General features: G+C 64.3%; 108 protein-coding genes and 1 tRNA gene (1 of these 109 cut by a window edge). 55 read left to right on the top strand and 54 right to left on the bottom strand.

What is annotated here, in order from left to right; genetic code table 11:
- Positions 1–1180, top strand: partial view of an FAD-binding oxidoreductase gene (locus ASG39_RS14610; RefSeq protein ID WP_062595713.1) — the 3' portion only. 206 nt of this gene lie to the left of the window's left edge; the window shows 1180 of its 1386 coding nt (coding positions 207–1386); the start codon falls outside the window, past its left edge; the stop codon is at positions 1178–1180.
- 8 nt (positions 1181–1188) lie between these two features.
- Here ASG39_RS14610 and ASG39_RS14605 read toward each other — a convergent pair whose 3' ends face one another.
- The 4 genes from ASG39_RS14605 to ASG39_RS14590 form a co-directional block, all read right to left on the bottom strand.
- A complete protein-coding gene (locus ASG39_RS14605; RefSeq protein ID WP_062595712.1) occupies positions 1189–1980 on the bottom strand; it encodes an amino acid ABC transporter ATP-binding protein in 792 nt (263 codons plus the stop codon).
- A complete protein-coding gene (locus ASG39_RS14600; protein ID WP_062595711.1) occupies positions 1977–2645 on the bottom strand; it encodes an amino acid ABC transporter permease in 669 nt (222 codons plus the stop codon). The genes ASG39_RS14605 and ASG39_RS14600 overlap by 4 nt, the downstream gene beginning before the upstream one ends.
- The gene (locus ASG39_RS14595) at positions 2642–3283 is read right to left on the bottom strand and encodes an amino acid ABC transporter permease (RefSeq protein WP_062595710.1); all 642 of its coding nucleotides are present in this window, start codon (positions 3281–3283) and stop codon (positions 2642–2644) included. The genes ASG39_RS14600 and ASG39_RS14595 overlap by 4 nt, the downstream gene beginning before the upstream one ends.
- 119 nt (positions 3284–3402) lie before the next feature.
- Complete coding sequence (locus ASG39_RS14590) at positions 3403–4230, bottom strand: transporter substrate-binding domain-containing protein (RefSeq protein WP_062595709.1); 828 nt, start codon at positions 4228–4230, stop codon at positions 3403–3405.
- 221 nt (positions 4231–4451) lie between these two features.
- Here ASG39_RS14590 and hutC point away from each other — a divergent pair, with 221 nt between their 5' ends.
- Positions 4452–5156, top strand: a complete 705-nt coding sequence (hutC, locus tag ASG39_RS14585; RefSeq protein ID WP_062595708.1) for a histidine utilization repressor — start codon at positions 4452–4454, stop codon at positions 5154–5156.
- Between the two features lie 19 nt (positions 5157–5175).
- Here the strand turns inward: hutC and ASG39_RS14580 are convergent, their stop codons facing one another.
- Entirely contained in the window at positions 5176–6504 is a 1329-nt protein-coding gene (locus ASG39_RS14580; protein WP_062595989.1) for an MFS transporter, read from the bottom strand.
- A gap of 400 nt (positions 6505–6904) precedes the next feature.
- On the opposite strand from ASG39_RS14580, the gene cyoA reads away from it, so the two are divergent.
- From cyoA to ASG39_RS14555, 5 genes are read left to right on the top strand one after another with little or no spacing between them, the layout of a single operon-like run.
- Positions 6905–8182, top strand: coding sequence for a ubiquinol oxidase subunit II (cyoA, locus tag ASG39_RS14575; RefSeq protein ID WP_082477262.1), 1278 nt, complete (start codon positions 6905–6907; stop codon positions 8180–8182).
- A gap of 48 nt (positions 8183–8230) precedes the next feature.
- A complete protein-coding gene (gene cyoB / locus ASG39_RS14570; protein WP_062595707.1) occupies positions 8231–10231 on the top strand; it encodes a cytochrome o ubiquinol oxidase subunit I in 2001 nt (666 codons plus the stop codon).
- Positions 10232–10233: 2 nt separating this feature from the next.
- A complete protein-coding gene (cyoC, locus tag ASG39_RS14565; RefSeq protein WP_062595706.1) occupies positions 10234–10863 on the top strand; it encodes a cytochrome o ubiquinol oxidase subunit III in 630 nt (209 codons plus the stop codon).
- Positions 10860–11261 carry a cytochrome o ubiquinol oxidase subunit IV gene (gene cyoD, locus ASG39_RS14560; RefSeq protein WP_062595705.1) on the top strand — a complete coding sequence of 134 codons (402 nt, stop codon included), beginning with the start codon at positions 10860–10862 and terminating at the stop codon, positions 11259–11261. The genes cyoC and cyoD overlap by 4 nt, the downstream gene beginning before the upstream one ends.
- Positions 11251–12057, top strand: coding sequence for an SURF1 family protein (locus tag ASG39_RS14555; protein WP_062595704.1), 807 nt, complete (start codon positions 11251–11253; stop codon positions 12055–12057). Before cyoD ends, ASG39_RS14555 begins: the two co-directional genes overlap by 11 nt.
- Before the next feature lie 29 nt (positions 12058–12086).
- Here the strand turns inward: ASG39_RS14555 and ASG39_RS14550 are convergent, their stop codons facing one another.
- Together ASG39_RS14550 and ASG39_RS14545 are read right to left on the bottom strand one after the other, a co-directional pair.
- A complete protein-coding gene (locus ASG39_RS14550) occupies positions 12087–13103 on the bottom strand; it encodes an Ldh family oxidoreductase (RefSeq protein ID WP_062595703.1) in 1017 nt (338 codons plus the stop codon).
- 62 nt (positions 13104–13165) lie between these two features.
- Positions 13166–14164, bottom strand: coding sequence for an AraC family transcriptional regulator (locus ASG39_RS14545; RefSeq protein WP_062595702.1), 999 nt, complete (start codon positions 14162–14164; stop codon positions 13166–13168).
- A gap of 312 nt (positions 14165–14476) precedes the next feature.
- On the opposite strand from ASG39_RS14545, the gene ASG39_RS14540 reads away from it, so the two are divergent.
- A complete protein-coding gene (locus ASG39_RS14540; RefSeq protein WP_062595701.1) occupies positions 14477–15517 on the top strand; it encodes an NAD(P)-dependent alcohol dehydrogenase in 1041 nt (346 codons plus the stop codon).
- An 84-nt stretch (positions 15518–15601) separates the two neighbouring features.
- On the opposite strand, the gene ASG39_RS24710 is transcribed toward ASG39_RS14540, so the two are convergent.
- The 3 genes from ASG39_RS24710 to ASG39_RS14525 all read right to left on the bottom strand — a co-directional run bounded on the left by ASG39_RS24710 (position 15602) and on the right by ASG39_RS14525 (position 18448).
- Positions 15602–16702: a methyl-accepting chemotaxis protein gene (locus tag ASG39_RS24710; protein ID WP_062595700.1), complete on the bottom strand. Its 1101-nt coding sequence runs from the start codon at positions 16700–16702 to the stop codon at positions 15602–15604.
- A 118-nt stretch (positions 16703–16820) separates the two neighbouring features.
- A complete protein-coding gene (locus ASG39_RS14530; protein WP_062595699.1) occupies positions 16821–17285 on the bottom strand; it encodes an Lrp/AsnC ligand binding domain-containing protein in 465 nt (154 codons plus the stop codon).
- Positions 17285–18448: a M20 aminoacylase family protein gene (locus tag ASG39_RS14525; protein ID WP_062595698.1), complete on the bottom strand. Its 1164-nt coding sequence runs from the start codon at positions 18446–18448 to the stop codon at positions 17285–17287. The genes ASG39_RS14530 and ASG39_RS14525 overlap by 1 nt, the downstream gene beginning before the upstream one ends.
- A 180-nt stretch (positions 18449–18628) precedes the next feature.
- On the opposite strand from ASG39_RS14525, the gene ASG39_RS14520 reads away from it, so the two are divergent.
- Together ASG39_RS14520 and ASG39_RS14515 are read left to right on the top strand one after the other, a co-directional pair.
- A complete protein-coding gene (locus ASG39_RS14520) occupies positions 18629–19756 on the top strand; it encodes a D-alanyl-D-alanine carboxypeptidase family protein (RefSeq protein ID WP_062595988.1) in 1128 nt (375 codons plus the stop codon).
- Between the two features lie 56 nt (positions 19757–19812).
- On the top strand, positions 19813–21000 hold the full coding sequence (locus ASG39_RS14515) for a GTP-binding protein (protein WP_062595697.1): 1188 nt from the start codon (positions 19813–19815) through the stop codon (positions 20998–21000).
- Positions 21001–21030: 30 nt separating this feature from the next.
- Here the strand turns inward: ASG39_RS14515 and ASG39_RS14510 are convergent, their stop codons facing one another.
- The 5 genes from ASG39_RS14510 to ASG39_RS14490 all read right to left on the bottom strand — a co-directional run bounded on the left by ASG39_RS14510 (position 21031) and on the right by ASG39_RS14490 (position 25355).
- Positions 21031–21321, bottom strand: a complete 291-nt coding sequence (locus tag ASG39_RS14510) for a sulfurtransferase TusA family protein (RefSeq protein ID WP_082477261.1) — start codon at positions 21319–21321, stop codon at positions 21031–21033.
- Positions 21322–21337: 16 nt separating this feature from the next.
- Positions 21338–22951, bottom strand: a complete 1614-nt coding sequence (locus ASG39_RS14505) for a hypothetical protein (RefSeq protein ID WP_062595696.1) — start codon at positions 22949–22951, stop codon at positions 21338–21340.
- 222 nt (positions 22952–23173) lie between these two features.
- Positions 23174–24127 carry an acetyl-CoA carboxylase carboxyltransferase subunit alpha gene (locus tag ASG39_RS14500; protein WP_062595695.1) on the bottom strand — a complete coding sequence of 318 codons (954 nt, stop codon included), beginning with the start codon at positions 24125–24127 and terminating at the stop codon, positions 23174–23176.
- A 65-nt stretch (positions 24128–24192) separates the two neighbouring features.
- Positions 24193–25167: a site-specific tyrosine recombinase XerD gene (locus ASG39_RS14495; RefSeq protein WP_062595986.1), complete on the bottom strand. Its 975-nt coding sequence runs from the start codon at positions 25165–25167 to the stop codon at positions 24193–24195.
- On the bottom strand, positions 25164–25355 hold the full coding sequence (locus ASG39_RS14490) for a hypothetical protein (protein WP_062595985.1): 192 nt from the start codon (positions 25353–25355) through the stop codon (positions 25164–25166). The genes ASG39_RS14495 and ASG39_RS14490 overlap by 4 nt, the downstream gene beginning before the upstream one ends.
- A gap of 174 nt (positions 25356–25529) precedes the next feature.
- Here ASG39_RS14490 and ASG39_RS14485 point away from each other — a divergent pair, with 174 nt between their 5' ends.
- From ASG39_RS14485 to ASG39_RS14475, 3 genes are read left to right on the top strand one after another with little or no spacing between them, the layout of a single operon-like run.
- Entirely contained in the window at positions 25530–26111 is a 582-nt protein-coding gene (locus ASG39_RS14485; RefSeq protein WP_062595694.1) for a shikimate kinase, read from the top strand.
- 49 nt (positions 26112–26160) lie between these two features.
- On the top strand, positions 26161–27294 hold the full coding sequence (gene aroB / locus ASG39_RS14480) for a 3-dehydroquinate synthase (protein WP_062595693.1): 1134 nt from the start codon (positions 26161–26163) through the stop codon (positions 27292–27294).
- Positions 27291–28595, top strand: a complete 1305-nt coding sequence (locus ASG39_RS14475) for an HlyC/CorC family transporter (protein WP_062595692.1) — start codon at positions 27291–27293, stop codon at positions 28593–28595. Before aroB ends, ASG39_RS14475 begins: the two co-directional genes overlap by 4 nt.
- Before the next feature lie 20 nt (positions 28596–28615).
- On the opposite strand, the gene ASG39_RS14470 is transcribed toward ASG39_RS14475, so the two are convergent.
- Positions 28616–28897: a BolA family protein gene (locus ASG39_RS14470; RefSeq protein WP_062595691.1), complete on the bottom strand. Its 282-nt coding sequence runs from the start codon at positions 28895–28897 to the stop codon at positions 28616–28618.
- A 199-nt stretch (positions 28898–29096) separates the two neighbouring features.
- Between ASG39_RS14470 and ASG39_RS14465 the strand changes: the two genes are divergently transcribed.
- The 4 genes from ASG39_RS14465 to ASG39_RS14450 all read left to right on the top strand — a co-directional run bounded on the left by ASG39_RS14465 (position 29097) and on the right by ASG39_RS14450 (position 33774).
- Positions 29097–29735 (top strand): J domain-containing protein, encoded by a 639-nt coding sequence (locus tag ASG39_RS14465; RefSeq protein ID WP_062595690.1) that lies wholly within the window; start codon positions 29097–29099, stop codon positions 29733–29735.
- Positions 29736–29815: 80 nt separating this feature from the next.
- Positions 29816–30811 (top strand): cobaltochelatase subunit CobS, encoded by a 996-nt coding sequence (gene cobS / locus ASG39_RS14460; RefSeq protein ID WP_062595689.1) that lies wholly within the window; start codon positions 29816–29818, stop codon positions 30809–30811.
- A 4-nt stretch (positions 30812–30815) separates the two neighbouring features.
- Positions 30816–32714 (top strand): cobaltochelatase subunit CobT, encoded by a 1899-nt coding sequence (gene cobT, locus ASG39_RS14455; RefSeq protein ID WP_062595688.1) that lies wholly within the window; start codon positions 30816–30818, stop codon positions 32712–32714.
- Positions 32715–32781: 67 nt separating this feature from the next.
- Positions 32782–33774, top strand: a complete 993-nt coding sequence (locus tag ASG39_RS14450) for an esterase-like activity of phytase family protein (protein WP_156468163.1) — start codon at positions 32782–32784, stop codon at positions 33772–33774.
- Positions 33775–33905: 131 nt separating this feature from the next.
- Here ASG39_RS14450 and ASG39_RS14445 read toward each other — a convergent pair whose 3' ends face one another.
- Together ASG39_RS14445 and rpmB are read right to left on the bottom strand one after the other, a co-directional pair.
- The gene (locus ASG39_RS14445; RefSeq protein WP_062595686.1) at positions 33906–34547 is read right to left on the bottom strand and encodes a queuosine precursor transporter; all 642 of its coding nucleotides are present in this window, start codon (positions 34545–34547) and stop codon (positions 33906–33908) included.
- Between the two features lie 171 nt (positions 34548–34718).
- The gene (rpmB, locus tag ASG39_RS14440; RefSeq protein ID WP_062474881.1) at positions 34719–35015 is read right to left on the bottom strand and encodes a 50S ribosomal protein L28; all 297 of its coding nucleotides are present in this window, start codon (positions 35013–35015) and stop codon (positions 34719–34721) included.
- Between the two features lie 341 nt (positions 35016–35356).
- On the opposite strand from rpmB, the gene ASG39_RS14435 reads away from it, so the two are divergent.
- Entirely contained in the window at positions 35357–36100 is a 744-nt protein-coding gene (locus tag ASG39_RS14435) for a DUF3108 domain-containing protein (RefSeq protein ID WP_244481251.1), read from the top strand.
- A gap of 72 nt (positions 36101–36172) precedes the next feature.
- Positions 36173–37081 (top strand): EamA family transporter, encoded by a 909-nt coding sequence (locus ASG39_RS14430; protein ID WP_062595684.1) that lies wholly within the window; start codon positions 36173–36175, stop codon positions 37079–37081.
- Here ASG39_RS14430 and ASG39_RS14425 read toward each other — a convergent pair.
- A complete protein-coding gene (locus ASG39_RS14425) occupies positions 37066–37524 on the bottom strand; it encodes a cupin domain-containing protein (RefSeq protein WP_062595683.1) in 459 nt (152 codons plus the stop codon). The genes ASG39_RS14430 and ASG39_RS14425 overlap by 16 nt on opposite strands.
- Complete coding sequence (gene gloB / locus ASG39_RS14420; protein ID WP_062595682.1) at positions 37524–38294, bottom strand: hydroxyacylglutathione hydrolase; 771 nt, start codon at positions 38292–38294, stop codon at positions 37524–37526. Before gloB ends, ASG39_RS14425 begins: the two co-directional genes overlap by 1 nt.
- 138 nt (positions 38295–38432) lie before the next feature.
- On the opposite strand from gloB, the gene ASG39_RS14415 reads away from it, so the two are divergent.
- The 3 genes from ASG39_RS14415 (at position 38433) to ASG39_RS14405 (ending at position 41346) form a co-directional block, all read left to right on the top strand.
- Positions 38433–39188 (top strand): class I SAM-dependent methyltransferase, encoded by a 756-nt coding sequence (locus ASG39_RS14415; protein WP_062595681.1) that lies wholly within the window; start codon positions 38433–38435, stop codon positions 39186–39188.
- A 115-nt stretch (positions 39189–39303) separates the two neighbouring features.
- On the top strand, positions 39304–40410 hold the full coding sequence (hisC, locus tag ASG39_RS14410) for a histidinol-phosphate transaminase (protein WP_062595680.1): 1107 nt from the start codon (positions 39304–39306) through the stop codon (positions 40408–40410).
- 9 nt (positions 40411–40419) lie between these two features.
- On the top strand, positions 40420–41346 hold the full coding sequence (locus ASG39_RS14405) for a prephenate/arogenate dehydrogenase family protein (RefSeq protein ID WP_062595679.1): 927 nt from the start codon (positions 40420–40422) through the stop codon (positions 41344–41346).
- A 3-nt stretch (positions 41347–41349) separates the two neighbouring features.
- Here the strand turns inward: ASG39_RS14405 and ASG39_RS14400 are convergent, their stop codons facing one another.
- On the bottom strand, positions 41350–42351 hold the full coding sequence (locus ASG39_RS14400) for a DUF2125 domain-containing protein (RefSeq protein ID WP_062595678.1): 1002 nt from the start codon (positions 42349–42351) through the stop codon (positions 41350–41352).
- Between the two features lie 294 nt (positions 42352–42645).
- On the opposite strand from ASG39_RS14400, the gene ASG39_RS14395 reads away from it, so the two are divergent.
- On the top strand, positions 42646–43218 hold the full coding sequence (locus ASG39_RS14395; protein ID WP_062595677.1) for a gamma-glutamylcyclotransferase: 573 nt from the start codon (positions 42646–42648) through the stop codon (positions 43216–43218).
- Here ASG39_RS14395 and ASG39_RS14390 read toward each other — a convergent pair.
- The 4 genes from ASG39_RS14390 to ftsE all read right to left on the bottom strand — a co-directional run bounded on the left by ASG39_RS14390 (position 43215) and on the right by ftsE (position 46777).
- Positions 43215–44015: a 1-acyl-sn-glycerol-3-phosphate acyltransferase gene (locus ASG39_RS14390; RefSeq protein ID WP_062595676.1), complete on the bottom strand. Its 801-nt coding sequence runs from the start codon at positions 44013–44015 to the stop codon at positions 43215–43217. The two genes, ASG39_RS14395 and ASG39_RS14390, sit on opposite strands and share 4 nt — an antisense overlap.
- A gap of 172 nt (positions 44016–44187) precedes the next feature.
- On the bottom strand, positions 44188–44907 hold the full coding sequence (locus ASG39_RS14385; RefSeq protein ID WP_082477258.1) for a YdcF family protein: 720 nt from the start codon (positions 44905–44907) through the stop codon (positions 44188–44190).
- A gap of 180 nt (positions 44908–45087) precedes the next feature.
- Positions 45088–46038, bottom strand: a complete 951-nt coding sequence (locus ASG39_RS14380; protein ID WP_156468162.1) for an ABC transporter permease — start codon at positions 46036–46038, stop codon at positions 45088–45090.
- 79 nt (positions 46039–46117) lie between these two features.
- Positions 46118–46777, bottom strand: coding sequence for a cell division ATP-binding protein FtsE (gene ftsE, locus ASG39_RS14375; RefSeq protein ID WP_062595674.1), 660 nt, complete (start codon positions 46775–46777; stop codon positions 46118–46120).
- A 242-nt stretch (positions 46778–47019) separates the two neighbouring features.
- Here ftsE and ASG39_RS14370 point away from each other — a divergent pair, with 242 nt between their 5' ends.
- From ASG39_RS14370 to ASG39_RS14360, 3 genes are all read left to right on the top strand, one after another.
- A complete protein-coding gene (locus tag ASG39_RS14370; protein ID WP_062595673.1) occupies positions 47020–47646 on the top strand; it encodes a hypothetical protein in 627 nt (208 codons plus the stop codon).
- Between the two features lie 61 nt (positions 47647–47707).
- Positions 47708–48259, top strand: coding sequence for a hypoxanthine phosphoribosyltransferase (hpt, locus tag ASG39_RS14365; RefSeq protein ID WP_062595672.1), 552 nt, complete (start codon positions 47708–47710; stop codon positions 48257–48259).
- A gap of 90 nt (positions 48260–48349) precedes the next feature.
- On the top strand, positions 48350–48709 hold the full coding sequence (locus tag ASG39_RS14360) for a response regulator (protein WP_062595671.1): 360 nt from the start codon (positions 48350–48352) through the stop codon (positions 48707–48709).
- A 53-nt stretch (positions 48710–48762) separates the two neighbouring features.
- Here the strand turns inward: ASG39_RS14360 and ASG39_RS14355 are convergent, their stop codons facing one another.
- The 4 genes from ASG39_RS14355 to argH form a co-directional block, all read right to left on the bottom strand.
- Positions 48763–51468 carry a TIGR02302 family protein gene (locus tag ASG39_RS14355; RefSeq protein ID WP_062595983.1) on the bottom strand — a complete coding sequence of 902 codons (2706 nt, stop codon included), beginning with the start codon at positions 51466–51468 and terminating at the stop codon, positions 48763–48765.
- 328 nt (positions 51469–51796) lie between these two features.
- A complete protein-coding gene (lysA, locus tag ASG39_RS14350; protein WP_062595670.1) occupies positions 51797–53071 on the bottom strand; it encodes a diaminopimelate decarboxylase in 1275 nt (424 codons plus the stop codon).
- Positions 53072–53093: 22 nt separating this feature from the next.
- Entirely contained in the window at positions 53094–53450 is a 357-nt protein-coding gene (locus ASG39_RS14345; protein WP_062595669.1) for a lipoprotein, read from the bottom strand.
- 127 nt (positions 53451–53577) lie between these two features.
- Positions 53578–54981, bottom strand: a complete 1404-nt coding sequence (gene argH / locus ASG39_RS14340) for an argininosuccinate lyase (RefSeq protein ID WP_062595668.1) — start codon at positions 54979–54981, stop codon at positions 53578–53580.
- Between the two features lie 44 nt (positions 54982–55025).
- On the opposite strand from argH, the gene ASG39_RS14335 reads away from it, so the two are divergent.
- Complete coding sequence (locus ASG39_RS14335) at positions 55026–55721, top strand: TlpA disulfide reductase family protein (RefSeq protein WP_062595667.1); 696 nt, start codon at positions 55026–55028, stop codon at positions 55719–55721.
- On the opposite strand, the gene ASG39_RS14330 is transcribed toward ASG39_RS14335, so the two are convergent.
- From ASG39_RS14330 to ASG39_RS14295, 8 genes are all read right to left on the bottom strand, one after another.
- On the bottom strand, positions 55701–57086 hold the full coding sequence (locus tag ASG39_RS14330) for a sulfatase-like hydrolase/transferase (RefSeq protein WP_062595666.1): 1386 nt from the start codon (positions 57084–57086) through the stop codon (positions 55701–55703). The two genes, ASG39_RS14335 and ASG39_RS14330, sit on opposite strands and share 21 nt — an antisense overlap.
- A gap of 77 nt (positions 57087–57163) precedes the next feature.
- Positions 57164–58036 (bottom strand): 3-hydroxybutyryl-CoA dehydrogenase, encoded by an 873-nt coding sequence (locus ASG39_RS14325; protein ID WP_062595665.1) that lies wholly within the window; start codon positions 58034–58036, stop codon positions 57164–57166.
- Between the two features lie 280 nt (positions 58037–58316).
- Positions 58317–59246, bottom strand: a complete 930-nt coding sequence (locus ASG39_RS14320) for an electron transfer flavoprotein subunit alpha/FixB family protein (protein ID WP_062595664.1) — start codon at positions 59244–59246, stop codon at positions 58317–58319.
- Positions 59247–59399: 153 nt separating this feature from the next.
- The gene (locus tag ASG39_RS14315) at positions 59400–60149 is read right to left on the bottom strand and encodes an electron transfer flavoprotein subunit beta/FixA family protein (protein WP_062595982.1); all 750 of its coding nucleotides are present in this window, start codon (positions 60147–60149) and stop codon (positions 59400–59402) included.
- 348 nt (positions 60150–60497) lie between these two features.
- Positions 60498–61304 (bottom strand): rhomboid family intramembrane serine protease, encoded by an 807-nt coding sequence (locus ASG39_RS14310; RefSeq protein WP_082477257.1) that lies wholly within the window; start codon positions 61302–61304, stop codon positions 60498–60500.
- 9 nt (positions 61305–61313) lie between these two features.
- Positions 61314–61892 carry a cob(I)yrinic acid a,c-diamide adenosyltransferase gene (locus tag ASG39_RS14305; protein ID WP_062595663.1) on the bottom strand — a complete coding sequence of 193 codons (579 nt, stop codon included), beginning with the start codon at positions 61890–61892 and terminating at the stop codon, positions 61314–61316.
- A gap of 1 nt (position 61893) precedes the next feature.
- Positions 61894–62091, bottom strand: a complete 198-nt coding sequence (locus ASG39_RS14300) for a twin transmembrane helix small protein (protein WP_062474808.1) — start codon at positions 62089–62091, stop codon at positions 61894–61896.
- Positions 62092–62143: 52 nt separating this feature from the next.
- Positions 62144–62992 carry an SDR family oxidoreductase gene (locus ASG39_RS14295; RefSeq protein ID WP_062595662.1) on the bottom strand — a complete coding sequence of 283 codons (849 nt, stop codon included), beginning with the start codon at positions 62990–62992 and terminating at the stop codon, positions 62144–62146.
- Positions 62993–63201: 209 nt separating this feature from the next.
- On the opposite strand from ASG39_RS14295, the gene ASG39_RS14290 reads away from it, so the two are divergent.
- The gene (locus ASG39_RS14290; protein WP_082477256.1) at positions 63202–64170 is read left to right on the top strand and encodes a YihY/virulence factor BrkB family protein; all 969 of its coding nucleotides are present in this window, start codon (positions 63202–63204) and stop codon (positions 64168–64170) included.
- Here the strand turns inward: ASG39_RS14290 and gluQRS are convergent.
- On the bottom strand, positions 64138–65058 hold the full coding sequence (gluQRS, locus tag ASG39_RS14285; protein ID WP_082477299.1) for a tRNA glutamyl-Q(34) synthetase GluQRS: 921 nt from the start codon (positions 65056–65058) through the stop codon (positions 64138–64140). The genes ASG39_RS14290 and gluQRS overlap by 33 nt on opposite strands.
- A gap of 55 nt (positions 65059–65113) precedes the next feature.
- Here gluQRS and ASG39_RS14280 point away from each other — a divergent pair, with 55 nt between their 5' ends.
- On the top strand, positions 65114–65758 hold the full coding sequence (locus ASG39_RS14280; RefSeq protein ID WP_062595661.1) for a DNA-3-methyladenine glycosylase: 645 nt from the start codon (positions 65114–65116) through the stop codon (positions 65756–65758).
- 135 nt (positions 65759–65893) lie between these two features.
- The gene (locus tag ASG39_RS14275) at positions 65894–66451 is read left to right on the top strand and encodes an HNH endonuclease (RefSeq protein ID WP_062474798.1); all 558 of its coding nucleotides are present in this window, start codon (positions 65894–65896) and stop codon (positions 66449–66451) included.
- A 63-nt stretch (positions 66452–66514) separates the two neighbouring features.
- Here ASG39_RS14275 and ASG39_RS14270 read toward each other — a convergent pair whose 3' ends face one another.
- Both ASG39_RS14270 and ASG39_RS14265 read right to left on the bottom strand, forming a co-directional pair.
- Positions 66515–67030 carry a disulfide bond formation protein B gene (locus ASG39_RS14270; protein WP_062595980.1) on the bottom strand — a complete coding sequence of 172 codons (516 nt, stop codon included), beginning with the start codon at positions 67028–67030 and terminating at the stop codon, positions 66515–66517.
- Positions 67031–67171: 141 nt separating this feature from the next.
- Positions 67172–67783: a YqaA family protein gene (locus ASG39_RS14265; RefSeq protein ID WP_062595660.1), complete on the bottom strand. Its 612-nt coding sequence runs from the start codon at positions 67781–67783 to the stop codon at positions 67172–67174.
- A 348-nt stretch (positions 67784–68131) separates the two neighbouring features.
- Here ASG39_RS14265 and ASG39_RS14260 point away from each other — a divergent pair.
- A tRNA-Leu gene (locus ASG39_RS14260) sits at positions 68132–68216 on the top strand.
- Between the two features lie 200 nt (positions 68217–68416).
- On the opposite strand, the gene ASG39_RS14255 is transcribed toward ASG39_RS14260, so the two are convergent.
- The 6 genes from ASG39_RS14255 to ASG39_RS23365 all read right to left on the bottom strand — a co-directional run bounded on the left by ASG39_RS14255 (position 68417) and on the right by ASG39_RS23365 (position 74959).
- Positions 68417–69412 carry a KpsF/GutQ family sugar-phosphate isomerase gene (locus tag ASG39_RS14255; protein WP_062595659.1) on the bottom strand — a complete coding sequence of 332 codons (996 nt, stop codon included), beginning with the start codon at positions 69410–69412 and terminating at the stop codon, positions 68417–68419.
- Between the two features lie 54 nt (positions 69413–69466).
- On the bottom strand, positions 69467–70312 hold the full coding sequence (gene kdsA / locus ASG39_RS14250) for a 3-deoxy-8-phosphooctulonate synthase (protein WP_062595658.1): 846 nt from the start codon (positions 70310–70312) through the stop codon (positions 69467–69469).
- Between the two features lie 156 nt (positions 70313–70468).
- On the bottom strand, positions 70469–71239 hold the full coding sequence (locus ASG39_RS14245) for an ABC transporter permease (protein ID WP_156468152.1): 771 nt from the start codon (positions 71237–71239) through the stop codon (positions 70469–70471).
- 255 nt (positions 71240–71494) lie between these two features.
- The gene (locus ASG39_RS23375) at positions 71495–72268 is read right to left on the bottom strand and encodes a class I SAM-dependent methyltransferase (protein ID WP_082477254.1); all 774 of its coding nucleotides are present in this window, start codon (positions 72266–72268) and stop codon (positions 71495–71497) included.
- Positions 72265–74544, bottom strand: a complete 2280-nt coding sequence (locus ASG39_RS23370) for a glycosyltransferase (protein WP_082477253.1) — start codon at positions 74542–74544, stop codon at positions 72265–72267. The genes ASG39_RS23375 and ASG39_RS23370 overlap by 4 nt, the downstream gene beginning before the upstream one ends.
- A 31-nt stretch (positions 74545–74575) precedes the next feature.
- Positions 74576–74959 (bottom strand): hypothetical protein, encoded by a 384-nt coding sequence (locus ASG39_RS23365; RefSeq protein ID WP_244481241.1) that lies wholly within the window; start codon positions 74957–74959, stop codon positions 74576–74578.
- Between the two features lie 71 nt (positions 74960–75030).
- Here ASG39_RS23365 and ASG39_RS23360 point away from each other — a divergent pair, with 71 nt between their 5' ends.
- From ASG39_RS23360 to ASG39_RS14225, 4 genes are all read left to right on the top strand, one after another.
- The gene (locus tag ASG39_RS23360; RefSeq protein ID WP_156468151.1) at positions 75031–76095 is read left to right on the top strand and encodes a right-handed parallel beta-helix repeat-containing protein; all 1065 of its coding nucleotides are present in this window, start codon (positions 75031–75033) and stop codon (positions 76093–76095) included.
- 125 nt (positions 76096–76220) lie between these two features.
- On the top strand, positions 76221–76409 hold the full coding sequence (locus ASG39_RS14235; RefSeq protein ID WP_062595656.1) for a hypothetical protein: 189 nt from the start codon (positions 76221–76223) through the stop codon (positions 76407–76409).
- Between the two features lie 439 nt (positions 76410–76848).
- Complete coding sequence (locus tag ASG39_RS14230; protein ID WP_062595655.1) at positions 76849–77088, top strand: hypothetical protein; 240 nt, start codon at positions 76849–76851, stop codon at positions 77086–77088.
- A 139-nt stretch (positions 77089–77227) separates the two neighbouring features.
- Complete coding sequence (locus tag ASG39_RS14225; RefSeq protein WP_062595654.1) at positions 77228–78877, top strand: AMP-binding protein; 1650 nt, start codon at positions 77228–77230, stop codon at positions 78875–78877.
- Between the two features lie 97 nt (positions 78878–78974).
- Here the strand turns inward: ASG39_RS14225 and ASG39_RS14220 are convergent, their stop codons facing one another.
- The 4 genes from ASG39_RS14220 to secA all read right to left on the bottom strand — a co-directional run bounded on the left by ASG39_RS14220 (position 78975) and on the right by secA (position 85365).
- Positions 78975–80255 carry a GNAT family N-acetyltransferase gene (locus tag ASG39_RS14220; protein WP_082477251.1) on the bottom strand — a complete coding sequence of 427 codons (1281 nt, stop codon included), beginning with the start codon at positions 80253–80255 and terminating at the stop codon, positions 78975–78977.
- A complete protein-coding gene (locus ASG39_RS14215) occupies positions 80252–81718 on the bottom strand; it encodes a lipopolysaccharide biosynthesis protein (protein WP_062595653.1) in 1467 nt (488 codons plus the stop codon). Before ASG39_RS14215 ends, ASG39_RS14220 begins: the two co-directional genes overlap by 4 nt.
- A 100-nt stretch (positions 81719–81818) precedes the next feature.
- On the bottom strand, positions 81819–82460 hold the full coding sequence (locus ASG39_RS14210) for a LysE family translocator (protein WP_062595652.1): 642 nt from the start codon (positions 82458–82460) through the stop codon (positions 81819–81821).
- Positions 82461–82644: 184 nt separating this feature from the next.
- Positions 82645–85365 (bottom strand): preprotein translocase subunit SecA, encoded by a 2721-nt coding sequence (secA, locus tag ASG39_RS14205; RefSeq protein ID WP_062595651.1) that lies wholly within the window; start codon positions 85363–85365, stop codon positions 82645–82647.
- A gap of 269 nt (positions 85366–85634) precedes the next feature.
- On the opposite strand from secA, the gene ASG39_RS14200 reads away from it, so the two are divergent.
- From ASG39_RS14200 to ASG39_RS14175, 6 genes are all read left to right on the top strand, one after another.
- A complete protein-coding gene (locus ASG39_RS14200; RefSeq protein ID WP_062595650.1) occupies positions 85635–86528 on the top strand; it encodes a peptidylprolyl isomerase in 894 nt (297 codons plus the stop codon).
- Between the two features lie 202 nt (positions 86529–86730).
- Complete coding sequence (gene argJ, locus ASG39_RS14195; protein WP_062595649.1) at positions 86731–87972, top strand: bifunctional glutamate N-acetyltransferase/amino-acid acetyltransferase ArgJ; 1242 nt, start codon at positions 86731–86733, stop codon at positions 87970–87972.
- Positions 87973–88013: 41 nt separating this feature from the next.
- A complete protein-coding gene (locus ASG39_RS14190; protein ID WP_062595977.1) occupies positions 88014–88790 on the top strand; it encodes a GNAT family N-acetyltransferase in 777 nt (258 codons plus the stop codon).
- A gap of 2 nt (positions 88791–88792) precedes the next feature.
- Complete coding sequence (gene mutT / locus ASG39_RS14185; RefSeq protein ID WP_062595648.1) at positions 88793–89209, top strand: 8-oxo-dGTP diphosphatase MutT; 417 nt, start codon at positions 88793–88795, stop codon at positions 89207–89209.
- A 250-nt stretch (positions 89210–89459) separates the two neighbouring features.
- Positions 89460–89780, top strand: a complete 321-nt coding sequence (locus ASG39_RS14180) for a hypothetical protein (protein ID WP_062595647.1) — start codon at positions 89460–89462, stop codon at positions 89778–89780.
- 29 nt (positions 89781–89809) lie between these two features.
- Entirely contained in the window at positions 89810–89983 is a 174-nt protein-coding gene (locus tag ASG39_RS14175; protein ID WP_062595976.1) for a Flp family type IVb pilin, read from the top strand.
- A gap of 76 nt (positions 89984–90059) precedes the next feature.
- Here the strand turns inward: ASG39_RS14175 and ASG39_RS14170 are convergent, their stop codons facing one another.
- Positions 90060–90929, bottom strand: coding sequence for a methyltransferase domain-containing protein (locus ASG39_RS14170; RefSeq protein ID WP_062595646.1), 870 nt, complete (start codon positions 90927–90929; stop codon positions 90060–90062).
- A 243-nt stretch (positions 90930–91172) separates the two neighbouring features.
- On the opposite strand from ASG39_RS14170, the gene ASG39_RS14165 reads away from it, so the two are divergent.
- The 4 genes from ASG39_RS14165 (at position 91173) to ASG39_RS14150 (ending at position 93567) form a co-directional block, all read left to right on the top strand.
- Entirely contained in the window at positions 91173–91898 is a 726-nt protein-coding gene (locus ASG39_RS14165) for a ComF family protein (protein ID WP_062595975.1), read from the top strand.
- Between the two features lie 109 nt (positions 91899–92007).
- A complete protein-coding gene (gene grxC / locus ASG39_RS14160; protein WP_062595645.1) occupies positions 92008–92265 on the top strand; it encodes a glutaredoxin 3 in 258 nt (85 codons plus the stop codon).
- 13 nt (positions 92266–92278) lie between these two features.
- Positions 92279–93142: a carbon-nitrogen hydrolase family protein gene (locus ASG39_RS14155; protein WP_062595644.1), complete on the top strand. Its 864-nt coding sequence runs from the start codon at positions 92279–92281 to the stop codon at positions 93140–93142.
- Positions 93139–93567 (top strand): DUF1178 family protein, encoded by a 429-nt coding sequence (locus tag ASG39_RS14150; protein ID WP_062595643.1) that lies wholly within the window; start codon positions 93139–93141, stop codon positions 93565–93567. Before ASG39_RS14155 ends, ASG39_RS14150 begins: the two co-directional genes overlap by 4 nt.
- 18 nt (positions 93568–93585) lie before the next feature.
- On the opposite strand, the gene ubiG is transcribed toward ASG39_RS14150, so the two are convergent.
- Positions 93586–94335 (bottom strand): bifunctional 2-polyprenyl-6-hydroxyphenol methylase/3-demethylubiquinol 3-O-methyltransferase UbiG, encoded by a 750-nt coding sequence (gene ubiG / locus ASG39_RS14145; protein ID WP_062595642.1) that lies wholly within the window; start codon positions 94333–94335, stop codon positions 93586–93588.
- A gap of 220 nt (positions 94336–94555) precedes the next feature.
- On the opposite strand from ubiG, the gene ASG39_RS14140 reads away from it, so the two are divergent.
- The 5 genes from ASG39_RS14140 to ASG39_RS14120 all read left to right on the top strand — a co-directional run bounded on the left by ASG39_RS14140 (position 94556) and on the right by ASG39_RS14120 (position 101602).
- Positions 94556–95809, top strand: coding sequence for an aspartate kinase (locus ASG39_RS14140; RefSeq protein ID WP_062595641.1), 1254 nt, complete (start codon positions 94556–94558; stop codon positions 95807–95809).
- A gap of 70 nt (positions 95810–95879) precedes the next feature.
- On the top strand, positions 95880–98144 hold the full coding sequence (ptsP, locus tag ASG39_RS14135; RefSeq protein ID WP_062595640.1) for a phosphoenolpyruvate--protein phosphotransferase: 2265 nt from the start codon (positions 95880–95882) through the stop codon (positions 98142–98144).
- A gap of 115 nt (positions 98145–98259) precedes the next feature.
- The gene (prfA, locus tag ASG39_RS14130) at positions 98260–99342 is read left to right on the top strand and encodes a peptide chain release factor 1 (RefSeq protein WP_062595639.1); all 1083 of its coding nucleotides are present in this window, start codon (positions 98260–98262) and stop codon (positions 99340–99342) included.
- Positions 99343–99345: 3 nt separating this feature from the next.
- Positions 99346–100221 (top strand): peptide chain release factor N(5)-glutamine methyltransferase, encoded by an 876-nt coding sequence (gene prmC / locus ASG39_RS14125; RefSeq protein ID WP_062595638.1) that lies wholly within the window; start codon positions 99346–99348, stop codon positions 100219–100221.
- A 409-nt stretch (positions 100222–100630) separates the two neighbouring features.
- Positions 100631–101602 (top strand): DUF4167 domain-containing protein, encoded by a 972-nt coding sequence (locus ASG39_RS14120; RefSeq protein WP_062595637.1) that lies wholly within the window; start codon positions 100631–100633, stop codon positions 101600–101602.
- A gap of 63 nt (positions 101603–101665) precedes the next feature.
- On the opposite strand, the gene ASG39_RS23355 is transcribed toward ASG39_RS14120, so the two are convergent.
- Positions 101666–102049, bottom strand: coding sequence for a hypothetical protein (locus ASG39_RS23355; RefSeq protein ID WP_082477249.1), 384 nt, complete (start codon positions 102047–102049; stop codon positions 101666–101668).
- 232 nt (positions 102050–102281) lie between these two features.
- Here ASG39_RS23355 and ASG39_RS24555 point away from each other — a divergent pair, with 232 nt between their 5' ends.
- The 5 genes from ASG39_RS24555 to ASG39_RS14085 all read left to right on the top strand — a co-directional run bounded on the left by ASG39_RS24555 (position 102282) and on the right by ASG39_RS14085 (position 109365).
- The gene (locus ASG39_RS24555) at positions 102282–103799 is read left to right on the top strand and encodes an NUDIX hydrolase (RefSeq protein ID WP_244481240.1); all 1518 of its coding nucleotides are present in this window, start codon (positions 102282–102284) and stop codon (positions 103797–103799) included.
- Between the two features lie 184 nt (positions 103800–103983).
- Positions 103984–106590, top strand: a complete 2607-nt coding sequence (gene clpB, locus ASG39_RS14100; protein ID WP_062595635.1) for an ATP-dependent chaperone ClpB — start codon at positions 103984–103986, stop codon at positions 106588–106590.
- A 153-nt stretch (positions 106591–106743) separates the two neighbouring features.
- The gene (locus ASG39_RS14095; protein WP_062595634.1) at positions 106744–107523 is read left to right on the top strand and encodes a formyl transferase; all 780 of its coding nucleotides are present in this window, start codon (positions 106744–106746) and stop codon (positions 107521–107523) included.
- A 160-nt stretch (positions 107524–107683) separates the two neighbouring features.
- Positions 107684–108301, top strand: a complete 618-nt coding sequence (locus ASG39_RS14090; RefSeq protein WP_062595633.1) for a methylenetetrahydrofolate reductase C-terminal domain-containing protein — start codon at positions 107684–107686, stop codon at positions 108299–108301.
- Positions 108298–109365: a methylenetetrahydrofolate reductase gene (locus ASG39_RS14085; protein ID WP_062595632.1), complete on the top strand. Its 1068-nt coding sequence runs from the start codon at positions 108298–108300 to the stop codon at positions 109363–109365. The genes ASG39_RS14090 and ASG39_RS14085 overlap by 4 nt, the downstream gene beginning before the upstream one ends.
- Positions 109366–109405: 40 nt before the next feature.
- On the opposite strand, the gene ASG39_RS14080 is transcribed toward ASG39_RS14085, so the two are convergent.
- Positions 109406–111373: a M23 family metallopeptidase gene (locus ASG39_RS14080; RefSeq protein ID WP_062595631.1), complete on the bottom strand. Its 1968-nt coding sequence runs from the start codon at positions 111371–111373 to the stop codon at positions 109406–109408.
- Positions 111374–111733: the final 360 nt, after the last annotated feature.

Raw genomic sequence — 111733 nt, 5'->3', positions numbered from 1 at the left:
GGGCGGCCGGACCGGGCTCGTCGGCGGCGGCATTTCGGGCGCAAACGAGATCGTTCTGTCGCTGCGCAACCTCGACCGGATCGTCGAGATCGACCCGATCGGCGGCGTGGCCGTGGTCGAGGCCGGGGTGACGCTGGAGGCGTTGCAGCAGGCAGCGGCCGTGCATGGGCTGGAGCCCGGCATCGACCTTGCGGCGCGCGGCTCGGCGACGCTTGGCGGCATGGCCTCCACCAATGCCGGCGGCGTCATGGCCTTCCGCAACGGCGTCATGCGCCATCGCATCCTCGGGCTGGAAGCCGTGCTGCCGGAGGGCGGCATCTATCGCGACATGGTGCGCGTGGTGAAGAATTCCGCCGGCTACGACCTGAAACATCTGCTGATCGGCGCGGAGGGCACGCTCGGCGCGATCACCGGGCTGGTGGTGAAGCTCGACCCCGTGCCGGCGGCGAGCGCCACGGCCCTGTTCGGCCTGCCATCCACCGAGGCGGCGCTGGCGCTGATGGGTCTCGCCCGGGCCACCGGCCGGCTGCGGGCCTGCGAGGCGATGTGGTCGCGCTATTTCGGCTTCACGGCGGCGCATTTCGGCTGGCGGGAAACGAGCGATGCCCTGCCGGTGCATCTGGCGATCGGGCTCGGCGGCGAGACGGACGAGGCACTGTTCGGTGTTCTCGCCGGGCTCTACGAGGCGATCTGCGAGACCTATCCGGAGACGGTGGCGGTGGTCGCCGGCTCCGGGCAGCAGGCAGACGACATCTGGCGGCTGCGGGAGGAGACGGGGCTGATGTACCGGGCCTTTCCGGCGGCGCCTTCCTACGACGTCTCCGTGCCGATCGACCGCCTCGGCCGCTATCTCGCACGGATCGCCCCGGCGCTCGGCGCCATCGACGGGCTGTCGCCGTTCATCTTCGGCCATGTCGCCGACGGCAACCTGCATATCGTGCTCGACCGGCCGGGCAGCTGGATGACGGATGCGCGCCGCGACGCTGTGGAGCAGGTGCTCTATGACGGGATCGGCGCGATGGGCGGGTCGTTTTCGGCCGAGCACGGCGTCGGCTCGAAGCGCATTCATGCGCTGCTGGCGACGGCCGATCCGGTGAAGCTCGCGACGATGCGGGCGATCAAGCAGGCGCTCGATCCGAAGGGGCTGTTCAATCCGGGCAAGGTGCTGCCGATCGCGTGAGCCGCCGATCAGGCGAGCATCGAGGCGCCACGGTCGAGATAGGTGTCGAGGAACTGTTCGAGGCGGGGATGGCGCGGCTTGCCGAAGACCTCGGAGGGCGGGCCGGAGAAGAGCAGGCGGCCCTGATCGAGAAAGCTGATCCGGCTGCCGACGGTCGCGGCAAAGCCGATCTCGTGGGAGACGACGACCATGGTCATGCCCTCTGCCGCCAGATCCCGCATAACGTTCAGCACCTCGCCGGTCAGTTCCGGATCGAGCGAGGAGGTCGGCTCGTCGAAGAGCATGATCTTCGGCTTCAGCGCCAGAGCGCGGGCAATCGCCACGCGCTGCTGCTGCCCGCCCGAGAGCTGGGCCGGATAATGCCCGGCGCGGGCCTCGAGCCCCACCTTGACCAGCTGCGCCATGGCGCGGGCTTCCGCGTCCGTCCGGCTCATTTTGTGCACGGTGCGCAGCGCTTCGCTGACATTGCCGAGCGCCGTCATGTGCGGCCAGAGATTGAACTGCTGGAAGACCATGCCGATCCGCGAGCGGATGGCGCGGTTGGTGGCGGGGGGAATGCGCTCGCGCTGACCGCTCGGGCTTTCCGAAAAGCCGAGATCCTCGCCATCCACCGTGATCACGCCGCTGGTCGCCTCTTCGAGGAAAGCCATGCAGCGCAAAAGCGTGCTCTTGCCGGAGCCGGACGGGCCGATCAGGCAGGAAACCTGGCCGGGCGGGATGTCGAGATCGATGCCGTGCAGCACGGCGGTGTCGCCGTAGCGCTTGACGAGGTTTCGGACGGCAATGGCGGGAAGGGTCATGTCGGGGAAAACCTGTAGCGGGACAAGCGGTGCTCGGCATAGCGGCCGAGCTTGTCGGTGACCTCGACCAGCACCCAGTAGAACACGGCTAGCAGGAAGAGCGATTCGACGAAGGCATATTGCTGGGAGCCGATGGCGCTGACGGTGAGTGTCAGTTCCGGCACGGTGATGATCGAGAGGATCGCGGTTTCCTTCATCAGGATCACGGCCATGTTGATGGCGGGCGGCAGCACGAGCACGGTCATTTCGGGCAGGAGGATGCGCCGCACGATCTGGCTCGGCGAAAGGCCGACGCATTCCGCCGCCTCGATATGGCCGCGGGGGACGGCGGCGAAGCCGGCGCGGAAGATCTCGCTGAAATAGGCCGCACCGTAGATCGTCAGGCCGAGGAGGCCGGCCGGCACCGGATCGAGCGCGAGACCGATGAAGGGACCGCCGTAATAGAGCAGGAAGATCTGGATCAGGAACGGCGTTCCGCGCAGGACCTCGACGGCGAGCCCGAGCGGCCAGCCGAGGATGCGCCCGCCATAGCGCCGGCCGACGGCGACGAGAAAACCGACCGTCGCGCCGCCGATGGTGCCGGCGATCCAGAGAAGCAGCGTGACGCCGGCGCCCGACAGGATGGCCGGAAGCTGGGCGAGAATGACGTTGACGTCGAAGCTCATCGCGGCACTCCGGGCAGGGACCGCTCGATGAGGCCGCCGGCGCGGGCGACCACTCCGTTGATGACGAGATAGATCAGCCCGGCGCAGGCGAAGAGCTGCAGCGGCAGGAAGGTGCTGCCGGCCAGATCCTGCGCCATGCGGGTCAGCTCGACGATGCCGACGACCGAGACGAGCGAAGAGGCCTTGAGGATCAGGATGGCCTCGTTGACCAGCGCCGGGAAGGTGAGGCGCAGCGCGATCGGCACCTTGATGCGGCGGAAGGCCTGGGCGGGGGTGAGGCCCACCATCTCGGCCGATTCGATCAGGCCGCGGGGGACGCTGGCAAAGCCGCCGCGCAGGTTTTCCGCCTGATAGGCCGCGGTGCAGAGCGACAGGCCGATGATGGCGGCGACGATGCTCGGCACATTGAGGCCGATGACGGGCAGCAGGTTATAGATCAGCAGCAACTGCACGAGGAGAGGCACGCCGCGGAAGAAGCTGATGAAAATACGGGCAGGAACCGCCAGCACGCGGCGTCCCGACAGGAGCATTCCGGAAAGCAGAATGGCAATCGCAAAGCCGATCAGGATCGACACGAGGCTGATGCCGATCGTGTAGAGCGAGGCCTTGAGAAGAAGTTCGAACAGCTTGAAAGACATTGCCGGCCAATTCGTCGGATGGGCTGTCGCAGGCGCGAAGGCGAAGGCAAGAGCGGGGCTGTCGGAGGCACGTGCGTCGTGCCGGCTCAGCCCCGCCTTAACTCAGGGACGGATTGCAATCAGAATGCAGGGTCCTTGACGGCGTCCGGCGTGTCGAAGCTCGCGCCGAACCACTTTTCCTGCAGCTTGGCGAGGCGTCCGTCGCCCTTCATCTTCAGGAGAGCCGCGTCGATCGCGTCCATCAACGGTGCGTGGTCGGCGTCCTTCGTGCCGATGAAGCCGAAATAGGCCTTCTGGCCGAAGGGCGGCAGCACGACCTCGAACGTATCCTTGCGCTGGCTGGCGACGAAGGCGATGTTGGGCAGCGAATTGGCGACGCCGGCGATGCGGCCGGCGGCAAGGTCGGCATAGGATTCGGTGAAGGCCGGGTATTCGCGGATATCCACCTTCTCGGGCAGCTTTTCGGAATAGCCCTGCAGCTGTGCGAGCTGGGCTGTCGCCTTGCCGACGCCGATCGCCTTGCCGGCGATGTCTTCCGGCTTGGTGATGCTGGTGTCGCCGGCCTTCTTGAGGATCGCGACCGTCGCTTCGGCCACCGGCGGCGTGAAGCGGTAGCGCTCCATGCGGGCCTTGGTGATCGTGGCGGGACCGGCGACCATGTCGAACTTGCCGGCTTCCAGGCCCGGCAGGACGCCTTCCCACGGCAGCGCGATCCATTCGATCTCGACGCCCAGTTCCTTGCCCAGCTCGGCAAAGACATCGACATTCAGGCCCGCATGCTCGCCGGCATCGATGAAGTCGAAGGGCGCGAAGGCGGTCTCCGTGCCGACCTTCATGGTGCCGGCGGCCTTGATGCGGGCGAGCGCGTCTTCGGCATGGGCCGAAAAGGTCGCGCCGAGCAGGAAGGCCGCGCCGACGAGGCCCTTCAGCAGGAAATGAGGTGTCATGGTCGTCTCTCCAGTATCATGCCGCGCGTGCGCTGCGGCGTTCCCGTCTTCAGAATTGGATCTGCAGGCTTCTGCGTCCCGCATTTTGACTATACAAATAGACAGGTCCTTGCATAAGGTGTCAACGACAAACTGCCCGCGGCCTGCGGCGTCCGCCCTGTCCGACATGCAAGCTTTATGCCTTGTTCGTGCCGCCCGTTCGCCTTTCGGAGAGCCGTGCCTTGACCTCGCTTCACCAGCGCATTTTCGAAGACATCGAGCAGAAGATCATGAGCGGCGTCTGGCCTCCGGGGCAGCGCATCCCGGCCGAGCACGAGCTGGAAGTGACCTATGGCTGCTCGCGCATGACGGTGAGCAAGGCGCTTTCGGCGCTGGCCGCGCGCGGCATGATCGTGCGCCGCCGGCGGGCCGGCTCCTTCGTCGCCTCGCCGCAGATGGACCGGACGGTGATGGACATTTCCGACATCGGCACGGAAGCGAAAGTCGCGGGACACGCCTATGGCCACCGGATCCTGTCGCGGCGGATCGAGCGGCTGGGGACGGCGGAGGCCGCCGCGATCGGCGAGGCGGCCGGGGCGGAAGTGGCCCGGGTGGAATGCCTGCATATCGTGGATGCAAGGCCCAACGCGCTGGAGAAGCGGCTGATCCTGCTTGATGCCGTGCCGCAGGCGCGGGACGAAACCTTCGAGGCGAGCCCGCCGGGAAGCTGGCTGCTGGATCAGGTGCCGTGGTCGGAGGCAAAGCACATCATCCGGGCCGTTTCCGCGGATGCGGCGACGGCAAAGCTGCTGACGATCGAGCGGCATGCCGCCTGCCTGCTCCTGACCCGCCAGACCTGGCAGAACGGGCGGACGGTGACCTTCGTCGAAATCACGCATCCCGGCGACCGTTACCAGTTCGCCGGGGTGTTTCATCCCTCCAAGTAGGCGGCCAAAGAAGGGGCGGCTATTCCCGCGCGAGCAGGCGCTTGTTGAGGAACAGCGCGAGCATGGTGCAGATCGCGCCCGACAGCAGGTAATAGCCGACGAAGGGCAGGCCGAACTTGCTCGACAGGCCGAGCGTGATCAGCGGTGCGAAGCCCGCGCCGAGGAACCAGGCAAGGTCGGAGGTGAAGGCCGCGCCGGAATAGCGATAGCCCTGCGTGAAGCGCGACGAGACCGAGCCCGCCGCCTGGCCGAAGGACAGGCCGAGCACGCCGAAGCCGGCGATGACGAAGGACGAGATGCCGGTCTGGCCGGAACCGAGCAGGATCGGGCCGATGAAGCTGAAGATGGCGATGATGATGGCGCCGATGACGAGCTGCTTGCGGCGGCCGAACCGGTCGGCCAGGATGCCCGAGGCGATGACGGTGAGAATACCGAGGCCGGCACCGGCCACCTGCACCAGCATGAACGAGCCGATCGACTGGTCGCTGTTGAGGTTCGTCCAGGCCAGCGGGAAGATCGTGACGACGTGGAACATGGCAAAGCTGGCAAGCGGCGCGAAGGCGCCGATCAGGATGTCGCGGCCATGGGTGCGGATGAGGTCGGTGAAAGGCACGGCCTCAAGCTCGTGACGCTCCAGCAGATCGCCGAAATCCTTCGTCATGACGAGGCGAAGGCGGGCAAAGAGCGCGACGACGTTGATCGCGAAGGCGACGAAGAACGGGTAGCGCCAGCCCCAGGAGAGGAAATCGGCTTCCGTGGTGTTGGCGACAAAAAAGCCGAACAGGATGCTGGCGAGCGCGAAGCCGATCGGCGCGCCGAGCTGCGGGATCATCGCATACCAGCCGCGGTGCTTTTCCGGCGCATTCAGCGCGAGCAGGGAGGCAAGACCGTCCCAGGCGCCGCCGAGTGCCAGGCCCTGGCCGATGCGGAAGATGGCGAGCAGGTAGATCGCCGAGACGCCCGCATCCTGGTAGCTCGGCAGGAAGCCCATGCAGACCGTGGAAATGCCGAGCAGGAACAGAGCGATCGTCAGCTTGGTGCCGCGTCCGTAAGCCCGGTCGATCGCCATGAAGATGATCGAGCCGATGGGGCGCGCGACGAAGGCGAGCGAGAAGATCGCGAAGGAATAGAGCGTGCCCGTCAACGCATCGGGTGCGAACGGGAAGATCAACCGGGGGAAGACGAGCACGGAGGCGAGGCCGAACACGAAGAAGTCGAAGAACTCCGACATGCGGCCGATGATCACGCCGAGCGCGATCGAACCCGGGGAAACCGGAGCGTCGCCGTGGATCTGCCGCGCGTCGCGCTCCAGGGCCGAGGATGAGGGTCCGCCGGACGTCTCTGCTATCGTTGTCATCGGGAAGCCTCCATACAGTCTCTTGGCCGCGTGGTCGCCCACGTGCCGTCTTTCAGACGATGTTGATCAAACCGGCCAGCTTATCAAGTGGCATGCATGAGAAATTCTGCCCTGCGACGGTATGCCCCGTGTCCTGAAGCCATCATTTCAAGGGCCAAGTCTCGACTTTTTCGGTACCATGCATATCTCGGATAGGAGCAGGCTTGGAACGGGAAGCCTGTTGACGACGCGCTGTCGCGACTGGCGGGCTGGGCCCGAGCGGTCTATCGACGCGGCAGCGCGATTTTGCCGCAGAGCATCATTTTTGCTGCGGTGCGACCAAACACCTCATTTCGTTCGCGGTCGCAGGGTATTACTCGCAGGGCACAGATAACGAAAAGAGCATTGGACCATGGCGAACCTCTTCCGACACGCTTGTCGCATCCTCATGCTGCCGCTCCTGGCTGCGCTTGCCGGCTGCAACATGGTGGTGATGTCTCCCTCCGGCGACATCGCAACGCAGCAGCGCGACCTCATCCTGGTCTCGACCTTCCTCATGCTCCTGATCATCATTCCGGTGATCGTGCTGATCTTCTATTTCGCCTGGCATTATCGCCGTGCGAACACGGAGGCGGTCTACGATCCCGAATGGCATCACTCCACGCGCCTCGAAGTGGTGATCTGGTCGGCACCGCTCGCCATCATCATCGCGCTCGGCGCCGTCACCTGGATCAGCACCCACAAGCTCGATCCCTATCGCCCGATCGACCGGCTGGACGCGGAGCGCGCCATTCCCGAGGGCGTCATGCCGCTCAATGTCGAGGTCGTCGCGCTCGACTGGAAATGGCTGTTCTTCTATCCGGACTACGGCATCGCCACGGTGAACGAACTGGCGGCGCCCGTCGACGTGCCGATCAATTTCAAGATCACCGCCTCCTCGGTGATGAACTCCTTCTATATCCCGGCGCTCGCCGGCCAGATCTACGCAATGCCGGGCATGCAGACGCGGCTTCACGCCGTCATCAACCAGCCGGGCGAGTTCGAGGGCTTCTCGGCCAACTATAGCGGCGCCGGCTTCTCGCATATGCGCTTCAAGTTCCGTGGCCTCGACCAGGCCGGGTTCGACGGCTGGGTCGCCAAGGTCAAGCAGCAGGGCACCATGCTCAACCGCGACGCCTATCTGAAGCTCGAAAAGCCGAGCGAGCGGGAGCCGGTGCGCTATTACGGCGGCGTCGAGAACGGTCTCTACCAGGCGGTCCTCAACATGTGCGCGCAGCCCGGCAAGATGTGCATGAACGAAATGATGCATGTCGACATGATGGGCGGCGGCGGCGAAGACAGCGAAGCCAACCGCGAGCGGCTGCAATACGACAACCGCCATGCCGGCACCGGCGAAGGCACGAGTGCCGCGACCTTCCCCGCAACCGGTCAGCCGGCCCGCGGACAGGGTGCGCCGGAAGGCACCGAAGGCACCGAAGGCAACGAAGGCACCGAAGGCAAGGGCCAGCCCGATGCCGCGCCGGCCGAAGGCGCGCAGCCGATGCAGCACGACATGCAGAACATGAACGGTCACGACATGAACGGCCACCAGATGGGTGGCGAGAACCCGCAGGCTCCGGCCTCCGACAGCGGCTCGGCGACGCCTGACAAAGGCTCGATCGCGCCCGAACAATTGAACAACTCGAAATGATCGCGGCGCTTTTCCGCACCGCTTGCGACTGCAAGAACTGGGGTCACCATGTTTAATCAGGACATTTCCAGCCTCGTCTTCGGACGATTGACCTTGGAAGCCTTTCCGTACCACGAGCCGATCCTCGTGCTTACCTTCATCGGCGTCGTTCTCGGCGGCCTCGCGGTCGTCGGCGCGCTCACCTATTTCAAGCTCTGGGGCTATCTCTGGAAGGAGTGGCTGACCAGCGTCGATCACAAGAAGATCGGGATCATGTATGTGATCCTCGCGCTGATCATGCTGCTGCGCGGCTTTGCCGACGCGCTGATGATGCGCACGCAGCAGGCCATCGCCTTCAACGGCAACGAGGGCTTCCTGCCGCCGCACCATTACGACCAGGTGTTCACCGCGCATGGCGTCATCATGATCTTCTTCATGGCCATGCCCTTCGTCACCGGCCTGATGAACTTCGTCGTGCCGCTGCAGATCGGCGCGCGCGACGTGTCGTTCCCGTTCCTCAACAATTTCTCGTTCTGGATGACGGCGGCCGGTGCGGCGATCATCATGATCTCGCTCTTCGTCGGCGAATTCGCCCGCACGGGCTGGCTGGCCTATCCGCCGCTCTCGGGCGCCGACTACAGCCCGGGCGTCGGGGTCGACTATTATATCTGGGGCCTGCAGGTGGCGGGCGTCGGCACGACCTTGTCGGGCATCAACCTGATCGCGACCATCGTCAAGATGCGCGCGCCGGGCATGACCATGATGAAGATGCCGATCTTCACCTGGACCTCGCTCTGCACCAACGTGCTGATCGTCGCGTCCTTCCCGATCCTGACCGCGACGCTCGCGCTGCTGTCGCTCGACCGCTACGTCGGCACGCACTTCTTCACGAACGATCTCGGCGGCAACCCGATGATGTATGTGAACCTCATCTGGATCTGGGGTCACCCGGAAGTCTACATCCTGATCCTGCCGGCCTTCGGCATCTTCTCGGAAATCGTCGCCACCTTCTGCGGCAAGCGCCTGTTCGGCTATGCCTCGATGGTCTATGCGACGGTCGTCATCACGATCCTTTCCTACCTCGTCTGGCTGCACCACTTCTTCACGATGGGCTCGGGCGCCAGCGTCAACGCCTTCTTCGGCATCACCACCATGATCATCTCGATCCCCACGGGTGCGAAGATCTTCAACTGGCTGTTCACGATGTATCGTGGCCGCATCCGGTTCGAGGTTCCCATGCTCTGGACGATCGGCTTCATGGTGACCTTCGTCATCGGCGGCATGACGGGCGTGCTGCTCGCCGTTCCCCCGGCCGACTTCGTGCTGCACAACTCGCTGTTCCTCATCGCCCACTTCCACAATGTCATCATCGGCGGCGTGGTGTTCGGCGTCATGGCCGGCGTCACCTACTGGTACCCCAAGGCGTTCGGCTACAAGCTGAACGAATTCTGGGGCAAGATGAGCTTCTGGTTCTGGCTGATCGGCTTCTACTTCGCCTTCATGCCGCTCTACGTGCTCGGCCTGATGGGTGTTACCCGTCGCCTCAGCCAGTTCGAGGATCCGTCTCTGCAGATCTGGTTCATCATCGCGGCCTTCGGCGCCGTCCTGATCGCGCTCGGCATCGCCTCGTTCATCATCTCGCTCGTCGTCAGCTTCCTGCAGCGCGAGCAGCTGCGCGACATCACGGGCGATCCCTGGAACGGCCGGACGCTCGAATGGTCGACGTCTTCGCCGCCGCCGGATTACAACTTCGCCTTCACGCCTGTCATCCACGATCATGACTCGTGGTACGACATGAAGAACCGCGGTTACGAGCGTCCGCTGGGCGGCTTCAAGCCCATCCACATGCCGAAGAACACCGGCACGGGGGTCATCCTCAGCGGCCTCAGCGTCGCCTTCGCCTTCGGTGTGATCTGGTATATCTGGTGGCTCGCCATCGTTGCCTTCGTCGGCATCATCGCGGTCTCCATCGGACATACGTTCAACTACAACCGCGATTTCTACATTCCGGCGGAAGACGTCGTCGCAACGGAAGGGGAGCGCACACGCCAGCTCTCCGGGCAGGCCTGACCATGAGCGCACCGACACATCCCCCTCTCGCCGACGGCGAAAAGCCGGTCTTCTACATGACGGAAGACCATCATCCGGAAAACAGCACGGGCCTCGGCTTCTGGCTGTACCTGATGAGCGACTGCCTGATCTTCGCGATCCTGTTCGCCACCTATGCCGTGCTCGGCCGCTCCTATGCGGCCGGCCCGTCGCCGGCCGACCTGTTCGACCTGAAGCTGGTGGCGATCAACACCTCCATGCTGCTTCTGTCGTCGATCACCTATGGCTTCGCGATGCTGCAGATGGAGCGCAATGCGAAGGCCGAGACGCTGTTCTGGCTCGGCATCACCGGCATTTTCGGCGCGATCTTCATCGCGCTCGAAATCTACGAGTTCGTGCACCTGATCCATGAAGGTGCTGGCCCCGGCCGCAGCGCGTTCCTGTCGGCCTTCTTCGTGCTGGTCGGCACCCACGGGCTGCACGTCACCTTCGGCATTATCTGGCTGATCACGCTGATGGTGCAGGTGAAGATGAAGGGCCTGATCCCGGAAAATCGCCGCCGCCTGATGTGCCTGTCGATGTTCTGGCACTTCCTCGACGTCGTCTGGATCGGCGTCTTCTCGATTGTCTATCTGATCGGAGTTCTCGGATGAGCACCCACGCACCCGCACACGAGGACGCGCACGAGGCCCATCACGGCCACAGCCATGGCCACGAGGCTTCGCACGGATCCTTCAAGAGCTACGTGACCGGCTTTGTCCTGTCGGTCATTCTCACGGCCATCCCCTTCTGGCTGGTCATGGGCGAGGTCGTCGAGAACAAGGCCGTCACGGCCGGTCTCGTCATGGTCTTCGCCGTTGCGCAGATCATCGTTCACATGATCTACTTCCTGCACATGAACACCAAGTCCGAAGGCGGATGGACGGTCATGGCCCTGATCTTCACGATCGTGCTGATCGTCATCGCGCTCTCCGGCTCGCTCTGGGTCATGCATCATCTGAACACCAACATGATGACCATGACGCCGGACATGATGCGCAATGTCCCCTGATCCCTCCCGGCGGCCGGAGACGGCCGCCGGATCCCCGCGCAAGACGGGGTCCGCCCGAGGCGGCCGTTCCCGCACGGGGCTGGTCGTCTTCGGCGCCGTCTCCGCCGTCGTGACGGTCGTGCTGCTCGCGCTCGGCATCTGGCAGGTCCAGCGCCTCTTCTGGAAGCTCGATCTGATCGAACGGGTCGATGCCCGCGTCAATGCCGCGCCGGTCGATGCGCCGCGCGCCGACCAATGGTCCTCGATCACGGCCGCCAACGACGAATACAGGCATATCCGCGTCACCGGCACCTTCCGTCATGACGCGGAAACGCTGGTGCAGGCGACCACCGAGCGCGGGCCGGGCTTCTGGGTCGTGACGCCACTCATTCGGGACGACGGCAGCACCGTCCTCGTCAATCGCGGTTTCGTGCCGCCCGACAGGCGCGATCCCGCGCGCCGCGCCGCCGGCAATGTCGCGGGGGAAGCGCAGGTCGTCGGGCTGCTGCGGCTCTCGGAGCCGGGCGGCGGGTTTCTCCGGGACAACGATCCTGCGGGCCATCGCTGGTATTCCCGCGATGTCGCCGCCATCGCCGCGGCGCGGGGCCTGACGCAGACGGCTCCCTATTTCATCGATGCGGACGGGACGGACAATCCGGGCGGTCTGCCGGTCGGCGGGCTCACGCGCGTGGTGTTTCCGAACAACCACCTCGTCTATGCCCTGACCTGGTTCGCGCTGGCCGCCATGCTGATCGGTGCGATGGTGATGATCGGACGCCGGGAATGGGCGCGGGCCTCGGCCGATCCCGAGGCCTGATGGCTATTCGCCTGACGGGAACGGCGATCTCAGCCGAGCAGCGCCACGAGGTCGTCGTGCAGGGCCTTCGGGATCTCGACGCTGCCGTTCGCTAAGCTGCGCTCGCGCGCCGCGTAGCGACGCTGCGAGGGAAGACGGGCGCCCTGACCGATGATGGCATCGAAGAGCGCTTCCGCTCGCTCGGCGCTTTCGATCGCGCGGCCGCCCGAGAGCAGGTTCGGATCGAAGGCCAGCAACAGTTCGCCGTGGCAGGGCGTGACGCCAGCGCCCGCGTCGAAGACCTGGGACTCCCGGCTCGTCAAATCGCCGATCAGCGGTCCCGCCATCAGCTCGACCATGGCGGACAGGGCCGAGCCCTTGTGGCCGCCGAAGGTGAGCATGGCACCGGCCATGGCGGCTTCGGCATCCGTCGTGGATGCGCCCTCGGCATCGATCGCCCAACCCTCGGGGATCGGCTTGCCGGCGCGGCGGTGCAGCTCGATCTCTCCGCGCGCCGAGGCACTGGTCGCAAAATCGAACACGAAAGGAAACGGGCCGGGACGCGGCCAGGAGAAGGCGATGGGGTTGGTGCCGAACACCGGCTTGGTGCCGCCGGCGGGTGCGACCCAGCTATGGCTCGGCGTCATCGCCAGCCCTGCAAGGCCCGCAGCGGCGAGGCGCTCGACCTCGGGCCAGAGGGCGGAGAAATGGAAGCAATTGTTGATGGCGAGCGCGGCGACGCCCTGCGTCCGGGCCTTTTCCTGCAGCAGAGGCAGGCCGAGCCGGAAGGCGAGCGGAGAGAAGCCGAACTTCGCATCGATCCGGACGATGCCGGGGGCGCTGTCGAGGATCTCGGGCACGGCCTTCGTGTCGACCTTGCCCTTGCGGATCGCATCGACGCAGCTCAGCACGCGGTAGAGCCCATGCGAATGGCACTCGTCGATCTGGCCGGCCATGACCAGATCGGCCAGCGCTTCGCAATGCTCGGGCGAAAGCCCGGCCCGGGCGAGCGCCTGCAGGCTGAGCGTGCGGGCATCGGCGAGGGACAGGCGGACGGTTTCGGTCATGGGAACTCCGGATCGGTCTGGGATAGGGGCGGTGTCTCCGTCAGGAGAGCTGGGAAACGAGGTCAGCCTTCGCTGAGCATTTCCGGGCTCAGCCTATCCGGCTCTCGGCTTGGCCGGTCGAGCAGCGAGCGGCGGGTGCGGCCGGCATCGCGCAGAGGCGGCGCGCCGAACTGGCGGGCATATTCGCGGCTGAACTGGGAGGGGCTTTCGTAACCCACCTGATGGCCGGCGCTTCCGGCATCCAGCATGGTCTCGACCATCAGCCGGCGGGCCTCCTGCAGGCGCAGCTGCTTCTGATACTGCATGGGGCTCATGGCGGTGATCGCCTTGAAATGATGGTGGAGCGACGACACGCTCATGCTGACGCGGCGGGCGAGATCCTCGATGCGCAGCGGCAAAGCGTAGTGCTCCTTCAGCCAGGCACAGGCCCGGGCGATCTGGTTGGATTGGCTTTCCGCCATCGCCATCTGGCGCAGCCGCGCCGCATGCGGGCCGGTCAACAGGCGGAAGATCAGCTCCTGCTCGATCAGCGGCAGCAGAGCGGGGATGTCGCCCGGCCGGTCGAGAAGCCGGAGCAGGCGGAGCGCTGCGTCCTCGAGTTCGCTCGTCAGCGCGGCGACCGACATGCCGCGCTGCTCGGCGGCCGTGCCCTCAGACAATGCCGCGGCTGCGTCCCGCGCGTCGTCCGCTGCTGCGGCCGGACGGTCGAGCAGAGCGAGAAGCGGCGGGATCTTGGCGACGTCGATCTCGAAGATCATGCTGAGATAGGGTTTTTCGGGCGATGCCTGGACGATCTGGCTCGTTACCGGCAGGTCGAAGGAGGTCAGCAGATAGTCGGAGCCGCCGTAGAGATAGGTCTCGTGGCCGAGCGTGACCTCCTTCGCGCCCTGAGCGATGAGCGCGAAGCTCGGGCGGTAGGCGCCGCAGGAGGGAACGGCCTGCTCGGAACGCCGATGCAGCGTCAGGCCCGGAACGGGCGTGGCGTGGTCGCCGTCCTCTCTGGCGAAACGGGCAATGATCTCGACGAAAGGCTCGCGGCGGGCGGCGGATGGATCGAACATAGTGTAAGCCTCTCCTGAAGCAGGCACGGCAGGACGACGGTATCTAGCGTGAAAGCGGCGATGGCTTCAACGTGGGAAATGAGGCTTTCGCCCACGAGCGCCGCACGGATCCGCCTCGTTGCCTCTGCCTTCGCGACGATCGTCCCGAGATAGGCGGATGATCGGGCCGCCGCAAAGGCTCGAAAGGTCATTTGCAGGATCGTGCAAGAAATTTGCAGGAATGGCGCATGCCTCGGTCACTCGCAAATTGCATAGTGCGCGCGCCGGCGATGTCTCGTCCGGTTTCAGATTTGCAGACAGAAGGAACCACCCATGGCTTTCGCAAAAGGATATGCGGCGACCGACGCGTCGAAGCCGCTCGAACCCTTCACCTTCGAGCGTCGTGCACCCAACGAAGACGATATCGTCATCGACATCAAGTATTCCGGCATCTGCCATTCCGACATCCACCAGGTTCGCAACGAATGGGGCAATGCGAAATATCCCATGGTTCCCGGCCATGAGATCGTCGGCATCGTGTCTGCGGTCGGCTCGGGCGTGACCACGTTCAAGGTCGGGGACAAGGCCGGCGTCGGCTGCTTCGTCAATTCCTGCACCACCTGCGCCACGCGCGATCTCGACCTCGAACATTACATGCCGGGTCTCGTCCAGACCTATAACGATGTCGAGGCCGATGGCACGACGCCGACCTATGGCGGCTATTCCGACAGCATCGTCGTCAAGGAAGGCTATGCGCTGTCCATTCCGGACAACCTGGATTTCGCCGCCACCGCGCCGCTGCTCTGCGCCGGCATCACGCTCTACTCGCCGCTGAAGCACTGGAAGGCCGGCCCCGGCAAGAAGGTCGCCGTCGTCGGCATGGGCGGGCTCGGCCATATGGGCGTGAAGATCGGAGCCGCGCTCGGTGCCGAAGTCACCGTGCTCAGCCAGTCGCTTTCCAAGAAGGAAGATGGCCTGAAGCTCGGCGCGACGCATTACTATGCGACCAGCGATGCCGAGACGTTCAAGACTCTCGCGGGTACGTTCGACCTGATCCTCTGCACGGTTTCGGCCGAAATCGACTGGAATGCCTATCTCGGCCTGCTGAAGGTCGATGGTGCGCTCGTTCTGCTCGGCATTCCGGAAAATGCGGTGCCGGTCCACGCGTTCTCGCTGGTGCCCGCCCGCCGCAGCATTGCCGGCTCCATGATCGGGTCGATCAAGGAAACGCAGGAAATGCTCGACTTCTGCGGCGAGCACAACATCGTTTCCGAGATCGAGCTGATCCGCATGGATCAGGTCAACGAGGCCTATGAGCGTGTGCTGAAGAGCGACGTGCGCTACCGCTTCGTCATCGACGCCGCGACGATCTGATCGACGCCGCGACGATCTGATCGTCGTCATTACGGTACAGCAGGAAAGGGGGCGGCCGGCAGCGGCGGCCCTTTTTTCGCGGCGTCAGAGGGAGAGGCGCTCGCGGATGTCGGCCTCGCGTTCGGGGCGCTGGATGACGACGCCGCACCAGCCGAGGCCGTCATAATCCTCGTAGCCGAGCGTCGGCGCGAAGGCGACAAGCGTTCCGTCGCTCATATAGTAGCTGCCGCGCTTCATGCCCTCGGGCGGGGTCAAGGCGAAACTGGTATAGACGAGCGTGGGGCGCGAGGCGGCGATCACCATGCCCTTTCCGTCGAGCAGCAGCACGGTGGTGCGCTCGATGTCCGCAGGCGCGATATTGGCCTCCTTGTCGACGATCGACTGGCCCTGGTTCGCCCAGTCGAAATAGACGCCGAGCGCGCCGACCAGCGGCGCCGTGGAGACACCGCCCTGGCGGATGCCCGTGGCGTAGACCAGCGCATCGGCATTGCCGTGCAGCCGGCTCGGCTTGACGACATCGACGATATAGTCGTCGCCCGAGCCCGTCTTCATGGCGGCGGCGACCCAGGGTTCGCCGGAGAGATTCTGGCCGATGATCGACTTCTGGAAGCTCGGATTGGCAGAGGCGATCGCCCGGCCGGTCGTGTCCACCATCACGAGGTCGAGATAGACGGTGTAGAACCGGTTGATGACGCCCAGGCGCTTGGCGGCGAAGGCCTGCCGGGCGCGATCGGGATCTTCCAGCGCCTCCCAGAGCGCGGTATCCGTCGCCCACCAGCGGACGTCGGCCGTCCGCTCGAACAGGTTGCGCACGATGAGCTGGACGAGGGTCTGGGCCAGATCGACCAGGCGCACGCCCTCCATTTCGTTCACGAGCGCGTCCGACAGGGAGCGTCCGAGGTTGACGCGCTCCAGAACCTCCTGCTGGAACTTGGCGGCGATCGTCGCGGAAACGCCGGCCAGCCGCTGCACCTCGCTTGCGACCACGGCAAAGCCCTTGCCGATATCCCCGGCGCGGGCCGCCTCGATGCTGGCATTGATTCCGAGCAGGCGGATATGCCGGACGATGTCGTCGTTCTCGCGACGGAAGCTTTCCAGGTCGTTGCCGATCCGCTCGGTAACGGCACGCATGGCACGCGGCGTGGCGCGCGTCTCGGAAACGTCTGCCCTTTCAGGTTCGATCATCGTTGCGACCCTCTGGCTGGACCGCATGAGGGCCCACACTATTAGTTAAGACTGATACATATGCGTATGAAACTTGTGCGGGTATGGTGCAGGTGCTCAGAAAGCGCCGCAAAGGCCGCTAAAGCAGCGGCAGGGGGCCGTCATTCTTGATTTCCTCCATGACGGCATAGGTGCGGGTTTCCTTGACGCCCTGAAGCGTCCAGAGAAACTGGCCGAGGAAATTGCGGTAGGCGCTCATGTCCTCGAAACGCGTCTTGACGAGATAGTCGAAGCCGCCGGCCACCATGTGGCACTCGATGACGGAGGGCGCCTTGCGGATGGCGTCGGCGAAGGTGTCGAAGACCTCCGGCGTCGTCTTGTCCAGCATGACCTCGATGAAGACGAGCAGGCCGAAGCCGAGCCGTTGCGGGTCGAGCCGCGCGCCGAAGCCGGAGACGTAACCCTCCTTCAACAGCCGGCGCATGCGCTCGCTGGTGGCGGTCGGCGACAGGCCGACGCGCTCGGACAATTCCAGATTGGTGATCCGCCCGTCGGCCTGGAGAATGCTGAGGATTTTCCGGTCGATCTTGTCGATGCCGCTCATCAGGCGCCCAGGCGGCTTTCGGCAAGGCGTACCCAGTAGGAGATGCCGTGGGGAATGGCCTCGTCGTTGAAGTCGTAGCCGGGATTGTGCAGGCCGGCGCTGTCGCCATTGCCCATGAAGACGAAGGCGCCGGGACGGGCAAGCAGCATGTAGGAGAAATCCTCGCCGCCCATCATCGGATCGACGTCGCCCACCACCTGCGCGGCACCGGCGACATCGCTTGCGGCCTGCAGCACATGGCCGGTTTCGGTCGCGTGGTTGACCGTGACGGGATAGTTGCGGGCGTAGCGGACGCGGGCCGTCGCGCCATAGGCGGCCGCCAGATGCGTGCAGATCTCGTTGATGCGGCGCTCGGCCATATCCCGGTTTTCCGCCATCAACGTGCGCACGGTGCCGGCCAGCAGCGCCTGTTCCGGGATGACGTTGTGGGCGAAGCCCGCATTGAACTTGGTGACGGACACGACCACGGCCGACAGAGGATCGGCGGTGCGCGAGGCGATGGTCTGCAAGGCCGTGACGATCTGGGCGCCGAGCACGATCGGGTCGATGGTCCTGTGCGGCTGGGCCGCATGGCCGCCGCGGCCTTCGAGGGTGATCGAGAATTCGTCGGTCGAGGCCATGATGGGGCCGACGCGGGAGGCGAAATGGCCGAGCGGCATGCCGGGCATGTTGTGCAGGCCGTAGACCTCGGAGATGCCGAAGCGCTCCATCATGCCGTCCTTCACCATCTCGTTGCCGCCGCCGCCGCCCTCTTCGGCCGGCTGGAAGATGACGGCGACCGCGCCCTTGAAGTTGCGGGTTTCCGCCAGATACTTGGCCGCGCCGAGCAGCATGGCCGTGTGGCCGTCATGGCCGCAGGCGTGCATCTTGCCGGGGGTGGTGGAGGCATAGGGCTTGCCCGTCGTCTCCGTCATCGGCAGGGCGTCCATGTCGGCGCGCAGACCGATGGTGGTGCCGTCACCCAGCCGCCCGCGGATGAGCCCGACGACGCCGGTGCGGCCGATGCCGGTCACGATCTCGTCAACGCCGAAGTCGCGCAGTTTGTTTTCCACGAAGGATGCCGTATTTTCCACCGCGAACAGAAGTTCGGGCCGGCTGTGAATATGGCGGCGCCACGCTGTGACTTCGTCCTGGAGTTCGGCAGCACGGTTGAGAATCGGCATGGTCTATCCTGTCGGTCGTGGTGGCAGCACCCGGTCGCCATGGGGTCGCCCTGGCGATTGCCGGGCGATCTCGCGGCAAAGGTCTTTGCCTTGCCCCTGCCATATAGGTTAAATAGCGCCTCGACACGAGGCAATGCCCGAAAATTTCGAGGTTGAACTGTGGTGACTATGAAGATTCGCATGTCCGGTTCCAAGGTGGGAAGCGGAACGTCGGCGGGGCTGAGGCTCGCGGCCGCAGCCATCGCCGGCACGCTGGCGCTGACCGCCGCGGCGCCGGCCCTGGCCAATCCCAAGCTGGTGGTGGATGTGGCGACGCTCAAGGTCTACGAGCAGGAGGACATCTTCCAGCGCTGGTATCCGGCGTCGCTGACCAAGCTGATGACCGCCTACACGACCTTTCGGGCCCTGAAGGCCGGGCGCATGACGCTGGACACGCCGGTGGTGATGTCGAAGCATGCGGCCTCCGAACAGCCGAGCAAGATGTATCTGAAGCCCGGCGCGTCGATGACGCTCGACAGCGCGCTGAAGATGATGCTGATCAAATCGGCCAACGACATCGCGGTCGCGATCGGCGAGGCGGTCGGCGGCTCCGAGCCCGGCTTCGTCGCCATGATGAATTCCGAGGCGAAGCGGATCGGCATGACCTCGTCGAACTTCGTCAATCCGAACGGCCTTCCCGAGCCCGGACAGTACACGACGGCGCGGGACCTCGCGGTGCTCGCCATCACCATCAAGCGCGAATTCCCCGAATATGCGGCCTATTTCGCCTATGAAGGTTTCTCGACGGGCAAGAAGAGCTATCCGAACTACAATATGCTGATCGGCCGTTTCGACGGCGCGGACGGCATGAAGACGGGCTTTATCTGTGCCTCGGGCTTCAACCAGGTGTCTTCGGCCACCCGCAACGGCCGCAGCGTCGTTTCCGTCGTGCTCGGGGCCGACAGCCTCGGCGGACGGGCGGACGAGTCGGCCCGCCTCATGCAGATGGCGCTGACCTCGAGCGCCGCAGGCAAGCCGGGTCTCGGACAGATCGCGCCCTATGGCGACGCCCGCGACGTGACGGCCGACATCTCCAAGCAGATCTGCTCGGCGCAGGCCGCCAAGGTGCGCAGCGAGGGTCGCGACGAGGCGGGACGCCAGAAGCTGTTGTCGCCCTTCATCCACGAGATCAACCGGCCGCTCAACTTCGTGTCGGCGCAGCTGATCCCGGGCCAGGGCGCGAAAGCGGCAGATGCCGACGGGCAGCCGGACAGCGCACAGGGCGATGTCGCCAACGTGCCGGTGCCCGTGCCGCGGCCCGTGTTCTAAAACATTTCCTCTCCGCACGCACCTGTCTCGCGGGCGTGCCCTCGAAAGCGAACGACATGATCACCCGTTTCGATCCGGTGCCGGTCTCGATCCTCACCGGCTTTCTCGGTGCCGGCAAGACGACGCTTCTCAATCGGCTGCTGAAGGATCCCGATCTCGCCGACACCGCCGTGATCATCAACGAGTTCGGCGACGTGTCGCTCGATCATCTACTGGTGGAGGCCTCGGGCGACGGCGTGATCGAGCTTGCCGACGGGTGCCTCTGCTGCACGGTGCGCGGCGAACTGGTGGACACGCTCGCCGACCTGATGGACCGGATGCAGACGGGCAAGATCCGGCCGCTGAAGCGCGTCGTCATCGAAACCACCGGCCTTGCCGATCCCGCACCCGTCATGCAGTCGGTGATGGGACATCCGACGCTGCAACAGAGTTACCGGCTCGATGGCGTGGTGACCGTGGTGGATGCCGTCAACGGCCTGTCGACGCTCGACCATCATGTCGAGGCGGTGAAGCAGGTGGCGGTGGCCGATCGGCTGGTGCTGACCAAGGCGACGCTCGGCTCTCCCGCAGGCGTTGCGGCGCTGCGGGCGCGGCTTGCCGACCTCAATCCGCGTGCGCCGGTCATCGATGGCGATCTGCCGGACACCGGCCGGGCCGCGCTCTTTGCCTGCGGGCTCTACGATCCCGCGACCAAGATCGCCGATGTCGGCCGCTGGCTGCAGGACGAGGCGCATCGAGATCACGATCACACTCATCATGGGCACGACCACCATGAGCACGATCATGCGCATGACCACGACCACGATCATCACGACCATGATCATCAGGGGCATGCGCACCACCATCACCATGACGCCAACCGGCATGGCGACGATATCCGCTCGTTCAGCATCGTGCACGACCGGCCGATCTCGGCGATGGCGCTCGATATGTTCGTGGATCTCATCCGCTCGGCGCATGGCGAGAAGCTGTTGCGCATGAAGGCGATCGTCTGCACGGCAGAGCGGCCGGAGCGGCCGCTGGTGCTGCACGGCGTCCAGCAGATCTTTCACCCGCCGGAGCGGCTGGCCGCCTGGCCGGACCCCGATGATCGCCGCACGCGGATGGTGCTGATCACCAAGGGGCTGGAGGAAAGCTTCGTGCGCGATCTCTTCGATGCCTTCACCGGCAAGCCCGCGATCGACCGGCCGGACCGGCAGGCGCTGTCCGACAATCCGCTCGCGGTGCCCGGTCTGCGGATGTAACGGCTTTTTCGCCCGCAGGCGGCTTGGCCCTCAGGCGGAACCTTTGCGGATGAGGAAGCTGTGGCCGCGGTCCGTCGCGGTCTGACGTTCGAGGCGGTGGCCGTCCTCGTTGCAGAAATGCGGGATGTCGATGACGGCGAGGGGGTCTGTCGTTTCCACCAGCACGCGCGCGCCGGGGCCGAGCGAGGCCATCCGCTTGCGGGTGCGGATGACGGGAAGGGGGCATTTCAGGCCCTTAAGGTCGAGATGAAGGAGGTCGAGATGAAGCACCGCTTCCTCGAGGTCGCGATCGGGCGATGTCGGGCGTTCATCCGATGTCATCGGCCGGATCCGGCCTCTACCACAGCTTCCAGAACGGCTTCTTCTTGCCTTCGGGCTGTTGCTCGGCCAGCGCCTGCGGCACCGGCATCTCGCCTGCGCCCTGACCATCCTGAACGCCTGCGGCGGCGCCCTGCGCGCCGGTCGTCTGATCGACGGGTGCGGCCGGACCGACGGCGGTCGGCTGGTCGCCCTTATGGCCGGGCTTGACGCTGACCTTGCGGGTTTCCACGCTGACGGGAACGCCGGCCGTGGTCTCGCGACCGGTCTTGATGGATGCGACCTGCCCTGACGACGTGCTTAGGCTCCCTGCGCTTTGGCCCCCCGCGCTTCGGCCTACTGCGCTTTGGCCCGTCGTGTCGGCACTGGCCGTCTGCGGTTCGCCGAGGAGCGGACCGGCGGCGGGGTCTGCCGGGCCGACCGGTGCCGGCTTCTTGAACAGCTTGCCCCAGAAACCGCCCTGGCCGGGTGCCGGCGATGCGGTTTCGATCTGGGCGACCGGGCGCGGCAGCGGGTTTTCCTGCGGAATCGGCACGTTCTTGCCGTTGCGGGTGCTCTTTTCAAGCGCTGCGGTCTGAATCTCGATCGCCTTCTTGGCCTCTTCGAGCTCGGCGATCTGGGCTTCCCGCTTTTCGAGGTCGGCGACCTTCATCAGCTTGCCGGCGTCGAGGGAGGTCCCCGTCGGGGCATAGGCCAGCTCGCGGCCGGCGCGCTGCTTGGCGACCACGGCCTTGCGCTCGGCTTCGCTCGGCTCGTACCAGACGAGGCCGTCGAGCTTTTTCAGGGCCCTGTCGTAGTCGGTATCGTATTTCTTGTTGTAGCTCGCCAGCGCCATTTCCATCGAGGGCGGCGTCGAGAGCGCGGGGCACTGGCCCGTCGGGTTCATCTTGCCGGCGACGCTCTTGTTGAAGACGTATTTCCGGTCGCAGATCGCAAATTCCGGCGGCCGCTTGGTGATCTCGAACTGGTCGTACCCTTCCTTCAGGTTCTTCCAGAATTCATAATGCGGGCTGGTGCGGTGCCGCGCCATGTTTTCGGCCGTCATGCGGAAGGGCAGGGCCTGCAGCTGGATGGTCGACTGGCCGCCCTTGAAGGCGTCGCGGGCGAGCGCGAAGATTTCCTGCATCTGCTCGTCGGTCATCGAATAACAGCCGGACGACGAGCAGGCGCCGTGGATCATCAGATTGGTGCCGAAGCGGCCATTGGCGCGGTCGAACTGGTTGGGGAAACCGGTATTGATGGCGAGATAATAGCTCGAATTCGGATTGAGCTGGCCGGGGGCGAGGGGATAATAGCCCTCGGGCGCCTGCCGGTCGCCTTCCTTGATCTTCGGGCCGAGCTTGCCGGACCAGGCGCAGATCTTGTACTCGCGCAGCTTCTCGAAGCGATTGGACGTATTGGCCTTCCAGACCTCGAGCGCGCCTTCCTCCTTGAAGATGCGCAGCATGATCGGCGAGGTCTTCGCCATGCTCATCGCCTGCATCTTCTGCACGATCTTGCCGGACAGCTCGTAATTGGTCTTGCTGGTGACCTTCTTCAGGTCGACATCGACGCTATCGACCACTTCTTCCGTGGTGCAGCCTGCCAGAAACAGGCCCATGACGGCGGCGGCGAGAATATGTGTCAGACGCATCGGCAGGAGCCCATCGGAATGAAAGTCGGACGCGACTCTTCCCTAGCGGCGGAGTCTGCCAGAATCAATACGGTTTTATGCTTCACAAATTGTTAACCGCAGCGGTGACGGCGGTTGCCGGCAGCGTTGTGCGACCACAGACCCGACGATCAAGGCCCGACAATCCTGGCCGAAAGGTGGCGGGTTTCCACCGCCTCCGCTTTCGCCCCAGGCGGTTCGAGCCTAGAGCGAGCGGCCGATGCTCAGATATTTCTCGCGGCGATCCTTGCGCAGATCCTCGCCCTTGCGGCTCGACAGGTCCTTCAGCGCGTCGGCGATGATGCCGCCGGTGCGGTCGATGACCAGATCGGCATCGCGGTGCGCGCCGCCGACCGGCTCCTCGATGATGCCGTCGATGATGCCGAAGGCTTTCAGGTCCTCGGCCGTGATCTTCATATTGGTTGCGGCTTCCTTGGCGCGGGTCGAGTCGCGCCAGAGGATGGAGGCCGCGCCTTCCGGCGAGATGACGGAGTAGATCGCGTGTTCCAGCATGTAGACGCGGTTGCCGGTGGCAATCGCGATGGCGCCGCCGGAGCCGCCTTCGCCGAGCACGACGGAGATGATCGGCACCTTGAGATTGAGGCACATTTCGGTGGAGCGCGCGATGGCTTCCGCCTGGCCGCGCTCTTCCGCGCCGATGCCGGGATAGGCGCCGGCGGTGTCGATCAGCGTGATCAGCGGCAGGCCGAAGCGGTCGGCCATTTCCATGACGCGGATCGCCTTGCGATAGCCTTCCGGCCGGGCGCTGCCGAAATTGTGCTTGATGCGGGATTTGGTGTCGTTGCCCTTTTCCTGGCCGATGACGGCCACGGGCATGCCGCGGAAGCGGGCAAGGCCCGCCTGGATGGCGGCGTCTTCGGCAAACTTGCGGTCGCCGGCCAGCGGCGTGAAATCGGTGAAGAGGCCGGCGGCATATTCCTGGAAGTGCGGGCGCTGCGGATGGCGCGCGACCTGCGTCTTCTGCCAGGGCGTCAGCTTGGAATAGATCTCAACGGTCGCCTCGCGGGCGCGGACCTCAAGCCGTTCGACCTCGTCGCTCGTGTCGATGCTCTCGTCCTCGCCGGCGATCTTCTTCAGCTCGTGAATCTTGCCTTCGAGGTCCGAGATCGGCTTTTCGAAATCGAGATAGTGATGCATGAGATGCGGTTCCGATCGTTTCGACGCGGGTCTCCCGTGGCATTCCGGAACGGGAGGCGAGCGTCCTAATCCTGTTTTTTGGCCTGTTTGGCAAGAGGGTGATGGTTTTGCACAAGATCGTGCAGCCTTTCCTCCAGCACGTGGGTGTAGATCTGCGTGGTCGAAATGTCCGAATGGCCGAGCAGTTCCTGCACGGCGCGAAGGTCGGCGCCATTGGCGAGAAGGTGGCTGGCAAAAGCATGCCGCAGCACATGCGGCGAAATCGAGGCGACGCGGACGCCGGCCCGGCCGGCAAGGCCTTTCAGGTCGCGCGCAAAGACCTGCCGCGGCAGATAGCCGGATTCGGAGCTGGAGGGAAACAGCCACGGGCTTTCCTCCCCCCCTTTCGCCTCCCCCCCTTTCGCCTCGCCGCCTCTGGCTGCCGTCTCCGCCTGCATGGCCGTGCCGTAGCGCTGCATGGCCGCAATGGCGCTGCGCGACAGGGGCACCATGCGCTCCTTGTTGCCCTTGCCGCGCACGATGAGGAACCGGCCGTCGCGGGCGAGCACGGAAGCCGGCAGAGAGACGAGTTCGCTGACGCGCATGCCGGTCGCATAGAGAAGCTCGATCAGCGCGGCCATGCGCAGGCGGTCGAGCCGCGGTTCGGCCAGCGCTTCCGCCTCGGCCTGGCCGATCAGCCGCGTCACATCGTCCACGCTCATGGTCTTGGGCAACGGCCGGCCCTTCTTCGGCGCGTCCAGCACGCCAGTCGGGTCGTCGGTGCGGATGCCCTCGGCATAAAGGAACTTGTAGAACTGGCGCAGCGCCGAGAGCCGGCGGGCCTGCGAGGAGGCCTTGAAGCCCTGCGCGGCGAAATCGGCGAAATAGGCGCGGAATTCGTCCGGACCGGCCTCCGCCGCCGTCACGCCGCGGGCTTTGAGGAACGACAGGATGTCCTCGAGATCGCGCTGGTAGGAGGTGAGCGTGTTCTCGGCCGCGCCACGCTCGACGCTCATCATTTCCAGAAAGGATTCGAGATGGGCGGCGGACAGGTCCATCAGCGCGGGGCCAGACGTTCGGTATCCAGGCGTTCGGTGTTCAGACGCTCGGTGTCCAGCCTTTCGGGCGGGATGCGGATCGTCACGTCGCGCTCGGCCGGGTCGACGAAGGTGACGAGGGCCAGCATGGTTGCGTAGACGGCGCCCGCGATGATCAGGCAGATGATGAGAAACCGGACGAGGGTGGGCATGAACGTCTCCGAGGCGTCGCTCTATATGGCGCCGCCTCCGCGTGATCGCAAGCCGGGCCTCGTTTGCGATGAACGGTCGGGCCAGGATAGGAAAGCCGTTGCGCACCCGGCCGCGACTTGACGCTTCCCCCGGTTTTGTCGATAGAACAGGGAAATGGGGAAAGTCTTGCGGTGATGAGCGACGTGGTCGAGCCGGTTTCGGAAGCGCTGGTCAAGCGGGCGAGAGCCGCGCTCGGCCGGCGCAACCTCGTCTTCGTGGGGCTGATGGGGGCGGGCAAGTCCGCCATCGGGCGGCTGACCGCGCAGGCGCTGTCGCTGCCCTTCGTCGATTCCGACCACGAAATCGAGCGCGTATCGCGCATGACGATCGCCGAACTGTTCGCAGCCTATGGCGAAGCGGAGTTCCGGGCGCTGGAAACGCGGGTGATCAAGCGGCTGCTGCAGTCGGGTGCCCGCATCGTCTCCACCGGCGGCGGCGCCTATATCAATCCGCAGACGCGCCGGCACATCCAGAAAAGCGGCGTTTCCGTATGGCTGAATGCCGACCTCGACGTGTTGTGGGAGCGGGTCAACAAGCGCGATTCGCGGCCGCTGCTGAAAACCGACGACCCGAGAGGCACGCTCCAAAAGCTGATGATCGACCGCTATCCGATCTATGCCGAGGCCGATGCCAGCGTGCTCTCGCGCGACGTGAAGAAGGAACGGATCGTCGAAGAGGTCCTGGAGGCCATTGCCGGGCTTCCTCCGAAGAAATAGGCCTTCCTGGGCCGAGAACCGACAGACAGAAGCGAGAGTGAGCCGAGCGATGAGCGAAACCCCGACCGTGCGCAAGATCCATGTTCCGCTCGGCGATCGGGCCTACGACATCCTCATCGGGCCCGGCCTGATCGGCTCGGCCGCAGCCAATATCGCAGCCCGGCTCACCGGCCGGCGGATGGCCGTGGTGACGGACGAGAACGTCGCGCCGCTCTATCTGCAGCCGCTGATGGACGGTCTGGCGGCGGCGGGGATCGAGGCGGTATCCGCCATTCTGCCGGCCGGCGAGAAGACCAAGAGCTTCGAGCATCTCATGCCCGTCTGCGAGACCATTCTCGGCGCCCGTATCGAGCGCAACGATGCGGTCATCGCGCTCGGCGGCGGCGTCATCGGCGATCTCACGGGCTTTGCCGCCGGCATTGCGCGGCGCGGCTCGCGCTTCATCCAGATCCCGACCTCGCTGCTTGCCCAGGTGGACAGTTCCGTCGGCGGCAAGACCGGCATCAATTCGCCGCACGGCAAGAACCTCATCGGCGTCTTCCACCAGCCGGATCTCGTGCTTGCCGATACCGACGTGCTCGACACCCTGTCGAAGCGCGAGTTCCGGGCCGGCTATGCCGAGGTGGCGAAATACGGGCTGATCGACAAGCCGGATTTCTTCGCCTGGCTGGAGGCCAACTGGCAGGCGGTCTTTGCCGGCGGCGATGCCCGGATCGAGGCGATCGCCCTCAGCTGCCAGGCAAAGGCGGATGTGGTGGTGGCCGACGAGCGCGAGAACGGCCGTCGTGCACTTCTCAATCTCGGCCACACGTTCGGCCATGCGCTCGAAGCCGCCACCGCCTATGACGGCACCCGGCTGGTGCATGGCGAGGGGGTGGCGATCGGCATGGTGCTGGCGCATGCCTTCTCGGCCCGCATGAACCTTGCAAGCCCCGATGTCGCAGCCCGGGTGGAGGCGCATCTGCGCACCGTCGGCCTGCCGACGCAAATGCGCGAGATCCCCGGCCAGCTGCCGCCGGCGGAGGTGCTGATGGAGGCCATCGCCCAGGACAAGAAGGTGAAGGGCGGCAAGCTGACCTTCATCCTGACACGCGGGCTCGGCGAGGCCTTCGTCGCCGACGACGTGCCCGCCTCGGCCGTCCTGTCGTTCCTTGCCGAAAACCACCCCGACCGCGCGGCATGACGATGGAGGCGCTGACCGCTCTTCTGGTCGCGCACGGTCCGGCCGTTCTGGCGATCCTGCTGATGATCGTGCTGGCGGCCTTTCTGTCCGGCTCGGAAACGGCGCTGACCGCGGTGTCGCGCACGCGCCTGCATACGCTGGATGTCCAGGGCGAAGCGCGCGCCGGCGTGGTCGATCGGCTGATCGAGCGGCGCGACCGGGCCATCGGGGCGCTGTTGTTTGCCAGCAACCTCGTGCGCGTTCTCGCAACCGCGGTCGCCACCGGCCTGTTTCTCTCGCTCTTCGGCGCGCCCGGCGTCGCCTATGCGACGCTCGCCATGACCATCCTGCTCGTGGTGTTTGCCGAGGTGCTGCCGCGCAGCTGGGCCAATGCCGCGCCGGAGCGCTTCGCCGTTGCCGTCGCACGGCCGGTTCGGGTGGTCGTCGCCATCGTCGGGCCGCTGTCGAGCCTCGTGAATGCAACCGTGCGGGCGATCATGCAGGCCTTCGGCTTCAAGCTGTCGCGCGAGGCGCCGATGCTGACGGCGCATGAGGAACTGCGCGGGGCCGTGGATTTTCTTCACCGGGAGGGCGCCGTCGTCAAGGCCGACCGCGACCGCGTCAGCGGCGTGCTCGATCTGGACGAGCTCGAGGTTTCCGACATCATGGTGCACCGCATGGCGATGCGGGCGCTGAACGCCGACGACCCGCCGGAGGTCAACGTCAAGGCCGTGCTGGAAAGCCCCTTCACGCGCATGCCGGTCTGGCGCGGATCGGCCGACAACATCATCGGCGTTCTCCACGCCAAGGACCTGCTGCGGGCGCTGGCCGAGCCCGATGTCCGGCCCGAGACGGTCGATATCGTCAAAATCGCGCAGAAACCGTGGTACGTGCCCGATGCGACGGATCTTGCCAGCCAGCTCAGCGCCTTCCTGCGGCGCAAGAGCCATTTCGCCATCGTCGTCGACGAATATGGCGAGGTGCGCGGGCTGGTGACGCTGGAGGACATTCTGGAGGAGATCGTCGGGGATATCGCCGATGAGCACGATCTCGACATCCGCGGCGTCCACCAGCAGGCGGACGGCTCGATCGTGGTGGATGGCGGCGTGCCGATCCGCGATCTCAACCGCGCGCTCGACTGGTCGCTGCCTGATGGCGAGGCGACGACCATCGCCGGTCTCGTCATCCACGAGTCCCGCACGATCCCGGACGAGCGGCAGGCCTTCACCTTCTACGGCAAGCGCTTCATCGTGATGAAGCGCGTCAAGAACCGGATCACCAAGCTGCGCATCCGCCCCGCCGAGGATACGCCAAAGGCGTGAGGCTTGGCGTCAGGCCCGTGCTACCAGCGCGTCTCCTCGCCGGGCGCCGCGGGCTCGACCGCGAGCGCGTGCAGGCCGGCATCGAGTTCCGGCTTCAGGAGGTCGTTGATGGCGCGGTGGCGGGCGATGCGCGACATGCCGACAAAGGCGTCCGCCACGATGCGCACGCGCATATGGGTCTCGCCGGTGCCGTTGAAATCGGCGTGATGGCCCGCATGCAGGTGGCTTTCGTTGATGACGGCAAGCCGCGAGGGCGCAAACGCCTCGGTGAGCCTGGATGTGATGCGCTGCTCTAACGACATGGTTCGCCCTGTTTTTCCGGCTTGCGATGGGCGCTGCGTCCGGCGGTCCGGCTCTGCGCCGAACGCTGTCCCGCATTCGCTTGCGCGACACCTTGCCCAACACCGTGCGCGACACCTTGCCCGACCGGCAAATCACCCTCAAAAAGCCTGCAACATTCGCATTTGTCAATTCTTGTTGTGGCCCCTCCATCACACCATAATGTGTGCCATGAAACTCGACTCAAAATACTTCGATACCATCCGGACGAAGCGACGCGGGACCACCCGGAAACCGGAGCCCGTGGCGCCGACGTGCCAGTGGGACGGCTGCGAGGAGAATGGCGGGCATCGCGCCCCGGTCGGCCGCAATGCCGAGAACCAGTATTTCATGTTCTGCTTCGAGCACGTGAAGGAATACAACAAGGGCTACAACTACTTTTCCGGCCTCTCGGACAACGAGATCGCGCGCTACCAGAAGGAAGCGCTGACGGGGCACCGGCCGACCTGGACGCTCGGCGTCAACCGCAGTGCGAAAAACGCGCCGGAGCAGGGACAGACGCGGTCGGGCTCGGCGGGCGCCAAGGCGCGGATGAGCGACCCGTTCGGCTTCCTGCACGAGGCGCGGGCCCGCCGGCCGCAGCCCGAGCCGCGCCAGCGCAAGCTGAAGACGCTGGAAACCAAGGCGTTCGACACGCTCGGCCTGACGGCGACGGCGACGTCCACGGACATCAAGACCGCCTATAAGGATCTCGTGAAAAAACACCATCCCGACGCCAATGGCGGAGACCGGGGATCGGAAGACCGTTTTCGCGAGGTCGTTCAGGCCTACCAATTGTTAAAACAGGCAGGCTTCTGCTAGGAAGAACCCCGTCACACTGCAATGCGATATGAGGCCTGGCGCGAAGCGCGGCCCCCGGTGACTTAATGAGCGGAGACATGATGAGCAAGGTAGACCTCGATATTTCCAATCTTCCCGATACGACCGTATCCGTCCGCGAGGTCTTCGGCATCGACAGCGACCTGCGCGTGCCGGCCTATTCCAAGGCCGATGCCTACGTGCCGGACAGCGATCCCGACTATCTCTTCGACCGCGAAACCACGCTTGCGATCCTTGCAGGCTTTGCGCACAACCGCCGCGTCATGGTGTCGGGCTATCACGGCACGGGCAAGTCCACCCATATCGAACAGGTGGCCGCGCGGCTGAACTGGCCCTGCGTGCGCGTCAACCTCGACAGCCATGTCAGCCGTATCGATCTCGTCGGCAAGGACGCGATCGTCGTCAAGGACGGCATGCAGATCACCGAATTCAAGGACGGCATCCTGCCCTGGGCCTACCAGCACAATGTCGCGCTGGTGTTCGACGAATATGACGCCGGCCGTCCGGACGTGATGTTCGTCATCCAGCGCGTGCTCGAATCCTCCGGCCGCCTGACCCTTCTCGACCAGAGCCGCGTCATCAGGCCGCACCCCGCCTTCCGCCTGTTTGCGACCGCGAACACGGTCGGCCTCGGCGACACGACCGGCCTCTATCACGGCACGCAGCAGATCAACCAGGCGCAGATGGACCGTTGGTCGATCGTCACCACGCTCAACTATCTGCCGCACGACAACGAGGTCGATATCGTCGCGGCCAAGGTCAAGGGCTTCACCGCGAAGCGCGGCCGCGACACGGTGTCGAAGATGGTGCGCGTCGCCGATCTCACCCGCGCCGCCTTCATCAACGGCGACCTGTCGACCGTCATGAGCCCGCGCACCGTGATCACCTGGGCCGAGAACGCGCATATCTTCGGCGATATCGCCTTTGCCTTCCGCGTGACCTTCCTCAACAAGTGCGACGAGCTGGAGCGGGCGCTGGTGGCCGAGCATTACCAGCGCGCCTTCGGCGTCGAGCTGAAGGAAAGCGCCGCCAACATCGTCCTCGAAGCGACGGCCTGATCGCATGGCAGGGCGCGGCGACAATACGAGACCGAAACCCGGCGTCCAGGTGGATGTCGAACCGTTCCGCCGCGCGCTGACCGGCTGCATCCGCTCGATCGCCGGCGATTCGGAGATCGAGGTCGTGTTTGCCAACGAGCGGCCCGGCCTCACCGGCGACCGCATGCGCCTGCCGGACATTTCCCGCCGCCCGACGCGGCAGGAACTGTCGGTGACGCGCGGCATCGGCGACAGCATGGCGCTGCGCAAGGCGTGCCATGACAATCGCATCCACGCGACCATGTCGCCGCAGGGGGCGGATGCCCGCGTCATCTTCGATGCCGTGGAGCAGGCGCGCTGCGAGGCGATCGGCGCGATCCGCATGGACGGCGTGGCCGAGAACATCACCTCCATGCTGGACGAGAAATATGCCCGCGCCAATTTCGGCGCCATCGAGCGGCAGGCCGATGCGCCGATCGAGGAGGCCGTGGCGCTGATCGTGCGCGAGCGGCTGACCGGGCGCAAACCTCCGGAATCGGCCGGCAAGGTGCTCGATCTGTGGCGCGCCTTCATCGAGGAGAAGGCCGGCCGGGAGATGGAAAACCTCTCGGGCGCCGTCAACGACCAGCAGGCCTTTGCCCGCGTCGTGCGCAACATGCTCGCCTCCATGGACGTGGCCGAGAAATATACCGACGAGGACGCCGAGCCGGACGACCAGGAAACGCAGACGGACGAGGACCAGCCGCGCAGCCAGGAACAGGACGAATCGACCTCCGAAGAGGATGCCGGCTCCGATGCCGCGCCGTCGGAGGAAAACGAGTCTGCCGAAGAGCAGATGGACGACGGCGAGATGGACGGCGCCGAGATTTCCGACGAGGAAATGTCGGATGACGGCGACGAGGACAGCGAGACGCCCGGCGAGGTCAAGCGGCCAAACAGCCCGTTCGACGACTTCAACGAGAAGGTGGACTATGCCGTCTTCACCGAGGCGTTCGACGAGACCATCACGTCGGAGGAACTCTGCGACGAGGCGGAGCTCGACCGGCTGCGCGCCTTCCTCGACAAGCAGCTCTCGCACCTGCAGGGCGCCGTCGGCCGGCTGGCCAACCGGCTGCAGCGTCGCCTGATGGCGCAGCAGAACCGCTCCTGGGAGTTCGACCTCGAAGAGGGTTACCTCGACCCGGCGCGTCTGACGCGCCTCATCATCGACCCGATGCAGCCGCTATCCTTCAAGCGGGAGAAGGACACCAACTTCCGCGACACGGTGGTGACGCTGCTGATCGACAATTCCGGCTCCATGCGCGGCCGGCCGATCACGGTGGCCGCGACTTGCGCCGACATTCTGGCGCGCACGCTGGAGCGGTGCGGCGTGAAGGTCGAGATTCTCGGCTTCACGACGAAGGCCTGGAAGGGCGGTCTGGCGCGCGAAAAGTGGCTCGCCAGCGGCAAGCCGCAGTCGCCGGGCCGTCTCAACGACCTGCGCCATATCATTTACAAATCGGCCGACGCGCCCTGGCGCCGGGCGCGGCGCAATCTCGGCCTGATGATGCGCGAAGGTCTCCTGAAGGAGAATATCGACGGGGAAGCGCTGATCTGGGCGCATAACCGCCTTCTGGCGCGGCCCGAGCAGCGGCGTATCCTGATGATGATTTCGGACGGCGCGCCGGTCGATGATTCGACGCTGTCGGTCAATCCGGGCAATTATCTGGAGCGGCACCTGCGGGCCGTGATCGAGCAGATCGAGACGCGTTCGCCGGTCGAACTGCTGGCGATCGGCATCGGCCACGACGTGACGCGCTACTATCGCCGCGCCGTGACCATCGTGGATGCCGACGAACTGGCCGGCGCGATGACCGAGCAGCTCGCCTCGCTGTTCGATGACGAGAACGGACGCGGCAGACGTGCGGCGCGACGTGCGGGCTGAGGTGCGGCTGAAGACCCTCGGCCGCCGGTTGCTGCTTCTGGCGAGCCTCTGCGCCCTGCCTCTGGCGATGACAACGGTGTCTGCGCCCGTGCAGGCCGCCGATCCGAAGCCGAAGCCGCAACCGGATCGGGCCGTGACCGAGGCGATGACGATCTTTGCGAAGACGATCGAGACGTTCCGGTTCGGCTCCGACCAGCGCGTGTTCGGCAAGCTCGAATTCGTCGGCGGTCTCGACCTCACCTCGAGCAATGCGCTTTTCGGCGCCTTTTCCTCGATCCGCTTCCGCCCCGACGGCGCGCATTTCGTCGGCGTCCTCGATACCGCCCACTGGCTGGAGGGCCGCATCGAGCGCGATCCGGGCGGGCGGCTTTCGGGTCTTGCCGATGTCACCGTGACGTCGATGACCGACCGCCGCGGGCGCACGGAGAGCGCGAAAGCGCGCATGGATTCCGAAGGGCTGGCGCTACGGGACGGGCAGGTGCTCGTCAGCTTCGAAGGCGATGCGCGGGTGGACATCTATCCCGACCCCGGCTTCACGCAGTCGCGTCCGATCCGGACCCTGCCGATCCTGCTTCCCAAAGGGCGGCTCAAAAGCAATCGCAGCCTCGAGACGGTGGCGGTCTCGCCGAAGGACAGTCCGCTGGCCGGCGCGCCCGTCATCGTCGCGGAACTCTCGTTCGATGCGGATGACCATCTGCTGGCCGCCGTGCTCGAAGGGCCGCGCAAGGGCGTGTTCGGCGTGTTGCAGAAGGATCCCTTCGCGGTGACGGACGGCGCCTTCCTGCCGAATGGCGATCTCCTGCTGCTCGAACGCCGCTTCAGCTTCGCCGCCGGCCTCGGCATGGAGATCCGCCGCATCAAGGCCGACGATATCCGCCCCGGCGCGGTGGTCGATGGCGAGGTGCTGATGTCGGCCGACCTCGGCTACCAGATCGACAATATGGAAGGTCTCGACGTGGTCGTCCAACCGAATGGCGACATCCACCTCATCCTCGTCTCCGACGACAATCACTCGATCCTCGAGCGCTCGCTGATGCTGGAGTTCAAGCTTCTGCAATGAGGGGGGCGGGGTCTTGCGCTTGCGCGCGGCCCCGTCAAGGAAGACGCGAGCGCCCGCCACGCGTCCCTTCGCCCCGCACGCGAGGAGAAGATGCCTGCCAAGCGGATGAGGGGGAGCTGCGGGCGAAAGGTTCAGACCCGGGCGCTGGGCGCGCCGGGCATCGGCTTCAGCACGTTCATCAGGGCGCCATAGGGCAGCAAGAGAACCAGGCCGACGAGGATCTTCACGACGAGGTCGCCGAGCGTCCAGGAGATCCAGCGCGGGGCTTCCGTCGCGAAGATGCCGAGGATGGGGGAGAACTCCAGCGCGAAAGGGTCGTTCGGGCCGATGAAGGCGAAGACGGGCGCGAAGGCGAGGGAGAAGAAGATGGCCGTGTCGAGCGCCGAGCCGAACAGGGAGCCGGCGAGCGGCGCGCGCCACCAGCGCTGACGGCGCAGGCGGTTGAAGACGGAGATATCCAGAAGCTGCCCGAACAGGAAGGCGGAGCCGGACGCGATGGCGATGCGCGGCGTGGCGACCATGACCGAGATCAGCACGGCGACCGCAAAGCCGCAGATGACGACGCGACGGGCGATCTTCGGGCCGAACTGGCGGTTGGTAAGGTCGGTTACCAGAAAGGCTGCGGGATAGGTGAAGGCGCCCCAGGTGAGAAGATCGCCCAGCTGCATGCCGGCGATCGAGCCGGGCAGGGGGAACTGCACCAGGAAATTGGAGGCGACGACCACGAGGGTCATGACGGCAACATAGGTTGCAAACAGGCGTGTGTTCAGCATTTTTTTATCCTGGGTGATGCCACCAGTTGGAGGAAGGGATCCGCTGCCCGAATGGCGGCAGACCCTATGAACGATCGGTCGATGCGGGAAAAGCATGCCCCGAAAAGCGCGCAAGGAAAAGGCCCGCCGGTGACGGCAGGCCATGATCCGAATGAGGCGCAATCGTGCCGATCAGGCGGCGACGGCTTCCGCAGTCTTCTTGACGATCTGGCGACGCAGCAGGCGGGCGCGCATCGACAGGTCGGTTTCGCTGGCCTTGAGCAGGAACGCGTCGAGACCGCCGCGATGCTCGACCGTGCGGAGAGCCGCAGCCGAAACGCGCAGACGGAAGCGCTGGTTGAGCGAGTCCGAGATCAGCGTGACCTGGCAGAGGTTCGGCAGGAACCGGCGCTTGGTCTTGTTGTTCGCGTGGCTCACATTGTTGCCCGACTGGACGCCCTTGCCGGTCAATTCGCAACTACGGGACATGGAATCACCTATTTCTTTTCGCCTGCGTTCAATGCGTTCGCGGGCCACAAGCCCTGGCAGCATTCCCACCGGTCAGGATTGGAAAGTTGCGGTTCTATAGTCAGCAGCGCGGCGCGCGTCAAGACAAAACACCGGAATTTCCCGCAAAGTCGGGGTGGGGCGGTGGAAAAGCCGGCGGGGCTGCGCGCGATAGCGGGTCGGGTGGCGGGTCGGGTGCCGGCTGCGGAGCACGGGCGTAGAAATGCCGCAAACGCTGCCTATCTCTCGTTCTTTCTCCTCAATCTCTCTTCCGAAAGGTTCACGGCATGGCCCTGCGTGTCGGTCTTGCGGCTCTCGTCGCAATGTCCCTTGTGACGGTTCCCACGAATGCGGCGCGGCCGGCGGATGTCGTGCACGACACCGATTACACGATTTCGCTGGCCGGCCTGCCGATCGCCCGGGCGTCGTTCCATACCAAGATGGACGATCGCCGCTACACGATCTCGGGCACGTTGAGCTCGGCCGGTCTCGCCGATATCCTGTCGAGCACCAGCGGCCGCACGGAGGTGTCCGGCACGATCGAGAACGACAGACTGGTCGCCACCGATTATTCGGTCCGCTACCAGACCGGCAAGAAGGCGCGCGCGATCGACATCGCCTTCGACAAGGGCAATGTGACCTCGGCCACCCTGACCCCGCAGCGCAAGAAGCCGCCGAAAAACTGGGTGCCGGTGACCAAGGAGGACATGCGCGGCGTGGTCGATCCGCTGTCGGGCCTGATCTTTCCGGCCGGCGCCAAGGTCTGCCCCAAGACGCTGCCGGTGTTCGACGGCGAATCGCGCATGGACCTGAAGCTGAGCGCCAAGGGCACGAAGCCGTTCAAGACCGATGGGTTCAGCGGCGACGTCATCGTCTGCGGTATCCAGTTCGTGCCGAAATCGGGCTATCGCAAGGGGCGTGCCGACGTCGATTACCTGCGCAAGCTCGACAGCATGGAGATCTGGTTTGCAAAGTCGGATGCCGTGCAGGTATATGCTCCTGTCTATGTCCGGATCCCGACGAAATATGGGCCGGTGACCGTGTGGGCCACGCGCTTCAAGGGGTGATCCGTCCGGGTCTGTCGCCACGCGCCGCCCGCTGCAGTGCAGGATCGTCAAAGCGGGCAGGAGAGCGGGCAGATGCAGACCAAGGCGACGTTGATCGGCTTTACGGCCATCCTCATGTGGGCGCTTCTGGCGCTGTTCACGGCCGCGTCCGGCACCATGCCGCCCTTCCAGCTCTCGGCCATCTGTTTTGCCATCGGCAGCGTCCCCGGCCTCGTCGTGCTGGCGCTGCGGCCGGAGCGGCTCGCCTTGCTGCGGCAGCCGGCCAAGGTCTGGATCGTCGGCATTGTCGGGCTGTTCGGCTATCACGCCCTCTATTTCACGGCACTTCGCAATGCCCCGGCCGTCGAGGCCGGGCTGATCGCCTATCTCTGGCCGCTGCTGATCGTCGTGGGTTCAGCGCTGCTGCCGGGCGAGCGGCTGCGGTGGTATCATGTGGCGGGCGCGCTCTGCGGCCTTGCCGGCACGGCGATGATCGTCGCGCGCAACGGCGTCGCCTTCGACAGCGCCTATACGCTCGGATACGGCGCAGCACTCTGCTGTGCCTTCACCTGGGCAATCTATTCGCTCATGACGCGGCGGTTCGAGGCGGTGTCCACCGACGTCGTCACCGGCTTCTGCCTTGCGACCTCCATGCTGTCCTTCGTCTGCCATCTCGCGCTGGAGACGACCGTGTGGCCGGATACGGGGACGCAGTGGCTGGCCGTTGCCGGGCTCGGCCTGCTGCCGGTCGGGGCTGCCTTCTATGCCTGGGATTACGGGGTCAAGAACGGCAATATCCAGCTGCTCGGCGTTGCGAGCTATTCGGCCCCGGTGCTGTCGACCCTGACGCTCATCCTGTTCGGCTATGCCGAGCCGTCGCTCAGTATCGCGCTCGCCTGCCTGCTGGTGACCGGCGGCGCCGTGCTGGCCGCGCGCGACGTGATCTTTTCGTCGCGCAAGGTTGCGGCTCCGGCCGAAGACCGGGTTCAGCCGGCGGCCTGAGGCGCCGGCGGCTCCCATCCGGGCGGTGCCATTTCGAAGACGCTGAAGTCGAAGCCGGGCGCCACGGTGCAGCCGACAAGCGTCCAGGCCCCCCGTGATTCGGCCGATTGCCAGACGCCGGCGGGAACGATGCCCTGCGGGCGCTCTCCGTTCTCAAGGTCGGTGCCGAGCACGACGGTCGAGGCGGGCTCGCCCGGTGCTGCCAGCCGGAGCGTCAGGGCTGCGCCCGCATAATGGTGCCAGACCTCGGCGGCATCGCGAACGCGATGCCAGTGCGACCGCTCGCCGGCCTCAAGCAGATAGTAGATCGCCGTGGAATGCCCGCGCGTGCCGCCCCGGTCGTCGCGAAAGGTCTCGACATACCAGCCGCCTTCCGGATGTCGGATCATGCCGAGCGCCGCGACAATGGACCGCGCGTCCTGCGTCTCTGCCCGCGCCGCCATCAGGCATTGTCCTTGCGCTTGCGGATCTCGGCAAAGACCTCGCCGTCGCTCGCCGAGGACAGTCCGAGATGGGCGCGGATGCCGGGATCGTTCGGGCGCAGGAAGGGATTGGTGCATTTTTCCAAGCCGATGGTCGTCGGTGCGGTGACGCCGCCGCGCTCGCGCAGCGTCTCGATCTCAGCGGCGCGGGCCTTCAGCTCGGCATTGTCGGGATCGACCGTTACGGCGAAACGGGCGTTCGACAGCGTGTATTCGTGGCCGAAATAGACCTGGGTGTCGTCCGGCAGCGCCATCAGCTTCTGGAGAGAGGCCCACATGTCGGCCGGCGAGCCCTCGAACAGGCGGCCGCAGCCGAGCGCAAACAGCGTGTCGGCGGCAAACAGCAGGCGGTCTTCCGGCAGATGGTAGCAGATATGGCCGGCGGTATGGCCGGGCGTGCCGATGACATGGACCTTGTGGCCGGCAAAGGTGAAGTCGCCGCCATCGCCGATGGTCATGTCGATGCCGGGAATGCGCGAGGCCTCGCGATCCGGGCCGATGATGGTCGCGTCGTAGCGGGTCTTCAAAGCGAGGTTCGCTTCCACATGGTCGTTGTGGTGGTGGGTGGTGAAGATATGCGTCAGCGTCCAGCCGCGCCGCTCCAGCGCGTCGAGAATCGGCTGCTCTTCCGGAGCGTCGATCGAGGCCGTCTCGCCGGTTTCGGGATCGTGGAGGAGGACGCCGAAATTGTCGGTCCGGCAGGGGAACAGGTCGAGATCGAGCGCGGGCATGGTGGGGTCCTCGGGGGCTGGGACATGAGTTGTCTTTCGAATGTAAAGGCGGCGCGGGGGAAGTCCAGCAATGGCGGTGGTTGCGAATTTCGGCATTGGCCGGTTTCCTTTCTCCGGGCCGCGCACTACCCTTTGCGCATGCACGCCGATATCGTCGATCTTCGCCAGTTCTATCATTCGCGACTCGGGCGCTTCACCGAGCAGGCGATCTCGATGGCGCTTGCCTCCATCTGGTCGCGGCTGCCGGAGGAGCGGCTCGTCGGGCTCGGCTATGTCCTGCCCTATCTGGAGCGCTTTCGCGCCGATACGGAGCGCACCTTCGCCTTCATGCCGGCGGGGCAGGGGGCGGTGAACTGGCCGGTGGCCGAGCTGTCCTCCACCGCTCTGGTCTTCGACGAGGAGCTGCCGCTGCCCGACAGCTCCATCGACCGCATTCTCATGGTGCATTCGCTGGAATTTGCCGAGAACCCGCGCGAGACGATGAAGGAGCTCTGGCGGGTGCTTGCGCCCGGCGGGCGTCTCGTCATCGTGGTTCCCAACCGCCAGGGCGTCTGGGCGCGCATGGACCACACGCCGTTCGGTTCCGGCCGGCCCTATTCGCGCGGGCAGCTGACGGCGCTGCTGCGGGAGACGAATTTCACGCCCGGGGCCTCCTGCGAGGCGCTGTTCTTCCCGCCCTCCACCGTCAAGACCGTGCTGAAGCTCGGACGCGCCTTCGAGAAGATCGGGCGGGCGCTCTGGCCGGTGTTCTCCGGCGTCATCGTCGTGGAGGCGCAGAAGCGGCTTTATCAGGGGCTGCCGGTCGCGGCGCGCGCGTCCCGCCGCGTCTTCGTGCCCGTGCTCGCGCCACAGGGGGTTCCCACCACGCGCGACGGGCAGCCGCCGGTGCGGTGAGGGGGCGAGCGCCCCAGCCCCTCGACATGCCGTCGAAGGCCTCGACAAGGCCTCGACAAGACGCGGAGGGACCGGTAATGGCAGAGCCATCCGTGACACCAGCGAAAGCCAGACCATGAGCTCTCTCCCGAACGCTCCGACCCCGCGCCCCGGCATTCTCGACATCGCCGCCTATGTGCCGGGCAAGGAACATGCGCCGGGCGTCGCCAAGGTCTACAAGCTCTCCTCCAACGAGACGCCGCTCGGCGCGAGCCCGAAGTCGATCGAGGCCTTTCGCCAGGCGGCCGGGCAGTTGGAGCGCTACCCGGACGGGCAGGCGGTCGAGCTTCGCAACGCGATTGCCGAGGTCTATGCGCTGAACCCCGCCAACCTGATGTGCGGCAACGGCTCGGACGAACTTCTGGGCCTGCTCGCCCACACCTATCTCGCGCCCGGCGACGAAGCCATCATCACCGAGCACGGGTTTCTCGTCTACAGGATCCAGATCATGGCGGCCGGCGGCACGCCGGTCACCGTCAAGGAGCGGGATTGCCGCGTCGATGTCGATGCGATCCTCGCCGCCGTGACCGAGAAGACGAAACTGGTCTTCCTCGCCAATCCCGGCAATCCCACCGGCACCTTCGTGCCCGTCGAGGATGTGCGTCGCCTGCAGGCCGGCCTGCCGAAGCACGTGCTGCTTGTGCTCGACGCAGCCTATGCCGAATATGTGCGGCGCAACGACTACGAGGCGGGCATCGAGCTGGTCTCGTCCAACCAGAACGTCGTGATGACGCGGACCTTCTCCAAGATCTACGGTCTGGCGGCGCTCCGCATCGGCTGGATCTACGCGCCGGCCGCCGTCATCGATGCGCTGAACCGCAGCCGCGGACCGTTCAACCTGAATGCGCCGGCGATTGCCGCCGGTGCCGCGGCCGTTCGCGACAAGGCGTTCACGGCCGCAGCGGTGGATTTCAACGCGGAATGGGTGGCGAACGTCAGCGAGCGGCTGACGGCGCTCGGCCTTACGGTCACGCCGTCGGTCGCAAATTTCGTGCTGTTCCACTTCCCCGATGTCGCCGGCAAGCGGGCGGAGGATGCGGATGCGTTCCTGACGAGCCGCGGCTTCGTCCTGCGGGCGGTGCGTGGCTATGGCTTCCCCAATTCGCTGCGCCTGTCGATCGGCACGGAGGAAGCGAACGAGGGCGTTCTGGCGGCCCTTGCCGAATTCCTCGGGAAGAACTGAGAGGCGGATATGCCCAAGCTTTTCGACAAGATCGCGCTGATCGGCATCGGCCTCATCGGCTCCTCCATCGCGCGGGAGATCCGCGACAAGGGGCTCGCGACCTCCGTGACGATCTCGACCCGCAGCCGGGAGACCCTCGACCGCGCGGACGTTCTCGGTCTCGGCGACCGCTATGTCCTGTCCCCGGGCGAAGCGGTGGAAGATGCGGATCTCGTCATCATCTCCGTCCCGGTCGGGGCGTCGGGCGCTGTCGCGCAGGCGATCGCGCCGCATCTCAAAGCCGGGGCGATCGTCACGGATGTGGGCTCCACCAAAGGCTCCGTCATCGCGCAGATGGCGCCGCATCTGCCCGACAACGTCCATTTCATTCCCGGCCACCCGATCGCGGGAACGGAATATTCCGGCCCGGATGCGGGCTTCCTCGGGCTTTTCAAAAGCCGCTGGTGCATCCTGACGCCACCGGCCGGCACGGACGAGACCGCCAAGGGCCGGCTGCGGGCCTTCTGGGAGGCGCTCGGCTCGGATGTCGAGGAAATGGATGCGGAACACCACGACAAGGTTCTGGCCATCGTTTCCCACCTGCCGCACATCATCGCCTACAATATCGTCGGCACGGCGGACGATCTGGAAACGGTGACGGAATCCGAAGTCATCAAATATTCGGCCTCCGGTTTCCGCGACTTCACGCGTCTGGCAGCCTCGGACCCGACCATGTGGCGCGACGTCTGCCTGCACAACAAGGATGCGATCCTCGAAATGCTGTCTCGGTTTTCCGAAGATCTCGCCTATCTGCAGCGGGCGATCCGCTGGGGCGACGGGGACAAGCTGTTCGACCTCTTCACCCGCACCCGCGCGATCCGCCGCTCCATCATCCAGGCCGGCCAGGATACCGACATGGTCGATTTCGGCCGCCATGCGCTGGATGCGAAGACCTAGAGCTCAGAGCTGCGGCAGGACGCCGATGGGGATGAAGGCGAGAAAGGCGGTGCCGTCGCGCACGTTGAGCGTGACGGTGGCGTCGTTGCCGCCTGCCGCAAGCGCCGTCAGCATGTTGGCGGCATTGTCGAGCATGTTCTCGCTCTCGGGAAAGGCGCTCGCGAGAGCGGCGCGCCAGGCCGCGATATCGCGCATCGTCACCTTGAAGGCGCCGGAAATCAGCCCCTGATCATCCACCGTGAACGGGCCGTTCGCGGTCGTCACCATGCCGTTGCCGAGATCGATGGTGAGATTGCGCACCTCGCCCGCGCTGCTGCGCAGGGCGTGGCGCGACAGGCCGCCACGGTCGAGCAGGGTGGCGCGATCCTTGACGGTCAGATCGATCGCGGCGTTCATCAGCGGCAGCAGGCTTGCGCCGTTGTGCGGCTTCAGGTCGAGCCCGGTGACCGACAGGGCGGCATCGAGATCGCTGTCGTTCTGGCGCAGATGCAGCTCCGTCGTGTTCGTGGCGAAGGCGAGCGCGTCTTCGCCCAGCGTCGGAACGAGCGTCCCGGCCAGGCGCTCGGAGACGATCGACGTGCGGCTGAGGCCCGACAGGGTCGCCTGAATGCTCGCCTTCAGCGTCTGCCAGTCCATGGAGGTGGTGATGCCCGGAGAGAAGCGCAGCTCGGCCGGACCGTCCATCTCGATCACGGCATGGCCGGGCCAGTAGACCTGCGCTGCCGACCGGAGCGCGCCGGCGGCGCCCGACGCGCCGAGCTTGGTGTCGTCGACCTTCACGGCATCGCAGAACAGCCCGATGCGGAAGGGGAAGCCGCGCACGGTCAGCCCATCGCACTGGGCGCTGGCGCTGCCGGAGCGGCTGGTGAGGAAGCTCGCGAGCCGCGTCTCGATCTGGTGGGCGGCCAGGAACCAGATGCCGCTATAGACCGCGAGGAAAATGACGATGCCGATGCCGAGACGCCGGATCCGTGTGCTTGCGGCCGGCGGTGCTGTCTGTGTCATGCGGGTCTCCGGTCGGCGGTCTGGATGAAGGCTTTGTCGGAGCGTCGAACGGCGCTCGTCATGCGCGACCCTCGAGCGGGTCCGCGTTGTCGGGGTCTTCTACTGCATAACGCTGCAGACCGGAATGCTTCGGGGAAAATAGGCAAGGTGTCCTGCCATCCGGCGGAGGTGCGGCTGTTTCACGCGGTCATCGCCTTGAAAATGCGGCCGCCGAGGCCTCCGGTCGTTCCGCTTTCCGCCATTTTGCAGTAGGAGGGCGGGACCGGCCGACGTGTCCGGCCTTTAAGCGACGGGATGACCCTTCTTGTGACGGACCTTGTGAAGACGAAGGACATGGGCGACATCTGGGTGTTCGGCTACGGTTCGCTGATGTGGAATCCGGGCTTTGCCTTCGTCGAGCAGGCCAAGGCGCGCGTCTTCGGCTATCGTCGGGCGCTCTGCGTTCGCTCTCACGTCCATCGCGGCACGGCCGAGAGCCCGGGCCTGGTTCTCGGTCTGGATCTTGGCGGGTCCTGCCTCGGCATGGCGTTCCGCGTCGCTCCGGATGACCGGGACGCGGTCGTCGCCTATCTGCGCGAGCGCGAGCTGGTGACCCATGTCTACAAGGAGCGCCTCTTGCCGTTGCGGCTTGCCGACGGGCGGGTGGTGACGGCGCTCGCCTATGTCATCGACCGGGCGCATCTGCAATATGCGGGCGCCCTTCAGGCCGACGAGGCCGCGCTGATCGTCGCGCATGCGCGCGGCCGCTCGGGCGAGAATGTCGATTACGTCATGAACACGCTCGAGCATCTGCGCGAGATGGGCATTCGCGATCACTGGCTGGAAGAGGTCGGCCGCGGCGTGCACACCTTGCTTGGCAAGCGCTAACGGATTTCCGGCACGGGCACGCCGAGTTCGGCCAGCCGCGTGCGCGCCGTCTCCGGCAAAGGCAGATGCGGATTGTCGCGGACGGTTTCGACCAGCAGTTCGTCGCTTGCCGTCTCCGTCACTGAAATCAGGGTTTTCAAAAACGTATCGCTGTCGAGGCCCGGACCGATCGGGGGCAAGATGCGGACCTTGAAATGGCCGGGGAAGCGCAGCGTCGTGCTGCGGGGCCAGAAGAGGCCGGGATGCATCGCCACGGGGACGACGGGAACCTGCAGGTCGCGATAGAGGCGGGCGATCCCGTATTTGTAGTCGGGCGGCGCGCCCGGCGAGCGGCGGGTGCCCTCGGGATAGATGATCAATTGCCGGCCGGTGGCGATCTCGGCCTTGGCGCGCTGCATGACGGCCGCCATTGCCCGGCCGCGCGCGCTGCGATCGACCGGCACCATGCGCTGCTTGGCGACATACCAGCCGAACAGGGGAATGCGCATCAGCTCGCGCTTGAGGATGAAGAACGGGTCCGACAGCCAGGGCAGCAGCGCATAGACGTCCCAGAAGGACTGATGCTTGGGCGCTAGGATATAGACGCCGTCCTTCGGAATATTGTCGAGCCCCTCGATCTCGAAGGTCGTGCCGACGATCACCCGCATCAGCCAGTGATTGCTGCGCGCCCAGTTCTTCGGCACGAACCACGAGGTTTTTCGCGAGACCAGAAAGTAGATGGGCGTCAGCACGATCATGCGCAGGATCAGATTGGCATAGAAGGCGACGTTGAAAAGGACCGAGCGAAGGCGAATCATGGGCGGCTTTCGGAAAGCGGGCGGCAAAACGGATCGAGCGTACCGTCCCCGGCTGCCTACACGAATTCCGGCGCTGCGAAAACCGGGATCTCGCGTGGCAGCGCTTGCCAGGGACAGCGGGAAACGGCTTTGACGAACAGACGCACGAGAGCGGGGAGATATCGTGTCGCGCCTATTGCGCGGCCTGGGTCCGCTCGGTCCGCAGGCCGCTATCCGTCGGTGTGCCCAGAAGATCGCGCAGCGAGGCGACCGTCAGCTTGGCATATTCCGAGAGGATCGATTTCAGCACCATGGGATTGGCGATCCAGTTCGTGCTCTTCAGGTCGGAATTGACGACCGGATAGGGCACGAAGGTGATGCCGGGATTGGCGCGGCGCAATTCGAGCAGGCTGCGCGGCATGTGGTAATTGTTGGTGACGACGAGGATGCTCTTGTAGTCGTTGTCGCGGATCCAGTTCGCGGTCTCGTGCGCATTGCCGATCGTGTCGATCGCGTCATAGCCGATGTCGACGCAGCAGCGGAACAGATCGGCCGAGCTCTGGGTGTTGCGGCGGATCTGGCCGCTGGTGGTGGTGGGGTGGACGCCGGAGATCAGCAGGCGCTGTCCGGCACCGGCCTTCAGAAGGTCCACGGCCTGGTCGATGCGCTGGAACCCGCCCGTCAGCACGACGATGGCGTCCGCCTTGGGGCTGGCCGGCGGCTGCAGCGAGGCGACCTGATCGGCGAAATAGAGCAGGCTTGCCGTGGCACAGCCGGCGACCACCAGCAGGACGTAGAAGGTCAGGCGCGCGAGCCGGCGCCGGAAGCTGACATGCCGGCGCGTCCGCCGCGCAAAGCCCTTGCGCTCGGTTTCGCCGGAAGTCTCCGCGTCGGAGGTTTCGTCCGCCATCATGATGTTCTTCCACCGTTGCGCCGGATGCGGGGCGCGCGACGGGACGGGTGTTGCGATGCCGGAAGACCGGTGAACCCGCTTTGTGCCTTAACGATGGCCTGAACTTGCGCGGCCTGAACTTGCGCGGTCTGAACCTGCGCGTGCGTGACAGCGGGAGGAGAGGGCGCGCGCATCGGCATGTCAGGAATTCGGGATGAGATCGGCCCGGGCGGGGTCGGAGCGGATGCGGTCGATTTCATAGATCGTGCGCATGACCGTGAACCGCGCCGTCAGCGTCGTCAGCAAAGCGATGACGAGCATGATGGCGGCGATGCCGAGATAGCCGGTATAGCCGATGGTGAAGGTGCCGAAGAGGGCCGTTGCCTGATCGCTTTGCGGCGTGGCGAGCGAGCGCGACTGCCACCAGCCGGCCGCGGCGAAGGAGAGCGCGGCCAGAAAACCGCCGGCGCCGGCGCCCTTGAAGCTGATCTTCAGGAAATGCTTCTGGAATTCCGAGGCAACGAAGCTTGCCTCCGCGCCGACGAAGTGCAGCACCTCGACGATATGGCGATTGCCCGACAGCGTGCCGCGCGTGGCGAAGATGACGGTGAGGACCATGGCGGAAAAGACGAGCGTGAGCACGCCGGTGCCGATAAGCGCCGTCGTGTGGGCCATGGCCACAAGCCGGTCCACCCAGTTGCGGTGATCGTCGAGCGTCGCCTGCGGGATCTCGCCGGTCAGGCGCGCCCGCATGCCGGCGAAATCGGGCGGGTTGCGCTCGTCGATGGTGATGATGACGAGGCGGGGCACGGGCAGCTCGTCGATATCGAGGCCTTCCCCGAGCCAGGGTTCGAGCAGGCGCGCGGTTGCGGTGCGATCGACGATACTGCCATCGACGGTGCCGTCGAAGGTGAGCGCGATGTCGCGCGCGTCACGCAGGGCCTTCTCCATATCGAGCCCTTCCTCGGGCCGGATCTGGATCGTCACCTCGCGCGAGATCTCGCTCTGCCAGCTTTCGGCCGTCGCCCGCACCATGGAAACGGCGCCGAGCGTGAGGCAGGCGAGGAAGGACATGATGGCGATCACCAGCATCAGCGCATTGCCGGAGACGTTGACCGGCGGCACGATGGGGGCCATCGGGCGGACGCGCATGGGCGCCTTGCGCCCCTCCGCCTCCTGCGGTGCGCTGGCGGCACCGCCCTTCGCCCCGCGGATCGATCTTTTGCCGGCGTCAGTCATAGATGTCGAGCCGCCCCTGCGACAGGATCATGCGGCGCGCTTCCACCTGGTCCATCAGCGAGAGATCGTGCGTGGCGATGACCACGGCCGTGCCGAGGCGGTTCAGCTCCATGAACAGGTTGAGGAGGCGGCGGGCCATCGGCGGATCGACATTGCCGGTGGGCTCGTCGGCGAGCAGGATTTCCGGCCGGTCGATCAGTGCACGGGCAATGGCGGCGCGCTGCTTCTCCCCGCCCGAGAGCACCGGCGGCAGGACGTTGATCCGCTCGCCGAGACCGACCCAGCCGAGCAGCTCCAGCACGTCGGAGCGGTAGGATGATTCGTCCTTGCCGCGCACGCGCAGCGGCAATGCGACGTTTTCGTAGGTCGTGAGGTGATCGAGCAGGCGAAAATCCTGAAACACGATGCCGACGCGCCGGCGCAGCATGGGCAACTCGTCGCGCGGGATGGAGGCGATGTTGCGGTCGAACATGCGGATCAGCCCGCGCGTCGGCTGCAGCGACAGGAACAGCAGGCGCAGCAGCGTCGTCTTGCCGGCGCCCGACGGGCCGGTCAGGAACTGGAAGGACTTGCGCGGGATGTCGAAGGTCAGGTCGCGGAGAATTTCCGGTCCCATGCCGTAGCGCAATCCGACGTTTTCGAAATGAATCAACTTCCAGCCTCTGAGATGGACGCTCTACCGCCAAGTGCGGGCGCGATCCGGCCAGCATGGTTAAACACTGGTTAATTTTCCCTTTAACCTCGCAGGCAAAAACGTCGCTTTGAGGGCTAAAATGCCCGCAATGGGCTGGATCGGAGGCACTCCGGGCCCGTTACCACTTCGTTAACCCTTCACCTTTACCTTTCGGCAAGGATTTCCCCGCTTTCGGGCGGGGCTGCTGCGGAGGACGATGCATGGCCGGCTTTTCAAACGCGTCGCGTAAGGTCGATCTTCTTCCGCCGGAACGGACCCGGCCCGCGCGTCCCGCACCGCGGGTGCTGCGCCAGGTCGATGCCGTCGATGCGGTCTTCGAGGTCGTGCCGTTCTCGCGGCCGTCCACGCCCCGCGCGCCCCTGCGTCCCCACACGCCGATCAAGACCGTCGAGCGTCCGTCCGGCCTTCTCACGCTGGCCGAGCAGATGTTGCAACGCGTTTCGCCGCGCGCTTTCGCGGGGCTGACGATCGGCCTCTGCGCCGTCGCCTTCGGCCTTGCGACCGCGCTGGTGCCGACAAAACCGCAGGCCGCGCCGGCGCTCGGCTTCGGCGATGTGCGCACCGAGCTTCAGGATGCGGCGGGACTGAAGGTCGTCGCCGTCTACGGCACCGTGGTCAATGCCACGCCCGTCTCCCGTGCGATCCCCGAGATCCTGGTCGATGTCGCCGCTTCCGGGCGACGCATGACGGCCGAGGGGCAGCTTGCCGGCAGTCGCCTGCTGGCGCCCGGCGAGAGCCGCGCCTTCTCCGCACGGCTGCCGCATGCCGGCGGATCGGCGCCGATCGTGCAAATTTCCTTCCGTGCAGCGGGTGCTTCGCCACGCTGACTGTGCTAACGCCAAGCCTTGAAGGACGCCGGACGGCGTTCCGTCGCCTGGAGCCATTGCCATGCCCGTCGTTCGCGGAAAGATGATCGAGACGCTGTTTTCACCGGACGTGATTGCCGCGCGCAACACGGAGATGGCGGCCGATATCGTTAAGGGCCGCACCGACGACCTGCTGGTGATCTCGGTGCTCAAGGGCTCCTTCATCTTCGCGGCCGATCTGATCCGCGCCATGCACCATGCGGGCCTTGCCCCGGAAGTCGAATTCATCACGTTGTCGAGCTACGGCACCGGGACGGTGTCCCGCGGCGTCAAGATCATCAAGGACATCGACAGCGACCCGCGCGACCGCGACGTGCTTCTGATCGACGATATCCTGGAATCCGGGCGAACGCTGCGCTTTGCACGCGACCTGATGCTGGAGCGGGGCGCGAAATCGGTCTCGATCGCCGTCCTCCTCGACAAGAAGGTCAAGCGCGAGATCGACTTCGAAGCGGATTTCGTCGGCTTCGAATGCCCCGATTATTTCGTCGTCGGCTATGGCATGGATGTCGCCTATGCCTTCCGCGAACTGCCCTTCGTGGGCGTGGTCACCGGCGACGCCGACAAGATCTGAGGCCGGCCTCGTCGCTTATGAGGTTTTCCGTCTTTACGGTTTTCAAAGGAAACTCTGCGCTTGTGGGCTTCTGATGTTTAGGAGGCCATGATGGCAAAGATCCTGATTACCGAGGATGAAGACTCCCTGCGCCGCTTCGTCGCGCGCGCATTGCAGATGGACGGGCACGACGTCGTGCAGGCGGGCGATGGGGCGGAGGGGCTGGAGCAGCTCCGCGGTGGCCCCTTCGACCTCCTGCTCTCCGACATCCGCATGCCCGTCATGGACGGCATCGCGCTGGCCCACGCGGCGGCGGCCGCTTTTCCCGGACTGAAAATTCTGCTGATGACCGGCTATGCCGAACAGCGCGAACGCGCCGACGACCTCGCCGGCAAGATCATCGACGTCGTGGCCAAGCCGTTCAGCCTTCCGGATATCCGCAAGGCCGTCGCGGTGGCACTGGCCGCCTGAGGCGGTTTAAGGGCTGATTGACGGTCAGATGAGGGGCGGACCCGACTGCGACCTCACCGGATATCCAGCAACCGCTCCAGATACTGCCGCTCCACCTCCGGCGAGACGTTGTTGCCGAGGCGGCGGCGGATTTCGTCGAGGATTTCGCGGGCGCGCTGGGTGTCGATCTCGTCGGGAACCTTCACCTGGTCGCCGAAGTCGGGGCCGGGGTTCTGCTGGCGGCGGCCGAGGGGGTCACGGCCGTTCTGGCCGTATTGCGGCACGCCCTGGCCCGGACCCTGTCCCTGGCCTTGACCCTGGCTCATCTGGTTCATCATGTCCTGCGCGCCTTCGCGAAGCGCCTGCAGGGCGCGGCCCTGGCTGCCGACGGCCTGTTCGCCCTGGCCCTGGCCGAGCTGTCCCGACGCGCCCTTCATCTCGCGACCGGCCTGGCCGAAGCCCTTGCCGGGCTTGATGCCCATGCCTTCGAGACCCTTCTGCAGCTCGCCGAGCTGCTTTTCCAGCGCCTGCTGCTGGCCTTGCAGATCCTTCAACGCCTGACGCAGCTGTTCCTCGGTCATCTGATCGGTCTGATCGCCGCCCGGCTGCTGTTCGCCCTGCTGTTGCTGCTGGCCCTGCTGCTGGTTCTGGTCCTGCTGCTGGTTCTGGTCGCCGGGCTGCTGCTCGAACAGGTTCTGATCCATCATCGGATCGCCCATCTGCATGCGGTTGCGCAGAGCCTGATCGTGCTTGAAGGTCTGCTCCATCAGCCGCTGCTGCTCCTGCATCAGCGCGCCGAGCTTGTCCATCTGCTGGCGCATCTCGCTGTTGTCCTGGCCCTGCTGCATGTCCTGCGGCGTACGGCCGGCCTGGAGATTGTTCATCATCCGTTGCATTTCCGACAGCATCTGGCGGGCCTGATCCTTCGAGCCGGATTTGGCGAGGTTCTCGATCTGGTCCATCATCTTGTCCAGATCCTTGCTGCTCAGCATGTTCTCCCTGTTGGGTCGCGCGGCCATTTGCGGGTTCTTCATCGCCTGTTCGGCGAGGGCCTGCATGAATTGCTTCATCGCCTCGCGCAGTTCCTGCATGGCCTTGGCGATCTCCTCGTCCGAGGCATTGCGTTCCAGCGCATCCGACAGCTTCTGCTGGGCTTCGCGCAGATTGCGCTCGGCCAGCGACAGATTGCCGTCCTCGATGCCGAGGGCGACCTCCCAGAGATAGTCGGCGGTGCCGCGCATCATCTCTTCGTTGCGCGCAAGCTCCATGCGGCCCTTGGCGGATTGCAGCAGGAGAAAGTGGGTGAGGTTGGGGATGTTGTCTTCCGGGCGGATGTTCAGCGCGTCGTTGAGCTCGATCGCGCGGGGCAGATCCCGGCTGTTGAGCGCCATGACCTGACGCTCCTCGGCGACCGCGCCGGCAAGCGGCTGGTAGAAGCGGCGAGCGGGCAGGATGATTTCCTGCGACGCGCTGCGCCCCTCCTGGCCGGCGGCATCGCGCGCGACCAGCGTGATGCGGACGCGCTTGCCGGCGAGCGGATGTTCCGACAGGTTGCGGCTGGCCGTCGCCTTGGCATCCTTGGCATTGCGGCGCGGCAGGTCGAGCCGGTATTCGGGCGCGGGATAGAGCGGCGTCGCGTCGACGGGCGGTGCCTCTGCCGGCACGATCTCGGCGAAGGCTTCGCTCAGGCCATAATCGTCCTTGGCGATGAAGGGGATTTCCAGCGCGGCATTGACGGTGGCGCGCGGTGCGCCATCGAAGGCGATGTCCGGCACGGCATCGGGAATGACGGCGAACTGCCATGTCTGGCCGCCGACCGTCAGCGTGCCGTCGCGGGTGATCTTGTAGAGGTGGGTGCTGTTGCCTGGAGGTGTCGGGGTCTCGGCGCCCGCAGGCGTGTCCTGGACAGAAGCGGGCGGCGGGACGGGGGCGGCATTGTCGGCCTGATCCTGTCCGGCCGCGCCGACCTCCTGCGGCTTCTGCGCCGGGATCGGCATGGCCGCGCTCGCACCCTTGTCGAGGAAGGTCACGGCCGTGTCGGTCGCTGCCGCGCCACGCGTCACCCGAACGGTCACGTCGCTGAATTGCGGGATGCGGAGCACGCTTGCTTCGGCGGTCCCGGTCTTGGTCTCGCTCTCGGCACCTGCCGCCGGCTGGTCCTGCCGGCCGGTGAGGAAGACCGGCGCGCGGCCGGTATAGGCGGGCGGCGTCACCCAGGCATCGATGCGCACATCCGGCGGGGCCACGATGTTTTCGGGAAGGCGGAAGGCGTCCGACACCATCCCGGCGCGGTTGGAATAGGAATAGGCGAAGGCAACGGCCACGAGCAGCACCGGCAACGCGCGCAGGCCGAAGCCGTCATGGCGGGCGATATCGGGTCGCGGCAGACCAGTTTCGAGCGCGCCGATCATCCGGGCCATGCGGCTCTGGTGCTCGCGCCAGAGCGCCTCGCCGAAGGCGCCGCCGGTGGCCGGCCTGTCGTCCTGCACGCCGATGGCTTGGTGCGGCAGGGCATTGCGCTCCTCGAGCAGGCGGTCGGCCTCATGCGCATCGGGCAGGCGGATGCGGAAGACCGGCACGAGGGACGCCATGAAGGCGAGCGCGAAGACGAGCAGCAGGCCGGCGTGACCCAGCGGCGGCACGGCGCGGAAAAGGCCGAACCAGGCGGCCGACAGAAAGAGGAAGGCGACGCCGAGGGGAAAGAGCGCGCGCGGCGCGAGGCGCTCGGCCACGAGCACGGCGCGGGCGAAGCCGCGCTTGCGGGCGAGCGTGCGCGCCATGCCTGTCTGCTTGATACCTGTCTGCTTGATACCCGTATGGATCTGGCCGGTATGACTCTGGGCCGTGCGCGCCGTGCCGGATTCGCCGTCCTTGCCTGCCGGTCGTGTCTGCCGCCGGAATTCTGCCATCCGCACCGTCCTACTTCTGCTCAGGCCCCGCCGCCAGGCGAATCCCGCGCCCGCTCGAAGCCTGTTTGGCCGGGAGGATACCATTGTTTGTGGCGAAGACGAGGGCGAGAACGCAATCGTGAACGTGGCGTTCTACGCGGACATCGCGTCCCCGCGTTTTCCGCAGGGCCTGGCCGATCCGGGCCGGGCCCGACAGAGGTCAGTCTTCCGAGAGCCAGTCCGGCAGGCTGTCGAGGCCGATCAGGTCCTCGATCGTGGTGCGGGGGCGCACGACATGGAAGCGGTTGCCCTTGACCAGAACCTCCGGCACCAGAAGCCGCGAATTGTAGGTGCCCGCCTGGACCGCGCCATAGGCGCCGGCCGTGCTGACGGCGAAGAGATCGCCCGGGCGCGGCATGGCCATTTCGCGGTCGAGCGCCAGATAGTCGCCGGTCTCGCAGACCGGGCCGACCACGTCCGCCGTGATGCGCGGCGCGTTGGCGGCGGAGATGCGCACCGGGCGGATCTCGTGATAGGCCTCGTAGAGCGTCGGGCGGATGAGGTCGTTCATCGCGGCATCGACGATGACGAAGGTCTTCGACCCGCCATCCTTCACATAGATCGTTTCCGTCACCAGAATGCCGGCATTGCCGACGATCAGGCGGCCGGGTTCCATGACGATGCGGCAGCCGAGGCCGGCCAGCTGTTCCTTGACGATCGCCGCATAGGCATCCGGCAGAGGCGGGGGATTGTTGTCTTCCTTGTAGGGCACGCCGAGACCGCCGCCGACATCGACGTGATCGATGACATGGCCGTCGGCGCGCAGCGCGTCCACCAGATCGCGCAGCACCTTGAAGGCGTCTTCGAACGGCTGCAGCTCGGTGATCTGGCTGCCGATATGCATGTCGATGCCGGTCACCTTGATGCCGGGCAGCGTCGCGGCATGGGCATAGACGGCGCGGGCGCGCTCGAAGCCGATGCCGAACTTGTTTTCCTTCTTGCCGGTCGAGATCTTGGCATGGGTCTTCGCATCCACATCCGGATTGATGCGGAATGACACATGCGCCTGGCGATTGAGGCGGACGGCGCGGGCATTGAGCACTTCGAGCTCAGGCTCGGACTCGACGTTGAAGCAGTAGATGCCGGCGGCCAGCGCCAGATCCATCTCGCCGGCCGTCTTGCCGACGCCGGAAAACATGATGCGCTCCGCCGGGATGCCGGCGGCGAGCGCGCGGGCGAGTTCGCCGCCGGAGACGACGTCGATGCCGGCGCCGAGACGGCCGAGCGTCTTCAGCACGGCCTGGTTGGAATTCGCCTTCATGGCATAGCAGACCAGCGCGTCCACGCCCTCGAAGGCCTTGGCGAAGACGGCATAGTGTCGCTCCAGGGTCGCGGTGGAATAGCAATAGAACGGCGTGCCGACGGCGCGGGCGATGTCGGTGACCGGCACGTCTTCCGCATGCAGAACGCCGTCGCGATATTCGAAGTGATTCACGGAATGGACCTTGGGTGGGCTGTCAGAGCAGCGGGTCGAGAAGGAAAGGGCGCTCGGGGACGTCGTCCTGTTTGCCGGTGCGGCCGCTGCGGGCCGCCCTGTTGTCCGAGCCGGGAACGGTGTTCATCTGCGTCACGGACGTCGTCTGGGCCGATGCATTGCCGGCGACGGCAGCACTTGCCGGTGCAGCGCCGCTGGCGGGGCTGACGAAGCCGGACGGCAGAGCCGAGGGCGCCCGGGTCGTGTTTGCGGCATCTTTCGCAGCTTGCGCGCGCGCAACGCTCGGGCGCTCGAGATCGCCCTTGCGGCCGCAGCCGGAGGCCGTCAGCACCGTTGCCGTCAGAAGCAGCGCCGTCAGGGCGGCAGTCCGAAATGTCATCGTCGCGGGTCCTTTGCGAGGGCAGGCGGTTCCTCTTAGCTGTTTTTCAAGGACCGCGCACGTTCGAATTGCTGATGGATCGCCCGGGAAAAATGATGGGTTTCCCCGAAGGCGAGACGGAACGGCCTCAGTTGCGCGCGCGCCACCAGGCGATCTGGCGGCGGACTTCGGCAGGCGCAGTGCCGCCGAACGAGGTGCGGCTGGCCACGGAGGCCTCGACCGTCAGCACGTCGAAGACATTGTCCGTGATCGCCGCGTGGATGGCCTGCAGGTCTTCGAGGCTGAGTTCGCCGAGATCGCAGCCCTTGGCCTCGGCCAGCGCCACGGCGCGGCCGGTCACGTGGTGGGCATCGCGGAAGGGGAGGCCGGCTTCGCGGACCAGCCAGTCGGCCAGGTCCGTTGCGGTGGAGAAGCCGGAGCCGGCGGCCTTTTTCATGCGGTCGATATTGATGGTCATGTCGCGCACCATGCCGGTCATGGCGGCGAGGCCGAGCTCCAGGCTTTCGGCGCTGTCGAAGACCTGTTCCTTGTCTTCCTGCATGTCCTTGGAATAGGCGAGCGGCAGGCCCTTCATGATGGTGAGCAGCGCGATCAGCGAGCCGTTGATGCGGCCGGTCTTGGCGCGCACCAGTTCGGCGGCATCCGGGTTCTTCTTCTGCGGCATGATGGAGGAGCCGGTGGAGAAGGCATCCGACAGGCGGACGAAGCCGAATTGCGGCGTCGACCAGATGACGATCTCCTCGGCCAAGCGCGACAGGTGCGTGGCCGAAATTGCCGCGATCGACAGGAATTCGAGCGCGAAATCGCGGTCGGAGACGGTGTCGATGGAATTGCGCGTCGGGCCGGAGAAACCGAGCGCCTTCGCCGTCATGTGCCGGTCGATCGGGAAGCCGGTGCCGGCGAGAGCCGCCGCGCCGATCGGGCTTTCGTCCATATGCTCGATGGCATGCCGCACGCGGGCGCGGTCGCGGCCGAACATTTCGACATAGGCCATGCAGTGATGGCCGAAGGTGACCGGCTGCGCCGTCTGCAGATGGGTGAAGCCGGGCATGACCGTGTCGGCATGTTCCTCGGCGCGATCGAGGAAGGCGGCGATCAGGCGCGTAAGCGCGGTCTCGACCTTCTGCAGCTCTTCCTTCACCCAGAGGCGGAAGTCGAGCGCGACCTGATCGTTGCGCGAGCGCGCCGTGTGCAGGCGGCCGGCTGCGGGGCCGATCAGCGTCGCCAGGCGCGATTCGACGTTCATGTGAATGTCTTCGAGGCGCCGGGAGAATTCGAAAGTCCCCGCCTCGATTTCCGACAGGATCGTGTCGAGACCGCCGAGAATGGCATCCTTGTCGGCGCCGGAAATGATCCCCTGATGGGCGAGCATCTCGGCATGAACCTTCGAGCCGCGGATATCCTGCGCATAGAGCTTCTTGTCGAAGCCGATGGAGGCGTTTATCTCCTCCATGATGGCATCGGGTCCGGACGCGAAACGGCCGCCCCACATCTGGTTGGAGTTCTTCGTTTCGGAAGCGCCGTCGGCCATCGCAATTTCCGTTCCTCAAAAAGGTACAAGTCTTGAAAACCGACATGACAGATCCGGGAAAACCCCGCTCCGCCCTGCGGCTCGTGGCGCTGGCAGCCCTTCTGGGCCTGATCGCCGGTGCGGCTGCGGTATACGTCAGGCAAAGCGGGTCTGGCAATGCTCCGGAGATCGCTTCGCAAGGGGATGCAGGGCAATGCGCGGCCGCGTCGGGCAAGATCGCGGGCCTGACGCCGCTGATGAAGGGGCAGGTGGCCGCGATGGTGCCGGCCGACCGGCCGCGGCCTCTGGACGGGCTGACCTTTAAGGACGGTTCGGGCAAGGACGGTACGGGCAAGGATCTGACGCTGGCCGATTTCAAGGGCCGCACCGTGCTCCTCAACCTGTGGGCCACCTGGTGCGTGCCCTGCCGCGAGGAAATGCCGGCGCTCGACCGGCTGGAGACGGCGGAGGGAAGCGACCGCTTCGAGGTCGTCGCGGTCAATATCGACACCGGCAGCGACGAGAAGCCGAAAACCTTCCTGTCGGAAACCGGCGTGACGGCGCTGAAACCCTACCGGGACGCGTCCATGGGCGTGTTCAACGCGCTGAAGAAGGAGGGCCTTGCCTTCGGCCTGCCGGTCACGGTGCTGATCGACGACAAGGGCTGCCTGCTCTCGGCCATGAACGGGCCGGCGGCCTGGGATGGCGAGGAGGGGCGGGCGCTGGTGCGCGCGGCCGCGTCAGCGGGCACCGGCTCCTGAGGCGAGCCGGGCTTTTGCTCCCGCAGGCGCGCTCCGGAGGCTTTCCAGCCGGTACCAGTCCACGAGGCCGGGCTTGAAATGGCGCCGGGCGGCGCGCTCCCAGAGGGGCGTCTGGTGGTCGCCGACGATGAGGATATCGGTCGGCGGCAGATCCGGGTCCTGCGCGATGGCGGCCACCGAACGGAACAGGTCGCTCCACAGGTTCGTCAGGTCGCACACCGTCCGGTTGTCGATCGCAGGTGCCGCACTGCCGCAGTCCAGCCGGTCGATGGCGGAGGGCTCGTAAGGAATGTGCGTGTTCAGCGTCAGGACGTAGACGAACTTTCGCCTGTCCGGGTCGGCCTTGAGCGCGGCATCCGCGACGTTTACGATTTCCGTGTCGCAGAGCCCCTTGAAGACGTTGCCGCAGCGCGCGGGCGTCGGGGTCGGGACCTCTGCCGCCAGGTCCTCCAGGAAGGTGCTCCGCTCGAAGCCGATCTGCGGGTACCAGTGGTGCCGGAAGAACATGTCGCGGGAGTAACCGTGAAACGACAGGGTGCTCATTCCCGCCTCGCTCAGGCGGCGCGGCAGGCAGTCGAACGTCCGATCGCCCATGAAATCGACCCAGCTGCCCCAGCGGCCGCAGAGTTCGCGCGCGGCGGCGCCGGTGGTGGAGCCGGAATAGCGGGAGGTGCCGCTCGTCAACCAGTAGCGGCCTCCGCGCGTCACGTCCTGCAGGATATCGGCGAGGAGGCTGCGCTCCTGCGGGTCTGCGAAGGCGCCGAGACCCTCGACCATGACGAACAGCATGTTACGCCCGGACACCGCGATCCTGTCCGCCGTCAGGTCGTTCTGGACAATGGCGCTGTCGAACGCCGGCGCCGCGCCCGAGAACGGTCGGTTGACGCCGGTATCGAGCGCGATGACCGCGAGAGCGGCAAAGGCCACGGCCGTCGGCGAGGCGCGCGGCGCATCCGGTCTGAAGCGGTTGAAGAGCCAGGCAGCGGTCAAGGCCGTTGCGATCATGGCCAGGATGAAGGCGACATAGACGCTGGAGGCGGCGACGTCGATGGTCGCGAGAAATGCCAGCGTGTCGATGGCGTCGCCGACCGGCAGGTTGAAGGCCAGCATGGCGACGAGAGCCCCGTCGAGGAGCGCGGCCAGAAGAAAGACCGGGTAGGCTGCCCATGCCGGCAGGAAATAGGCGGCGGCTGCGGCAAGAAGGTAGAACAGCGGCGAGATGGTCCGGACCGCGACATAGAACGGCATGGCGAGCAGGAAGAGGATGTTGGGGACGACGACCAGCGCGCCGATCAACCGAATGGTGGCGCGGCGCGAGGAAGCCATGCCAAGGGGTGGGTTGCCGCCGGCGGCATATGCAATCATGAGAGCTCCGCGCCTCGAAGAAGGCGAACTCACAATTGCATTCACTATTCCTAATCGTCAAGATGACGATGGATGATTTATCGTGTCGGAACCGGCACTTCGCCGCGATAATCGTAGAAGCCGCGACCGGACTTTCGGCCGAGCCAGCCGGCCTCGACATATTTGACGAGAAGCGGGCAGGGGCGGTACTTGCTGTCGGCGAGGCCGTCATGGAGAACCTGCATGATCGACAGGCAGGTGTCGAGGCCGATGAAGTCGGCCAGTTGCAGCGGTCCCATCGGGTGGTTCGCGCCAAGCTTCATCGCGGTGTCGATGGCATCGACCGTGCCGACGCCTTCATAAAGCGTGTAGATCGCCTCGTTGATCATCGGCAGCAGGATGCGGTTGACGATGAAGGCCGGAAAGTCCTCGGCCACCGTGATGGTCTTGTCGAGGGCGGTGACGAACTGGCGGGCCGAGGCGAAGGTGCCTTCCTCGGTTGCAATGCCCCGCACCAGCTCGACGAGCTTCATGACCGGAACCGGGTTCATGAAGTGGATGCCCATGAAACGCTCCGGGCGGTCCGTGGCGGAGGCAAGGCGCGTGATCGACAGGGAGGACGTGTTGGTCGCCAGAATGGCGTCGGGCTTGAGCACCGGACAGACGGAGACGTAGATCTGGCGCTTGACGGATTCGTCCTCGGTGGCCGCCTCGATCACGAGATCGGCGGGCGACAGGTCCGTGAGGTCGGAGGAGCCCTTGATCAGCGTCAGCGCCTTCTTGCGCTCGTCCTCGGTCAGTTTTCCCGAGGAGACCTGGCGGGCCATGTTGCCGTTGATCGTGGCAAGGCCGGCCTCGATGCGATCGGGCGCGATGTCGTAGAGGTGCACCTTGTACCCTGCCATCGCGGCGACCTGCGCAATACCGCAGCCCATTTGTCCCGCACCGACGATTCCGACATTCTTGATCATCAAGCCGTTGTTCCCCAATCGCAGCCGACGTTCAGGACCGCTACAGCGCTGCGCGTCCCCATGTGACGCACCCAGCTTTCCTGTAGCGCTTCATGCCCGATGCATCATGTCGCCCCCGAAATCCGTTTCGGTGTCGGGACCGATGCCGTCAAGGCCTGTTTCAAAGTGATAAAGGCTGGCGGCGGGTTTTGCCAGTGCTTTCCGTCGCTCTCTGCGCGTCTTCGAAAGTAAAAACGGCCGCATCGGGGGATGCGGCCGTTCACATGTCGGTGTGTCGGGATCACAGCGCCTTTTCGAGTTCCGGCAGAAGCGTGAAGATGTCGCCCACGAGGCCGTAATCGGCGACCTGGAAGATCGGGGCGTCCTCGTCCTTGTTGATGGCGACGATGACCTTGGAGTCCTTCATGCCGGCGAGATGCTGGATGGCGCCGGAAATGCCGCAGGCGATGTAGAGCTGCGGGGCGACGACCTTGCCGGTCTGGCCGACCTGCCAGTCGTTGGGCGCGTAGCCCGCATCGACCGCGGCGCGCGATGCGCCGACGGCGGCACCGAGCTTGTCGGCCAAAGGCAGGATCACTTCCTGGAATTTTTCCGCCGAGCCGAGCGCGCGGCCGCCGGAGACGATGATCTTCGCGGAGGTCAGTTCCGGACGGTCGGAGGAGGACAAGGCGTCGTTGACGAAGGTGGAAAGGCCGGGATCGGCAGCCGCCGACACGGTCTCGACCGCGGCCGCGCCGCCGGTGGCAACCGGGGCGAAGGTCGAGGTGCGAACGGTGATGACCTTCTTCGCGTCGCCCGACTGGACGGTCTGGATGGCGTTGCCGGCATAGATCGGGCGCTTGAACGTGTCGGCCGAGACGACCTCGGTGATTTCCGAGATCTGGGCGACGTCGAGCAGGGCTGCGACGCGCGGCATGACGTTCTTGCCGACGGAGGTGGCCGGCGCGATCAGCACGTCGTAGCTGCCGGCGAGCGACACCAGGAGCGCTGCCAGCGGCTCGGCGAGGTTGTTGGCGAGGCCCGCATCGTTGGCGAGCAGGACCTTGGACACGCCGGACAGCGTCGCGGCACCTGCCGCCGCGGCATCCGCCCCGGCGCCTGCGACCAGAACATGGATGTCGCCGCCGATGGCGGTTGCAGCGCTGACGGTGCGGGCGGTGGCGTCGGAAACGGTCTGACCGTCATGATCCGCCAGAAGAAGAATGGCCATGTCGTATGTTCTCCTCGAAATCTCGATCTGTCTGTCGCTGCCGCACCGTCCGGTCGTATCGACGGGGTCCCGGCAGCATATCACGTGCAGAAACTCTGGATGCCGGTGCGCCGCTGCCCTCTCGGGCCTGCGGCGGACCTCTGCGTCCGGGGCTTACAGCACGCCGGCTTCGTTCTTCAGCTTGTCCACCAGTTCGGCGACCGATCCGACCTTGATGCCTGCCTTGCGGCCGGCGGGCTCCTCGGTCTTCAGCACGGTCAGGCGCGGTGCCGTATCGACGCCGAAATCGGCCGGGGTCTTCTTGTCGAGCGGCTTCTTCTTCGCCTTCATGATGTTGGGCAGCGAGGCGTAGCGCGGCTCGTTGAGACGCAAATCGGTGGTGACGACCGCGGGGAGCTTGATGTCGATCGTCTGCAGGCCGCCATCGACCTCGCGGGTGACGGTCGCCTTGTCGGCACCGAGTTCGACCTTGGAGGCGAACGTGCCCTGGCTCCAGCCGAGCAGCGCCGACAGCATCTGGCCCGTCTGATTGCTGTCGTCGTCGATCGCCTGCTTGCCGACGATGACGAGCGACGGCTGTTCGGCCTCCACGACGCCCTTGAGGATCTTGGCGACGGCCAGCGGCTCGACGGCGGCATCGGTCTCGACCAGAATGGCGCGGTCCGCGCCCATGGCGAGGCCGGTGCGCAGCGTTTCCTCGGCCTTGGCCGGGCCGATCGACACGACGACCACTTCCGTTGCCTTGCCCGCTTCCTTCAGCCGCAGGGCTTCTTCCACGGAGATTTCGTCGAAGGGGTTCATCGACATCTTCACATTGGCAAGCTCGACGCCGGAACCGTCCGGCTTGACGCGGATCTTGACGTTGTAGTCAACGACGCGCTTCACGGTGACTAGAATTTTCATGGAGCCTTCCTTCATCGAATCTCGGCAGTGAATCTCAGCGGTGGGGCCGGGCTTGAAGGCCCCGGCGAGGATCTGGCGTGCTGATAGCGGGCTGCCAGTGTCAGCACTTGTGTTTTCCGTTTGGCGCCTGTCGACGCCGATCTCGAGCCGAAAGATTTCGGGCGTGTGCTCATGGAATCGCATATTCACTGGCCGCCCCGTCAGTCGATTGGCGACATCGATACGCGTTTTTTCCACAAATACAATTCTTGCCTGAACGTGCCTCCCGGTCACGCCGCGTAGATTACTAACCTTTACGTGCACGTCAATACGGCGGACGAAATTTCTCGGCGTCTTTCGCCGTTCGGCTCACGGGTGCGTGCCCCACGGACCGGCGCGGCCCTGCGAGGGCGGGATGTCGCGCGGGTCCGTGTCCGCAACGCGCATGGTGTTCGGATCCACCAGGCGAACGGCCTTCGGCACGACCACGACCCTGTCGAACAGCGGCACGCCCTTGCGGCGCATGACGAGGACGAGAAGCAGGCCGGCGATGATGCCGCCGACATGGGCGCCCCAGGAGACATCGGCCGAGGGATCGACCGCCAGCATGTAGAACTGCTGGGCGATCCAGAGGGCGAGCGGAATGAAGGCCGGCAGGGGGAGCGGAATGCGGAAGAGGACGAGCACCCAGACGCGGACTTTGGGATGGAGCAGGAAATAGGCCGCAACGACGCCGGAGACCGCGCCGGAGGCGCCGATCAGCGGCGCCTGCGAATAGGGCACGACGAGGCCGTGGACGAGCGCGCCCGCCGCTGCGCAGGCGAGGTAGAAGACGAGGAACCGCAGGTGCCCGAGCGCATCCTCGACATTGTCGCCGAACACCCAGAGGAACAGCATGTTGGTGCCGAGGTGATAGAGGTCGGCATGCAGGAAGGCGTAGGTGATGTGAGTCGCACTTTCCGGCACGACGGCGATGCCGGGGGCGAGCGTCGCATCGCCGAAAATCAATGCGGGGATATAGCCGAAGGAGAGCAGATCGGCATTGACGGTCGAGGCCTCGACGAACAGAGGGCCCGTGAGGAAGAAGATCACCACATTCGCCGCGATCAGCCCGATCGTGACGACCTGCAGGCGGATATGCTTCAGGTTGTTGCGATCGTGAAGCGGTATGAACATGCGGTCTCCTTACCTTGTAAGACCGGGTATCCAGAGGACGTCGCCGCGGCCGCGATCGTTCAGCCAGCGGGCGGCGACGAAGAGGAAATCGGAAAGCCGGTTCACATATTCGAGCGCCGCCGGGCTGACCGTCTCGCCGGGCGTGTGGTACAGCGCGACCATGGAACGCTCCGCGCGGCGCGCGATGGTGCGGGCGAGGTGCAGGTGGGCTGCGGCCGGTGTGCCGCCGTCCAGCACGAAGGAGCGCAGAGGCTCGAGGTCGGCATTCAGGCGATCGATCTCGGTTTCCAGCCGCGCGACCTGGCCGGCGACGATGCGCAGCGGCTCGTAGGGCAGCGTTTCCCCGGTATCCGGCGTCGAGAGATCGGCGCCGAGGTCGAACAGGTCGTTCTGGACGCGTTTCAGCATCTCGTCGACCTCCGGTTCGCTCGCCGTGGTGAGCCGCGCCATGCCGATGGCGGCATTCGTCTCGTCGATCGTCCCGTAGCACTCGATCCGCAGGTCGTTCTTGAAGCGACGCGGGCCGGCGGCCAGGCCCGTCGTGCCGTCGTCACCCGTGCGGGTGTAGATCTTGTTGAGCTTGACCATCTCAGCGTCCTCCGCCGGTGATCCAGAGCGTCAGCATGATCAGGCCGATGGCGACCGCCTGCAGCAGGACGCGGGCCTGCATCAGCTTGTTGGAGGCATTGCCGCTGCCGCCCTTGGCCATGTTGATCAGGCCACGCACCAGCACGATGACGACGAGGCCCATTACGAGGAGTGTGAGGCCGGTAAGGAAGGAACTCATGCGCAGTCTTTCTGACGGCCGCTCGCCGTCCCACCAGAGAGGATCCGGCCGCTCAGCCGAGACGCCCGATAATGCGATAGAACAGGGCCGCCGGAAGCAGTTTTTTCAACCGCGCGCCCTGTTTGGCCGGTTGAGTCACAATATAGTGCGGCTTCGGGCGTTTTGCCGTCAGTGCTTTCACAAGAACGGCATAAACGGCCTCCGGCCCGAGTTTTCCCTTGGACGGGCCGCTCTCGCCGGTCAGCCGACGCATCTGCCGTTCATATTCCGCGCGGTGGACCGAGCCTTCGAGATCGATATGGCGGCGGATATGCGTGACGGCCGTGGCGGTGAAGCGCGATTCGATCGGGCCGGGTTCGATGAGGCTGACCTCGATGCCCGAGCCGGCAAGCTCCATGCGCAGGGTGAGCGACAGGCCCTCGATGGCGAACTTGGACGCATTATAGGCGCCGCGCCAGCGGTAGGGCACGATGCCGAGAATGGAGGAGCACTGCACGATGCGGCCGTGGCCCTGCGCCCGCATGGCCGGGATGACCCGGCGCGTGAGGTCGTGCCAGCCGATGACGTTGGTTTCGAGCTGCAGGCGCAGCGCCTCCGTCGGCAGGTCCTCGACCGCGCCTGCCTGCCCATAGGCGCCGTTGTTGAAAAGCGCATCCAGCCGCCCGCCGGTCCGCGCAAGGACCGCCTCGACCAGCGCCGCGATCGTCTCCGTGCGGGTATAATCCATGAGAAAGGTCTCGATGCCCTCGGCCTCGAGACCGACGCGATCCTCCTCCCGCCGCACGGTGGCGAAGACGCGCCAGCCATCGCGGGTGAGGGCCCTTGCGGCATAGGCGCCGATGCCGGAGGAACATCCCGTGACGATGATGGTCGGTCGATCCCGATGGGGGCTGTCGGTCATGAAGTCTCGTCGCTCTGGACTGCGTCTCTCGGCATTTCAGCCTGTGGACTTGGAGCGCTGGTTTCCCATATTCGACAGCAGGTGACAATGTGGCGGCGTCTGCAGCCCCAAACGTCGGCCGGGACGCGACTGGACGTGCATGAAACCAAATCGCGGCGCGCACCGTCTTTCAAGGGAGGGGACGTCGCGCCCTTGAAAGCGGAGACCGGATGCCGTTGTTCCTGCGTATGGCCTGGAAGGTCACATTCGATGCGCTGTGGCATTTCAGCGACGATGACGGCTGGGCAATGGCCAGCCACGTGGCCCTGTCGTCTCTGCTCGCGATCTTTCCGTTCCTGATCTTCGGCACCGCGCTCGGCAGCTTTCTCGGCGCCGACCAGTTCGCCACGACCGCCGTGCACCTGATCTTCGACACATGGCCGCCGTCGATCGCCAAGCCGATCGCCGACGAGATCGTCCAGGTGCTGACCACGCCGCGCGGCGGGCTGCTCACCGTCTCGGTGCTGGCGGCCGCCTATTTCGCCTCCAATGGCGTCGAGGCGCTGCGCATCTCGCTCAACCGGGCCTACCGGGTGGCCGAGAGCCGGCCCTGGTACGTGACGCGCATCGCCAGCCTCGGCTTCGTGCTGGCCGGGGTCGTCATCCTTGCCTTCGTCAGCCTGCTGCTCGTCGCCGTGCCGCTGGCGCTGCGCTATGCCGACCGCTGGCTGCCCTGGCTCGACGAGCTTCTGTCGATGGTCGATAATTGGGGCCTGGCACTGGCTCTGCTGATCCTCACCGGGGGGCTGATCGTCTCGCACCTGTGGCTGCCGGATGGCCGGCGCAAGATCATGGACGTGCTGCCGGGCATCGTCATCACGCTGATCGCCTGGACGATCGGTGCCGTCGGTTTCGCCTCCTACCTCTCGAACTTCGCCAATTACGTCTCGACCTATGCCGGTCTCGCCTCGATCATGATCGTGCTGGTTTTCCTCTATATGCTCGGCGCCATCTTCATCATCGGCGCGGAGATCAATGCGGCAATCATGAAGTACAAGGTCAAGCGCATGGTGATCCGCCATTTCCGCGGCATGCCGGTGGAGGAGACCGCCACGCGCGACATCGCCCTTCCGGAAGCGCCGTCGGACGAGGGACCCGTCGCGTCCTCAGAGGAGAAGCGCGCGGACATCGGCCGCTGAGAGGCCTCGGTCTTTGAGTGCCCGAAGGGCCGTGTCGCGATGGCTTTTCGAGAGCTTGCGCCCATCCGGCCCGAGGACGAGACGATGGTGATGGTAGACCGGTTCCGGCAGCTCGAGCAGCGTCTGGAGCAGGCGGTGCACGGCGGTCGCCTGGAAGAGATCCTGCCCGCGCACGACATGCGTCACGCCCTGCAAGGCATCGTCGACCGTGACCGAGAGGTGATAGCTGGAGGGCGCATCGGGCCGCGACAGGATGACGTCGCCCCAGGCCTCCGGCGCTGCGACGATGACGCTCTGCGTGTCTCGCTTGTCCCCCGACCCATCCTGCTGGCCGATGCCGGTTTCCTGCCAGGTGAGCGGCTGGCCGATGGCGCGACAGGCTTTCGCCATGTCGAGCCGCCAGGCATAGGGCCGCCCGGCGGCCATAGCTGCGGCGACCGCGTCCTCTCTCTGCCCGTCGCCCCAACGCCGCTCCGGGCCGGGGTAGAGCAGTGCTCCGTCCGGATCGCGCGGCCATCTTCCCCCCGCCGCTTCGATCGCCGCGACATGGGCACGGATCTCGCCGCGGGTGAGAAAGGCGGGATAGACGAGGCCGCGCGCCTTGAGCCGTTCGAGCGCCTTGTCATAATCTGGGAAATGTTCGGATTGTCGCCGCACCGGCTCTTCGAAGGGGACGCCGAGCCAGGCGAGATCCTCGAGAATCGCCTGCTCGAATGCGGGCTTGCACCGGGTGAGGTCGATATCTTCCATCCGCAGCAGGAGCCGCCCCCCGGTCTCCGCGGCAAAGCGCGCGTTCAGCACCGCCGAGAGCGCATGGCCGAGGTGAAGGAGGCCGTTGGGGCTCGGCGCGAAGCGATATACCGGGGGCTTTGACAGGCTGTGCGGCATGCCTTCTTCTGCCATCAAAGGGCCGCCGAACCAAGCCCGAGAGAGGTGCGCCGCCATGCGGATTTCAAGCGATCACGACGTTTGCCGGGGACTTGCGGCATTGGGTGCCCTCGACCCCCGGCTCGCGCCCGTGATTGCGGCCGCAGGGCCCGTGCCGCTTCGGCGATCCGAACCCGGTTTTTCCGGGCTCGCGGCCATCATCGTGTCGCAGATGATCTCCAAGGCGAGTGCGGCCGCGATCTGGAACCGGTTGGTGCTGCGGCTGGGAACGGTGGATGCGCCGGCCTTCCTTTCGCTTGCCGAGGCGGAATGCCGCGCGGTCGGCCTGTCGGGCGCGAAGATCAAGGCTCTGCGGGCAGCGGCGGCGGCCGTGGAGGCCGGGCTGCTCGATCTCGACGGGATCTGCGACATGGACCCGCAGGCCGCCATCGGCACGCTCGGCGCGCTGCCGGGCATCGGTCGCTGGACGGCCGAGGTCTACCTCGTCTTCTGCGCCGGCCATCCCGATGTGTTTCCCGTCGGGGACGTGGCGCTGCAAAGCGCCGTGGCTCGCGCCTTGTGTCTGGACGCCCGACCCTCTGCACGGGTGCTGGAGGGCCTCAGCCTCGCCTGGAGCCCGTGGCGCAGCGTCGCGGCCCGGCTGTTCTGGGCCTATTATGCCAGCAGCCTGCGACGGGATGCCGCACAGGTTCTGCCGTGATGAGGCGCGCGGGAATTCGGCCCGTAACCAACTGAAATGAATCTTTTGTTTCCACTTTCCTTTCGGCTTCACAATCCTGACGTAACGAGCCTAATATAGAAGTGCAGATGCCGAATCGATCAGGAGTCACTGGACTTGACGATTGCAGTCTCACCTCAGGCCTTGCCTGCGCTCGTGTTGAACGCGGACTACCGGCCTCTTAGCTATTACCCTTTGTCGCTCTGGTCCTGGCAGGACGCGATCAAGGCGGTCTTCCTTGACCGTGTGGTTATTCTGGCGGAATACGAACATCAGGTCTCCTCGCCCAGCTTCTCGATGAAACTGCCGAGCGTCGTCTGCCTGAAAAGCTATGTTCAGCCCTCGCGCCATCCTGCCTTCACCCGTTTCAACGTGTTCCTGCGTGATCGGTTCGAGTGCCAATATTGCGGCTCGCCGGATGACCTGACCTTCGACCATGTCATTCCGCGCTGCCATGGTGGGCAGACGACCTGGGAGAACGTGGTGGCCGCCTGCTCGCCCTGCAACCTGCGCAAGGGCGGCAAGATGCCCCGCAATGCCGGCATGTTCCCCCATCAGAAGCCGTATCACCCGACGGTGCAGGACCTGCACAATAACGGCCGGCTGTTTCCGCCGAACTTCTTGCACGAAAGCTGGATGGACTATCTCTACTGGGATGTCGAACTGCAGCCGTAAGGCTTGGCGTTGACGGATTGCCGACGGGTTTCGAGGGCGCCCGACGAGGGCGCCTTTTCGCTTCTAGCGGGCTTTGACGGCGCCGCGGATGGCGATGGCCGCAAGCACCAGGCTCGCCAGCACGTTCCAGCCGGCAAACGACAGGCCAAGCACGCGCAGGGCCGCATCCGTGCAGGAGGGCCCATGCTTGCTGTCGAGGTCGCCGAGGAGGTCGCCGACATTGGCCGAGACGCCCTGCGCGGTGGTGGAGCAGTTCGCCGGGCCCGCCCAGAAGTGCCATTCGACGCCCGCATGATAGACGCCGATGCCAGCACCGACCAGCATCATGATCGCGATGACCGCCAGCAGCAGCCGCGGCAGCCAGGCCGGCATGGGGAAGGCCGCGCTGATGATGGCGAGCACGCCGACGGGAATGCCATAATAATAGGGCTCGCGCTGCATGAGGCAGAGGGCGCAGGGGATATAGCCGCCGAGATGCTCGAAGCCGAGCGCGGTCCCGACCGTGACGATCATTCCCAGCGTGACGAGGACGGCGGCGAAAAGGGCAGGGGAGCGTTGAAGGGCGGGAGAGCGTTGGATGGCGGTCACGGTCTGTCAGGCTCCGGGAGGCGGGTTGGTTCAGCTGTTGCCGAAGGCCTTACAGCATATCGCCGGCGATCGAAATCTGTTTTGCACCCGTCGGAAAGCCGGCGAGGTGGCTCCATATCCAGGTTGGCGCGTTCAGGGCGTGACGATTTCCGGATTGTGCAGGAAGAAGCGGTAGGCGATGAACAGCACGATCAGCAAAGCGGCGACGACCGCCGATATCAGGCCGAGACGCTTTTCGATGAAATGGCGGATCTCCTCGCCATAGCGGCGCAGCAGCCAGGCGAGCAGAAAGAAGCGCGCACCGCGCGCGACGATGGCGCAGACGATGAACAGGCCGAGATGGATGCCGGCGACGCCGGAGAGGATCGTGACGACCTTGATCGGTGGGAGATGCGCGAGACCCGAGGTGACGAGCAACAGAACGAGCATCTCGTTGCTGAACGAGGCGCGCATCGTTTCGAACGCTTCGAGCTTGCCGTAGAATTCGAGGATGGGCCGCGCCAGGGCTTCGAAGGCATAGTGCCCGAGATACCAACCGGCAATGCCGCCGAGGACGGAGGCCACGGTCGCGACCGCCGCATAGCGCCAGGCACGCTCGGGCCGCGCCAGCGCCATCGGCAGGAACAGCACGTCGGCGGGCACCAGAAAGACGGAGCTTTCCACGAAGGCGATGACGGCGAGCCAGACTTCCGCCGACTTGCGTGCAGCGAGCGACATGGTCCAGTCATAAAGGCTGCGGAGCATCGGCAAATCCTCGGATCAGATGGCAGACGGGGCGGGCCCCAAGCGGGAAGTGCAGGGGCCCAGACTTGGGGTGAACGGCTTGGGGTGGAAGACCCAAGCCCGAGGGTAAAAAGAGGCACGCCCCGAGAGGCACCCCAGAGCTTCTATGCAGGAACGGGCCGCCTGTAAATCGCAACCGCACAACGGATGCTGCTCTGCACCATCGTTTCCCCCGCCGCCCGGCCCGCGCGCCAAGACGACACCGTCCCGCCGCCTGCCGCGCATGTCTATGCGATTGCTCGACGAACCCGCGAAATCCGGTTGACCAAGCCCCGTCCACCCGTATAAATCCCGATCCTGCCTCTCCGTGCCCCATTGGCGGAATTGGTAGACGCGCTCGACTCAAAATCGAGTTCCGAAAGGAGTGCTGGTTCGACTCCGGCATGGGGCACCAGAGGTTCTTTCCGTCAATCGGCTCGCTCTCTTTTGGACGCTTCCAGGCTCTGTGGACGTGGCCCGCCCTCTATGCGAGATGACGCAAAGCTTCCCCAACGTTGTTTGTGGAGAGGCGCACGTCGCCTCCTGGCGGCGTTTCAGGACGATGTCGCGAGAACTGCGGCGTGGCTCAGCCTCCGCCGATAAGACTTTCGAGCCTCAGGCCACGCCGGCGCGCAGAAGGTCGTGGAAATGGACGATCCCGATGGGTCTGGTGTCTTCGTCCACCACCAGCAACGCCGCGATCCCGTGCTTGCTGAGGATCGCCATGGCTGCCGTCGCCAGTGTCGCTTTTCCCACGGTCTTCGGATTGTGGGTCATGATCTCGTCGATGGTCATCAGTCCGAGACGACCGTCGAGATGACGGGCGATATCGCCATCCGTCATGACGCCGCACAGGCGTCCGTCATCGTCCACCACGCCAACGCAACCGAAGCGCTTGGCCGACAGCTCGTGGATCGCGTCCGGCATGGAGCAGCCTTTCGCCACGAGCGGCAGGTGGTCGCCCGTGTGCATGAGATCGCTGACATGCGAGAGCATGGCGCCGAGCTTGCCGCCGGGGTGATATACCCGGAAATCCGTGGCCGAGAAGCCGCGCGCTTCGAGCAGCGCAACGGCAAGGGCGTCGCCCATGGCAAGCTGCATCAGCGTCGAGGTCGTGGGCGCCAGTCCGTGCGGGCAGGCTTCCGTCGCCTTCGGCAGAAGCAGCACGATGTCGGCTCCGCGTGCCAATGCCGAGTTTTCGCCCGATGTCAGGGCGATCAGCGGCACCGAAAAGCGGCGGGTGAAGGACACGATGCCTTGGAGTTCGGCCGTCTCGCCGCTCCAGGACAGCGCCAGCACAACGTCCGCCGCGGTGATCATGCCGAGATCGCCGTGATTGGCTTCGACAGGATGCACGAAAAAGGACGGCGTGCCGGTCGATGCCAGGCTGGCGGCAATCTTGCTGCCGATATGGCCGCTTTTGCCGATGCCGGTGATGATGACCCGGCCTTCGCTGTCGCCGATCAGCGCCGTTGCCTTGCGGAAGGCATCGCCCAGGCCATTGGCCATGGCTGATTCGAGAGCTTCCAGCCCCTGTTTTCCGAAGGAGAGTGTCCGCAGCGCGGAATCAATCACATCGTGTTCGACGAGTTGCAAAGCGCGTTTGATCATGCCGCGACTCCTTCCAATATTTTCGTGTCGAAGGTCCTTGGGACCAAATTGCGTCTAAGCCTTGGCGATCGCGTCGAAGGCGAGCAGTTTTTCGAGAAGCTGCGGCATATCCTTCAGATGCACCATGTTGGGGCCGTCGGACGGGGCATTGTCGGGATCTTCGTGCGTCTCGATGAAGACACCGGCGACGCCGACGGCGACGGCTGCGCGTGCCAGCGTCTCCACGAACTCGCGCTGGCCGCCCGACGATCCGCCTTGCCCGCCCGGCTGCTGCACCGAATGCGTCGCATCGAACACGACCGGCGACCCGAGCGATGCCATGATCGGCAGCGATCGCATGTCGGAGACGAGCGTGTTGTAGCCGAACGAGGCGCCGCGCTCGCACAGGAGCACGTTCGGATTGCCACTTTCGAGAAACTTGCTCTGGACGTTCTTCATGTCCCAGGGCGCCAGAAACTGGCCCTTCTTGACGTTGATCGCGAGGCCTGTCTTTGCCGCCGCCACCAGCAGATCCGTCTGGCGCGACAGGAAGGCCGGGATCTGCAGGATATCGACGGTCGGCGCGACGAGCGCGCACTGTTCTTCCGTGTGGATATCCGTCAGAACGGGAAAGCCATATTCCTTCTTGAGATCGGCGAAGATCTCCATCGCATTCTCAAGCCCGATACCGCGCTTGCCGGACATCGACGTGCGGTTGGCTTTGTCGAAGGACGACTTGTAGACGAGGCCGAGACCGAGCTTGGCGCAGAGCTCCACCATGGTGCCGGCGATCATGAAGGCATGATCTCGGCTTTCCATCTGGCAGGGACCCGCGATCAGCGACAGCCGGCCGGCGTTGGAAAAGGTGATTTTGTGCGCACCTTTGCCGACGGACACTTCAGAATTGGGCGCGACGGCCATGTCATTCTTCCTTGAAATCGAACGGGATGCTTGTCCCGGAAAACTGCCCCGTAAACATATTTTAATGCACAACGCAATGTTTTGGGTCATCAAAAGAAAGGACGAGCGACGATATCAATAACATAAAAATCTAATATACAGAATCTATAATACGACTCATCGGCTTCGCAGAACTCGTTTAGACGATGTGAACAAGCACATTCCAAAGGCCAACGCCGAAAATGCGAAAATATACATGTAAAACGGATCATATCCCGCTGCTCGATACTCAGGATAAAATCCCTTGCGGAAAGATATAATCATATGAGCGACTGGATTGATTAAAATAATATCCCTTAGCTGGGTGGGTAGAGAGTCGGGAAGATAGAATACGCCAGAAAGCATAAATAGGGGTCGGCTGATAATGCTGAACAACTGTTCGTAGAGAGGAGACTTTTGAAATAAAACAACATTTGTAAAGGCAATACCTAAGGCTAATAAACTCGCCGCGGTAGTGCCCTCTATTAACGGTACCCAAGTAATCTCGACTGGATGCTTAAGTGTCGCAATTATTGGTAGCAACACGGCGATGCTAACTACAATATTCGTACCGAACTGCAGAATGAGGCGCGCGACGACGGTGTCGATAGGTGCCACGTTGGGGTAGGCGAGAAGCGCTCGATTGCTTGTTACCGCGCTTGTCACGTAACCGGCCGCTGATTGATAAAATTGAAATCCGAGGTATCCCGTTGCGAAGAACAAGACGAAGCTGTTGCCCAAGGGAGGATGTCGAGCAATCCCCATAAAGATAAACGACATGAAAGCAATGTGCGCAATCGGGTCTAAAACGGCCCAGGCATAGCCTCCGGGTTTGCTGCCAAAGCGCGTTGACATCTCACGAATGACAAGCGCTGCGACCACTCGATAATGTGACTGGATTACTTTCAACGAACGAGCCTTCCCAACTCTGCCCTCATTCCAAGCACCAACTTGCGCTATAGTCATTGAATCTCGTCAAAATCAAGGTAGGGGACACCAGTCGGGCACCGCTCCGCAACTAAAGGTTCATTATAATAAGGTGAGAACAACTTAGTACACCGATGATGGGTTAATTTTCAGCTTGGTAGCATTTCGGGCATTCGCAGATTTCTGCGCGGCTTAAGGACTTACCAAAAAACAGATTTTTTCCTGCACGCTGATCAACTACTGCTGATGCGGTTTTTCACGTTTGCTTAATATCTCATGCAAGATGGCCAGGCTGCTTCCTCCAGTATTCTGGTGCCGCCTGTTACTCAACGTAGTTGCTATCGTGCAAACAAGCTGCTGCGGGTTTGAACGTCTGCAGTCAATATTTAAAAGAGTAGCGTCTGGACAAAATCGCCAAAAAGTTGCCAACCAACCGGCGGGAGACATAACCGTAAGGTGACTGTGACCGTCATCGTAACAAGCGACGACATGATATTGAGCCATCGCCGATGAGCAGATTTTAGCAATGAGACCAGGCAGATCCTGCGGTGTAAAATGTTCAAGAACGTCCGCGGAGCAAGCTAAATCCACAGGTGGAAGCTTTAACTGCAGTATGTTTCCTTGATGAAATCTGACGTTATCCGGAGTCGAAATCATCCCTGGTGATAATGCCCAGTCGAAGGCATGTACTTTTTGCACAGAACCTGCCATCAGTTTTGAAAACTGACCATTTCCGCAGCCGATCTCTACTACGGTACCGCCCTGAGCACGTTGAAGAATTGGAGTGAGTTCGGAAACTAGCCAGTTGTTTTCCTGATATGCCTCATCACCTTGATGCAGTCCTTGATAATAATCGGAAGTGAGTAAAGCGTTTGTTCGTGGGCGCACGACCGTTCGCGCATCGACATATGTTGCAGCACTTTCGACTTTGAAGCCAAATTTTGAGAGAAGAAACGCATTTCGCGTTTCTGAAGCCATAAGAGCTGCTAATTCCGCCTTCCGGTTTTTCATTGGCTACGTCCACGAGCAGTATAATCCAAGCGCATCTGAAGGATTTTATCAATGGCCTGCTCAATCTCGATAAGGTTCCCCGTATGCGAATCAACATAGACGGACTGCTGGATGCAGGATACGTAAAAGAGTTCTTCAATAGTCCTTCTCTGCGATCTACGTCCTATTGGTGTCCTGTCATCAGTAAGTCCCCAACCCGCAAAGAAGGGAATCCCAAATGTCACAACTTTCTTTTGCCGGAGCAATGCTTCAAAGCCAACCTGCGAGGAAACGGTATAAACTGTATCGCAATTATCAATAATCGACCCGATAGGCACATTATCTGGAAGAACCTTGATTTCCTTAACTCCCCGATTCCGATACGAGTTCATATTTCTCTGGATGCTATCTGGGTGCCTTTTAAAGTAAATAGGTTTTCCCGGGTTGTCTAATATAGCCGAAGCGAGCATTCTCTCGAAGGTACTGTCATTGGCGCCGGCAAACTCAATTGATGCATCGCCCTTTTTCTGGTCGATAACTAAGACTGCTCCCGGGTCAAGCTGATAAAGGTCTGTTGTGTCATTGTATTTGTTGTACTTAGTTATCTTTTCAGCGCAGATTCGCTGAATCAACGACTGGACACGATTTCGATCACTTTGACTGATAGACCAAGATGGATCGTTCAGTGTGCGTTCGATCCGCGAGGGTTGCCTAGCATCAAAATAATATCCAAGATCATCAAGCATAAACCCCAGGGCCCGCTTCTCATCAAGTGTTGCGTCAGGATCGAAATATGACGCGAAAGCACCGAAGAGAGCTACCTCGACAAAATACAACGGTCGATCATATAGGAATGCTGATTGCACGCATTCCCAAAACATAACTTGATCTTTGCGTTGCGATAGCAAGAATACCGCATCTGGAATTTGATCTGTAAAATATTTGAAGTTAGCGGTTCGAGTAATTGTTTTTATGTTTTCCGCGTAGCCGCCGTCCATATCGTGCAAATTGACATTAGCCATAATGCGCGAAAATTCTGGTAGCGACTCAACCGCTGCTTTTGCATTGAAAGACGACGATGCGTTTTGCTGGCGCGAGATGAGGAGCTGTTTTAGATCTATGCTAGTACCTATCCGAGCTGATGGCGTCGATTGCGATAAGGTCGGCGATGTTGTAGGCGGTAGCTTAATCGCTGCAAGCTTCCGCTGCAGTTCCAAGACAGCAAGTCGCGTTTTGCGTATGCGAATGAAACTTAACACAATGCTTGGAAATATAACTTTAAAATATCTCCCGATGGACATTTTGGAGGATTTCTTATTCTTTATCAAATCTTTTGAAATCGATTTGCTTTTTGCTTTCTTTTTTTCCTCTATTATTTCATTAACGGGAATGTTCACAATGTCTCGATAGGGTGACAGCGCTAGATACTTAAACCACGTATCGGCTTTCGGGTGTTCTAGCGATATCCATGGCTTTCGCTTTAGGGTATAATGTATAATCGCAGGAGATTTAATTGCTGCTGCGGCAATGTTTGGGCGTATGAAGTTTTCGACGCCAGCATGCTCTTTGACCCAATTCGGCCTGAACATTGAACCATGCACGTTCCATTCCGTTGACACGTAGCCTATCGCATCATGGAATAGTTCTGCAATAATCTGCTGATCGCCTAGCATTAGACGATAGCGGTTTGCCGTGAGATACGCGTCAATTATATTGTTAAAACCAATGGATCTCATGACGTTGACGTCAATGAGCATAACTCCTGCGTTTATATGGCGAGCATCTTCTCGAATACCGAATCGCGCATTGTAGGTCTTAGAGATGGTATCTTCGACGCCTGCGAAAATATTGCCAGACATCGGTTGATTAAACAGCACATCCAGAGATGACAAAATTACTAGATCACTATCTAGATAGAGTGCTTTCTCGACGTCTCCAGGCAGTAGTGAATGGAGTAGTAGTCGATAGTAAGTCGCAATCGATATTCCTTCGCTTGTCCTGATGTTTGCAAATTGACCTGCCTTGACGATGATCTGTTCAAGTTCGAACGGAAAAATTTCTTTGAGGCTTGAGACTCGATGGAATTCCGTTTCGGGAAGCTCTTCATCGAGAAGAACGAATACACGTATTGGGAGTGTGCCGGTGTAATTTTTTAAAATTGAAGCTAATGTCACGGACGTATATGCGATGTATCTAGAGTCAGATGCAAATACAATGTTCAATGTAGAGCTATCGGGCTCGGTAGGCTTTAAAGCGCGAATGCGCTCAATAGCTATATTGTGCAAGCTGGTAGGCATATTATCCTCCGGAGGAAGGCTTAAGTTATGGCTATTGACCGCGAGTTCTTTCTAATTCGCTCAGGGCAGCCATGCAAAGCGCGATCATCGGGGTGGCTGCTTGACAAACCGGCGAGCGTCCGATTTTTGCGCCACCGGCCCCGGGTTCCCAACTGCAGGCTCCGATGTGTCCAGGCGCAACTTCTTGGGCAAGTCTGTAAGCATCAAACAAATTAGATGTATAAAATGGAACGTTTGCCGTGTCGTTCGACGTGGGTACAAGCCACAGTGTTCGTTCCTTATTCGCCCCCGTTTTGGGATCCGTGAAGGGCTCTACTTTCTTCCGCCAGCCGAGAATTTCGGCGATCTCCAGCTCTATTGCGCGATCTGGACCTTTTATCGCCTGTAGCTTTTGTAACAAAGCCTGTATGCTCATTTATCAGTCCCCTGAATTCGGAAAGGCATATTGCTATTAGCGTACCTAAACTGACAACGAAAGCTCAAAGCGTGAAAGTGACCGCTCTGGCGATGGTGCTCGTTTTCGTGTCCTTCCCGCTGAATGTGCGGGCTGCTGGTCAGACGGATACGGTGTCGAAAGCGGCACAAAACTGCTCGGTCGATCAGATACGAGAACTGTTGCGCACTGATACGCTTGAGCCCTTCATTTTGCCGTGTAGCGCAACGCTTTCTTCCGATGCGAGAGTGACAAGACAAGTGATCATTGAGGGCTCCGCAGCGTCGGCTACAACATTTAATTGCAACGGTGCAGTGCTTGATGGATCAGGATTGCCTGAGTCTTCCGAAGTGGCACAATTGTTGGTGAGATCGAAGCCTACTACGGGAATTTGGGATCGGCCAAGTGATGTAACGATCCAGAACTGTCGTTTCCTCGGTTCTGCGAAGGTGTATGGGCTTGGGTTGAGTGGTAACGCAAAGCGTGTTCGCGAGTCTTCTCTCAATGCGGACCACACAAACTTTGCTCAAGCGTCGGCTCCGACGCGTATTCTTTTCTCTAACGTCATTTTTGAGACGACTGGCCGTCTTCCTCTGTACTTAGCGCCTGGGGTTACAGCGGTAACAGTTCGCGACTCTAGCTTTATTGGTCGTGTTCGGACTGTTGCGATTTATCTCGATGCGGAGTCGGCAGGTAACCGAATTGAAGGCAATGTGTTCGAGATTAGCTCTGAAAAGCGGGAACTGATTGCTGTTGATGGCTCTGCCAATAACATTATTCAACGAAATACATTTAGCCACGTCAAGAATGGTGGCGTTTTTTTATATCGAAATTGTGGAGAGGGAGGAACTATACGTCACCAAACGCCACATGGGAATTTGATAAGTGGAAACCTCTTCGTCATTGAAGGAGGCAAACCCGCAGTTTGGCTCAATTCTAGGAATGGGAATAGCAATTTTTGTTTTATTGACCCTAAGCATCCTTTTGGAAGTAGTCTTAGTTCTTTAGACTACGCGAAGAATAATACCGTTGTGAAGAATGTTGTAGTGGGAGCTGGGTCTTTTTCAATCAAAAATAATGACCCCAGCAATGTGGTCGCCAATAATGTATTTGAATAAAATATAATTTTTGTGATCCATGAAGTACTCGCTATGCACTAGTCCTTGTCAGGAAGCCACACATTGCCCCTTTACGTTGACCCCTAAAACCGCATCGCCTCCTCATTAGAACCAAAGAGGCTGGCATGGTTGAGAAACGGTATGGGGTGCGGCAGGAGCGGAGTGGGGTTTGGACGGTCGTCGATGAGATGACCGGGCTGCCGGCGGCGTCGGATGGGCGTGATCTGACCGGGCTTGAGAAACAGGATGCGCGGGATATTGCCGAGGTGTTGAACCGGGACGATCGGTTGCGGCGGGGGAGTTCGCTGGTTTAAAGGCTTTGCCGTCTTCTCAGGCGTGTGCCGCGCAGGGAACCACAGGGAGCGATGCCGGAAGGGTCTTGTCGTGCGGGCGTCGCCTGCGAGGAAAAGGGGTGCGCGGACGCTCTACAAACCGCGCGTGACGAGACAATCGCATGCCAATCCTGAATGCTTGGTAAAGATTGGGTGGTCGATGGCTTTTGAGGCCGGGGTTTTTCGGAATATCTCCTTTTACGGGCGTTTTTCCGTAAGCGGGCTTTCGGGCCATCATGTGTGCGGCGGTGTATGGGCTATTGGCGGGCGGTAACACGGTGCGGGCCGGGCTCGTCGTTGCGAGTGTATCAGGTCGAGACATGTGCTGCGGCTTCTTAACCGGGTTGGGGCAAGCGGTTTGCCGAAAGGGGACAGTGCGTGCCATTCTGAAGTCATCACTTACAGATCAGGAGGCGCTTTGTTGGCACAGGCTTCTTTTCCAGTTTCCACCATCCGCATTCCGGAGCGGGCCGAGGTCGATGTCGTCACGAGTGCGGTCTTTGCGTGGTGCGCAGAGCGGCGGATCGGGCTGCGGACGCAGGCCGGCGTCAGTGCCGCAAGCGCTGCGATCGCGCTTTTCGAGAGCGGCTACCGGACACAGGATGCGCTGTTTCATGCGCTTCACGGCTTGAGCGGCACCGACATGGCGCAGTATGGCTGAGGCGGGACGCGCGCGGGGCCTGCAGATCGCGCGCGTCAGGACGTGGGAGCGATCGTGTCGCCGTCGATTGATCTGGCGACCGGGGCGATGGTAGGATCGGGGCGGCCGCCGTGTCGGTCTTATCTTCGCTTGGCGGTCCATGGTTCCCACCTCATCCACCTTACCCTTCCGCTATGACGCGCTGATCCGGGATTTCGCCTGGGACATTCCGGGGCGGTTCAATATCGGCGTGGCCGTGAGCGATGCCTGGGCGGCACGGGAGCCGGAGCGCGTCTGCCTGCAGCATTTCCATGCCGACGGGCAGCACGAGGCTTTGACCTATGGTGCCTTTGCCGCGCGGTCCTCCGCGCTTGGCGCCGGCCTTCTTGCGCGCGGGGTCCGGCCGGGCGATCGGGTCGCGATCCTGCTGCCGCAGGGGTTCGAGGCGGCGATCGCGCATGCCGCGATCTACAAGCTCGGGGGCATCGCCCTGCCTCTGGCGCTTCTCTTCGGCGTCGAAGCCCTGGAATACCGGCTGCGGGATGCCGGCGCCTGCGCCGTCATCACCGATCCTTCCGGCGTGGCCCGGTTGTCCGCTCTCCGGGCGGGGCTGCCCGATCTGCACCTGATCGTCTGCACGGATGGCGGCGAGGGCGTGGCCGACGCGGACACGACGGTCGGGTTCGATCGGCTCTTGGCGACGGATGCAAGCGGCTTTGCCGCGGCCGACACCGAGCCGGACGATCCGGCATTGATGATCTACACATCCGGCACCACGGGCCCGCCGAAAGGTGCGCTGCACGGCCATCGGGTGCTGCTCGGCCATCTCCCCGGCTTCCAGTTTCACCATGCCGGCCTGCCGCAGGCGGGCGATCGCATGTGGACGCCGGCCGACTGGGCCTGGGCGGGCGGGCTGCTGAATGCGCTGTTGCCGTCGCTTCTGCTCGGTGTTCCCGTCGTGTCGTCTCCGGCGCAAAAGTTCGATCCGCATATGGCGTTCCGCATCCTGTCGGAGATGAAGGTTCGCAACGCGTTCATTCCGCCGACGGCGCTGCGGCTGATGAAGGCGGTCGAGGATCCCAAGGCGCAGTATGCTTTCGATCTTCGCACGGTCGGGGCGGCGGGGGAGGCGCTGGGGCGCGAGACCTTCGAACAGGCGTCGCGGGCGCTTGGCGTCGTGATTGCCGAGTTCTACGGGCAGACGGAGTGCAACATCGTGATTTCCTCCAGTGCCGCCTATGGCGTGCTGAAGGCGGGATCGATGGGGAAGGCGGCGCCCGGGCATGTGGTCGAGATTATCGACCGTGACGGAAAGGTCCTGCCGCGCGGGCAGGTGGGCCAGGTCGCCGTGCGGCGACCCGATCCGGTGATGTTTCTCGGCTACTGGGGCAATCCGGCGGCAACGGAGGCGAAGTTCATCGGCGAATGGATGACGACCGGCGACCAGGCGGTGATGGATGCGGACGGCTATATCAGCTTCTTCGGGCGCGACGACGATGTCATCACCTCGTCCGGCTTCCGCATCGGACCGAGCGAGGTCGAGGATTGCCTCGCCGGCCATCCCGCCGTCCGCATGGCCGCCGTCATCGGCAAGCCGGACCCCGTTCGCACCGAGATCGTGAAAGCCTATGTCGTTCTGGCCGAGGGATACACGGCGTCCGACGCGCTGGCCGCGTCCCTCTCCGACTGGGTGAAGACGCGGCTGTCGATGCATGAATATCCGCGCGAAGTCGCCTTTATCGATGCGCTGCCGCTGACGACGTCGGGCAAGATCGTGCGGCGGTTGCTGCGCGACGCCGAGGTTGGGTAGGGATCTTGGGCAGGGCAGGCGCGCTCGCCGGCGATTGCGGGCTCGCCAGAGGGGCCCCCGGCCTCTGTGCTCGAAGGCATTTCGTCGCTGGAAACGCTTAGCGAAAACTCTTCGGCGCAAGCGCGCGCATCTTCTCGCGCAGCAGGCGGGCCATGTTGCGGGTGTTGCGGTAGAGGTGGAGCTGGGTCGCGACCTGGCGCACGTCGCGGTCGCGGTTGGCGCGAAGACCGATGACGAGCGTGCCCATCTCCTCGCGCTCTTTCCAGAAGCGGCTCATGATCGGGTGATCGGGCACGGCGCAGCTGTCGGATTTCGTGATGTTCGGATCATCGAGATGCCATTCGGTCAGCGCGTGCAAGAGCAGCTTGCCGGGGGAATAGCGGGCATAGGTCTCGTCGTAGCCGGTCTTCCAGGTATAGGCCTCGCCGCCCATCATGAAGACGACCATCGAGGCGATGGCGACGCCGTCGAGATCGATCGTGTGAATGCGCACGGCATCGGCTTCGGCAAGGTTGGTGATCGCCTCGCGGGCAAAGGCCGCGCGGTAACGGTCCATGACGATGGCCGTGCGCTGGCGTCCCTTCCAGCCGGAGGCTTCGAGCGCCAGGAATTCCTCCATGCGCAGGCGGATCTCTTCCGGCTGGCGTGCGACCGCGTGGGTCACCGTGCCGAGGCGGGAAAGCAGCGTCCACTGGCGCCGCACTTCGCGAAGATGTGCCGAACTGATCGCGCCGCGCAGATAGGTGTCGCCATCGAGCGGGCTTTCGAGCACAGGCCGGCTGAACGTGTCGGTCACTGTCAGCGGCAGGTTCCGGCTGATGGCGACGGCGCGGGCGAGACGGGCGAGCGGACCCTTGAGGCGGAGGTCGGGCAAGACCAGGATCGGCGGCAGGCCTGCTTGCGGATTGGCCAGCGCCTCGAACAGGTTGTCGAGCGTTTCCGCGGCTTCCTCGGTATCGAGCAGCGGCGTGCCGAGCGGGCCGAACGGATTGGACCAGACGCGGATGATCGGCGTGCCGATGGCAAAGCCCGGCTTTTCCACCGAAAACGGCATCAGAAACCGCAGCCGGCTGCGGGTTTCGCTGCGGTCGCGAATGATCGCGAGCCGCACGACGCGATCCTCCAGGCGGGGCATGGCGGGGGCGAGGAAACGGCCGGAAAAGAACACGTTGGGCTCGATCGCCCGATGCGACAGGAAATCGAGTTCTTCCTGCAGATCGTAACCGGCGCGGGCGGGATAGACGCAGAATTCACGGCCCGAGCGCCCGATCGGCACCAGCGTGTCGGCAGGGATGTGGTCATGGGCGAGCGGCTCGCGGCGGGGCACCCGGGAGGGCCGGTCGTTGGCGTCTGTCGGGAACTGGGGCGTGGCGCTCATGGTCGGCTGGCCTCTGCATCCATCGGTCTCGTCCTTGCCGTGCCGGCATCGAGACGGTCTGTCCTGACGGGTCTGGAATGGGGATCGGCAAAGGCAAACAGCCGGATGCCGAAGGTATGGCGCACGGCGACGTGCAGCAGGACCGCCTCGACCATCATGGCGCCCGCGGTTGCCAGAGCGGCACCCGTCAGGCCGAAGACCGGGATGAGGGTGACGTTGAGCGCAATGTTGGCGGCAAGGGCGGCGGCGTAGAGCTTGACGCAGAGCGCCTGCTGGCCCCCCATCGTCAACAGCGCTTCCGCCGGGCCGATGAAGGCCTTGGCCATGATGCCGGCAAACAGGATCGCCATCAACGGATAGCCGGACACGAAGGCCGGACCGAACAGCGACAGGAGAAAGCCGCCCGAGACGAGCACGCCTCCGCCGACGACGAGCGACGGCCAGAAGCACCACTTCGCGCTTTCGATGGCGATCACGGACAGCTGCTGCCCGTCCATATGGCCCATCGCGGCGGAGAAGCGCGGTGCGGCGGCGGCCTTGACGGCGAACAGCACGAAATGAACGAGCGCCATGGTCTTGGCGGCCGCGAAGTAGATCGCGACGCTTTCCGGATCGAGCGCGATGCCGACCAGCACGACGTCGGAATTCGTCAGCATGAAGCCGAAGCCGTCGATGAGGAAGATCGGCAGGGCGACGCGCAGCCAGGTGCGGAATTCGATCCGGATCGGCCCCGTCTTGTAGCGCCTGCGAAGGCGCCATGTGAGGATGAAGAATTGCCCGACGGTCGCGACATAGGTGGCGGCCATGGCGGCGATCATCGCGGTCTGTGCGGTGGAGGCTTCGCCCAGCCGCACCGCGGCGACCATGAAGACGAGGATGAGCACCGGGCGGACGATATAGGTGGGGCTGAGAGCCGAGACGGCCCAGCTATGGGCCCGCGACGTGCCGTCCATGACATCGCCGAGCGCGATCATCGGCAGGGCGAAGACGCCGAGATACAGCGGCACGAGGTAGTAGCCGTTGACGACGTCGCCGAAGAGGACGAGCCCGCCGATGCCGACGAGCGCCAGCGCGGTGGCGGACAGGAGCGCGAAGATCCGGACCGTCGTCATCATGCCGCGGATTTCGTCATGCGCGTTCAGCGCATGATATTGCGGCACGAATCGGATGATCGCGGTGTGGAACCCAAGACAGGACAGGTTTCCGAACAGCACGACCAGAACCCAGACGAAGACGAAGATACCGTATTCGAACTCGCCCATCATGCGGGCCATGACGATCTGGGAGAGGAAGGCGATGCCGGCGCTGACGACACGGATGGCAAAAGCGACGAGCGCCATGCGCTGGGCGCGATGTTTCGGATCATCGCTGGTGAGCAACGGCTCCAGCCATCGCATCAGCGGCAGGAGCCGGTCCTTCAGACCTTGCGGCAGAAGACGTTCTGCCGTTTGACACGCTGCCATGAACACGAAACGCTACCTGACCTGTACGCCATACGACACGGGCCCGATGATGCCGCATCGGCGTTAACATTCCGTTGGGACGGATGCCCGGACGACAGGATTACGACCGGCTCAACGCCACATTGACGCCGAGGCCGACGAGGATCGTGCCGCCGATCTTCTGCATCAGGCGCTCGGCCCGGCCGGAGGTGCGCAGACGCGCGAGAACGGCTTCGGCGAGCAGGACGCAGACGATATCCGCCAGTGAAAACATCATGTTGACGATGGTTCCGAGAACGACGAACTGGATAGCCACGGGAACGGCGGCGGCGGGATCGACGAATTGCGGCAGGAAGGCGAGGAAGAAGATCGCCGTCTTCGGATTGAGAACCTCGACCATCATGCTCTGCACGAAAGCCCGGCGGGCGGATTTGGGCGCAAGGCCCGGCATGGCGTTCGCGTCGCCCTCGCGGCGGGCCGGCGTGCGGAACATGGCGATGCCGAGATAGACGAGGTAGGCGGCACCGGCGAGCTTGACGACGAGATAGGCCGTCGGCACGGCCTGAAAGAGCATCGACAGACCGGCGGCGGCGGCGGCCACATGGACATAACAGCCGAGGTGAATGCCAAGCGTCGCCATCAGCCCGGCGCGCCGGTTGGCCGCAACCGTGCGGGCGGCCACATAAAGCATGGCCGGGCCCGGCAGGAAGGCAAACAGACCCGTGGTGATGAGGAAGGGAAGGAAGAGATCCAGCGATGTCATGATGTGGTCTCCCCGGGTGCTTGGAAACAGGACTTGCAGGACAATGGCATGCAGCGGACGGCATGCAAAGTGCTTTCAAGCAGACGTCGGTCCATGAATTCGGAAGGATAATCGCCAGAAAAGAAAACACCACGCTCGGTATCGGAGCGTGGTGTTCTCATGGTCGGTCGAGAGAGGCTTTTCCTCAGGCCTCGGTGGCCTCGAAGGCGCCGTGGCAGTGCTTGTACTTCTTGCCGGAGCCGCAGGGGCAGGCTTCGTTGCGGGAGACGCGGCCCCAGGTGGCGGGGTTGGTCGGGTCGCGGTTCTCCGGTGCGACGGTGGCGAGGTTGCGGTCGTCTGCGAATTCGTCCTCGCCCGTCTGGGCGTCGATGTGATGGCCGAACATTTCCGGGGGCTCGGGCTGCGGCGCCTGGGCGGCGTCGCGCACGAGTTCCACGCGCATCAGTTGTGCGGTGACGCCCTGGCGCAGATTGGTCAGGAGCGCCTGGAACAGCTCGAAGGCCTCGCCCTTGTATTCCTGCAGCGGATCGCGCTGGGCATAGCCGCGGAAGCCGATGACGGAGCGCAGGTGGTCGAGATTGACGATATGCTCGCGCCAGAGATGGTCGAGCGTCTGCAGCACGACCGAGCGCTCGACATAGCGCATGATCTCCGGTCCGAAGCGCTCGGCGCGTTCCGTATTGGCCTCGTCTGCGGCGGTGAGAATGCGCTCGCGGATGTCGTTCTCGTCGATGCCTTCCTCGGCCGCCCAGGCGGCGATCGGCAGGTCGAGATTGAGCGTTTCGCGGACGTCGGTGTTCAGGCCCTCGACATCCCACTGTTCGGCATAGGCTTTTTCCGGAATGCGCTTGGCGACGATGTCCTCGATGACCTCGTGGCGCATGTCGGCCACGGTTTCCGAGACGTCCTCGCTGTCCATCATCTCGATGCGCTGCTCGAAGATGACCTTGCGCTGGTCGTTCAACACGTCGTCATATTTCAGAAGGTTCTTGCGCGTATCGAAGTTGCGCGCCTCGACCTTCTTCTGGGCGCGCTCCAGCGCCTTGTTGATCCAGGGATGGACGATCGCCTCGCCTTCCTTCAGGCCGAGCTTCTGCAGCATCGAGTCCATGCGCTCGGAGCCGAAGATGCGCATCAGGTCGTCCTGCAGCGACAGGTAGAATTTCGAGCGGCCCGGGTCGCCCTGACGGCCGGAGCGGCCGCGCAGCTGGTTGTCGATGCGGCGGCTTTCATGGCGTTCGGTCGCCAGAACGTAGAGACCGCCGGCGGCGAGCGCCTTCTGCTTGAGGACCTGCACTTCGGCCTTGATCGCGGCTTCGCGCTGGTCGCGCTCCGGACCCGGCTCCACGTCGTTCAGCTCGGCTTCGATGCGCATGTCGAGATTGCCGCCGAGCTGGATGTCGGTGCCGCGGCCCGCCATGTTGGTGGCGATCGTCACCGCGCCGGGAACGCCGGCCTGCGAGACGATATAGGCTTCCTGCTCGTGGTAGCGGGCGTTCAGAACCTGGAAATTGGTGAAGCCCTCGCGCTTCAGAAGCGCGGCGAGGAGTTCCGACTTCTCGATCGAGGTGGTGCCGACGAGGACGGGCTGGTCGCGTTCGCGCGCCTGGCGGATCTCCTCGACGATCGCCTTGAACTTCTCCTCCGTCGTCCGGTAGACCTCGTCATGGTCGTCGATACGCTGGATCGGCAGGTTGGTCGGCACTTCCACGACTTCGAGGCCGTAGATGTTGCCGAACTCTTCCGCTTCCGTCGAGGCCGTGCCGGTCATGCCGCCGAGCTTCTCGTACATGCGGAAATAGTTCTGAAAGGTGATCGAGGCGAGCGTCTGGTTCTCGGGCTGGATCGTGACCTTTTCCTTGGCTTCCAGCGCCTGGTGCTGGCCTTCGGAATAGCGGCGGCCCGGCATCATGCGGCCGGTGAACTCGTCGATGATGACGATCTCGTCGCCGCGGACGATGTAGTCCTTGTCGCGCTGGAAGAGCTTGTGGGCCTTCAGCGCGTTGTTGACGTGGTGGACGATCGCGACGTTCTCGACGTCGTAGAGCGTCTCGCCCTTGAGCAGGCCGGCCTGGCGCAGCAGGTTCTCGAGCTTCTCGGTGCCGTCTTCGGAAAAATTGGCCGAGCGCTGCTTTTCATCGATCTCGTAATCGGCCTCGTCCAGCATCGGAATGAAGGCGTCGATCGTCGTGTAGAGCTCGGAGCGGTCGTCGAGCGGGCCGGAAATGATCAGCGGCGTGCGGGCTTCGTCGACCAGGATCGAGTCCACTTCGTCGACGATGGCGAAGAAGTGACCGCGCTGGACCATCTGGACCCGCTCGTACTTCATGTTGTCGCGCAGATAGTCGAAGCCGAGCTCGTTGTTGGTCGCATAGGTGATGTCGCAGCCATAGGCCGCCTTGCGCTGGTTGTCCGTCAGCCCATGGACGATGACGCCCGTGGACAGGCCGAGGAAGCCGTAGATGCGGGCCATGGTGGCCGAGTCGCGGCTGGCGAGATAGTCGTTGACGGTGACGACGTGCACGCCCTTGCCGGCCAGCGCATTGAGATAGACGGGAAGCGTCGCGACCAGCGTCTTGCCTTCGCCGGTCTTCATTTCGGCGATGGACTTCTCGTGCAGGATCATGCCGCCGATCAGCTGAACGTCGAAGGGGCGAAGGCCGAGGACGCGGCGGGCGGCCTCACGGGCCACGGCGAAGGCCGGGACCAGAAGGTCGTCCAGGGTCTTGCCGGCGGCCAGCTGCTGGCGGAATTCGACGGTCTTGGCCGCAAGGGCTTCGTCACTCAAAGCCGTCATTTCGGGCTCGAGCGCGCTGATGGCGGCAACACGGGTGTTGTAGCCCTTGACGCGACGATCGTTGGAGGACCCGAAGAGTTTGCGGGCGAGGCCGCCGAGACTGACCATGAAGATGGTCCTTTCATGTGACGTCGGCGTTCCGCGCGTGGGTTCGAATTCCCGTCAACTGCGCCAAAACGCCCGGATCTTGTTCTGGACGCGAGGTTGCGTGACAGATAAGAGGGGGGTCGAATGATGTCAACGGGAGTTGCTGACCGACGTTTCGCTGAAAATGCCGGTTTTGCAAGGCTACACAACGGCCACATTCTGGTGTTTGTGAGGTCGGCGACCCGGCCGCGAAGGGCGGATCCGGTACCCCATCGGGAAAGGTTTACGGAATGTTGAAATCCAGATTGCTCGCTGCCGTGGCGCTAGGCGCCGTGATCGCGATCCATGGGCCGGTCTTCGCCCAGGATGCCGCCGATCCGGTCGTCGCCAAGGTCGGGACCGCCGAGATCCATCAGTCCGAGCTCGATCTCGCAATGGCCTCGCTCGATCCGCAGCTGGCCCAGCTTCCCGACGAACAGAAGCGCGCCGCAGCACTTTCGGGCCTCGTCGACGTGAAGCTGCTTGCCAAGGACGCCGAAGCCGAAGGCGTGCAGAACAGCGAAGACTTCAAGAAGCGTCTCGCCTACCTGACGGACCGCGAACTTCACAACGCCTACTTCAAGAAGCACGTCGTCGATGCCGTCACGGCCGACGAGGTCAAGGCGCGCTATGAGAAGGAAGTGTCCGGGATCAAGCCGCAGGAAGAGGTGAAGGCCCGCCATATCCTCGTGAAAACCGAGGATGAAGCCAAGGCCATCATCAAGGATCTCGATGCCGGCAAGGATTTCGCGACGCTCGCCAAGGAAAAGTCCACCGATCCGAACAAGGACGATGGCGGCGACCTCGGCTACTTCACCAAGGAGCGCATGGTGCCGGAATTCTCCGAAGCCGCGTTCGCGCTGGAGAAGGGCGCCTATACGAAGACCCCGGTGAAGTCGCAGTTCGGCTATCACGTCATCCTTCTCGAAGACAAGCGCCTGCAGCCGCCGCCGCCGCTCGAACAGGTCGAGCCGCAGGTCAAGCAGCTCGTCATGCGCGACAAGTATCTGGCGCTTCTGGCCGATGCCAAGAAGGATGCCGGCGTCGAGATCAGCGACCCCGCCCTGAAGAAGGCCTATGACGAGGCCAACAAGGCCGACGAAGCCGGCGCCACCGAAGGCGACGCCGTCGAAGGCGCCAACTAGGCCGGCACTGGCGGCCGGGGCGGTTCGATCCTCCGGGTGAGGATCAGGGCCGCCTTCGCCCGGCGCGCCGGTCTGTCACGCTGCTGTGACAACCGTCCATCATGAGTGAAAATCCCGAAGGCGATCCTTCGGGATTTTCGTTTGCCGAACCTGCCCTCTGCCGTCTCAGTCTCCTGTCAGCCCTTTCCGCGAAGGTCCTTCCATGTCCGGTTCCGTTTCTCCGCTTGCCCCGAAAACCTTCGCCGACATGCCGCCGGTGCGCGGCGTGCGCATGGCGACGGCCGAAGCCGGCATCAAGTACAAGAACCGCACGGACGTCCTGATGATGGTGTTCGACGCGCCGGCCGCTGTGGCCGGCGTTTTCACGCGTTCGCTCTGCCCGTCGGCCGCGGTGGATTTCTGCCGGCAGAACCTATCGGGCGGCGTCGCCCGCGCCGTCGTCGTCAATTCCGGCAATGCCAATGCGTTTACGGGCGTCAAGGGCCGCGCGGCGACCGCACTGACCGCCACATCGGCGGCCGAGGCTGTGGGCTGCGCGACGGGCGAGGTGTTTCTCGCCTCCACGGGTGTGATCGGCGAGCCGCTGGATGCGACCAAGTTCGCCGGCGTGCTCGGCGACATGAATGCCCGTGGGACCGAAGACGTCTGGCTGGAGGCCGCCAAGGCGATCATGACCACGGACACCTATCCGAAGGTTGCGACCCGCTCGGCGACCATCGGCGGCGTCACGGTGACCATCAACGGCATCGCCAAGGGCGCCGGCATGATCGCCCCCGACATGGCGACGATGCTGTCCTTCGTCGTCACCGATGCCGATATCGCGCCGCAGGCCCTGCAGGCCCTGTTGTCGCAGGGCGTCGGCCCGTCTTTCAATTCCGTGACCGTGGATAGCGATACCTCGACGTCGGATACCTTGATGCTGTTTGCAACGGGTGCTGCTTCGGCCGACGGTCAGGCGCGCGTCGAGGATGCGTCGGATGCGGCGCTCGACGGTTTTCGCGAAGCGCTCAATGCCGTGCTGTTCGACCTCGCCTTGCAGGTGGTGCGGGACGGCGAGGGCGCGCGCAAGATGGTGGCCATCACGGTCGAAGGCGCCGAGAGCGATGCCGCCGCCAAGCGGATCGGCCTGTCGATCGCCAACTCGCCGCTCGTGAAGACGGCGGTGGCCGGCGAGGACGCGAACTGGGGTCGCATCGTCATGGCTGTCGGCAAGGCTGGCGAGAAGGCCGACCGCGACCGGCTGGCCATCTGGTTCGGGGATATCCGTGTTGCCGTCAACGGCGAGCGCGACCCGGCCTATTCGGAAGCGGCTGCGTCCGCCGTCATGAAGGAGCAGGACATCGCCATCAAGGTCGAGATCGGGCTCGGCTCGGGCACCGCGACCGTCTATACCTGCGACCTCACCAAGGAATATATCGAAATCAATGGCGACTACCGGAGCTGAGTGCGAAACCGGGCTCTTGAGACTGCCGACCGGATATGCCGATGCTGGATGAGACGACACGATGGAAGCTGCCGCTGGTGCGGCGTCTGGAAGCGATCGGCTTTCGGGCCTGGCCGGCCGCGACCGCTGCGTATGATGGCAGCTGGCTGGTTCGGATGACGCCGGCCCACGGCTCGCGGCGGCTGAACTCGATCAACCCGCTCGATCCGCATGACGGCAGCGACATGGCCGGCCGGCTGGAGCGGGCTGCCCGGCAGTTTCGCGACGCCGGTCTCGTTCCGACGGTGCGCCAGACGCCGCTGACGCCGTCCGGCCTCGTCGCCCATCTCGATGCGGAAGGCTGGACGCGTCTGTCCGAAACGGTCGTCATGACGGCGGATATTCCGCCGCATCCGGCCAGCGACGAACTTGGTCATGTGCCGCTGCGCGATGTCGGCCGCTTCGTGGACGCGCGCATCGCCGTTGCCGGCGATCCGCCGGAAAGCAGGGCGGCTTTGACCTCGGTGATCGAGGCGATCCGGGCGGAGTGCGGCCTGTTCCTGTTCGAGGAGATCGGGCAGGGACCGACCGCGGTCGCGCTGGCCGTCCAGGACTACGATCTCGCCGGCCTGCTGCTGGTCGCCGTCCGTCCCGACCGTCGCGGCGAAGGCATCGGCCGCGATATCGTCGGCGCCAGCCTGCGCTGGGCGCGGTTGAAGGGGGCCCGCCAGGCGTGGCTTGCGGTCGAGGCCGATAACGAACCGGCGCTGGCGCTCTATCGCCGGCTCGGCTTCACCGAGGCCTACCGCTATCTCTATCGAACGCCGCCTGAGGAATGACCATGGATTCGACCCCGCCCCGCCGGCTGCTGCTCGTTGCCGCCTGCGCCCTCATCGATGGCGACGGCCGTATCCTTCTGGCACAGCGTCCGGAGGGCAAGTCCATGGCGGGACTGTGGGAATTTCCCGGCGGCAAGGTCGAGGCGGGCGAGACGCCTGAGGAGACGCTGATCCGCGAACTGGAGGAAGAACTCGGCATCCGTACCAAGGTGGCCTGCCTTGCGCCGCTCACCTTCGCCAGCCACGCCTATGAGGACTTTCACCTGCTGATGCCGCTCTATGTCTGCCGCCGCTACGAAGGCGTGCCGCAGGGGCGGGAGGGCCAGGCGCTGAAATGGGTGCGGGCGAAGGCGCTTCGCGACTATCCGATGCCGCCGGCCGACGAGCCGCTCATTCCCTATCTGATGGACCTTCTGTAGCGGCCGACCGTTTCCGCCGCTCATCCGCCTTATCCCGAAAACCTTGCCAACCTCTTCCCGAATGCGCCGAAGCAAAGGCCTTTTCGAGGTTCTCCCGCCTGTGCGTTAATGGAACGTTTATCTCCGACGGGCACAATGGCCAACACGTGATGCCGAGTCGCGCCGCCCTTCGGGAGGACGGGACCGGCGCGCGGCGACCGAGGATGGAAAACGGAGCATTCCGCCGCGTCGGAAAGGCAAGAGGCAGGCCATGGTGGACGATGATTTCTGGAGAACGGTTCAGGACAAGGACCTGACGAAGGGCGAGTACCGGCGCACCGGCGTGCTCAATCTTGCGTTGCTGTTCGGGACGGCGGTCATCGCGCTGACGCTGATTCTGACCCCGATGATGGCCAGCAAAAACACGACCAAGGTTCTCGCGAACGCGCCTATCGACTACGACACCATCTCGACGGGCTCGATACCCGACGACAAGGGTACCAAGCGCTACACCGTCCGCCGCAGCGTCCTGCAGGAAATGCCGGGCGCCGTCTGCATCGTCAATGGCGATGGCGGCAAGAGCGGCTGCTGATCAAATCCGGTTTGGAGGGAATGTCCGTGATGCCCATGTTCCAGCGATTTCTCTCCGACCGTCAGGGCGCGACCGCCATCGAATACGGTCTGATCGGCAGCATCATCGCTGTCGCCATCATCGGCGGTTTCGGGGCCATGTCCAAGGAACTGACGAACGTCTTTAATACGGTCACGAACGCTCTCGTGACGCACGGGCAGTAGTGTCCTCACCTTCCGGTGATTGAAAGCGCGCGGCGACCTGTCCGGTGTCGCCGTCGCTTGTTCTCGCGTCCCGTGCTCACGTCTCCTCCACCTTCAGCGCATCTGCGAGACGCATTTTGGCCGAGCCCGGTGCAAGCGGTTTCTGCTGGCTTTCATGCGGTGCCCAGCCCGAGAGGAAGATGACCGAAAAGGTCGCGCGGATGCGGCCGTCCGGATCGGCGAAGCGTTCGGCATAGAGCTCGGCAGCGCGCAGGAACACGGCGCGGGACAGGGGCTTGCGGCTGCGCGCGGCCAGCGGGTTGGTCATCCCCATCGCCTTCAGATCCTTCATCAGCGCAAACAGCGAGGCATAGCGGACCGTATAGGTTTCGGTGTCCGTCACGGGCAGGGCGAAGCCCGCGCGCTGCAGCAGGGCGCCGATGTCGCGGACGTCGGCAAAGGGGATGACACGCGGGCTGGCGCCTCCGGTGATCTCGCTTTCGGCGGCAAGCAGCACCTCGCGCAGTTCCTGCAGCGTGCCGTTGCCGGGAATGGCCGCAAGGAACAGGCCGTCCGGTGCGAGCGCCCGCCGGATCTGGATGAACACGCCCGGCGTATCGTTGGTCAGGTGAAGGGAGAGCGGCGACACGACGAGATTGACGCTGGCGGGTGCGACCGGCACCGTTTCGAGCGGCGCGATAGCGATCTCCTCCGATCCGCCGAAGGCCGCGTCGGTCTCGACGCGCGTAAGCCTGCCGATCTTGCCGGTGGCCATCAAGGCGCGGGCGGTCAAACCGGTATAACCATGCAGTTCGACCGCCGTCTCGAAGCGGCGTTCCACGACCGCGAGCCGCTCGGCAAGATCCTGGCCCACGATGTCGAGCAGGAACTGGGCCTTCTCATCGCCAGCTTTCAGGGCCCGCAGGCGCCGGGCTTCAACAAGAGGCTGGTCAAATACGATATCCACGATAGTCTCCTTCTCTCGGCCTATATCATCGCCGGCGCGCGACTGCGCAAGAGCGGGCGCCATCTTCTAACGGTCGAGCGCGCGGAAGGACGCATCCGGCAGATGGAGGTGGAGTGGCAGCCCGTGGAAACGACGAGCCGAAACGCGGCCGAACGCGCCGACCCGCCGGGCGACGATCCGGATGCGGGTGAGCGCCCCCGCGGCCGCGTCGCGCGCGTCCGCGCCGCGCTCGTTGCGGGATCGCTGGCGGTCGGTCGGCGTGCTGCCGATCTTCTCTATCCGCCGGTCTGTCGCGGCTGCGGCCGCTTCGTTCAGTCGCATGCGGCCGTTTGCCCGCTCTGCTGGGCAAGCCTCCGCCTGATCGAGCGGCCGTTCTGCGAGGTTCTCGGCGTTCCCTTTTCCCACGATCTCGGTCGGGGCATCCTATCGGCCGATGCGATCGCCAACCCGCCGCCGTTCACGCGGCTGCGGTCCGTGGCCATCCATACGGGGATCGCGCGCGATCTCGTGCATGCGCTGAAATATACCGACCGGACGGATCTCGCGCCGATGATGGCGGCCTGGATGCTGCGGGCCGGGGAGGGGGCGGTCGAGGCGGCCGAGGCGATCGTGCCGGTGCCGCTGCACAAATACCGGCTCTGGTCGCGCCGCTTCAATCAGTCGGCGGAACTGGCGCGCGCGCTTGCCCGTCTCTCCGGCCGGCCGATGGTGTCGGAGGCGCTGGTGCGGCAACGGCGGACGGTGCGGCAGGTGGGTCTGGGTGCGGCGCAGCGTCAGGACAATGTGCGCGGGGCGTTCCGGGTGACGGAGGCGGGCCAGCCGCTCGTCGCCGGGCGGCGGATCGTTCTGGTCGACGACGTCTACACGACCGGTGCCACGGTTGCCGCGGCGACGCGCGCCCTGAAGCGCGCCGGGGCGAGCGAGGTGACGGTTTTGACCTTTGCAAGAGCCGTGACCGTGCTTATATGACCGGAGGACGACAGGCGGCGGGGCCAGACGGTTCCAGCCGAACGTGTCGGACATCGCAGGGCATCAGCGTCATGCTGGTGTGGAAACACTCCGAACTCAGGTATCGTTCATGGCTTCCGTCGTACTCTATACCCGTCAGGCCTGTGGCTATTGCTCGGCCGCCAAGAAGCTTCTGTCCAGCAAGGGCGTTTCCTTCGAGGAGCATGACGCGACCTATTCGCCCGATCTTCGCCAGGAGATGATCGCCAAGTCGAATGGCGGCTCCACCTTCCCGCAGATCTTCATCAACGGCCAGCATGTCGGCGGCTGTGATGACCTGCATGCGCTCGACCGGGCCGGCAAGCTCGATCCCATGCTGGCAGCCTGAGGATACCGCCCTCATGACCGTCCGCGTTGCCGCCATCCAGATGTGCTCCGGCACCGCGCCCGAACGGAACGCGGCCGTCCTGGCGGACCTCGTCCGCGACGCGGCCGGGCAGGGCGCGACCTATGTCCAGACCCCGGAAATGACCGGCGCCCTGCAACGCGACCGCGCAGCCCTGCGGGCCGCCCTTCGCGGTGATGACGACGACGTGATCGTGCAGACCGCGCGAAAGCTTTCCGCCGAACTCGGCATCCACCTCCATATCGGCTCGACGGCCATCGGTCTTTCCGACGGGAAGATCGCCAATCGCGGATTTCTCTTCGGGCCGCATGGCGAAAAGATCTGCCATTACGACAAGATCCACATGTTCGACGTCGATCTCGACAATGGCGAAAGCTGGCGGGAAAGCGCGGCCTATACGCCGGGCGAAACGGCTCGGCTCGCCGATCTCCCGTTCGGCAAGCTCGGTTTTGCGATCTGCTACGATGTGCGGTTTCCCGAGCTTTTCCGTCGTCAGGCGGTGGCGGGAGCCGAGATCATGACCGTTCCCGCCGCCTTCACGCGCCAGACCGGCGAGGCGCATTGGGAAATCCTGCTGCGGGCGCGGGCCATCGAGAACGGCTTTTTCGTGGTCGCCGCCGCACAGGGCGGTGTGCACGAGGACGGGCGCGAAACGTTCGGGCATTCGATCATCGTCGATCCGTGGGGCCGTATCCTCGCCGAGGCCGGCCCGAGCGGCGCGGCCGTCATCACGGCGGATCTCGACATCGCTGCCGTCGCCGGCGCGCGCGGAAAGATCCCCAATCTCAAGAATGCGCGGGAATTCTCGGTCGCACCCCTGGATGTCGGCGCCCGGACAAGCGGGGGCGCCATCGCGTGATACGCTATGCGTTGACCTGTGATGCGGGACATGGCTTCGAAGGCTGGTTCGGGTCGAGCGCCGACTTCGATGCCCAGTCCGAAAGCGGACTGGTGACCTGTCCCGTCTGCGGGACGGTAGCTGTCAGCCGTGCGCTGATGGCGCCGGCGCTTTCGACCGGGCGGCGCAAGGACAAGCAGCGCGGCCTGATGAGGGACCAGGCCCAGCAGGCGGCCCTGTCGAAGATCCGCGAGATGGTCTCCACCATTCGCGCCAATGCAGAGGATGTCGGCGAAAAGTTTCCCGAGGAAGCCCGCAAGATCCATTATGGCGAAGCCGATGCCCGCGGCCTGATCGGCCGGGCGACGCTGGAAGAGGCGCGGGCGCTTCTTGAGGAGGGCATCGACGTCGCACCGCTGCCGATCCTGCCCGACGAGGTGAACTGAGACGCTTTCCCGGCTCGATCAGTCGCGGGGGCGCTTGGCGATCATCATGTAGTTGACGTCCATGTCGCGCGAGAGATTCCACTGGTTCGTGAACGGGCTGAAGAAGACGCCGGTGCGCTCCGTGATGGTCAGTCCCGATGCGGAGAGCGGCTTTTCGATTTCTTCCGGGCGGACCAGTTTTTCATATTGATGGGTCCCGCGGGGCAACCAGCGCAGGACATTTTCGGCGGCGAAGATGGCGAGCGCTGCCGCCTTCATCGTCCGGTTGATCGTGGCGACCACCATCAGGCCGCCCGGCCGGACCATGGAGGCGCAGGTGGACAGGAAGAAATCGACATCGGAGACATGCTCGACCACCTCCATGTTGAGAACGATATCGAAGGTTTCTCCGGCCGCAGCCAGCGCTTCGGCGGTCACCGCCCGGTAATCGACGGACACGCCGCTGCCGGCGGCATGGGTTTCGGCGATGCGGATGTTCTTCTCGGAGGCATCGGCGCCGACCACGTCCGCGCCCATGCGGGCCATCGGCTCGGACAGGAGCCCGCCGCCGCAGCCGATATCGAGGACGCGCAGGCCCTCCAGCGAGCGCGGCGCCTTCGGGTCGCGGCCGAAGGTTTCGGCAGCCCGGTCGCGGATGTAGGACAGGCGGACCGGATTGAACTTGTGCAGCGGCTTGAACTTGCCGTGCGGGTTCCACCATTCCGCCGCCAGCGCCGAGAAGCGATCGACTTCGGACTGGTCGATGGTCGTGCGGGCCGCGTCTGTCATGATGTCGTCTCCGGAAAACTCAGGCGTTCTCCGTGAAGTCGTCCGGCACCCCGCTCTTGTCAAGGCCTGCGACATTTCCTCTCTCGCCCCACAGGCGGGATGCGGCCTCCGTTCCTGGGCGCCATGCCTGGGCCATTGCGCGTTTCCGGCAACTTCGCTATGGAACCGCCAACTTCGGCAGGCGCGCGGCGCGCGCAATCTCTGGTACCGGTAGAGGCAGATGGCACGCATCGTGATGAAATTCGGCGGAACCTCCGTCGCGGACATGGATCGCATCCGGGTCGTCGCCCGGCATGTGAAACGCGAGGTGGATGCCGGACATGAGGTCGCCGTCGTCGTATCCGCCATGTCGGGCAAGACCAATGAGCTCGTCGGCTGGACGCGCGATGCCTCGCCCATGCACGATGCTCGCGAATACGATGCCGTCGTCGCCTCCGGCGAACAGGTGACATCCGGTCTGCTTGCCATCGCGCTGCAGCACATCGGCATCAACGCCCGCTCCTGGCAGGGCTGGCAGATCCCGATCCGGACCGACAACGCCCATGGCGCGGCGCGGATCATGGATATCGACGGAACGGACCTCATCCGCCGCTTCGGCGAAGGCCAGGTGGCCGTCGTTGCCGGCTTCCAGGGGCTTGGCCCCGACAACCGCATTGCCACGCTCGGTCGCGGCGGCTCGGATACGAGCGCAGTCGCTATTGCGGCCGCGGTCAAGGCCGATCGCTGCGACATCTATACCGACGTCGACGGCGTCTACACGACCGACCCGCGGATCGTGCCGAAGGCGCGCCGCCTGAAGAAGATCGCGTTCGAGGAAATGCTGGAAATGGCATCGCTCGGCGCCAAGGTGCTGCAGGTGCGCTCGGTCGAGCTTGCCATGGTGCACAAGGTCCGCACCTTCGTGCGCTCCAGTTTCGAAGACCCCGACGCGCCCGGCATGGGCGATCTTTTGAACCCGCCGGGAACGCTGATTTGTGATGAGGAAGAGATCGTGGAACAGGAAGTCGTGACCGGCATCGCCTATGCCAAGGATGAGGCGCAAATTTCGCTGCGGCGTCTGAACGATCGCCCGGGCGTCTCCGCCGCGATCTTCGGACCGCTCGCCGAAGCGCATATCAATGTCGATATGATCGTCCAGAACATCTCCGAAGACGGATCGAAGACCGACATGACCTTCACCGTGCCGTCCGGCGATGTCGATAAGGCGCTGCGCGTGCTCGACGCGGAGAAGACCAAGATCGGCTTCGACGCGATCCAGAACGAATCGGGCCTCGCCAAAGTGTCGGTCATCGGCATCGGCATGCGCAGCCATGCGGGCGTTGCAGCATCGGCTTTCCGTGCGCTGGCCGACAAGGGCATCAACATCAAGGCAATCACGACCTCGGAAATCAAGATTTCCATCCTGATCGACGGTGCGTATGCCGAATTGGCCGTTCGGACTTTGCATTCCGTCTACGGGCTGGATAAGAATTAAGCGAAGCGGCCGAAGGGCTGCCGCCCGAGGTGTCTGCACCTCCACTCTTTGATCGGGGAGACGTTGCGCGATGAGAGACCTGTCCGGTCCACGCGTTCTTCTCAAGCGGCTGCGCGAACTGATGGCGGAGCCGCTCGAGCCGCAGGAGCGGCTTGACCGGATCGTGCGTCAGATCGCACAGAACATGGTTGCAGAAGTCTGCTCGGTCTATGTGCTGCGCTCCGACGGCGTTCTCGAACTCTACGCCACCGAGGGCCTGAACAAGGACGCCGTGCATCTGGCGCAGTTGCAGATGGGGCAGGGCCTCGTCGGCACGATCGCGGCCAGCGCGCGCCCGCTCAATCTCTCCGACGCCCAGTCGCACCCCGCCTTCACCTACCTCCCGGAAACGGGGGAGGAGGTCTACCACTCCTTCCTTGGCGTGCCGATCCTGCGCACCGGCCGGTCGCTCGGCGTTCTCGTCGTGCAGAACAAGGCAAGCCGCACCTATCGCGACGACGAGGTGGAGGCGCTCGAGACCACGGCCATGGTTCTGGCCGAAATGGTGGCGACCGGCGAACTCAAGAAGATCACGCGCCCGGGACTCGAACTCGACCTGTCGCGTCCCGTGACGATCGAAGGCTCCGGTTTCAACGAGGGCGTCGGTCTCGGCTATGTCGTCCTTCACGAACCGCGAATCGTCGTCACCAATCTCCTGAACGACGATACCGACAAGGAACTGTCGCGGCTCGGCGAGGCGCTGGGATCGCTGCGGATCTCGATCGACGACATGCTGTCGCGGCGTGACGTGTCGATGGAGGGCGAGCATCGCGCGGTCCTCGAAGCCTACCGGATGTTCGCCCATGATCGCGGCTGGGTGCGCAAGCTCGAAGAGGCCATCCGCAACGGCCTGACGGCGGAAGCCGCGGTCGAGCGCGTGCAGAGCGAGACGAAGGCGCGGATGATGCGCCTGACGGACCCCTATCTGCGCGAGCGGATGCATGATTTCGACGATCTGGCCAACCGGCTGCTGCGGCAGTTGACGGGCTATGGCGCACGCGTGTCGGACAAGGATTTCCCGGTCGATGCCGTGGTCGTCGCCCGGGCGATGGGCGCTGCCGAGCTGCTCGATTATCCGCGCGAGAACATCCGCGGGCTGGTGCTCGAAGACGGCGCGGTGACGAGCCATGTCGTCATCGTCGCGCGGGCCATGGGGATTCCGGTCGTCGGCCAGGCGGCCGGTGCCGTGGCGCTCGCGGAAAACGGCGATGCGATGATCATCGACGGCGACGATGCCAAGGTGCACCTGCGCCCGATGGCCGATCTTCAGCGCGCCTATGAGGAAAAGGTCCGTCTGCGCGCGCGCCGGCAGGAGCAGTTCCGCGCGCTTCGCGGCGTCGAGCCGGTGACGAGGGACGGCAGCCGGATCCGGCTGCAGATGAATGCCGGCCTGATGGTCGATCTGCCGCAGCTCGACGAATCGGGTGCCGAGGGCATCGGTCTCTTCCGCACCGAGCTGCAGTTCATGATCGCCTCGACCATGCCGCGGATGGAAGAGCAGGAAGCCTTTTACCGCAATGTGCTGAAACAGGCCGCCGGCAAGCCGGTGACCTTTCGCACGCTCGACATCGGTGGCGACAAGGTAGTGCCTTACTTCCGCGCGGCGGAGGAGGAGAATCCGGCGCTCGGCTGGCGGGCGATCCGCCTGTCGCTCGACCGGCCCGGCCTGCTGCGCACGCAGTTGCGCGCAATGCTGCGGGCTTCGGCAGGCCAGGAACTGCGCATCATGTTGCCCATGGTCACCGAGGTCTTCGAGCTGAAGGCCGTGCGCGAACTGCTGCAGAAGGAAATCCAGCGGCAGTCGAAGGTCGGCGAGCAGCTGCCGCGCAAGCTGCAGTTCGGTGCGATGCTGGAAGTGCCGGCGCTGCTCTACCAGCTGGACGAGTTGATGCACGAGGTCGATTTCGTCTCGGTCGGGTCCAACGACCTGTTCCAGTTCACGATGGCGGTGGACCGCGGCAATTCCCGCGTCTCGGATCGTTTCGACGTGCTGAGCCGGCCGTTCCTGCGGATGCTGCGCGATATCGTGCGCGCCGGCGAGCGCAACGCCACCTCCGTCACGCTCTGCGGCGAGATGGCGTCGAAGCCGCTTTCGGCGCTGGCCTTGCTCGCGATCGGCTTCCGCTCGCTATCGATGTCTCCGACGGCGGTCGGACCCGTCAAGGCGATGTTGCTGGCGACCAATCTGGCGCGCCTGTCGCCGGAACTGAACGCCCTGCTGGACGACACCAAGGGAACGCGCACGCCGCGGGAGCTTCTGAAGGCCTTTGCGGCGGACAACGACATTCCGTTGTAGGGGCCGGGCAAGCGCCTGAGGATACGAGAAGAACGTCCCTCTCTGCCCTGCCGGAGAGGGACGTTCTTCCTTTCTGACATTCGAGATTTTGCCGCGGAGCGGCCTGGAGTAAGCATTGGCCACATTACCTGTCGAGAAGATGCGGGAGCTGGAGCGGCGGTTCGGCGAGATCGAGGCGCGCATGTCGGCGGGGCCGGCGGCCGATGTCTATGTGAAGCTCGCATCCGAATATTCCGAGCTTCAGCCGGTGGTCGCAAAGATCCGCCAGTACGAAAAAGCGCGGGCGGAGCTTGCCGACATCGAGACGCTTCTGTCCGACAAGACGACCGACCGCGACATGCGCGACCTCGCCGAGATGGAGAAGCCGGAGATCGAGGAACGGCTGGAAAAGCTCGGAAGCGAGATGCAGATCCTGCTCTTGCCGAAGGATGCTGCCGACGAGAAGAGCGCCATCCTCGAAATCCGCGCGGGAACCGGCGGCTCGGAGGCGGCCCTTTTTGCGGGCGATCTCTTCCGCATGTATGAGCGCTATGCCGCCGACAAGGGCTGGAAAGTCGAGGTGCTCAGCGCCAGCGACGGCGATGCCGGGGGCTTCAAGGAAATCATCGCCACCGTGACGGGACGCGGCGTGTTCTCCAAGCTGAAATTCGAATCGGGCGTGCACCGCGTTCAGCGGGTGCCGGATACGGAAACGCAGGGGCGCATCCACACCTCCGCCGCCACCGTCGCCGTGCTGCCCGAGGCCGAGGATATCGACATCGACATCCGCGCCGAGGACATCCGCATCGATACGATGCGCTCCTCGGGTGCCGGCGGCCAGCACGTCAACACGACCGACAGCGCGGTGCGCATCACCCATATGCCCTCCGGCATCGTGGTCACGAGTTCGGAGAAATCCCAGCACCAGAACCGGGCGAAGGCCATGCAGGTGCTGCGGTCGCGCCTTTACGACATGGAACGGCAGAAGGCGGACAGCGAGCGCTCGGCCTCCCGCAAGAGCCAGGTCGGTTCCGGCGATCGGTCGGAGCGCATCCGCACCTATAATTTCCCACAGGGCCGGGTGACGGATCATCGTATCAACCTGACGCTCTACAAGATCGGCCGGATGATGATGGGCGAGATCGACGAGGTGGTGGATGCATTGCTGGCCGATTACCAGGCCGACCAGCTCGCCCGTCTCGGCGAACAGCAGGGCTGACCGGTGGGCGATACGGTCGACAGTCTGGCCGCCGAGGTGCGGGCGGCGCTCCGGCAGGCGGATTTCGACGATCCGGCGCAGGAGGCGCGCATTCTTGTCGGCGGCCTGCTCGGCCTGACGCCGACAGGGCTGATGAGCCGGGGCGGTGATGTCGTCGCGACGGACAAGGCGGCATCGATCCGCGCCGCGATCACGCGTCGGCTGGCGCGCGAGCCGTTGCACCGCATTCTCGGTCGCCGGGATTTCTACGGGCTGACATTGTCGCTGTCGCCGGAAACGCTGGAGCCGCGGCCGGATACGGAAACGCTGGTCGAGGCGATGCTTCCGCATGTTCGTGCGACGGTGGCGCGGATCGGCGCGTGCCGTATTCTGGATCTCGGCACGGGCACGGGGGCGATCTGCCTGGCGCTGCTGAGCGAGGTTGCCGAGGCGACCGGGGTCGGCGTCGATCTTTCGGCAGACGCTCTTTCGACGGCGGCGGCCAATGCGCGGGCCCACGGGCTCGCCGAACGCTTCCGGACGGTCGAAAGCGACTGGTTCGAAACGATCGAGGGGCGCTACCATGTCGTCGTTTCGAACCCCCCGTATATCCGCTCCGACATCATCGACGGGCTCGATCCGGAGGTCCGGCTGTTCGATCCGATGCTGGCGCTCGATGGTGGGACCGACGGACTGGATGCCTACCGCACCATTGCCGGCCGCGTCGCGGGCGTCCTTGAAGATGAGGGCGTGGTCGGTCTGGAAATCGGGTTCGATCAAAAGGACAGTGTGACGCGCATCTTCGCTGCGGAAGGTTTCGAGAGAACGCATTTCCTGCGCGATCTCGGCGGGAACGACCGGGTGCTTGTCTTCCGCCGTGCCGATGTTGCGAGCGTATGACGGTTCGGCCGTCAAACCTGTGGGAAAGCGGGCGTTTACTCGCTCCGCACCGCGGCGTTCTTTTCGCATATGCAAAGAAAAGGCTTGGAATTGCCGGGGAAGACAGCTAGGTTGCCGCCACGCACTGAGCAGACGGTCAAGGATTTCAGGATTCGTTCCGGTCAGACCTCTCCGCAGGGAATGCTCTTCTGACACAAGAGCTTGGGTCGACAGTGCCTGGTGCGGGTACCTGTTAATTTGACGCCAACCAGCAAGATGCCTTTTCAGGCTGCTGGGTCGCGGCGTGCCTTCTCGTTCTGCCTCCCCCTGATGTCGGGAGCTGCGAGGGGGTGTTTACCACGATGGCCGGAGCCATGAGGCCGGACGCCATATGAACCATCATGATCAAGAGATTTCGGGTGACGATAGGATGAGGCCAGGACAGCAGAACAAGCGCGGCCGTGGGCGTAACAACAATAATAACAACAATAACAATGGCGGCGGCGGCGGCGGCAACAACAATCATAACCGGAAGGGGCAGAACCCGCTCACCCGGACCTATGACAGCTCCGGCCCAGACGTTAAGATTCGCGGCACCGCGCAGCATATCGCCGAGAAGTACACGACGCTCGCCCGGGATGCCCAGAGCTCCGGCGACCGTGTCATCGCCGAAAACTATCTTCAGCATGCCGAGCACTACAACCGCATCATTGCTGCCGCACAGGCGCAGATGCAGGAGCGCTTCCAGCGCGACGATCGCCAATCCTATGACGGCAACGACATGGACGGCAACGACCGTGACGGCATGATGGATGACGATCAGGATCAGGGCTATGACGACCAGCCCGCCATGATCCAGCAGCCGACGCCCCGTCGCGAACAGCCCCGCCAGCCGCAGCCGCAGCCGCAACAACGGGCCGAGCGCACCGAGCGGCCGGACCGTCAGGAACGGTCGGATCGCAACGAACGTCCGGTTCAGGCGGAACGCCAGGACCGTCAAGAGCGCGTGGACCGCCCAGAGCGTAATGAGCAGGCCGAGCGGCCCGAACGTGCAGAACGGCCCGAACGTGCAGAACGGACCGAACGCGCCGAGCGGCCGGAACGGGCAGAGCGTGCCGAACGCGCACCCCGTGCGGAGCGCCAGCCCCGCGGCGAACGTCCGGCCGCTGCCCAGCATCCCGTGGCCGCAGCGCCGGAAACCGTCATCGACGGAACCGGCCCGCAGCCGGAGATCGAAGGCACGCCCGCCGAGGTCATCATCGAAGAAGAAGCCTCTGCCGGCCGCGCCCCGCGCCGCCGCGCTGCGCCGCGTCCCCGTCGTCCGCGCCGCACAGAAGGTGCAGCGGAGGAGGGTGCCGCCGGCGAGCAGCCGGAAGCACCGGCTCTGGCCGATTCCGAGTAAGCGGTCGCAAGATCATCGCAGGGAGAAGGGCGGCGGCAACGTCGCCCTTTTTCATGGGCGGTTCTATTTCCGCAGGTAGCTCTTCACGCCGCTGTCGGACAGGCAGAACCGCCCGCCGCGTGGGCCGGTGCAGAACGTGCCGCTGCGGCAGTCGCAGCTCGTCGTGCCTGTTGCTGGTGCCGATGTGACGGGCGCTGGCTGGGGTGACGTCCCGAGAAGCCCGAGCGGTCGATGGGTTGCGGCGCAGGACGTCTCGCTGGCGCTGATCGAGCCGTCGCGGCAGATGAAGCGCTCCCCCTGACAGTGATCGATGCCGCCTTTCCTGCCGCTGCACGGCGTGTTTCCGGCCGCGGATGCGGGCCCGGCGACGAGGCAGACAAGAACGATCGTCCAGGCACTGGCGGAGAGGATGGTTCGAAAGGAGGCTGGCGGGTATCTGCTTTGCATGGGTAGGCGTTCCGGGGCGTCGGGTTACCCTGAGATGGGGCTCCCCTCGGTTCGGGATTTCTAAGAGTTTGTCAATTCTTACAAATAGGATGCAAGCGGTGGGAAACGTCGTCGCGCCGATGCAAATGAGGATATGGTCGCGCTGAACGCGTCGCGATCTTTCAGATTCGCTTCCTGCGCTTCTGCACCATTTTGCGCGACATGCTTTATCGTAAGGGGAGGAGGACCGGCCATGGCTGGGAATGACGAGACCTGGAAGATCCTGCATTCGCGGTCTCTGATCCGCGACCGGCGTATCGATGTCCGTGCGGACGCCTGCGAGACGCCGTCCGGGCTCCGCGTCGATCCCTATTATGTTCTGACCTATCCCGACTGGGTGGCGGTCGTGGCGATCACGCCGGATCGGCAGATGGTGCTGGTCCGTCAGTATCGGCATGCTGTGGGCAAGGTTCTGCTGGAAGCGCCGGCCGGCAGCATGGAAGCAAGCGACGAGAGCCCGGAGGCGGCGGCGCGGCGGGAGCTGTTGGAGGAAACCGGGTATCGCTGCGAGCGGATGGAATGGCTGAGTTCGCTCTATCCCAATCCCTCGATGCAGACGAACCGGGTGCATGCCTTTCTCGCTCACGATGTCGTCCGCGTGGACGACCAGAAGCTCGATGCGGAAGAGGACGGGCTGACGGTCGAACTGTTGCCGATCGAAACCGTGCTCGCCGGTCTGGGCACCGGACTGATCGGCCAGTCGATGCATGTGGCCGCCATCCTTCAGGCGATGACGGTGCTGCCTCGGCTGGAGCCGACGCCCGGAGCGGCTGCTGTGTACCGCACCGGGGTAACGCCCGTGCCGGCGTTGTCCCAGCCTGCCAGACGCGACGCGCGCGAGACGGGGACGGATGGTGCGGGGATGCGCGTCTTCGGCATCGATTTCACCTCGGCTCCCTCACGGCAGAAGCCGATCACCTGCGTCGAGTGCCGGCTGGACGGAGGGACGTTGCGGTTCGTGGCGCTGCATCGCTGGACGCATTTCGAAGGCTTCACGGGTTTTCTTTCCTCCTCGGGCCCTTGGATCGCCGGGCTCGATTTCCCCTTCGGGCAGTCGCGAAAATTCATCGAGACGATCGGCTGGCCGCTGTCGTGGGAGGCTTATGTCGGTCACGTTTCGGGGCTTTCGCGGGCGGCGTTCTACGAGATGCTGACGGCGTATCGCCTGCCGCGGGCGGCGGGTGACAAGGAGCACCAGCGGTTCATCGATCGCTCGACGGGCGGGATCAGTCCGCAAAAGCTGCATGGGGTGCCGGTCGGGCTGATGTTCTACGAGGGTGCGCGCCGGCTTCTGGCCTCCGATGTGCACCTGCCGCTGCTGCGGGCGGGCGATCCGAGCCGCGTCGCGGTCGAGGCCTATCCCGGCGTGATGGCGCGGCGGTTGATCGGGCGGCGATCCTACAAGAACGATACGCGCAGCCTGCAGACGCCGGCGCTTCTCGCGGCCCGTCTCGATCTCTTCGACCGCCTCTGCGATCCCGCCGCCGATCTTTCCCGCAGCGGCCTTCGGATCGAAGCGCCGCGCACGCTTGCCGATGAGCCCACAGCGGATGCTCTGGATGCGCTTCTCTGCGCCGTGCAGGCAGGATGGGCCTATGGGCAAAAGGACGCTGGTTTCGGCATCCCGCCGCAGGCCGATCCGCTGGAGGGCTGGATCGTCGATCCCGCCCTTTTGCGGGCCTTCGATCCGACGCAAACAATCTCGCGATAAAGCCGAGGCAAGGCCGATTCTGCTCTTTAATTCGGCAAAAATGCCTCCCATATCTCTCTGCGAAGCGGGATGAAGCTGCACGCCGCAGCCTTCATCTCGCGATACCGGGCTTGCCGATTTCGGGAGCCTGATCCCAATCGCCGGGGCGTGCCGCATGGGCGTACCGGTTCCAAGGAGACAGACGATGGATATCGAAAAATATTCCGAACGTGTTCGCGGTTTCCTGCAATCGGCGCAGACCTATGCGCTGTCGGCAGGCCACCCCCAGTTCACGCCCGAGCATGTGCTGAAAGTGCTGCTCGATGACGATCAGGGCATGGCCGCCTCGTTGATCGAGCGCGCCGGCGGCCGGGCGAAGGACGCCAAGCTCGCCAATGATGCCGCCCTCGCCAAACTGCCGAAGGTTTCCGGCGGCAATGGCGGCATCGCCCTGTCTCAGCCGCTGGCCAAGGTGTTCACGACGGCCGAAGAGGCCTCGAAAAAGGCCGGCGACAGCTTCGTCACCGTCGAGCGCCTGTTGCTGGCGCTGGCCGTGGAAACTTCCGCCTCGACCGCGCAGTCGCTGTCCAAGGCCGGTGTGACCGCCGCGCGGCTGAACCAGGCGATCAACGACATCCGCAAGGGCCGTACCGCCGACGGCGCCAATGCCGAAGCCGGATTCGATGCGCTGAAGAAGTATGCGCGCGACCTGACGGCGGACGCGCGGGATGGCAAGCTCGACCCCGTGATCGGCCGCGACGACGAAATCCGCCGCACGATCCAGGTGCTGTCGCGTCGCACCAAGAACAATCCGGTGCTGATCGGGGAACCCGGCGTCGGCAAGACGGCGATCGCCGAGGGCCTTGCCCTGCGCATCGTCAATGGCGACGTGCCGGAAAGCCTGAAGGACAAGCGGCTGATGGCGCTCGACATGGGCGCGCTGATTGCCGGCGCGAAGTTTCGAGGCGAGTTCGAGGAGCGGCTGAAAGCCATTCTCTCGGAAGTGCAGGCGGATGCGGGCGAGATCATCCTGTTCATCGACGAGATGCACACGCTGGTCGGTGCCGGCAAGGCCGATGGCGCCATGGATGCGTCCAACCTCCTGAAGCCGGCGCTGGCCCGCGGCGAGCTGCACTGCGTCGGCGCGACCACGCTCGACGAGTACCGCAAGCATGTGGAAAAGGATGCGGCGCTTGCCCGCCGGTTTCAGCCGGTCATGGTCAACGAGCCGGATGTCGAGGACACGATCTCGATCCTGCGCGGCCTGAAGGAGAAGTACGAGCAGCACCACAAGGTGCGGATTTCGGATGCGGCGCTGGTTGCGGCCGCGACGTTGTCGAACCGCTACATCACCGACCGGTTCCTGCCCGACAAGGCGATCGACCTGATGGACGAGGCCGCGTCGCGGCTGCGGATGCAGGTCGATAGCAAGCCGGAGGAACTGGACGAGCTCGACCGCCGGATCATGCAGCTGAAGATCGAGCGGGAGGCCCTGAAGAAGGAAACCGACCGCGCGTCGAAGGACCGGCTGGAAAAGCTGGAGGTGGATCTGACCGGTCTTGAGGAACAGGCCGATGCGCTGACCGCGCGGTGGCAGTCGGAAAAATCCAAGCTCGGCCTTGCCGCCGATCTGAAGCGGCAGCTGGACGAAGCCCGCAACGAACTGGCCATCGCCCAGCGTAAGGGCGAGTTCCAGCGGGCCGGGGAGCTTGCCTATGGCGAGATCCCGAAGCTCGAAAAGGAGTTGCAGGAGTCCGAGGCGCAGGACGGTTCCGCCGCATCCATGGTTCAGGAGGTAGTGACGCCGGACAATATCGCGCACATCGTTTCGCGCTGGACCGGAATTCCGGTCGACAAGATGCTGGAAGGCGAGCGCGAAAAGCTGCTGCGGATGGAAGACGATCTGGCGCAATGGGTCGTTGGGCAGGGCGATGCCGTTCAGGCCGTGTCGCGTGCTGTTCGTCGTTCGCGCGCCGGGCTGCAGGACCCGAACCGGCCGATCGGCTCGTTCATCTTCCTCGGCCCGACCGGTGTCGGCAAGACGGAGCTGACCAAGGCGCTCGCCCGCTTCCTGTTCGATGACGACACCGCCCTCGTGCGCATGGATATGTCGGAATATATGGAGAAGCACTCCGTCGCCCGGCTGATCGGTGCACCTCCGGGTTATGTCGGCTACGAGGAAGGCGGTTCGCTGACCGAGGCCGTGCGTCGCAAGCCGTATCAGGTCGTGCTGTTCGACGAGATCGAGAAGGCGCATCCCGACGTTTTCAACGTGCTGCTGCAGGTTCTGGACGACGGGCGGCTGACCGACGGCCAGGGACGGACGGTGGATTTCCGCAACACGATGATCATCATGACATCGAACCTCGGGGCGGAATATCTGACCGGGCTTGCCGAGGGCGAGGATACCGACAGCGTGCGCGAGCAGGTGATGGGCGTGGTGCGCTCGGCCTTTCGGCCGGAGTTCCTCAACCGCGTCGACGAGATCATTCTCTTCCACCGCCTGAAGCGCGGCGAGATGGGGGCGATCGTGGACATTCAGCTCGAACGGCTGAAAACCCTGCTCGCCGATCGCAAGATCACGCTGGAGCTGGACGGCGACGCCCGGCACTGGCTGGCGGAGCGCGGCTACGACCCTGTCTATGGCGCACGCCCGTTGAAGCGGACGATCCAGCGTTATGTCCAGGATCCGCTTGCCGAGAAGATTCTCGCCGGCGACATTCCGGACGGATCTGTCGTGACGGTGCTGGAAGGGTCCGACCGGCTGAACTTCAAGCTGCGCGGCACAGGTGCGGACCGCGCCGCCGCCTGATCCGAGATATCTCCGATCCGGCATGAACACTGAGGCCTTCCCGGGAGACCGGGGAGGCCTTTTCCGTTGCGACGTCCTGTCCGTCCCTGCGCCCTTAATCACCCGGTAAGCGGGATCGGCGACAAAGGGCATCTGCCAGAGAGGGACGGGGACATGTCAGAGGGGAAGCGCGCGGGTCGAGTGGTCGTGGTGACGGCGGGCGGACGCAATCCGCAGATCCTGATCAATGCGCTCGCCAGCCGGTTTTCAGAGGTCGTCGTTCTCCAGGAGCCTGGGGAGCCGAAGTCGGTCTTCGTCAAAAGACGCGCGCGCAAGCTCGGCTGGCCGGTCGCGCTCGGGCAGCTCGTGACGATGGTCGCGTCAAAATTCGGCAAGCGCTGGACCGAGGGTCGCGCTCGCGCGATTCTTGAGACCTATGACGTTACCGACACGCCGAATGCCGATGTGCAGACGATTCCGATCCCGTCCATCAACACGCCGGATGCCCTGCGGCACGTGACGCAGCTTTCGCCCGATGTCGTGTTTCTGGTTTCCTGCCGCATGCTCTCGGCGAAGACGCTTGCGGCATTCACCTGTCCGGTCATCAATTTTCACGCGGGCATCAATCCGCAGTACCGGGGCCTGATGGGTGGCTATTGGGCCCGGGTCAATCGGGACGAGGAAAATTTCGGCGCGACCGTGCATCTGGTCGATGCCGGCGTCGATACGGGCGGCATCCTCTACCAGGCCCGAATGACACCGGCAAAGGCCGATACGATGCATACCTATCCCCTGCTGCAGACGGCGGCCGCGACGGGGATCGCCGTTCAGGCCGTGGAGGACGCCCTTGCCGGGACGCTTCGGCCAATCGCCGTGTCCGGTCCTTCCCGGCAATGGTATCACCCGCCGGTCTGGACATGGGTCTGGAACGGGCTGACCCGCGGCGTCTGGTAAGCCCCTCCCTGCGAACGTCGCTTTCGCCTTGGCACCGTGTCGTGCAAGGATGCGCGCAGGGCGCAAAAACCGCGCACATTCCGCCGAACGGAGACGGTCTGACGATGAAGGCTTCGCAGCAACGCGCAGACATCAACAGCGCTGGACGGGTAGACGTGCCATGACGAAACCATCGCCCTCCGATCTTGCGCCGGCGCCGAAGCCCGACAAGGGCAATGCGCAGGCCGGGCGCAAGGCCGCAACCGGCGCCTATACGCCCGCCAGCGTTTCGCCGAACCGGCGCGGGCAGCGCCGCTTTGCGATCCGCCTCTGGTCGGTGCGCCATTCGCGGCTTCTGGAATGGGTCTACCACCGCTTCGCTTCGGTCTTTCTGGCACTGCATCCGCTCTGGCGGGTGATCGGCTATGCCCGGGCCGAGGCGCCCGTCACCCTTGTCGAGCGCGGGGTGAAGGGTGTGCTGTTCGATTGTCGCATGTGCGGGCAGTGCATTCTGTCCTCGACCGGCATGTCCTGCCCGATGAACTGTCCGAAGCAACTGCGCAACGGGCCCTGCGGTGGCGTGCGCGCCAACGGCCATTGCGAGGTGGAGCCGGATATGCCCTGCGTCTGGGTCAAGGCCTGGGAAGGCTCGCAACAGATGGAAAAAGGCGACGCGATCCTGGCCGTGCAGCCGCCGGTGAACCAGTCGCTGCGCGAGACCTCCTCCTGGCTGCGCGTGACGGCCGCCGCGGCGCAGGCACGCGATGGCGAGGCCGCACGCGCGGGACGCCCGACATGAGCGGTTCCCCCGTCGATCTCCTGCCCGGACATTCCTCGCGCGGGCGGCTGGAACAGGTGCTTCGGCGCGGCGAATTCGCGGTCACGGCCGAGTTGAACCCGCCCGACAGCGCCGACCCGGAAGAGGTCTATGCCCGGGCCGCCGTGTTCGAAGGCTGGGTGGACGGCATCAACGCCGTCGATGCGTCGGGTGCCAATTGCCATATGTCGTCGGTCGGCATCTGCGCGCTCCTGACCCGCATGGGCTACGCTCCGATCATGCAGATCTCGTGCCGCGACCGGAACCGGATCGCCATTCAGGGCGATGTGCTGGGGGCAGCCGCCATGGGCGTTGCGAACATTCTGTGCCTCACCGGCGACGGCGTGCAGGCCGGCGACCAGCCGGGCGCGAAACCCGTCTTCGATCTCGATTGCATGTCGCTTCTGGAAACGGTGCGGATCATGCGGGATCACGCGAAGTTCCTCTCCGGCCGCAAACTCACCGCGCCGCCGCGCGTCTTTCTCGGTGCCGCCATCAATCCGTTTGCGCCACCCTATGATTTCCGCCCCTACCGGCTCGCCAAGAAGATCGAGGCGGGCGCCCAGTTCGTGCAGAGCCAGTATTGTTTCGACGTGCCGATGTTCCGTGCCTACATGGACAAGGTGCGCGATCTCGGCTTGGCCGAGCACTGCCATATCCTTGTCGGTGTCGGCCCGATGGCGTCGGCCCGCACCGCACGATGGATCCGCTCGAACGTGCCCGGCGTGCACATTCCCGACGCGATCATCGCCCGGCTGGAAGGCGCTGCCGACCAGAAGGAGGAAGGCAAGCAGATCTGCATCGACATCATCAACGAGGTGAAGGAGATCAAGGGGGTCTCCGGCATCCATGTGATGGCCTACCGGCAGGAAGAATATGTGGCCGAGATCGTCCACGATTCCGGCGTCCTGAAAGGCCGCAGGCCCTGGCGGCGGGAGCAGGACCCGGCCGATGCGGGCGTTGCCGAGCGGCTGGATGCGGCACGCGGCGGCGAGATGCAGGATCAGGAGAGCCTTGCGGAGACGGCGGCGAAACGGCCGCATTGACCCCTGCGCCGGCAGGCGCGAACGCTGCGGCGCGCACGCTTTACTGCGTGGCGGCGACCTCGCTGCCATTGTCCTTGGCCAGCAGTTCGTCGATGCGCTGACGCTCTTCCTCGAACTGGGCGAGCGCCGGGCCGTCCAGCGACTTGCCGCCGGGAAGCCGGATGCGGAGCGGATCGACGCGGTTGCCGTTGACGATCAGCTCGTAATGCAAGTGCGGGCCGGTCGACAGGCCGGTCGTTCCGATCCAGCCGATGACCTGACCCTGCGAGACGCGCGCGCCGGGCTTGACGTTCTTGGCGATCGCGCTCTGGTGGTTGTAGGACGAGACATAGCCGTTCGCATGACGAATGAGCGTCTGGTTGCCATAGCCGCCGCTGTCCCAGCCCGCTTTTTCCACGACGCCATTGCCCGCCGCGATGATCGGGGTTCCCCGTGGCGCGGCCCAGTCCACGCCGGTATGCATGCGCGAGAAGCCGAGGATCGGATGGCGCCGCATGCCGAAGCCCGAACGGAACGTGCCGTTCGGAACCGGGTTGCGCAGCAGGAACTGGCGGATGCTCTTGCCCATCTCGTTATAGTAATCGACGGAATTGTCGTCGGGATCCTGGAAACGATAGAAGCGCGTCTGCGCGTCGCCGAATTTTGCATTCACGTAAAGCAGTTCGGACGTATCCGTCGCCCGCCCGCTTTCGTCCGCAACCGAGAAAAATGCCTCCAGGCTGTCGGTCGGCTTCAACTGCGCCTGAAAATCGACATTGCTGGCAAGCAGCTTCACCAGCTGCGAGACCATGCCCTGGTTCATACCGTAGGAGAGCGCTGCCCGATAGACGCCGTCATAGACGCGGGGAAGATCGCGCCCGGCGGCGATGGTCGGCGTGCCGTTGTCGTCGAAAGCGGTGTAGACGGCTGAGAGCTGCGGCGGTTCCTCGCCACGCACGAAGCTGCCATGGTCGTCCAGCGCCATGGTCAGCACATGCGCGCCGCCCTTGGCATAGACGCTTGCCCGCATGACACGGGCTTCCTCGTTCTCGCCCTTCTGGATGATGCCGATGCGCACGACGTCGCCCTCATGGAAGACGTCGGAACTGAGTGCCGTTTTGAGAACGGCGGCGATGTCGGTTGCCTGCGCCTTGGAATATCCAGCGCTGCTCAGCACGCTCGCCATTTCGGTCTCGCGCCGCACCGGAATGACGTCGTCGGCAAATTCGGCGCTGTTGTCGTTGATCGTTTCGAACGGCGTGACCGTCATGTTCTCCTCGACCACACGGGCGGAAAGCCCCTGGATGAGGTCGAGCTCGGAGGCATCCGACGCGAAACGTCGCGGGTCCACGTAAAAGAGCGAGGCGAGCTGGGTGTTGCCTTCAGTGAGCGCAGCGCCGTTGGAGCGGACGTTCTCCTCCACCTCTTCGAGCGACATCGAGGGGCCGAATTTGAGCGTCGATCCCTTCAGCGGGAAATCGACGGTCTTCAAGGCGACTTCGGACTCGACGTCGGAACCATAGATGGTGCCCGTGCGCAGCGGGGGAGGGGCCGAGGCGGCGTCGTCATTGGAAAAGATCGCGAGCGGATCGAAAGAGGGATAGGATTCGGAGGCCTGATGGTTGGCGGCCAGCGTCATCTTCACATGGGCGAAGGGCTGACGACGCACCACTTCCTTCTCGCCGTCATGGATCATCGTGGACACTTCGAGAATCGTCCGGTCGGATGGCTTTGCGACGATCACGGGAGACAGGATGCGGCCGCCGCGCTTTGCCGTGGTCGCGGGCTGACCGGCGCGCAGGCTGGGATCGACCGACGCATAGGCTTCCGCCGGGATCGCGAGCTGCTGGCGGCCATCGAGGGCGGCAAAGAGCGCGACGCCCATCAGGAGGCTGGAGGTAATGCCGGTAAGGAACGTGCCGGAGAGCCAGCGAAGCGAGATCTCACGGCGGTCGGGTGCCCTGCGACCATCGGCCAGTATGGGCGGCTCGTTGCCCAGCGACCGTATCATGGATTTGTCCGTGATCATGCCAGCTGATCGGGTCCCTGTTGAGCGCGCCGGTTCTTATTATAGGCTGCGTATATTGTCCGAAGATGTGCATCTTTCGCGTCCTCAAGTCAAATCCGACGCGCGATGCGATGCCCCTTGAGACACTGTGAATGTGTAGAACTGAGGGCGAAGCGCTGCGCGCGACCTGTTTCCTGCGTCGCGCGGGCAGGGGAGGGGGCTCCAGGCCCGGCGGCGCAGGGACTTGTCAGAAATCTGTCATTTTTTTCAAAAACCCTGTTGACGAAGCGGTGCAGTGGGATCTATAAACCGCACACCAACGAGGGCGGCGGCGCTGCTGGCGACCGACGAACTCGCTCTGAAGTTTCTTGACTTTGCGGG

The organism is Rhizobium sp. Leaf371 (assembly GCF_001424045.1).
Classification (GTDB): Bacteria; Pseudomonadota; Alphaproteobacteria; order Rhizobiales; family Rhizobiaceae; genus Ferranicluibacter.
The sequence above is the reverse complement of the archived record's forward strand: the minus strand, read 5'-3'. Positions and strand labels throughout refer to the sequence as shown.

What these genes read in the sequence shown, in the direction of transcription:
- ASG39_RS14605 (WP_062595712.1), bottom strand. Translation starts at nt 1,980, where the DNA reads ATGACCCTTCCCGCCATTGCCGTCCGAAACCTCGTCAAGCGCTACGGC.
- ASG39_RS14600 (WP_062595711.1), bottom strand. Translation starts at nt 2,645, where the DNA reads ATGAGCTTCGACGTCAACGTCATTCTCGCCCAGCTTCCGGCCATCCTG.
- ASG39_RS14595 (WP_062595710.1), bottom strand. Translation starts at nt 3,283, where the DNA reads ATGTCTTTCAAGCTGTTCGAACTTCTTCTCAAGGCCTCGCTCTACACG.
- ASG39_RS14590 (WP_062595709.1), bottom strand. Translation starts at nt 4,230, where the DNA reads ATGACACCTCATTTCCTGCTGAAGGGCCTCGTCGGCGCGGCCTTCCTG.
- cyoA (WP_082477262.1), top strand. Translation starts at nt 6,905, where the DNA reads ATGGCGAACCTCTTCCGACACGCTTGTCGCATCCTCATGCTGCCGCTC.
- cyoB (WP_062595707.1), top strand. Translation starts at nt 8,231, where the DNA reads ATGTTTAATCAGGACATTTCCAGCCTCGTCTTCGGACGATTGACCTTG.
- cyoC (WP_062595706.1), top strand. Translation starts at nt 10,234, where the DNA reads ATGAGCGCACCGACACATCCCCCTCTCGCCGACGGCGAAAAGCCGGTC.
- cyoD (WP_062595705.1), top strand. Translation starts at nt 10,860, where the DNA reads ATGAGCACCCACGCACCCGCACACGAGGACGCGCACGAGGCCCATCAC.
- ASG39_RS14555 (WP_062595704.1), top strand. Translation starts at nt 11,251, where the DNA reads ATGTCCCCTGATCCCTCCCGGCGGCCGGAGACGGCCGCCGGATCCCCG.
- ASG39_RS14550 (WP_062595703.1), bottom strand. Translation starts at nt 13,103, where the DNA reads ATGACCGAAACCGTCCGCCTGTCCCTCGCCGATGCCCGCACGCTCAGC.
- ASG39_RS14545 (WP_062595702.1), bottom strand. Translation starts at nt 14,164, where the DNA reads ATGTTCGATCCATCCGCCGCCCGCCGCGAGCCTTTCGTCGAGATCATT.
- ASG39_RS14540 (WP_062595701.1), top strand. Translation starts at nt 14,477, where the DNA reads ATGGCTTTCGCAAAAGGATATGCGGCGACCGACGCGTCGAAGCCGCTC.
- ASG39_RS24710 (WP_062595700.1), bottom strand. Translation starts at nt 16,702, where the DNA reads ATGATCGAACCTGAAAGGGCAGACGTTTCCGAGACGCGCGCCACGCCG.
- ASG39_RS14530 (WP_062595699.1), bottom strand. Translation starts at nt 17,285, where the DNA reads ATGAGCGGCATCGACAAGATCGACCGGAAAATCCTCAGCATTCTCCAG.
- ASG39_RS14525 (WP_062595698.1), bottom strand. Translation starts at nt 18,448, where the DNA reads ATGCCGATTCTCAACCGTGCTGCCGAACTCCAGGACGAAGTCACAGCG.
- ASG39_RS14520 (WP_062595988.1), top strand. Translation starts at nt 18,629, where the DNA reads ATGTCCGGTTCCAAGGTGGGAAGCGGAACGTCGGCGGGGCTGAGGCTC.
- ASG39_RS14515 (WP_062595697.1), top strand. Translation starts at nt 19,813, where the DNA reads ATGATCACCCGTTTCGATCCGGTGCCGGTCTCGATCCTCACCGGCTTT.
- ASG39_RS14510 (WP_082477261.1), bottom strand. Translation starts at nt 21,321, where the DNA reads ATGACATCGGATGAACGCCCGACATCGCCCGATCGCGACCTCGAGGAA.
- ASG39_RS14505 (WP_062595696.1), bottom strand. Translation starts at nt 22,951, where the DNA reads ATGCGTCTGACACATATTCTCGCCGCCGCCGTCATGGGCCTGTTTCTG.
- ASG39_RS14500 (WP_062595695.1), bottom strand. Translation starts at nt 24,127, where the DNA reads ATGCATCACTATCTCGATTTCGAAAAGCCGATCTCGGACCTCGAAGGC.
- ASG39_RS14490 (WP_062595985.1), bottom strand. Translation starts at nt 25,355, where the DNA reads ATGCCCACCCTCGTCCGGTTTCTCATCATCTGCCTGATCATCGCGGGC.
- ASG39_RS14485 (WP_062595694.1), top strand. Translation starts at nt 25,530, where the DNA reads ATGAGCGACGTGGTCGAGCCGGTTTCGGAAGCGCTGGTCAAGCGGGCG.
- aroB (WP_062595693.1), top strand. Translation starts at nt 26,161, where the DNA reads ATGAGCGAAACCCCGACCGTGCGCAAGATCCATGTTCCGCTCGGCGAT.
- ASG39_RS14475 (WP_062595692.1), top strand. Translation starts at nt 27,291, where the DNA reads ATGACGATGGAGGCGCTGACCGCTCTTCTGGTCGCGCACGGTCCGGCC.
- ASG39_RS14470 (WP_062595691.1), bottom strand. Translation starts at nt 28,897, where the DNA reads ATGTCGTTAGAGCAGCGCATCACATCCAGGCTCACCGAGGCGTTTGCG.
- ASG39_RS14465 (WP_062595690.1), top strand. Translation starts at nt 29,097, where the DNA reads ATGTGTGCCATGAAACTCGACTCAAAATACTTCGATACCATCCGGACG.
- cobS (WP_062595689.1), top strand. Translation starts at nt 29,816, where the DNA reads ATGAGCAAGGTAGACCTCGATATTTCCAATCTTCCCGATACGACCGTA.
- cobT (WP_062595688.1), top strand. Translation starts at nt 30,816, where the DNA reads ATGGCAGGGCGCGGCGACAATACGAGACCGAAACCCGGCGTCCAGGTG.
- ASG39_RS14450 (WP_156468163.1), top strand. Translation starts at nt 32,782, where the DNA reads ATGACAACGGTGTCTGCGCCCGTGCAGGCCGCCGATCCGAAGCCGAAG.
- ASG39_RS14445 (WP_062595686.1), bottom strand. Translation starts at nt 34,547, where the DNA reads ATGCTGAACACACGCCTGTTTGCAACCTATGTTGCCGTCATGACCCTC.
- rpmB (WP_062474881.1), bottom strand. Translation starts at nt 35,015, where the DNA reads ATGTCCCGTAGTTGCGAATTGACCGGCAAGGGCGTCCAGTCGGGCAAC.
- ASG39_RS14435 (WP_244481251.1), top strand. Translation starts at nt 35,357, where the DNA reads ATGTCCCTTGTGACGGTTCCCACGAATGCGGCGCGGCCGGCGGATGTC.
- ASG39_RS14430 (WP_062595684.1), top strand. Translation starts at nt 36,173, where the DNA reads ATGCAGACCAAGGCGACGTTGATCGGCTTTACGGCCATCCTCATGTGG.
- ASG39_RS14425 (WP_062595683.1), bottom strand. Translation starts at nt 37,524, where the DNA reads ATGGCGGCGCGGGCAGAGACGCAGGACGCGCGGTCCATTGTCGCGGCG.
- gloB (WP_062595682.1), bottom strand. Translation starts at nt 38,294, where the DNA reads ATGCCCGCGCTCGATCTCGACCTGTTCCCCTGCCGGACCGACAATTTC.
- ASG39_RS14415 (WP_062595681.1), top strand. Translation starts at nt 38,433, where the DNA reads ATGCACGCCGATATCGTCGATCTTCGCCAGTTCTATCATTCGCGACTC.
- hisC (WP_062595680.1), top strand. Translation starts at nt 39,304, where the DNA reads ATGAGCTCTCTCCCGAACGCTCCGACCCCGCGCCCCGGCATTCTCGAC.
- ASG39_RS14405 (WP_062595679.1), top strand. Translation starts at nt 40,420, where the DNA reads ATGCCCAAGCTTTTCGACAAGATCGCGCTGATCGGCATCGGCCTCATC.
- ASG39_RS14400 (WP_062595678.1), bottom strand. Translation starts at nt 42,351, where the DNA reads ATGACACAGACAGCACCGCCGGCCGCAAGCACACGGATCCGGCGTCTC.
- ASG39_RS14395 (WP_062595677.1), top strand. Translation starts at nt 42,646, where the DNA reads ATGACCCTTCTTGTGACGGACCTTGTGAAGACGAAGGACATGGGCGAC.
- ASG39_RS14390 (WP_062595676.1), bottom strand. Translation starts at nt 44,015, where the DNA reads ATGATTCGCCTTCGCTCGGTCCTTTTCAACGTCGCCTTCTATGCCAAT.
- ASG39_RS14385 (WP_082477258.1), bottom strand. Translation starts at nt 44,907, where the DNA reads ATGATGGCGGACGAAACCTCCGACGCGGAGACTTCCGGCGAAACCGAG.
- ASG39_RS14380 (WP_156468162.1), bottom strand. Translation starts at nt 46,038, where the DNA reads ATGCGCGTCCGCCCGATGGCCCCCATCGTGCCGCCGGTCAACGTCTCC.
- ASG39_RS14370 (WP_062595673.1), top strand. Translation starts at nt 47,020, where the DNA reads ATGGCCGGCTTTTCAAACGCGTCGCGTAAGGTCGATCTTCTTCCGCCG.
- hpt (WP_062595672.1), top strand. Translation starts at nt 47,708, where the DNA reads ATGCCCGTCGTTCGCGGAAAGATGATCGAGACGCTGTTTTCACCGGAC.
- ASG39_RS14360 (WP_062595671.1), top strand. Translation starts at nt 48,350, where the DNA reads ATGGCAAAGATCCTGATTACCGAGGATGAAGACTCCCTGCGCCGCTTC.
- ASG39_RS14355 (WP_062595983.1), bottom strand. Translation starts at nt 51,468, where the DNA reads ATGGCGCGCACGCTCGCCCGCAAGCGCGGCTTCGCCCGCGCCGTGCTC.
- ASG39_RS14345 (WP_062595669.1), bottom strand. Translation starts at nt 53,450, where the DNA reads ATGACATTTCGGACTGCCGCCCTGACGGCGCTGCTTCTGACGGCAACG.
- argH (WP_062595668.1), bottom strand. Translation starts at nt 54,981, where the DNA reads ATGGCCGACGGCGCTTCCGAAACGAAGAACTCCAACCAGATGTGGGGC.
- ASG39_RS14335 (WP_062595667.1), top strand. Translation starts at nt 55,026, where the DNA reads ATGACAGATCCGGGAAAACCCCGCTCCGCCCTGCGGCTCGTGGCGCTG.
- ASG39_RS14330 (WP_062595666.1), bottom strand. Translation starts at nt 57,086, where the DNA reads ATGATTGCATATGCCGCCGGCGGCAACCCACCCCTTGGCATGGCTTCC.
- ASG39_RS14325 (WP_062595665.1), bottom strand. Translation starts at nt 58,036, where the DNA reads ATGATCAAGAATGTCGGAATCGTCGGTGCGGGACAAATGGGCTGCGGT.
- ASG39_RS14320 (WP_062595664.1), bottom strand. Translation starts at nt 59,246, where the DNA reads ATGGCCATTCTTCTTCTGGCGGATCATGACGGTCAGACCGTTTCCGAC.
- ASG39_RS14315 (WP_062595982.1), bottom strand. Translation starts at nt 60,149, where the DNA reads ATGAAAATTCTAGTCACCGTGAAGCGCGTCGTTGACTACAACGTCAAG.
- ASG39_RS14310 (WP_082477257.1), bottom strand. Translation starts at nt 61,304, where the DNA reads ATGTTCATACCGCTTCACGATCGCAACAACCTGAAGCATATCCGCCTG.
- ASG39_RS14305 (WP_062595663.1), bottom strand. Translation starts at nt 61,892, where the DNA reads ATGGTCAAGCTCAACAAGATCTACACCCGCACGGGTGACGACGGCACG.
- ASG39_RS14300 (WP_062474808.1), bottom strand. Translation starts at nt 62,091, where the DNA reads ATGAGTTCCTTCCTTACCGGCCTCACACTCCTCGTAATGGGCCTCGTC.
- ASG39_RS14295 (WP_062595662.1), bottom strand. Translation starts at nt 62,992, where the DNA reads ATGACCGACAGCCCCCATCGGGATCGACCGACCATCATCGTCACGGGA.
- ASG39_RS14290 (WP_082477256.1), top strand. Translation starts at nt 63,202, where the DNA reads ATGCCGTTGTTCCTGCGTATGGCCTGGAAGGTCACATTCGATGCGCTG.
- gluQRS (WP_082477299.1), bottom strand. Translation starts at nt 65,058, where the DNA reads ATGCCGCACAGCCTGTCAAAGCCCCCGGTATATCGCTTCGCGCCGAGC.
- ASG39_RS14280 (WP_062595661.1), top strand. Translation starts at nt 65,114, where the DNA reads ATGCGGATTTCAAGCGATCACGACGTTTGCCGGGGACTTGCGGCATTG.
- ASG39_RS14265 (WP_062595660.1), bottom strand. Translation starts at nt 67,783, where the DNA reads ATGCTCCGCAGCCTTTATGACTGGACCATGTCGCTCGCTGCACGCAAG.
- ASG39_RS14255 (WP_062595659.1), bottom strand. Translation starts at nt 69,412, where the DNA reads ATGATCAAACGCGCTTTGCAACTCGTCGAACACGATGTGATTGATTCC.
- kdsA (WP_062595658.1), bottom strand. Translation starts at nt 70,312, where the DNA reads ATGGCCGTCGCGCCCAATTCTGAAGTGTCCGTCGGCAAAGGTGCGCAC.
- ASG39_RS23375 (WP_082477254.1), bottom strand. Translation starts at nt 72,268, where the DNA reads ATGAAAAACCGGAAGGCGGAATTAGCAGCTCTTATGGCTTCAGAAACG.
- ASG39_RS23370 (WP_082477253.1), bottom strand. Translation starts at nt 74,544, where the DNA reads ATGCCTACCAGCTTGCACAATATAGCTATTGAGCGCATTCGCGCTTTA.
- ASG39_RS23365 (WP_244481241.1), bottom strand. Translation starts at nt 74,959, where the DNA reads ATGAGCATACAGGCTTTGTTACAAAAGCTACAGGCGATAAAAGGTCCA.
- ASG39_RS14235 (WP_062595656.1), top strand. Translation starts at nt 76,221, where the DNA reads ATGGTTGAGAAACGGTATGGGGTGCGGCAGGAGCGGAGTGGGGTTTGG.
- ASG39_RS14225 (WP_062595654.1), top strand. Translation starts at nt 77,228, where the DNA reads ATGGTTCCCACCTCATCCACCTTACCCTTCCGCTATGACGCGCTGATC.
- ASG39_RS14220 (WP_082477251.1), bottom strand. Translation starts at nt 80,255, where the DNA reads ATGAGCGCCACGCCCCAGTTCCCGACAGACGCCAACGACCGGCCCTCC.
- ASG39_RS14215 (WP_062595653.1), bottom strand. Translation starts at nt 81,718, where the DNA reads ATGGCAGCGTGTCAAACGGCAGAACGTCTTCTGCCGCAAGGTCTGAAG.
- ASG39_RS14210 (WP_062595652.1), bottom strand. Translation starts at nt 82,460, where the DNA reads ATGACATCGCTGGATCTCTTCCTTCCCTTCCTCATCACCACGGGTCTG.
- secA (WP_062595651.1), bottom strand. Translation starts at nt 85,365, where the DNA reads ATGGTCAGTCTCGGCGGCCTCGCCCGCAAACTCTTCGGGTCCTCCAAC.
- ASG39_RS14200 (WP_062595650.1), top strand. Translation starts at nt 85,635, where the DNA reads ATGTTGAAATCCAGATTGCTCGCTGCCGTGGCGCTAGGCGCCGTGATC.
- argJ (WP_062595649.1), top strand. Translation starts at nt 86,731, where the DNA reads ATGTCCGGTTCCGTTTCTCCGCTTGCCCCGAAAACCTTCGCCGACATG.
- ASG39_RS14190 (WP_062595977.1), top strand. Translation starts at nt 88,014, where the DNA reads ATGCTGGATGAGACGACACGATGGAAGCTGCCGCTGGTGCGGCGTCTG.
- mutT (WP_062595648.1), top strand. Translation starts at nt 88,793, where the DNA reads ATGGATTCGACCCCGCCCCGCCGGCTGCTGCTCGTTGCCGCCTGCGCC.
- ASG39_RS14180 (WP_062595647.1), top strand. Translation starts at nt 89,460, where the DNA reads ATGGTGGACGATGATTTCTGGAGAACGGTTCAGGACAAGGACCTGACG.
- ASG39_RS14175 (WP_062595976.1), top strand. Translation starts at nt 89,810, where the DNA reads ATGCCCATGTTCCAGCGATTTCTCTCCGACCGTCAGGGCGCGACCGCC.
- grxC (WP_062595645.1), top strand. Translation starts at nt 92,008, where the DNA reads ATGGCTTCCGTCGTACTCTATACCCGTCAGGCCTGTGGCTATTGCTCG.
- ASG39_RS14155 (WP_062595644.1), top strand. Translation starts at nt 92,279, where the DNA reads ATGACCGTCCGCGTTGCCGCCATCCAGATGTGCTCCGGCACCGCGCCC.
- ubiG (WP_062595642.1), bottom strand. Translation starts at nt 94,335, where the DNA reads ATGACAGACGCGGCCCGCACGACCATCGACCAGTCCGAAGTCGATCGC.
- ASG39_RS14140 (WP_062595641.1), top strand. Translation starts at nt 94,556, where the DNA reads ATGGCACGCATCGTGATGAAATTCGGCGGAACCTCCGTCGCGGACATG.
- ptsP (WP_062595640.1), top strand. Translation starts at nt 95,880, where the DNA reads ATGAGAGACCTGTCCGGTCCACGCGTTCTTCTCAAGCGGCTGCGCGAA.
- ASG39_RS14120 (WP_062595637.1), top strand. Translation starts at nt 100,631, where the DNA reads ATGAGGCCAGGACAGCAGAACAAGCGCGGCCGTGGGCGTAACAACAAT.
- ASG39_RS23355 (WP_082477249.1), bottom strand. Translation starts at nt 102,049, where the DNA reads ATGCAAAGCAGATACCCGCCAGCCTCCTTTCGAACCATCCTCTCCGCC.
- ASG39_RS24555 (WP_244481240.1), top strand. Translation starts at nt 102,282, where the DNA reads ATGGCTGGGAATGACGAGACCTGGAAGATCCTGCATTCGCGGTCTCTG.
- clpB (WP_062595635.1), top strand. Translation starts at nt 103,984, where the DNA reads ATGGATATCGAAAAATATTCCGAACGTGTTCGCGGTTTCCTGCAATCG.
- ASG39_RS14095 (WP_062595634.1), top strand. Translation starts at nt 106,744, where the DNA reads ATGTCAGAGGGGAAGCGCGCGGGTCGAGTGGTCGTGGTGACGGCGGGC.
- ASG39_RS14090 (WP_062595633.1), top strand. Translation starts at nt 107,684, where the DNA reads ATGACGAAACCATCGCCCTCCGATCTTGCGCCGGCGCCGAAGCCCGAC.
- ASG39_RS14085 (WP_062595632.1), top strand. Translation starts at nt 108,298, where the DNA reads ATGAGCGGTTCCCCCGTCGATCTCCTGCCCGGACATTCCTCGCGCGGG.
- ASG39_RS14080 (WP_062595631.1), bottom strand. Translation starts at nt 111,373, where the DNA reads ATGATCACGGACAAATCCATGATACGGTCGCTGGGCAACGAGCCGCCC.